The sequence below is a fragment of the Streptomyces sp. NPDC101165 genome (assembly GCF_044768135.1).
Taxonomy (GTDB): Bacteria; Actinomycetota; Actinomycetes; order Streptomycetales; family Streptomycetaceae; genus Streptomyces.
The window spans coordinates 456,426-570,426 of record NZ_JBIWPG010000002.1; the positions used below are offsets into that span (position 1 = coordinate 456,426).

Genomic DNA, 114,001 nt, shown 5'->3' on the forward strand with positions numbered 1-114,001 from the left:
CTGGAGGGAAGCCGCGTGACCCACCCGGCCGATCCGGCACGGGACCCGGGTCCCGTGCCGGATCGGCCGGGTGGGTCACGCGGCTTCCCTCCAGCTGATCGGATGGGTGTAGGCCGGGCGGCGCCAGGCCGCGAGCGGCGTGACCGGGGCGGGCATCGGCTCGGGGGAGTTCAGGGCGAGGAGGACGACGGCGAGGGCGGCGAGTTCGGACTCGTCGGCGGTGCCGCGGACCACGCGGAACAGCGGTTCGTCGGACGGGGAGGGTGACATACGGTCTCCTTCGCGAGGGGCTGCGGGGTGTGCCTCACTGGGGCTGGTTGCCGTGCTTGCGGGCGGGCAGGTCGGCGTGTTTGGTGCGGAGCATCGCCAGGGCGGAGGCGAGCACCGCACGGGTCTCGGCGGGGTCGATGACGTCGTCGACCAGACCGCGTTCGGCCGCGTAGTACGGGTGCATCAGCTCCGAGCGGTATTCCTTGATCTTCTGATCGCGGACCGCTTCCGGGGTGGCCGAGGCGGCGATGTCGCGGCGGAAGATGACGTTGGCCGCGCCCTCTGCGCCCATGACCGCGATCTCGTTCGTCGGCCACGCCAGCGTCAGGTCGGCGCCGATCGACTGGGAGTCCATGACGATGTAGGCACCGCCGTAGGCCTTGCGCAGGATCAGCGAGATGCGGGGCACGGTCGCGTTGCAGTAGGCGTAGAGGAGCTTGGCGCCGTGGCGGATGATGCCGCCGTGCTCCTGGTCGACGCCGGGGAGGAAGCCCGGGACGTCGACCAGCGTGATCAGCGGGATGTTGAAGGCGTCGCAGAACTGCACGAAGCGGGCCGCCTTCTCGCTCGCCCCGATGTCCAGCACTCCGGCGAGGGACTGGGGCTGGTTCGCGACCAGGCCGACGACATGGCCGTCGAGGCGGGCCAGTGCGCACAGCACGTTGGCCGACCACCGCTCGTGGATCTCCAGGTACTCGCCGTTGTCGACGATCTCCTCGATCACACGGCGCATGTCGTAGGGCCGGTTGCCGTCCGCCGGGACCAGGTCGAGCAGGGACTCGGTGCGCCGTTCGGCCGGGTCGCCGGTCGCGGCGACCGGAGGGGCCTCACGGTTGTTCTGGGGCAGCGTCGAGAGGAGGTAGCGGACTTCGGCGATGCAGGTCTCTTCGTCGTCGTAGGCGAAGTGGCAGACGCCGGAGGTCTCGGCGTGGACGTCGGCGCCGCCGAGGCCGTTCTGGGTGATCTCCTCGCCGGTGACGGCCTTGACGACGTCGGGGCCGGTGATGAACATCTGCGAGGTCTCGCGGACCATGAAGACGAAGTCGGTGAGGGCGGGGCTGTAGGCGGCGCCGCCCGCGCAGGGGCCGAGCATCACCGAGATCTGCGGGATGACCCCGGAGGCCCTGGTGTTGCGCTGGAAGATGCCGCCGTAGCCGGCGAGCGCCGAGACGCCCTCCTGGATGCGGGCGCCGGCGCCGTCGTTGAGGGAGACCAGCGGGGCCCCGGCCGCGATGGCCATGTCCATGATCTTGTGGATCTTGGTGGCGTGGGCCTCGCCCAGCGCGCCGCCGAAGATCCGGAAGTCGTGCGCGTACACGAAGACCGTTCGGCCCTCGACCGTGCCCCAGCCGGTGACGACACCGTCGGTGTACGGCTTCTTGGCCTCCAGACCGAAACCGGTCGCCCGGTGCCGGCGCAGCTGCTCGACCTCCTGGAAGGACCCCGGGTCCAGGAGCAGCTCGATCCGCTCCCGCGCCGTCAGCTTCCCCTTGGCGTGCTGCGCCTCGGTTGCCTTCTCGCCGGGGCCCGCCACAGCCTGCGCACGGATCCCGTGCAGCTCGGCCACCCTCGCGGCGGTGGTCACCGTCGTACTCATATCTCCTCCGTCCCTCCTGTGTCCGCCCCGGCCGGGGCGAAGGCCCGGGCCGGGGCCCGGGCCGAGGTCGCGAACCAGGTCATTGCCGTGCCGCCCGCGTCCGTACCGCGTCCAGGAGCGTGGCCTGCTCCAGGCACTCCGCCGCGGCGGCGTCGCCGACCCCGCCGGAGCGGGCGGCCTCGACGAACGCCCGCACGGCCGCGGCCACCTGGTCGTGCGGTGCGAGGGTCAGCTCGCGCGAGCCGGCCCCGTCCGTCACCCACACCGTCGGGCTGTGGCCGGCGGGCGGGGTGAACGCGCTCTCGACGCGGATCCGGCCTTCGCTGCCCCAGAGTTCGTACGCCGACCGGTACGCGTGTTCCATGCCGAAGGCGAGCTGTCCGAGCACGCCCTTCGGGGTCCGCACGAGGACCGCGCCGGACGTCTCCACCGCCGAGCCGGCCGAGTGCTCCAGAGCCGCACCGACCACGTCGAGGCCGGTGCCGAGGAAGTGCAGGGCGGCCCGGACCGGGTAGTAGCCGATGTCGAGCAGGGCCCCGCCGCCGAGTTCGGGCCGGTGGCGGATGTTGCCGGCCGGCAGCGGCGGAACAGCGAACTCCGCGCTGAACGCGCGGAGTTCACCGATCGTCCCGGCGGCGACGAGTTCGCGCACCACCGCGTGCTGCGGATGGTGGACGAACATGACGTTCTCCATCAGGGCCAGCCCCGATGCGCGGGCCAGCCCGAGGAGTTCGGCGGTGGTGTGCGCGTGCGCGGTGAGCGGCTTCTCCGCGAGGACGTGCTTGCCCGCGGCGAGCGCGCGGTGCGCCCACTCGGCGTGCAGGGAGACGGGCAGCGGGACGTAGACGGCGTCCACGTCGGGCCGGTCCAGGACCGCCTCGTACGACGTGACCGCCGCGCAGCCGTAGTGGCCCGCCACCTCCCGTGCCCGCTCGCCGCTCCGGCTCGCCACGGCGGTCAGCTCCACGTTCGGATCCGCCGAGAGGGCGGGCAGGACACGGCGGCGGGCGATGTCCGCGGTGCCGAGGACGGCGACGCGCAGCGGACGTTCAGCCATGTGATCGGGTTTCCAGGAAGTCGGGGCCGGCGGCGTCCGCGGTCGCGGACATCGCGTTCAGGCAGGCGAGCAGGGTCCTGGCCTGCACGTTGACGTAGTGGCCGTGCTTGACCAGTTCGGAGAGCTGGCCGACCGTCACCCACTGGTAGCCGGCGGGCGGCAGCATCGGCGCCTCGGACTCGTCCGCCTCGATGACCAGGTAGCGGTTCTCGGCGTAGAGGAAGCGGCCGCCCTCCTCGGAGTGGACGGCGTCGTAGCGGATGCGGTCCGGGGCGGCGGAGAGCACCAGGTCGAGGAAGGGCGGCCGGACCGGGATCCCCGCGAAGTTGTCCGGCGAGGCCTGCACGGTCGGCGCGAGCTCCACGGTGTCGAGGAAGCCGCCCTCGACCTTCGCGTTGGCCAGGACGTGCAGGACGCCGCCGAAGGAGCGGGTGAGGAAGGCGGCGATGCCCCGGCTGGACGGCTCGATCAGCGGCTGGGTCCAGCTGGTGACCTCGCGGTTGCCGGCCTGCACCTCGACGGCGACCACGTCGAACCAGCGGCCGTCGTCCTTGCCGATGCGGGCCTCGTCGCGGGTCCAGCCGGGCACCTCGGCGAGCGGAATGCGCTCGGCCCGGACGTCGTAGCGGGAACGCTCGGAGGTGAACCAGGACAGCAGGTCCACGTCGGTGAGCAGCGCGCCGGCCTCCGGGTCGCGGGAGCGGGCGAGGGCGTGCGTGAAGCCGTCTTCGGCGGGCAGCTCGGGACGGTACGCCGGCAGGCAGGCCAGCACCGTCCGCGAGTCCATGTTGACCAGGTTGTCGTGGTGCAGCAGCTCGTTGAGCTGCCCGAGGGTGAGCCAGCAGAAGTCCTCGTCGAGCGGGACGTCGCCGTCCACCTCGACGATCATGTTGCGGTTGCTCTTGTGGAAGAACCACGAGCCGTGCTCGGACTGCAGCACGTCGGCGAGGATCCGGCCGCGCTCGGGACCGGTGAAGTACTGGATGTACTTGACGTCCGTGCCCTTGTGGACCTTGGTGTAGTTGCTGCGGGTGGCCTGCACGGTGGGGGAGAGCTGGAGCAGGTTGCGGTTGCCCGGCTCCATCTTGGCCTGCATCAGGAAGTGCAGGACGCCGTCGAACTCCTTGACCAGGATGCCCAGGATGCCGACCTCGGGCTGCTTGATGATCGGCTGGTACCACTCCCGGTGCGGGCCGTCGTCGGCGGTGACGTGCAGGCCCTCGACGCTGAAGAAGCGGCCGCTCGCGTGCACCAGGTTGCCGGTGTCCGGCTCGAAGGACCAGCCGCGCAGCTTCGAGAAGGGGATGCGTTCGACGCTGAAGCGGCCCGCCTTCCCGCGGCCGGCGAACCAGTCGTGGAAGGCGCCGGTGGTCATGTGCCCCGCCGTGGCCGCCGCGGACGCCGCGATCCGGTCGGCCACCGAGGCCGGCTCGCGAGGCTGGACCACGGACGGCGGGCGCGTCAACTCCCTGAGTATCGACGACATGTACGGTCTCTCCTTGTCAAGGACGTGAAGGGCGGTGCAACGCGGAGGGTCGGCGGGTGCGGGAGCGGACGGCTCCGTGAGTCACCGGCCGGCGAGGAACTCACGGACGGACGCGACCATGTAGTCGGTCATCTCGTCGGTGAGTCCGGGATAGACGCCGATCCAGAAGGTCTGCTCGGTGATGATGTCCGAGTTGGTGAGGTCGCCGACCACCCGGTGCGGCACGTCCTGGTAGGCGGGCTGCCGGGTGAGGTTGCCCGCGAACAGGTTGCGGGTGCCGATCTTGCGGGACTCCAGGAAGTCCACCAGCTCCTTGCGGGTGAACGGCGCGTCGGGGGCGACCGTGATCACGAACCCGAACCAGCTGGGCTCGCTGTTCAGCGTGGCCTCCGGCAGGATCAGGTGCGGGGCGCCGTCCAGGCCCTCGCGCAGCCGGCTCCAGTTGTGACGGCGGGCGGCGGTGAACGCGTCGACCTTGGCCAGCTGGGTCAGCCCGAGTGCGGCCTGCAGGTCGGTGGCCTTCAGGTTGTAGCCCACGTGCGAGTAGATGTACTTGTGGTCGTACCCGGCCGGCAGGCTGCCCAGCTGGTACTCGAACCGCTTGAAGCAGCGGTTGTTCTCGCCGGGCTCGCACCAGCAGTCGCGGCCCCAGTCCCGCATCGACTCGACGATCCGGGCGAGCGCGAGGTTCGAGGTGAGCACACAGCCGCCCTCGCCCATGGTGAGGTGGTGCGCCGGGTAGAAGCTGACGGTCGTCAGGTCACCGAAGGTGCCGGTGAGCCGACCGTCGTGCAGGGAGCCGACGGCGTCGCAGTTGTCCTCGATGAGGAAGAGGTTGTTCTCCTCGGCGATGCGCGCGACGTCGGCGACCTCGAAGGGGTTGCCGAGCGCGTGCGCGATCATGATGGCGCGGGTCTTCGGACCGACCGCGGCCTTGATGCGCTCGGCCGTGGTGTTGTACGTCTTCAGCTCGACGTCGACGAAGACGGGCACGAGGCCGTTCTGGATGATCGGGTTGACGGTCGTGGGGAAGCCCGCGGCGACCGTGACGACCTCGTCGCCGGGCCGGAGCCGGCGGTCCTCCAGATGCGGCGAGGTGAGGGCCGACAGGGCGAGCAGGTTCGCCGACGAGCCGGAGTTCACCAGATGGGCCTTGCGATGCTTCATGTAGCGGGCGAAGCGCGACTCGAACCGGCGGGAGTGGGTGCCGGCCGCGATCTTCATGTCGAGGGCCGCCTCCACGAGGGCGACCCGGTCCTCGGGGCCGAGCACCGCGCCGGACGGCCAGATCTCGTCGACGCCGGGACGGAAGACCTGCGACGACTCCTTCTCCAGGTGGTAGTCGCGCACCTGACTCAGTATTCGTGCCTTCGTGTCACTCATCTTGGTCCTGCCTCCCTGGAGAGTCCGGCACGTGGCCGTCAGCGGTGGGCCGATGCGGACATCGTGGGCGCCGCTGCTTGAACGGCACTGGACAACAGGTCGTGCAGCGACTCGTCGAGGTCGGTGCGGGGCCGCCAGCCGAGCAGGGTGCGGGCGAGGGTGACGTCCATGCGCTGCCACTCGGCCTCCGGGGGCCGGCCGCCCGCGACGGGAGCCTCCACGATCCGGACGCCACGACCGTCCGCCGCGGCTATGCGGCCGACCAGGTCACGCACCGAAACCGCCTGTCCGCCACCGATGTTGACGACCCGTCCGGTCACCTCGGACGCCGCGGCGCGCACCACCGCGTCGGCGACGTCCCGCACGTCCACGAAGTCGCGGTGGGCGAGCAGCGGCGCGAGCCGCAGGGGCTCGGCGGACCTGGACGCCAGGTGCGCGGCGACCATCCCGAGCAGGCTGAGCGGGGAGGTGCCGGGGCCCGACACGTTCGACACGCGCAGTACGAGCCCGTCGGCGCCGGAGGCGAGCAGCGCCCGCGCCCCGGCCAGTTTCGACCGCCCGTACGGGGTGACGGGCGCCGTCGGGGTGGTCTCGGTGATCGCGGTGCGCGACACCGGACCGTACTCGTGCACCGAGCCCAGCTGGATCAGCCGGGGCGGCCCGGCCTCGACCAGGCGCCGCACCAGGTCCCGGTTGCCCAGGTCCATCTCGTCCTCGGTGACGCCCCAGACCGCGCCGGCCGCGTTCACCACCACGTCGGCGCGGTGGCGCCGGACCAGCTCCGCGATACGGGCGGGCTCGGCCCGCACCAGGTCGAGCTCGTGGATCTCGTACGGGGTGGCCGTGGACCGGGCCGTACGGGCCACCCCCGCCACCCGCCAGCCCGCCGCCGCGAAGGCGCGGCACACGTGCCCGCCCACGAACCCCGAGGCGCCCAGCACCAGTACCGCGCGCCCGTCCTGTGACCGTCGATCGATCGCCGACACCGTCCCCGCCTTCCCAGTCGTCAGTGGAGGGCGGCACTGTGGCGGGTCCCGCTAGGGCACGGCTGGACCCGTCGCCCCCGGCGCCACCGAGAATCGAGTAGGGACCCCTACCGTGCCGCGGCATGAGGATCGAAGAGACCGCTGTGCCGGACGCGTACCGCATCATGCCGAGGCTGCTGCCGGACCCGCGCGGCAGCTTCCACGAGTCCTACCGGTACGACCGGCTCGAAGCCGAGACCGGACACTCCTTCCTGCCCCGGCAGGTCAACTACTCCGCGTCCGCCCGCAACACGATCCGCGGGCTGCACGGCGTGGCCATCCCGCCGGGGCAGGCCAAGCTGGTCAGCTGTGTGCGCGGGGTGCTGCTCGACGTGGTGGTCGACGTGCGGGTGGGCTCGCCCACCTTCGGGAGGTACGACTGCACCGTGCTGGACGCCCGCAGCGGACGGGCGGTGTTCGTGGCGGAGGGCCTGGCGCACGGCTTCGTCGCGCTCACCGACGACACGTGCATCAGCTACCTCTGCTCCACGGAGTACGTGCCGGGCACGCAGCTCGACCTGCGGGCGCTCGACCCGGAGCTGGGCCTGCCGTGGGCCAAGTGGCTCACCGGGGAGCCGCTGCTCTCGGAGAAGGACGCGAACGCGGTGACCGTCGCCGAGGCCGCGGCGCTCGGCATGCTGCCGTCGTACAAGCAGTGCCTGGAGCTGTACGGGAAGCAGGGGCGGCAGGCCGCGTAGGGCGCCGTGCGCCCCGCGCGCTCCCGCACACACCACACAGGGCCGAGGCCCGCCCCGATGCGTCGGAGGCGGGCCTCGGCCCTGTGTGCGCCGGTCAGGCGGCCCGGGTGAACGTCTCCAGCCGGATGCCCAGCGACGCCAGGGCCGCCGACGGGGACTGCCCGGCGTTCCCGCGGGCGGCCACGTAGCCGTCGGGGCGGACCAGCAGCCAGTCGCCCGCGCGCAGACCGAGGTCGGCGGCGACCGACGGGTCGGACAGGCACAGGGCGCGCGGCTGCCCCTCCGTAGCGGAGCCGTGGGTGAGCAGCAGCCATTCCGGACGGCGCAGTTCGGCCAGCACCCGCTGCCACTCCGGCGAGCCGCCGGCGCGGGCCGCGTCGACCCGGGCGAGCCGGTCGCCGGGCCGGACCGGCCGGGCGGACGGGTCCCGGAGGGTGAGGGGACCGGCGCCGTAGCCGAGGCCGAGGGCCGACATACCACCCATGATCTTGCGCTGGATCCGGCCCTTGAGGGGCGGGATGTTGCGCAGCACGGTGAAGGCGGTGCGCAGGAACACCGCCGCCTTGCGGCTGCGCAGCTGGACCAGCAGGGTGGCGACCTTGGTGGTGCGCAGCAGCTCCGCCCCGACCGGCACCCGTTCGGCGCCGTAGGAGTCGAGGAGCGAGTCCTTCGCCTCGCCGCGCAGGACCGCCGCCAGCTTCCAGGAGAAGTTCACCGCGTCCTGGACCCCGGTGTTCATCCCCTGCCCGGAGGCGGGGCTGTGGACGTGCGCGGCGTCGCCCGCGAGCAGCACCCGGCCCACGCGCATCTGCGGGATCATGCGCTGCTGGATCGTGAAGACCGACACCCAGCCGGGCAGTTCGACCCGGGCGGGCTTCCCGGTGCCGGCGGCGATCTTCGCGGCGAAGCGGTCCGCGACCATCCGGTCGTCCCCGCCGTACGACGTCTCCGCGGTGTCGAGCAGGCGCCACTTGCCCTCGTCGGGGAACGGCACCATCATCACCGTGCCACGAGGGGTGCGCATCCAGTGGATGCTGTCCCTCGGCAGGTCGCAGTCGACGACCGCGTCCGCGATCAGCCAGGTCTCGCTCGACTCGCCCTCCAGCTTCAGGCCGAGCTGCTTGCGGATGGTGCTGTGGCCGCCGTCGGCGCCGACCAGCCAGCCGGCGGTGACGGTCTCGGCGCGGCCGTCGGGGCCGGTGAGGTGGGCGCGTACGCCGTCCTCCCCCAGATCCTCGAAGCGGTCGAGCCGCACCCCCCACTCGACGGTGACACCGTGCCGGGCCGCCGCGTCGCGCAGCACCTCCTCGGTGATCACCTGGTCGACCATCAGCGTGAACGGGAAGCGGGTCGGCAGTCGGCTGTAGTCCGTGTCGAAGCGGATCAGCCGGCGGCCGTTCTGGTGCAGCGTGAAGTGCTCGACGCGCTGGCCACGCGGCAGCAGGTCGTCCAGGACGCCCATCTGGTCGTACGTCTCCAGGGTGCGGGCGTGCGTGGCCAGCGCCCTGCTGGTGGTGGCCGGGCCGGGCGCCGCGTCCACCAGGCGGACCCGCACCCCCTGCCGGGCCAGCTCGTGGGCGGCGCTCAGCCCGACCGGGCCGGCACCGACCACGAGCACCTCGGGGGCGGTCCCCGTCATCGCCGGTCCTCCCCGGCGCCGTGCTTGACCGCCTTCCACCAGCCGGGGTTGTCCCGGTACCAGTCGACCGTGGCGGCGAGGCCCTCCTCGAAGGTGACGCGGGGCGCGTAGCCCAGCTCCTCGCGGATCTTGGACTCGTCGAGCGAGTAGCGCAGGTCGTGGCCCTTACGGTCGGCGACCCGCACCACCCGGGACCAGTCGTTGCCCGTCAGTTCGAGCAGCCGCTCGGTGATCTGCCGGTTCGTCTGCTCGTTGCCGCCGCCCACGTTGTAGATCTCGCCGGCCCGGCCCCGGGTCAGCACCAGCTGGATCGCCCGGCAGTGGTCGTCGACGTGCAGCCACTCGCGGATGTTGGCGCCCTCGCCGTACAGCGGGACCGTCTCGCCCTCCAGCAGGTTGGTGACGAAGCGCGGGATCAGCTTCTCCGGGTGCTGGTACGGCCCGTAGTTGTTGGAGCAGCGGGTGACCGAGACGTTCAGGCCGTGGGTGCGCCAGTAGGCGCGGGCGATCAGGTCGGAGCCGGCCTTGGACGCCGCGTAGGGGGAGTTGGGCAGCAGCGGCCACTCCTCCGTCCAGGAGCCCTCGTCGATGGTGCCGTACACCTCGTCGGTGGAGACGTGCACGACCCGCTCCACGCCCGTGCGCAGGGCCGCCTCCATGACGTTCTGCGTGCCGCCCACGTTGGTGGCGACGAACTCCGCGGCCGACTCCAGCGAGCGGTCCACGTGCGACTCGGCCGCGAAGTGCACCACCGCGTCGTGGCCCGCGAACAGGTCCAGCAACGCCGGCAGATCGCAGATGTCACCCTCGACGAACGTCAGCCGCGGGTGGGCGGCGGGCAGGTTGTCACGGTTGCCGGCGTAGGTCAGCTTGTCGAGGACGGTGACCTCGGCGTCCTCGTAGCCCTCGTAACCGCCGTCCAGAAGCGTGCGGACGTAGTGCGAACCGATGAAGCCCGCACCGCCAGTGACCAGGATCTTCTTGCTCATGCCGCGACCTCCACGCGGGTGTGGTCGCCGACCACCAGGCGGTGGTGGCGCTCTTCCAGTCGGGCGCCGGTGACGGCGGCGGACCGGCCCAGCAGCGAGCCGCGCAGCCCGCGCACGCCGGAGACCGAGGCGCCGTCCAGCGCGATGGAGTGGTCCAGATGGGCGTCGGTCAGGACGCAGTCCCGGCCGATCGAGGTGTACGGGCCGACGTGGCTGTCCTCCAGGAGGGTGCCCGCGCCGATCACCACCGGGCCTACCACGAACGAGCGGACGACCCGGGCCCCGGGCTCCAGGACGACGTTGCCGATCAGCACCGTGTCCTCGTCGGTCTCGCCCTCGACCCGGCGCGTCACACCGTCCAGGAGCATCCGGTTGCACTCCAGGACGTCCTCGACCCGGCCGGTGTCCTTCCAGTAGCCGGCGTACTCCTGGGCCCGCACGGTCCGGCCGTCGGTCACCAGCCACTGGATGGCGTCGGTGATCTCCAGCTCGCCCCGGGCGCTCGGCTCGATCGAGTCGACGGCCTCGTGCACGGCCGGGGTGAAGAAGTACACGCCGATCAGCGCCAGGTTGGAGCGCGGGACCGGGGGCTTCTCCACCAGCCGCTCCACCACGCCGTCCGCGTCGACCTCGGCGACCCCGAAGGCGCGCGGGTCCTCGACCTGCGCGACCAGGACCTGGGCGGCGGGGCGCAGGGCGCGGAACTCGGCGGCCGCCTCCTCGATGCCCTCGGGCAGCATGTTGTCGCCGAGGTACATCACGAAGTCGTCGTCGCCGAGGAACCCGCGGGCCAGCTGCACGGTCTGCGCGAGACCGGCCGGGCGGTCCTGCGGGATGTACGTGATGCGCACACCCAGGCGGGAGCCGTCGCCGAGCGCGTCCGCGATCTCGGTGGCGTGGTTGCCGACGATGATGCCGATCTCGGTGACGCCGATGTCGCGGATGTTGTCCAGGACGTGCTCCAGGACCGGCTTGTTGGCGATCGGGATGAGCTGTTTGGGCATGGAGTAGCTGAACGGGCGCAGCCGGGATCCCGTTCCGCCGGCCAGCACAAGAGCCTTCATGGGGGCCTCTTCCGTGGAGTTCGGTGTGACAGTCATGGGTCAGGCGGCCGCCGGCGCCAGACGGCGGGCGGGTCGGTGCAGGGCTTCCACGAGTTCCGCGAACCGGTCGGTGGCGGAGTCGAGCAGGTCGCCCATGGCCTCGGCCCGCTCGGCGTGCACGAAGAAGCTCTCGGCGACGGCGGCCGGCTTCATCGACATCAGGACGGGGCGCAGGCCGTAGTCGAGGGCGAGTACATGGGCGAGGGAGCCGCCGGTGGCCAGCGGCAGAACGACCTTGCCGTCCAGGGCGAACTGGGGCAGCAGGTCCAGGTAGGCCTTCAGCAGGCCGGAGTACCCGGCCTTGTACACGGGTGTCGCGAGGACCACCGCGTCGGCCTCGGCGAACCGCCGCGCGGCGGCGGCGACGCCCGGGTGAGAGGTGTCGGCGGCCAGGAGTTCGGCGGCCGGCAGGGTGCGTACGGCGAGCACGTCGACCAGGTGACCGCGTGCGCCGAGCCGTTCGGCGGCGCGGGTGAGCACCCGGTGGGTGAGCGAGACGGGCGACGGGCTGCCGGACACGGCGAGGATCGTCGGCACGGGGGGACCTCCTGAAGTCAGCGGGCCGCCACGAGCTCGGCGGCCCGCGCGGCGTCACGGCGTACGGCGTCGAGCAGCTCCAGCGAGCCGAGCACCTGCTCCGCGTCCGGCACGAAGTCCACCAGGCAGGCGATCTCGTCGACGCCGGCGGCGCGCACCCGGCGGGCCGTCTCGATGCACTCCTCGACCGAGCCGATCAGGGAGTTGCCGGACAGGTAGCGGTTGACGCCCAGCTCGGCCAGCTTCCGCTGGGCGCGGGCCGCGGACAGCACGTCCCGGCCCTCCTTGTCGCCGCTCATCCGGCCGCCCGCCTGGACGGCGCCGGCCTCCAGGTCGATGGCGGACAGCAGGTAGTCGCGCAGGGCCCCGCCGCCGATCTCGCGGGCCTGCCCGGACGTCTCGGCCACGTAGGTGTGCATCATCACGGTGACCGTGCCGGGGCCCGGGAGACCGGCCTCGGCGCGGGCCGCGCGGTACAGGGCGACCTTGTCGGCCAGCGACTCGACGTTCTGGTTCTCCAGGTGGGTGAGGATGTTGCAGCCGAGCCGGCCCGCCTGGACGAAGGTGCCCTCGCTGCGGGACGCGGTGATCCACACCGGCAGTTCCCGCTGCACCGGGCGCGGGTACAGCGGCAGCGAGGCCTCGTCGCCGAGCGGGGTGGTGCCGCTCCAGCGGCCGGTGCGCCAGGCCTCGCGGATGTCCGTCACGTCCTTGACCATCTGCTCGCGCCGCGTCTCGTACTTCCCGGGCGCGATGACGAAGTCGTTGACGTTCCAGCCGGACCCCACCGAGATCCCCACCCGGCCGCCGGAGATGCCGTCCACCACGGCGAAGTCCTCGACGATCCGCGACGCCGGGTGCAGCGGGGTGACCACGCTGCCCGCCCGGATGTGGATCCGCCGGGTCGTGGCGGCGATGGCGGCCGAGGTGACGGCCGGGTTCGGGAAGGCGCCGCCGAAGCGGTGGAAATGGCGCTCGGGCGTCGACACGAAGCCGAAGCCGAGCTCGTCGGCGCGGCGCGCCGCGTCCAGCATCAGCCGGTAGGTGTCCTCGGACCGGTCGCCGACCGCGGCGAAGAAGAAGACGCCGAGGTCCAGCGGGCGACCGCCGGGTGCTGCGCCGCCGGAGCCGCCGGACTGCCGGGATTCCGCGTTCATCCTGTGCTGCCTCCTTCCCCGTCGGACGTCGTCGCGGCGGGGTCGTCGTCTTCATGGGGCTTGCTGCCGCGGTCACCATCGGACCGGCTCCTCGCAGCGGACTTGAGCGCGGGCAGGCCGCCGCGGTGCGAGAGCGGCTCCACCGGAGGTCGAGCGGGGGCGGTGACGCTGGCCGGGACCGACTTCCGCTCCGACGGACCCGATCGCCCCAAGAGGTTGCCGAATGACGACTCAGACACTGGTGGCCGCCGACACCGTCGACGGCCTGCTCGCCGCGGCGGTCGCCGCCCGGCCCGACGCCCCCGCCGTGCGGGACGCCTCGGGGGCCTGGACCTACGCCGAACTCGACGCCTGGTCACGGGCGTACGCCGACTGGCTCACCGAGGACCGGGGCGTGCGCCGCGGTGACCGGGTGCTGGCCCGGGTCGGCAACGTCCGCGAGTTCACCGCCCTGCTCTTCGGCGCGCTGCGCCGCGGGATCGTCTTCGTCCCGGTCAACCCGGCGATGAAGCGCTTCCACCTGAACACCGTGGTGCCGGACTGCGACCCCGTCCTGCTGGTCGCGCAGGAGGGCGACGACGCCTCCGTCCTGCGGGAGCTGACGGACCGCCCGGTCGTGTCGCTCGCCGAGGCCCGGGCCGGCGCCGAGGAGCGACTGCGCGCCGTCGCCGCCGAGGACACCGCCCCCGTGCGCCCCGACGACCTCGGCCTGCTGATCTACACCTCCGGCTCCACCTCGGCCCCCAAGGCCGTGGCGAGCCCGCACGCCCCGATCGTCTTCGCGGCCCGTGCCATCCAGGCCCGGCTGGACTACCGGGAGGACGACGTCGTCCTCGCCGCCGTGCCGCTGTCGTTCGACTACGGGCTCTACCAGATCTTCCTCTCGGTGCTCGCGGGCGCCCAGCTGGTGCTGACCGAACCCGACCGCCACGTACGGCTGCTGGGCACCCTGCACGAGCACGGTGTGACTGTCGTACCGCTCGTGCCGTCGCTCGCCGAGATGCTGCTGACCCTCTCCCGCCGCGACCGCCGGGCGGCGCCCCCGGTGCGGCTGTTCACCAACACCGGCGCGGCCCTGACCGCGCCCGTCATCGCCCGGCTGCGCGCCGCCTTCCCGCACGCCCGGGTGTCGCCGATGTTCGGCACCACCGAGTGCAAGCGGATCACCGTCCTCGAACCGGACGGCGACCTGGCCAGGCCCGGCTCGGTCGGCCGCGCCCTGGACGGCACCGAGGTGCTGGTCGTCGACGACGACGGCACCCCGCTGCCGCCCGGCACCGTCGGCGAGATCGCCGTACGCGGCCCGCACATCATGGCCGGCTACTGGCGCGCTCCCGAGCAGACCGTGCTGCGCTTCCGCCCCGACCCGGTCACCGGCGAGATCACCCTGCACACCGGCGACTACGGCCACCTGGACGCGGACGGCCACCTCTACTTCGAGGGCCGCCGGGACGACCTGTTCAAGCGCAAGGGCGTCCGCATGGGCACCCTCGAGATCGAGACAGCCGCCCTGGACATCCCCGGCGTCACCGCCGCCGCGGCGCTCGCCCCGGCCGACGGCCACGACCTCACCCTGTACGCCGTCACGGAGCTGACCCCTGACGCCGTGCTCGCGCAGCTCGGCGAGCGGCTGGAGGCCGCCAAGGTCCCCGCCGCCTGCCACCCGGTCGACGAGCTGCCCCTCACCCCGAACGGCAAGACCGACAAGCAGCGGCTGCGCCGCGAGCAGAACGCCCACGCCCCCAAGGAGCAGACATCATGACGACGATCCCGGACCACGACTTCGAGCAGCTGCTGCGCTCCGTCCTGCCGCGGCTGGCCGGCCAGGACCCGATCGACCCGGCCCGCGACCTCAAGGAGGCCGGTCTCGACTCGATGGCGACCATCGAGCTCCTGGTCCGCCTGGAGGACACCTACGGCGTGGAGTTCCCGGAGGAGACCCTCACCGCCGCGACCTTCGCCACCCCGGCGGCCCTGTGGGGCGTGCTCTGCGCCCAGCGTGCCGCCGTCGCCCGCTGAACCGCCTGACCGCACGACGTCCCACCTCTCAACCTCCCGACCCCTCACATCCCAACACCTCACACAAGGAGAAACACCATGACGCACCTCTTCATCGGCCTCGGTGTCACCGTCGCGCTGATCCTCGCCGCCAAGTTCGTGAGTGACGCCCTGAAGAAGAACCGCGGCTGATCCCCGACCGAACCGAAAGGGCCCCGACCGGAAGATCCGGTCGGGGCCCTTCTCGTCGTGCCGGTCAGGCGCCGGCGGCCAGCCGCTCCAGGTCGGCCACGATCTCCGCCGGGCTCGGCATCGCGGCCATGTCGTCGCGCAGCTCCCGCGCGCTCTTCCGGTACCGGTCGTCGGTGAGGACGTCCGTGACGGCGGCCCGGACCAGCGCCGGGTCGTTCTGCGGCTCCGCCTCGCCGAGCACCCGGGCGGCGCCCGCCGCGGCGAGCAGCTCGGCCGACGCGAACTGGTCGACGAGCTGCGGCAGGACGACCTGCGGCAGTCCGAAGTGGCAACCGGTCATGGTGGTGTTGGCGCCGCCATGGTGGATCAGCGCGTCGCAGTCCCGCAGGAAGAGGTTGAGCGGCACCGGCTCGACCACCCGCACGTTGTCCGGGAGCCGGCCGAAGCCCTCGTGGTACTCGGGGGCGGCGGTGACGACCGCCTGCACGTCGGTGAGCCCCTCGAACGACTCGATGATCGTGCGGAACAACCCGCTGCCGTTGAGCACCAGCGTCTGGTTGCCCAGGCAGACCGCCACCCGGCGCACTCCCTCCGGCGCCGGGACGCGCAGCCACTCGGGCACGGTGCCCACGCCGTTGTAGGGGACGTGGCCGAGGGGGCTGCCCGGCGGGGCGGTCGGATGGTGCAGGGCCGGCGGGCACGGGTCGAGGAGCAGGTCGGGGTCGGGCAGACCGTCGAGGCCGAGCCGGACGCAGGAGCCGTGCAGGAAGTTGCGGGCGGAGGCGCGGGACGGGCCGCTGAGCGGGTCGACGCCCCAGCGCACCTGCACCGACGGCACCCCGAGCACCGCGGCGACGACCGGCCCCGCCAGCTCCAGCTGCTCGGAGACGACCAGGTCGGGACGCCAATCGCGGGCGAACTCCAGGTAGGAGCCCAGCAGATACCGGGCGTGGGTCTCCCACAGCTTGGTGGTGCCCGCCATCTTCTCCGGCGGGGTCGGCCCCATCAGCTCCAGCGGGCGCACCCCGGGCGGCAGATGGCGCTGGAGGACGTCCAGGCCGTGGAACCGGTCCCCGATGTCGACGGCCGTGATCCCCGCCGCACGGGCCGCGTCGGTAACGTCAGGCTGGGCGGCCACCGTCACCTCGTGGCCCGCCCCCTTCAGCGCCCAGGCCAGCGCGACCAGCGGGGTGAAGTGGGTCGGAAAGGGGGTGCTCAGCATCAGTACGCGCATCTTCTCGCGCCTCCTCGGCGGCTTCGTTGAGTTCGTCGACGTTGACCTCGCCCATCAGCAGTGCGGTGATCAGGGCGAGCAGCAGCAGTCCGGCGGCGGTCAGCAGGACCGTGCCGGTGGCGTGGGCGAAGGCGGCCCGCACCAGGTGCCGGACGGCGGGCGGGAGCCCGGCGAGGCGGGCCGCGGCGGCATCGGGGTCGGTGATCCCGGACGCCTTGGCGGACGAGGCGAACCGGGCGCTCAGGACCGCGCCGAGCACGCTGCCGCCGATCGTGGTCCCCAGCATGGTGGCGAACCGCGAGGTGGTGGTGACCACGCCGAGCTGCTCGGGGTCGGCCGCCGACTGGGTCATGAACAGGGCGATCTGGGTGACCCCGCCGAGGCCGGCGCCGAGCAGCACCAGCAGCACGTCCAGCTGCCACAGGGGAGCGTCGGCCACGGTCAGGGCGAGCCCGGCGGTCGCGGCGACCGCCGTCGCCGTGGTGCCGATCAGGACGGGCCGGCAGCGTCCGGTGCGGGCGATGACCCGGCCCCAGACGACGAAGACCAGGACCACGCCGACGGCGAGCGGGATCAGGTGCAGCCCGACGGCGTCGAGGTCCACCCCCCGTACGATGTTCAGGTAGTTGATGAGGAACACCGGCAGGGACAGCAGCGCGAACCCGCCCACGAACTGCAGGATCGCGGCGGGCCGGAAGACCCGGTCTCTGAACAGGGTCAGCGGCATCAGCGGGTCCGCCGCCTTCAGCTGGCGGACCGCGAAGAACACGAACATCATCAGGCCGCCGTAGAAGTACGGCACCACCGAGCCCGAGAACGAGTGCTGCTCGCCGTAGGTCTTGACGCCGAGCAGCAGCGCGCAGGTGGCGGAGGCGACCAGGACCGAACCGAAGAAGTCGACCGGCTGCCGGGTCCCCCGCACGTTCAGCCGCAGCGCCCAGGTGATGCCGGCGAGCGCGAGCCCGGCGAGCGGCACGTTGAGCAGGAAGATCCACCGCCAGGACAGCTCCTGGCTGAGCGGGCCGCCGATCGCGGGGCCCGCGACGATGCCCGCCGCGATCAGCGCGCCGCCCGTGTTCGAGCGCCCCGCGCGGGTCTTGGGCGGGTACAGCGTGGCGATCACGATCAGCGTCATGCTCATCAGGCCGCCGCCGCCGAGCCCCTGCACGGCACGGAAGAAGATCAGCTGGGTCAGCGACTGCGCGCTCGCGCACAGCGCGGAACCGGCCAGGAACGTGGCCAGCGCCGTGAGATAGATCCGGCGCGGCCCGTAGCTGTCGCTCAGCCTGCCGTACAGCGGCTGGGCGGCGGTCGCGGCGAGCAGATAGGACGTGATCAGCCAGGGGAAGCGGTCGATGCCGTGGGCCGGGTCGAGGTCGCGCACGATCGGCAGGACGGCGGAGGAGACGATGGAGCCGTCGAGCAGGGCCAGCGTCATGGTCGCCATCGCGCACACGATGAACACCAGCACCTGGACGTCGGTCATGCCGTGCGGGTTGGGCTTCTTCGCCGGCTTCTCCGCCCGCGCCACGGGCGCCTCCACGGTCATGCCGGCACCCCCTGCCGGGCCGCCAGCCGCTCCAGCCGTACGGCGACGTCGGCAGGTGCCGGCATGGCGTCGGTCTCGGCGCGCACGGCGGCCGCGTCCACGCGGTGGGCGGGCTCCTCGAGCAGCGCCCGTACGGCGTCGGCCAGCCGGGCCGGGTCGTTCTGGAGCGCCGCCGAGTCCAGCGTCAGACCGGCGCCCGCGCCCGCGATCCGGTCGCCGGCCACGAAGGCGTCGCCGAGCTGCGGCAGCACCAGCTGCGGAACACCGAGGGCGGCGGCGCCCAGCGTGGAGCCGGCGCCACCGTGGTGCACCACCAGGTCGGCCTCCGGGAACAGCGAGCCGGGCGCGGTGAGTTCGGTGTACGTCATCCCGTCCGGCAGGGCGCCGACCGCCTCGCGGTGCCGGGGCGCCGCGGACACCACCGCCTCGACGCCGTCCACCCGGCCCAGCACGTCCACCACCCGCCGCAGCAGGCTCGCGCCGCCGAGGTCCAGGGTGTGCCCGCCCAGCGCGACGGCCACCCGACGGCCCGGCGGGGTGCGGTACGTCCAGGGGCCGCCCGGCTCCGTGTGGGGGACGGGGCGGATCGGGTCGGCGGCCGGTGCCTCGCGGTCCGCGAGGGACGGCGGCGCCGGGTCGAGCAGCAGGTCGGGCACCGGTACGGAGTCCAGGCCGACCCGCGCGCAGACCGGTTCCTGGTAGAGGCGGACGAAGCCGAGCATGACCGGGGAGGTCGGGTTGACGCCCCAGCGGTGCTGCACGCTGGGGATGCCGAGGACCGCGCCGATGATCGACCCGGCGAACTCCATGTGCTCGGACAGCACCAGGTCGGCCCGCCACTCGCGGGCCACCTCCAGGTAGTCCGGCAGGAAGTACGGGACGTGGTTGCGCCACACCTGGGCGACCCCGCCGATCTGCTGCCGGTCCGGGCGCCCGGACACCTCGATGGGGCGCTTGCCGGCGGGCCGCCTGCCGCCGCGCAGGTCCTCGGAGTGGAAGGCCTCCCCGAAGGTGACCATGGCCAGCCCGGCCGCCTCGGCGGCGTCGGTGACGTCGGGCTGGCCGGTCACCAGGATCTCGTGCCCGGCGTCGGCGAGCGCCCGGATCAGGGGCAGCATCGGCAGGAAGTGGGTGTCGACGGGGGTGCTGATGACTAGGACGCGCATCGCAGGTTCTCCAGGTCGCGGACGACGGCGGCGGGGCTCGGCATGGCGGCGACGGAGCGCGCGAGTTCGGCGGCGCCCTTCGCGTGGCGCTCGGCGCCGAGGAGGTGGTCGAGGGCATCGGCGACGGTCGCCGGGTCGTTCTGCTCGTCGGCGGTGCCGAGCGAGATGGCGGCGTCGGTGGCGGCGAGCAGCTCGCCGCCGGCGAACTGGTCGGCGAGCTGCGGCAGCACCAGCTGCGGGCTGCCGGCCCCGGTGGCCGTCATCAGGGTGTTGGCGCCGCCGTGGTGCACGATCGCCGCGCAGCTGCCGAGGAACCCGCTCAGCGGCGCCGGTGAGATCAGCCGCACGTTGGCGGGAGCGGGGCCCAGCGCGTCCAGGTACTCGTCCTGGACGGTGAACACGCCCTCGAGGTGCGGGAGCCGGCCGAACGCCTCGATCACCGTGCGGAACAGCGGGATCCCGCCCAGCGCGATCGTCTGCCGGCCCATGGAGACGACGACCCGCGGCTTGTCGCCGGGCCGCCGCAGCCACGCGGGGACGGCCCCGGTGCCGTTGAACGGGACGTGACGGATCGGGGTCGCCGCCGGCGTGCCCGGGTAGAGCAGCTCCGGCGGTGCCGGGTCGAGGACGACGTCCGGCAGCGGAAGCCCGCCCTCGATGCCGTTGCGGTCGCAGGTGCCCTGCAGGAAGTCGACCGCGGTCTCCCGCATCAGCGGGCTCAGCGGGTCGACGCCCCAGCGGTGCGAGACGACCGGGATCCGCAGGACTCCGCCCACCAGCAGGGCCGCGTAGTCCATCTGCTCCGACACCACCAGGTCGGGCCGGAACTGCCGGGCCACCTCCAGGTAGCGCGGGAACAGGTAACGGGCGTGCAGCACCCACACCTTGGAGCCGATGGCGATCATCTTCGGCGTCGTCGGACCCGCCACCTCGATGGGGCGCCGGTCCGGCGGCAGCGGCGGGCTCAGCAGGTCCTTGGCGTGGAACGCGCGGCCGACGGTGACCGTGGACAGCCCGGCCGACCGGGCCGCCGGGACGATGTCCGGCTGGCCGGCGACCAGCACCTCGTGCCCGGCCCCGCGCAGCGCCCAGGCCAGCGGGACCATCGTCGTGAAGTGGGTGGATTCGGGGGTGCTCAGGATCAGTACGCGCATGAGGGGTCCTCGGGGTCGGCGGGCAGCTCGGTCGGTCCGCGCCGTACCGCCTCGGCGTAGGCGGTCACGACGGCGTCCGCGAGCTCCGCGGGCAGCCGGTCGGTGCGGACCGTGGCGGTCACGTCCGCGCCGCTGCCGCGCAGGCGCACGTCGAGCTCCAGCTCGGTGGACATGACGGGACTGTCGATGCGCAGCAACTCGGCTGTGCAGCCCGGGAGTTCGAGCGCCGGGGCCGGGTCGTCCTGCATCAGGAAGGTGGGTATGGAGGGCAGTGCCTCGCTGCCGCCGGACCACACCAGGATGTGGTCCAGGGCCGCTCCGCCGAGCTCCATGGCGGCCAGCGACGCGTCGGTGCTCGCCACGGCGCTCGCCAGGGCGTCCGTGTGCGCCGCCGTGTCCGCCGCGCCCGGCGGCCGAAAGCGCAGGTACACCAGGTCGACGCGGCAGGTCACCGCCGTCGCGAGCACACCGCTGCCGCGCCGGGCCACGGGGACCTTGACCATGATGTCGTGCTGCCCGCTCAGCTCGCGCAGCACGACACCGAACAGCGATGCGAGCAGGGCGAAACGGGTGGTGCCGAGGGCCCGGGCCCGGGCGTCCCAGCGGGCGAGCTCCTCGCCCCGCAGGTGCAGGGAGCGGCCGTGCTTGGGGCCCGCCGACCGGGTGCTCCCGGTCCGGCCGGGCAGCCGCAGCGGCTCCGGCTCGTCCAGCAGCTCCTCCCAGAAGGCGCGCTGCGCGGTCAGATCGGCACGGGACAGAGCGCGCCGGTGGTCGGCGGCCACCTGGGCCAGGCTCGCCGCGGGGGCCGGGAAGCGCGGCGCGCGGCCCTCGGCGCGCGCCGCGTAGGCGAATGCGAGGTCGGCGGCGAGGACCGTCTCGGACGCGCCGTCGAAGGCGACGTGGTGGGCGACCAGACCGAAGAGGGTGCGGCCGGTGTCCCGGCTGCGCAGTGCCGCGCACCGCCACACCCGGCCCTCGCCCACGGCCAGCGGGGTGAACACCGCGGCCAGCCACCGCTCGACCGCCGCCGTCTCGCAGTCGGCGTCCGGGAGGCGCAGGAACTCGGCCGGCGCGGGCCGCTCGGGCAGCACGGCCAGCGCCGTCTGCTCGCGCAGCACGTACCGGGCGTGCAGCGACTGGTGGCGCAGCTGCACGTCGCCGGCGGCCAGTTCCAGGGCGGCGAGGTCGACCGGGCCCGACAGCCACCAGGTCAGCCGGCACAGCCCGCCGATACCGGTGCTGTCGTGGGCGCCGGCCCACAGGAAGCCGGCCTGCTGCGGTGGCAGGACGACCTCGCCCGGAGTCGCCTCGGGGCCGGTGCCCGACGGCTCGCCCGCACGCGGGGCGGAGTCCAGCCAGTCCGCGAGGCCCCGCACCGTCGGCGTGCGGAAGAGCTGCGAGAGCTGCACGGCCGCGCCCAGCGTGTCGTCCAGGTGCTGGCACAGCCGGGCAGCGTCCAGCGAGCTGCCGCCGAGTTCGAAGAACGACGCGTGCTCCGGCACGGGACCGGTGCCCAGCACCGTCCGGAACGCCTCGGCGACCGTGCCCGCCGTACCGTCGAGCGCCGGCCCGCCGTAGCCCGGTCCGGCCGGCCGCTCCGTGCGGGCCCGCGCGGCGAGTTCGCGCCGGTCGAGCTTGCCGTTGGCGAGCAGCGGGAAGCGGTCCAGCAGGTGGACTTGGCGGGGGACCAGGTACTCCGGGAGCAGCGAGGCCAGCCGCTCGCGCAGCTCCTCGGGGCCGGTGCCGCGGTCGTCGGCGCGCGTGTAGAAGAGGGCGAGGCCGTGGTACGAGCCGTCCGGCTTCGGCAGTGGCACGACCGCCGCCCCGGTGACCGTGGGGACCCGCTCGACGGTCCGCTCGACCTCGGCGGGTTCGATCCGGTGCCCGCGAACCTTGATCTGCCGGTCGCCGCGCCCCGTGTAGTGCAGGACGCCCTCGGCGGTGCGGTGGCCCAGGTCGCCCGTGCGGTAGACGCGCCGGCCCCCGACGGTGGCGAAGACCGCCTCGGTCAGCTCCGGCCGGCCGAGGTAGCCGCGGGCCAGGCCGGGGCCGCCGAGGCACAGCTCGCCCGTCTCCCCGGAGGCGCAGACCCGGTCGCCGTCGAGCACCACGATGTCGGTGTGGGCGAGTTCGCGGCCCAGCGGGATCCCGGCGGGGTCGTCGCAGTCCTCGGGGCGGATGTCGTGCGCGGTGACGATCGCCCCGCACTCGACGGGACCGTACACGTTGAGCAGCCGGATGCCGGGGTGCTCGGCCAGGAAGCGGCGGATGCGGGTGGGGGCGGCCCGCTCGCCGCCGACGGCCAGCCACTTCATGCCCGCGAACGCGCCCACGTCGGTCGTGACCAGCATGTTGAACAGCTGGGTCGTCATGAACGCCGCGTTCACGCCGTCCTCGGCGATGAGCGCGCGCAGGGCGCGTGGCACCAGCACCGGCTCGTCGAGCAGCACCGTCGTACCGCCGGTGAGCAGCATGCTCCAGCAGTCCAGGGTGAAGCCGTCCCAGGTCGGCGGCGCGGTCTGCGGCATCACGGTGCCGGGGCCCAGCTCGGCGAAGGTGTGCTCGTCGAAGAGGCGCACCGCGTTCTCGTGGGTGGAGACCACGCCCTTGGGCGCGCCGCTCGTGCCCGAGGTGAAGAACACCGCGCACGGGTCGCCGCCGCTCACCGCCACCGGCGCCGGACGCAGCCCGCGCGCTGCGGTGACCGTCAGGTCCTCGGCGGGCGGCACCCACGCCGGCACCGGCCAGGCACCGGTCCCGGTCGTGACGAGCAGCGGCGCGTCGAGCTGGCCGATCTGCGTGCGCAGGCGCTCGGCCGGCCAGCGGAGGTCCAGGACGGAGTAGGCGGCCCCGCACTTGAACAGCGCGACCAGGACCGCGATCAGCCGGGTGCCGCGCTCCAGCAGCACCGGCACCAGGTCGCCGGGCCGCACCCCTTGTTCCTGCAGGAGCGCCGCCAGGGTGTCCGAGGCCGCGTCCAGTTCGCGGTACGACACCCGGGCCGGGCCGTGGACGAGCGCGGTCGCCTCCGGGAAGCGGCGGGCCGCGTCCTGGAACAGGGCGTGCATGGTCGCGCCCCGCGTGAACCGGGGCGCCTCGGCTTGCACGGCGGGCGCGAGGAGTTGCACGGTCATCGTCTTCCTGCCTCCGCGGGAGTGGGGACGTCGGTGTGACCGGCTCTCGCGCACTCCTCGAGGAAGCCCACGAGCCGGTCGGGGGTGGGCATCGCGTCGATCTCGGCCCGCAGCGCGTGGGCCCGCTGCCGGTAGGAGGGGCGGGCCAGCAGGCCCCGCAGGGCCGTGCCGACCGCGCCCTCGCCGGCGTCGGCGGGCAGCGCGGTGCCGGCGCCGGAGGCGCTGACGAGATGGGACCAGTGCTCCTGGAAGGCGTTCTGCGGGAGCAGCAGCTGCGGCAGGCCGTGCGTGACGGCGATCAGCCCGCTGCCGACACCACCGTGGTGCACCAGCGCGTCGCAGTGGGCGAGCAGCACGTCCAGCGGGAAGGACTCGACGGCCCGCACTCCGTCCGGGAGTTCGGGCAGGCTCTCCGCCTGGGCCGCGGTGAGGGCGAGGACCACGTCCGCGCCCAGCTCGCGCAGCCCGGCGACGACATGGTCGCGGACCTCGTCGAGAGCGGTGGTGGTGACCCCGCCGGTGACGCACACCAGCGGCCGGTCGGAGTCCCGCCCGGTGCGCAGCCACGGCGGGAGCGCGGCCGGCCCGGCGAACGGCACGTAGCGCATGTCGGCCCGGCGCACGGGGTGCGGCGGACGCAGACCCGGCGGGCACGGGTCGATCCAGACGGACGGGCCGACCACCGGGTCGACGCCGAACCGCTCGAAGAGCCGCGCGTACGAGGGCCGCAGGTCGGCGTCGTTCTCGCAGTGCACGCCGAGCGAGACGCCCCAGGTGTGGCCGACGGCCGGGACCTTGACGGCCGCGGCGGCCACCAGGCCCGCGGCGGCGGCGGTGTCGTGGACGACGATGTCGGGCTGCCAGAAGCGGGCGAAGGCGACCAGGTCGTCGGTGAGCGTGTCGGCGACCGCGATCATCTTCTCGACGAGGGTGTCGGCGACGTCGGCGTCCAGGGCGCCGGCCGTCCGGTCAGCCGGCCGCAGCCGGCCCGGGCCCAGGGGCAGCCGGCGCGCGGCCACGGCGCCGGCCGCGGCCTCGTCCCCGACGGGCACGGCGACCAGCCCGGCCCGGGTGACCGGTGCCACGCACTGCGGCCGCACCGCCACCCGTACGTCGTGCCCGGCGAGCCGGGAGGCCCAGGCGAGCGGGATGATCCAGGGGATGTGGGCCGGGCCGTGACCCACGAACAACACGCGCATCCAGTTGCCTCACTCCATCGCGTCCGGTCAGTGGCAGGGCAAGGGTGCGGCGGGTCACTCGAATGCGGCTCGCGCGCCGTAGGAACGCGAAAGCGCCCGCAAGGGGGTGTCCCCCCTTGCGGGCACTGCGGGTCGGGCACGCTCAGGCGCGGCGGCCGCCCCTGCGGTAGGCGAAGGCCGCGAAACCGGCCAGGAGAACCGTCCAGGCCGCGAGGACGCCCACTCCGGCGAGGGTGGGAGCCGCGCTGTCGGCGGCGTTCCAGGACAGCTGGGCGTACCGGAAGACCGGGGTGGCCCGGGACAACTGCTGCGCCCAGTGCGGGAAGTTGTCGATCGGGAGCAGCAGGCCGCCGAGCAGCGTCAGCGACAGGTAGGAGACGGTGCCGGCGATCTGCGCGAGCTGGGCCTTGAACAGGTAGCCGATGCCGATGCCGAGCATCGCGAGCGGGGCGATGCCGAACCACAGCAGGAAGAACACCGCGAGCCAGGTGCCGAAGCCGAGGTGGACGCCCCGGTAGAAGACGCCGATCAGCGAGATCACCGTGATCGGCAGGATGGCCAGGCAGGTCGCGACCGCGCCCCGCGCCACCACCACCTGCACCGGGGACAGCGGGGTCAGCCGCAGCTGGCGCAGCCAGCCCAGCGCCCGGTCCTCGGCGATCCCGGTGCCGTTGGTGATCACCACGCCGAGAGCGCCGAAGGCCGCCGCGCCGACCATGGCCTGAGCGAGGGACCGCTGGTCCGGGCCGCCGCCCGCGAAGGTCACGTACATGCCGACCGGCATGACGAGACTCATCATCAGGTAGCCGCCGTTGCGGACGAGACGCAGGATCTCGAGTCGGATGTAGCCGAGCATCAGAGGCTCCGTCCTTCCGGGGCGGTTTCGCGGTGGCGCGCGCGGTGGGTCAGTGCGATGAAGGCCTCCTCCAGGCCGACGCCCGATACCTCGAGGTCGGTGAAGGCGTCCGCCCGGGCCAGCGCGTGGACGGTCCGGTCGGAGTCGGTGGTGCGCAGGTGCACCCGGCCGCCGTGGAACTCCACCGCGGTGACGCCGGGCAGCAGGTCGTAGCCGTCGCTCGGGCCGCCGCGCGGCGCGAAGCTGACCGTGCGTCCCTCGACCATGCTCTTGATCTGGGAGGTCGTGCCGTCGGCGACTACCTGGCCGGCGGCGATCACGATCACCCGGTCGGCGCTGTCGTCGGCCTCCTCGAGGTAGTGCGTCGAGAACAGCACCGTGTTCCCGCGCCGGGCGTAGCGCTGCATCGCGGCCCACAGCTCGCGCCGCGACTCCACGTCGAGGGCGGCCGTCGGCTCGTCCAGGACCACCAGGTCGGGGTCGCCGGCCAGGGCGAGCGCGAAGCGGACCCGCTGGGCCTGGCCTCCGGAGAGCCGGTCCACCTTCCGGTCGGCGATCTTGGTGAGTTCGGCCAGTTCCAGGACCTCCTGGAGCGGCAGTGGGTCGCGGTACGTCCCGCGTACGAAGTCGACCAGCTCACGGACCGACACCCGGGGAATCATCTTCCCCTCCTGCAGCATCGCGCCCAGGTGGCCGGCGCGCATCGCGAGTTCGGGCTTCTTGCCGAACACCTCGACGGTTCCCTCGTCCGGCGGGAAGAGGCCGAGGAGCATGCCGATGGTGGTGGACTTGCCCGCGCCGTTCGGGCCGAGGAGGGCGACCGTCTCGCCGCGGTGGATCGTCAGGTCGATCCCGTCGACGGCGCGGACGTCGCCGTACGCCTTGACGACGCCCTCGAAGACGACCGCGGGCGGTCCGTGCTGTTCTGCCATGGGGGGTGGCACCTGTTCCCTTTCCTGTACGTGCTGTGTGAGCGGACGCATGTCAGATCAGCCCCTCCAGGGTGCGGACCAGTTCGGCGGGGTCGGGGAGGCCCGCGATCTCCTCGCCGACCACGCGTGCGGCCTTGCGGTAGTGCTCCTCGGTGAGCAGTCCGGCCACTGCGGCCCGGACCAGCCCGGCGTCCCGCTGCTCCTGCTCCCCGGCGAGGTTGCGCCCGGCGCCGGAGGCCTCCACGAGCCGTCCCGTGGTCTGCAGGAACGGCTTGCCGCCGGGCAGGACCAGCTGCGGCACACCGGAGGCGAAGGACGTCATGCTCGTGCCGCTGCCGCCGTGGTGCACGGTCAGCGCGGTGTGCCGCATCAGCGGGCCGATCGGGAACCGGTCCACCACCTGCACTGTGTCCGGCACGTCGCCGAGCAGGGGGTGGTACTGGGCGTCGATCGGGAACAGCACGTCCACGCCCAGTTCGGCGCAGGCGGACAACGCGTGCCGGAAGCCGGGCGGAAGCTCGCCGGTCTCGGCGAGCAGCCGGCCGTGCCACATGCCGAGGCACAGCAGGGCACGCGGCCGCTCGGGCCGCCGCACCGCCCAGTCGGGCAGTTCCGCGGTGCCGCAGTAGGGGACGTAGCGGGTCAGCAGCCCGGGGACGTTGTCACCGCCGGGCAGCAGCGAGGCCGGGCTCGGGTCGATGATCAGGGCCGGGTCCGGGAAGCCGTCGGCGCCGAACTCCCGGCTCATGCCGTCGAGCTGGACCTTGGCCTGGCGCAGCAGCGGGCTGGTGAAGTCGTCGGGACCCCAGCGGTGGACGACCCCGGGCACGCCGAGCGCGGCGGCGGTGATCAGCCCGCCGAACTCGACGGGGTCGGTCACCACCAGGTCCGCCACCCAGTCCCGGCCCAACCCGACGAGCTCGTCGATGTAGCCGCCCAGCCGGGTGCGCCAGCGATCGCCGGCCTCGTCCCACTCGGACGCCGCGCGGCGGTCCATCCCCGCCCGGTCGGGCATGCGGACCGCGCCGGGCCGGGTCAGCCGCTGGCGCAGTTCGCCGCCGCCGACCGGGCGGGTGTCGAGGCCCGCGGCGGCCGCGAACCGCACCAGCTCGGCGTCCCCGGTCACCAGCACCTCGTGCCCGGCGGCGCGCAGCGCCCAGGTCAGCGGCACCATCGGGACGAGATGGCTCGGGACGAGCGCGGTGATCAGGACACGCATGACGCCTCCTCGGCGGATGTACGGGTGGCCGCCACCAGATCCTCCAGGTCCGCCACCAGCCGCTCCACCGGCGGGCAGGCGAGGATCTCCCGCCGGACGGCGGCGGCACGGCGCCGGTAGGCCGGATCGGTGAGCAGGGCGGTGACGGCCGCGGTGACCGCCTCCGCATCCGCGAAGGGGGCGGGCAGGTCGATGGCGCAGCCGAGCGCGGCACAGCGCTCCGCCGAGTGCGGCTGGTCGTCGTACATGGGGGTGACGAGCATCGGTGTGCCCGAGCGCAGTCCCTCGCGGATGCCGCTGTGGCCGCCGTGGGTGATGAACACGTCGGCGGCCTCCAGCAGGACGTCCTGCGGCACCCACTCGGTGACCAGCCGGACGTGGTCGGGCACCGGCCCGAAGTCCTCGGGGTCGCGGCCGACGCCGATCGAGACGACGGCGGTGCAGTCGATGCCGGACAGGGCCTCGATCACCGCGCCCAGCACGGCGTCCGACTTCCCCGGAAGCGACGGCGCGATGGTGCCGATCGACGCGTAGACCACCGGCTTGTCGTCGGGCAGTCCGGCGAGCCAGGGCAGCACCGGGTCGTCACCGCGGAACGGGGTGGTCTGGCGGTAGTGGCGCAGGGTGCGGCCGTCGAGCCCGTCCCCGGTCCAGCTCGCCGGCAGCCAGCTCACCAGGAGGTGGCGGTAGGCGGTGTTGTCGTCCGGGTCGGCGGGCAGGCCGAGTCCGGCGCGCAGCGCGTTCAACCGGTCGTGGGTGACGGCGGGCGTCAGCAGGTGCGTGGAGCCGCCGGCCACCGCGACGTGCGGGATGCCCAGGGCCTCCGCGGCGAGGTAACCGCCCATCTCCTCGCCCTCGCGGACGATCAGGTCGGGCTTCCACTCCCGGGCGGCGGCGATGATGTCGCGGGCCGCGCGCAGGGCGGGCGCGCCCAGGATGCAGTCGACGAGGCCGTCCTCGTACGCCTCCTGGTCTCCCGACCACAGGCCGGGCGCGATCGCGGCGACGCAGTCCGGGTCGAGGGCCCAGTCGACGCCCGCCGGGAAGAAGGCGAGGCCGTAGCTCTCGCTCTCCCCCCGCATCGACTCGTCGTCGGCGACAGCCACGGTGTGCCCGGCCCGGACCGCCGCCTGGGCCAGGGGGATCAGCAGCCGCAGATGCGACTTGCCCGCATGGGCGGTGAAGAGGATGCGCACGGCGGATCTCCGAGGAGTCGGTGGGGGCGTGTCGGGGCGGTGGGCGTGGCGCGCCCACCCTCCGGTCATGCATCAGAGCGTGGCGGCAGCGGCTCGGCCGCCGCTCGGGTTTCGCTCGAGCGGCGCTGGAGTCCGCCGCCTACGTCCGTTCCCCTCCCGGACTCCAGCGCGGTTCGAGAGCGTGCGCGGACCTTGGGCGCATGCCGAAACGCCCGAGTTCCGAGCCGGAGGAGTAGCTGGATGCGCTGGAAAGATGTCTATGTCGCCGGACTCGGCAGCTGGCTGCCCGAACCGGTGCCGGTCGCGGAGTGCGTCGCGGCCGGGGAGTGCGGCCAGGAGTGGATCGACGACTTCGGGTACGAGTCCGTCCGGATCGCCCGCGAGGCGGCCGGCGAGGCCTGGACCGCCCCGCCGGACATGGCCGTCGCCGCGGGCCGTACCGCCCACGAGCGCTCCGGCCTGCCGAAGTCGGCGTACTCCCTGCTGCTGCACGGCAGCACCTGGTTCCAGGGGCTGGACATCTGGCCGGCCGCCTCCTACGTGGCCAAGCGCACCGTCGGCTCCACCGTGCCGGGCCTCGACGTGCAGCAGCGCTGCAACGTCGGCATCAGCGGCCTGGAGCTGGCCGCCGCCCATCTGACGGCCGGTTTCGGCAGCGCGGTCATGCTCACCACCGCCGACCGCTTCGGCGGCCCCGGCGCCGACCGCTGGCGCCTGAGGCACGGCAACGCCTACGCCGACGGCGCCACCGCCACCGTCCTGTCCACCGAGGGCGGCTTCGCCCGGCTGGTGGCGACCGCCACCGTCGCCGACAACACCCTCGAACCGATGGCCCGCGGCGACGAGGAGTTCGCCCCCGTCTCACGCGCCGCCGAACGGCAGATCGACCTCACCGCGCGGGGCGACGCCCACCGGGCCGTCAGCGACGAGACATTCACCAACATCCGCTTCGGCAAGGTCATGCAGGAGGCCAAGCAGGCCGTCCTGGACGACGCGGGCCTGGAGACCGCCGACCTCGCGTACGTCGTCATCCCGTCCACCGGGCGGATCCAGGGACCCTTCCAGATCCACCACCTGCTCGGGGTCGAGGAGGAGCGGACCACCTGGGAGTTCGCCCGTCGCAGCGGACACATCGGCGCCGGCGACTGGGCCGCGGGGCTCGAACACCTCCTGTGCACGGGGGCGTTGAGCCCGGGCGACCACGTGATGCTCTACGGCGGCGGCGCGGGATACACGATCACCACCGCCGTCCTGGAGATCACCGCCGTCCCCGACTGGGCCACTTCGCCCCGCCGGTGAACCACCTATCCATCACGAGGAGTTGGCACATCCCATGGAGATCGTCGGCAGGGGATTCCTGGCCGGGCATCTGGCGGGCATCAGCGACCACCACCCCGACGTGGTGGCGCTCGCCGCCGGGGTCTCGGCCGCCGGAGACATCCCGCCCGAGCAGTACACGAGGGAGTCGGCCCGGCTCTACGAGACGCTTCGGTACTGTGAGAAGCACGGCAAGCGGCTGGTGTTCTTCTCCACGGCGTCCGCCGGGATGTACTCGGTGCCCGACGCCTCGCCCGGCCGTGAGGACGGGCCGGTCTACCCGGCCACTCCGTACGGCCGCCACAAGCTCTCCCTCGAGGCCGTGGTCAGGTCCTCCGACGTCGAGTACCTGATCCTGCGCCTGTCCCACGTGGTGGGCTTCAACCAGCCCGCGCACCAGCTGCTGCCCGCCCTCGTGCGGCAGCTGTCGAGCGGCCGGATCCATGTGCACCGCGGCGCCCAGCGCGACCTGATCGACGTCGAGGACGTCGTCAAGATCGTGCACACGCTGCTGGTCGACGGCCGCACCCGCGACGTCGTCAACGTCGCCTCCGGGCAGGCCCCCCGCATCGAGGACGTCATCGCCCACATGGAGGGCCTGCTCGGCACCAGCGCCGAGAAGACCTATGTGGAGGCCTCCGGCGCCCAGCCCGTCTCCATCGACAAGCTCTGCCGGCTCGTGCCGACCGTGTACGGCCTCGGCTTCGGCCCCGACTACTACCGGTCCGTGCTCGACAAGTACGTCCACGCGTACGTGCCGCAGCCCGCCTGAACGACCGTCACCTCACCTCACCTCACCTCACCTCGCCCCACCCCACCTCGCCCCACTCATCCACCGAAAGGCACCGAGACATGACCGCCAACGCCCCTGTCGTCGCCGTCGCCCACTTCGTGCTCAAGGACAAGCACAAGCAGAAGGGCGCCGAGTTCGAGAAGGCGTACCAGACCTACAAGGAGGCCGTCTCGCAGCGTGACGGCCTGCTGCGCACCGCCCTGCTGCGGGGCATCTCCGCGCCCGACTCCTTCGTCATCCTCACCTGGTGGCGGGACGCGGAGGCGCACCGCACGGTCGTCGGCGACTGGCAGTTCTTCACCGCCGTCAGCAGCCGGTTCGTCTACCTGGCCTCGATCATCAGCGTGCACGGTCCCGTGCTGGCCGGCGAGAAGGCCGCGGACGGCGTGGGCGAGGCCGAGGCCCCGGCGGCCGACGCCGCCGTCGCGCTGACCACGTTCACCCTGCGCGAGGGCGCCGACCAGCAGGCCTTCGAGGAGGCCTTCCTCGGCCACGTCTCCTTCGTGAAGGCCAACGACGGCTTCCTCGCCCACCAGCTGGTCCGCTCCGACCGCGAGACCGGGTCCTACGTCAACATCGGCTGGTGGACCGGGCCGCAGGCCTACGCGCCGGTCCTGCGCAGCCCCGAGATGGCCGCCGACGCGCAGCGCATGGCCGCGCACGCGGAGGTGCAGGGCGGCCTCTACGCCGTCGCCGTGGACACGGCCCGGGAGCGGGTGCCGGCCGCGTAAGGCGCACGAAGAGGGGGCCGGGTCCATGGGACCCGGCCCCCTCTTCGTGTGTCCGGCTACAGCGCGAACAGCTCCTCCGCGACCCGGATGGACGGGTTGCCGTACGCGACGGTGCGCAGGATCTTCCGGTACAGCGGGGTGTGCCGGACCACCGCGGCCAGGCGGGGCCGCACCCGGGTGGCGAACGTGCCCGTCGACAGCATCGCCTTGCTCTGGACGCCCTGCAGCCGCATCGTGGCCGCGATGTCGGGGGCCCGCAGCCGCTCGAACCGGGACAGGGACTCCACACCGGTGTCCTCCCGGCGCACCGCCTCGACCAGCACCGGATGGAGCACCACGGCGTCCTGCACGGCCAGGTTGATGCCCTGCGCGCCGATCGGGCTGTGGGTGTGCGCGGCGTCGCCGATCAGCACCAGACCGTCCACGGCCCAGCGCTCGGCACGCCCGGAGAAGACGTCGAGCAGGCTCAGGTCGCGCAGCGAGGTGATCTGGTCGTCGATCAGCTCCGCGTACGCCGGCACCGCCCGCGCCAGCTGGTCCTTGATGTGCCCGAGCCCGGCCCGGGCGACCTCCTGGTACCCCTTGTGCGGCAGCGTCCAGCCGACCTGCACGTTGTCCGGCCACGACCCGTACACCAGAACCGGGCTGGTGCCCGCGCCGCGGAACACCCGCACGTCGTGCCCGGCCTCGCGCCGCGCGCCGCGCAGCTTGAACCAGAGCACGTCCTGGTCGAACGCCTCGGTCCGGCCCGCCTCGATCCCGGCGAGCCGCCGCACCTTGGAGAACCGGCCGTCGGCGCCGACCACCACCTTCGCGCGGAAGACGTGCCCGTCACCGGTCACCCCGGTCACCCGCCCCCCGTCGTCGCGCAGCAGCCCGCCGACCCGGCAGCCGTCGACATACCGGAAGCCGCTGAACCGGGCGCAGTGCAGCAGGAGTTCGGTCAGCAGATGGGACTGGGGGATGGACAGCAGATGGTCGTACGGGGCGGGCAGCGACCGGTAGTCGATGTCGAGCAGCACCCGGTCCTGCTCCAGGAGCCGGAACCGGGAGTGCTCGTGGCAGCCGCGCGCCCGCGCCTTCTCCAGCACGCCCAGCTGGTCCAGGATCCTCATCGCGCCGGGCTGCAGGATCTCCCCGCGGAACTCCCGCTGGTGCGACCGCGAACGCTCCACCACGCTGACCCGCAGCCCCGACCGGAGCAGCAGCAGCGCCAGGGTGAGCCCGGCCGGCCCGGCGCCGACGACGCAGACGTCCGACTCGATCTCCTCGACGTCCGCCGCCTCGCTCATCGGGCACCCGCGAGCGTGAGCGCGTCCCGCACCCCGGCCTCGGCGAGCCGGCGCACCCGCTCGTGCTCGCCCGTGGCGACGGCCAGCACATCCGCCGTCACCCGCACGCCGCCCGCCTCCTCGGCCAGCCGCCACCGCGTCCGGTACAGCCGCGCGGGCGCGGGCGGCGACAGAGGCTTCTGCACGAGGACGTCGTCGCCGTGCGCGATCTGTACCGCGGGGCCCGTCTCCACGTCCCCGAACCAGGCGTCGCCGTCCCCGGCGGGCAGCGCGGCCAGCAGCCGGCCGCGGACCTCGGCGAGGGAGCCGCCGGCGACCAGCGCCGCGGACTCGGCGCGGATCACGTCCGTGGTGAGCGCGGTGGCGCTCTCCGTCTGCGACTTCAGCGTCCGCATCTGCAGGGCTCCGTGCCGGTCCAGCTCCCCGGCGGTCTCGGCGGGGTCGGCGTCGGTGGTGAACCAGTGCCCGGACTCCACCCGGCAGCCCCCGTCGGGCCGGGACACGAAGTCCCAGGTGCCGCCCAGCTGCCGGATCGGGCCGACGGAGCCCCGCTGCTCGAACACCATGCGCAGCGCCCGCGGGTCCAGGGTGCGCTTCGACGTCCACACGCGCAGCCCGGTGCCGTCGGGCCGCACGGCCCAGAATTTCACCTCGTCGTCCGCGCCCTCGCGGCCGAGCACCTCGGTGTGCGCGATCCAGGGGTAGAGCACCGGCCAGTCGGCGACACCGGTCAGCGCCCGGTAGACGGAGTCGGCGGGGGCGTCGATGTCGACGGTGGCGCGGGTGTGGTGGACCTGCCGTTCGGTACCGGCGAATACGGTCATGAGGGGACCTTTCAACGGGCGGTCTGGGAAAGGGATGCGGCGCGCAGCATCCGGCTGAGGGTGAGCGCGGGATCGCGGACCACCACCGGGGCGAGGGCCGCGTCGATCCGGTGCAGCAGCTCCGGGTCCAGCGGGGTTCGCAGGGCCGCGAGGTTGCGGGTGATCTGCTCGGGCGCGGACGCGCCGATGACGGCGGTGGCGACCGCCTCGCTGCGCAGCGCCCAGGCGAGCGCGAGCCGGGGGAGCGTGAGACCGGCCTGGCCGGCCAGCTCCGCGGCCCGGGAGACGGCGGTCAGCACCGCGTCGTCCAGGAAGTCGAACCGGCGGATGGAGACCTCGCCGCCGCGCGCGGCCACGGCACGCGAACCGGCCGGAGGCGGCTGCCCGGGCCGGTACTTGCCGGTCAGCACGCCTCCGGCCAGCGGTGACCACACCATCTGCCCGATGCCGAGTGCGGTGCACGCGGGCATCACCTCGGGCTCGATCACCCGCCACAGCAGCGAGTACTGCGGCTGGTTGGCGACCAGCGGCACCCCGAGTTCGCGGGCGAGCACGGCCGCGCGCCCGATCTCGTCGGCGGCCCACTCGGACACGCCGACGCAGCGGACCTTCCCGGCGCGCACGGCGTCGGCGAAGGCCCCCATGGTCTCTTCCAGCGGGGTCGAGTCGTCGTACAGATGCGCCTGGTACAGGTCGACGTGCCCGGTGCCCAGCCGCCGCAGCGACGCGTCCAGGCTCGTGGCGATCCGCCCGGCGGAGAGCGCGCCGGGACCGGGCCCGCCGCCCCTGCCCACCTTGGTGCAGACGACGACGGAGTCCCGGTCCACGCCACGCAGTGCCCGGCCGAGCAGTTCCTCGGCCCGGCCGCCCGCGTAGGCGTCCGCGGTGTCGAAGGTCGTGATGCCTGCGTCCAGCGCGGCGCGTACGCACGCCAGGGCGTTCGCGTCGGCGAGCTGGTTGCCGGCGGTCAGCGAGTTCCCGAACGCGATCCGGCTGACCACCGGCCCGTCCGTGCCGAGTCGGCGGTACTCCATGGGGTCCTCCTGTTCAGACCGCGCCGGCGGCGAGGTCGGCGCGATTGCCCGCGATCGGCGAGGCGGGCAGCGCGCGCTCCACGAAGGGGGCACGGGCGGCGGCCGCCTGCTCGGCGGAGCGCCAGCGGGTCAGGGCGGTGAAGCCGCCGGGGCGGGCGAACAGCGACTTGGCGACGTCGGCGCCGACGAAGCCGTCGGCCTCCGCGTAGCCGCGGTACGCGCCCGGGTCCTCGTCGGTGAAGAACTCGACGACGAGGTGGTCGCCGTCGCCGGCGCTCGCGCCGTCCAGGCGCAGCACGCCCGCGGACGGGTCGGCGACCACGTCCACGATCCGGTGGAACTCCTCGGCGTGCGCCTTGAACGTGTCGCTCGCGAGCACCGCCTGGAAGTCCTCCGGCTTCTCCCACCAGCCGAAGTTGACGTACACCCCGGGCTGCTCGGTGGAGCGGACCGCCTGGTGGGCGACGAACCCGGGGCGGCCGCGCATCCACTCCACATGGCTGAGGAAACGCTCCTCGAACTCCTCGGCGCACGCCGGGTCCTTGAGCGTGAAGGTGTTGACGACGGTGAAGTTCATGGTCCCTCCGGGGGTCAGGCGGGCTGGTGGTTCCTCAGCTGCTCGGCCAGCAGCCGCCGCTGGATCTTTCCGTTGCCGGAGCGCGGGATGGCGTCGAGCGCCATCGCGTCCCGGATGTGCTGGTAGTACGGCAGTGCGTCGTTCACCTCGGCGACCACGTCCCCCAGCGCCGACGGCTCGCGCAGGACGACCAGCGCCCCGGCGACCGCCCCGTGCGCGGTGTCCGGCAGCTCGACCACGACGGCGTCCGCGACCCGCGGGTCGCGCAGCAGGACCCGCTCCACGTCGGACGGCGCGACCAGGAAGTTGTCGCACTTGAAGACGTCCTTGAGCCGGTCCACCAGGAACAGCCGGCCGTCCTCGTCGACGCGTCCCACGTCGCCGGTGCTCAGCCAGCCGTCCGGCTCCAGCCCCGTGCCGTCGGGGCCACCGAGGTAGCCCCGCATGACCTGGGGTCCGCGCAGCTGCACCTCGCCCGCTGAGCCGGCGGGAAGCACGGCCCGGGTGTCGATGTCCACGATCCGGCACTCGGTCCCGGCGACGGGCCGCCCGACCGAACCGTGCACCGGCCGGTCGGGGTCGTCGCTGTGCGTCAGCGGGGAGGTCTCGGCCAGCCCGTACCCCTGGAAGACGGGGACGGAGAACCGCTTCGAGAGCCTGCGGGCCGCGGCGACCGGCAGTCCCGACCCGCCGGACGCGATCCGCCGCAGGGAGCGCACCGACACGCTGTCAAGGTCGGGGTCGGCCGCGAGCCGGGCCAGCCGTACCGGCAGGCTGTAGAGGATCGTCGCACCGCACCGGTTGGCCGTCAGCAGCGCCGCGACCGGCTCCGGCGCAGAGCACAGCACCTGGGTGGCGCCCGCCGCGACCGCCGAGTTGAGGTGCATCGGGTGGTACGTCGGCAGGTGGTTGAGGGCGACCGTGGCGCCGTCGAGACGGTGGGCGTCGGCGATCTGGGCCGCGTTGACGACGACGTTGCGGTGGCTCAGCCGCACCGCCTTGGGGCGGCCGGTCGTCCCGCTGGTGAACTGCAGCACGGCGGTGTCGCCGGGCCCGGTGCCGGGGTCGGCGGGCGCGCCGGCGCCCGCGGGCAGCGCCCCGATGCGGAGCACCTCCCGCAGCGCGGGCAGTCGGTCGCGTACGGCGGCCAGCCGGGCCTCCAGCGCCGCGTCGACGACGGCGACCGCGGCGCCGCCGAGCGCCAGCACGTGCAGCAGGTCCTCCTCGCGCAGCAGGGGGTTGACCACTGCGACGGTCCGCCCCGCGCGGGCGGCGGCGTGGTAGGCCACCGCGAAGTCCGGGTGCAGGACGGACGCCACCGCCACCACCTCGCCCGCCGCCGTGAGGTCCTGCAGCGCGGCGGCGAAGGAGTCGACGCGCGCGTCGAGCGTCGCGTAGTCCAGCTCCGTGCCGTCGTCGACGATCGCCGGGTGCGCCGGGGTGGCGGCCGCGGCCCGCGCGAGCAACTGGTCGATCCGGTCGGGCAGTTCGTACCGCAGCTCAGCCACGGAGCGCCTCCGCGTGCGCCTTGGCCAGCTTCAGGGTGTTGGTGCTGTTGGTGCTGAGCGCCTTGTGGACGTACTCGCGGGCGTCGGCGACCGTCTTCCCGGCGCCGAGGATCTTCTCCACCGCGGACGGCTTCAGCGTGACCGTGTGCCGGGAGGTGACGCGGACGCCGTCCGTCCCGGGAACGATGGTCCAGCTGCCGGTGTGGGCGGTCATGAGGCCCGGCACGGTGGTCTGCTTGTAGACGATCCGGTCGGGTCCGAACACGACGCGCACCGACTCGGTGGTGTGGGTGGAGCCGTCCCGGGCGCTGGTGTCCATCGCCATGACCTGCACACCCGGCTCGTCCTCGGTCAGGTCCAGGCGGACCACGTGCGGCAGCCGCTCGGGCCACAGGTCGGCCCGGTCGAGGAAGTCGAACACGTCCTTGCCCTCGGCGGCCATCTCCACGGTGTCCTCGAAGGAGAAGACCAGCTCGTCCAGCTCGTGGTACCGCTCGGCGAGCTCCTTGATGTTGCCCAGCTCGGCCCCGCTGTTGCGGTCAACGGCCGCCGTGATCCACTCGACGCCGGCCGGGTCGTCGTCGACGGCGGCGAAGTCGTGGTGCAGCTCCAGCAGCGAGGAGCCGCCGTCGACGGGGGAGACCACCCAGGTGCCGCCCATCGCGGCCACCGGCGGGGCGGACACCTCCTGGCGGAACGTGACGGTCAGCGCGGCCGGGTCCAGGGTGCGGCGCGACACCCAGTTCTTGACCGTGCCGTTCGCGAGCGCCCAGATGTGGATGCGCTCGCTGCCCTCGTCCTTCTCCAGGTGCTCGACGTGCACGTTGGGGGCGAAGTACTGGGGCCACTTGGTGACGTCGGCGACGATCCCGTAGACGACCTCGGCGGGCGCGGCCACGGCGATGCTGTGCAGGGTGCGGTGCGGTGTGGTCACGGACACGGATGGACTTCCTTTGCTCGAAAGGGGGGCTCGAAGGGAGGAGGGGCGGGGCACGCGGCTCAGAAGTTGCCGAGGCCGCCGCAGACGTTGAGGGCCTGCGAGGTGATCGAGGCGGCGGTGTCGGAGGCCAGGTAGCCGACCAGGCCGGCCACCTCCTCGGGCGTGGAGTAGCGGCCGAGCGGGATCTTCGCCTGGAACTTGGCGAGGATCTGCTCCTCCGAGGTGTCGTAGGCCGCCGCGTATCCCTCGCGCACGCGCTGCGCCATGGGCGTCTCGACGTAGCCGGGGCAGACGGCGTTCACGGTGATGCCGGTGGGCGCCAGCTCGTTGCCGAGGGCCTTGGTAAAGCCGACCACGCCGTGCTTGGAGGCGGAGTAGGGGGCGCCGAGGACCACGCCCTGCTTGCCCGCCGTGGAGGCGATGTTGATGATCCGGCCCCAGCCGCGCTCCCGCATGCCGCCCTGGGTCAGGACTTCGCGGGTGGCCAAAAAGACGGAGTTGAGGTTGGTCGCGATGACGTCGTTCCACAGCTCGTCGGTGATGTCGGCGGTGACGCCGCCACCGCTGCGCCCGGCGTTGTTGACCAGCACGTCGATCCGGCCGAACGCGGCCACGGCGGCGCCCACCAGCGCCTTCACCGACTCCGGGTCGCGCACGTCGGCGACGGTCCCGTCGGCCTCGTACCCCTCCTCGCGCAGCTGCTTCACGGTCAGCCGCACCGATTCCTCGCCGCGGGCGCAGATGAAGACGGCGTACCCGGCCTCGGCCAGGGTGCGGGCGGCCGCCAGGCCGATGCCGCTGGTGGCGCCGGTGACGAGCGCGGCCTTGTGGTCCTTGAGCTGCTGAGCCATGGGGTCTCTCCTGGGCGTTCGGTGTCGGTGCGCCCCAAAGTGCCGAGCCCCGCTCGAACCGGTGTAGAGCACCGGTGGATGGCCGTCGCTCCAGAACTCCCCGACCGCCGTTCGAGCGGCGACGGCGAGCGTGAACGGCGCCGGGAGGCTCGCACCGGGACCACCGCAGAGCCACGGCACGACCACCGCAGGAGAGGACCCGTATGACCGTCACCGAGCTGCCGCAGTCCGCCACGGCCGGGCTGTACCAGGAGATCCAGCAGTTCTACGCCCAGCAGATGCACCTGCTCGACGACGGCCGGGTCGAGGAGTGGGCCCGGACCTTCACCGAGGACGGCGTCTTCGCGGCCAACGCCCAGCCCGTCCCGGCCGTCGGCCGCGCCGCGATCACCGAGGCCGCCGCCAAGGCCACCGAGGCGTACGCGGCCGCCGGCGTCCAGCGCCGGCACTGGCTCGGGATGGTCTCGGTCGAGTCCGCCACCGAGCAGACGGTCACCGCCCGCTGCTACGCCCTGGTCATCGAGACCCCGCGCGGCGGCCGTCCCGAGATCAAGGCCAGCACCCTGTGCGAGGACCGCATCGTCCGCGCCGACGGCGCCTGGCAGATCCAGGACCGTCAGATCACCCGCGACGACCTCCTCTGACCATCCCCCCCAGGGCCGGCCGACGCCGGCCCTTCCCCCGGCAGTGCCCGCACGCGACTCCCCCGGCGTGCGGGCACTGCTGTGTGCCGTGCGCTGTGCGCTCCGTGCCCTGTCGGGCTGTGCGTTCTGTGCCGTGTGCCGTGTGCCCGAGGGGCCGGGGGAGGGCCCGGGAACGCCGCAGGCCGCCGCACCCCGTACGGGATGGGCGGCCTGCGCGCGGGAACGGCTGCCGGCGGGGGCCTATGCGGCCCGGAGCGCCGATGCGGCCCCCAGCTGCTCGTTGATGAACTCCAGCAGCAGCCGCGGCGTGGTCGCCTCGGCCACCGTGTCGTCGGACAGCTGGATCCGGTAGTCGCGCTCGATGACACCGGTCACCTGGAGGACGGCCAGCGAGTCGTATCCCAGCTCGTCGAAGGGGGTGTCGAGGACGTCGCCGTCCAGGTCGACGCCCTCGTCGACGCCGGCGCACTCACGCAGCAGGTTGGTCAGTTCTTTCAGTTCCATGGAAGTCACCTGTCTGTTGTGGGTTTTCAGTCGTCGGCGGTCACGACGGCGGCGGCGTTGAAACCGCCCCTGCCGCGCGCCAGCACGAGCGCCGTGCGCACCGGGCCGCGGCGGACCGCGGTGACCAGGTCGAGGGCGCCGTCGGCCGGTGCCGTGACGTTCACGGTCGGCGGGATCACCGCGTCCCGCACGGACAGCAGCGCGGCGGCCAGGTCGAGCGAGGCGCCGCCCGCCAGCAGCCGGCCGGTCATGGTCTTGGGAGCGGTCACCGGCACCCCGCGCGCCCCGAACAGCGCGGTGAGGGCGTCGGTCTCCTGCCGGTCGAGCTCGGGCACGCCGGCCGCGTCGGCGAACACGACGTCCACGGCGGACGGCGCCAGCGACGCCTCCTCCAGGGCGAGTTCGGCGGCGCGCCGCAGCCCGGGCTCACCACCCCGGCCTGGCGCCGGGTCGAAGGTCGCCGCGTACCCGGCGAGCCGTCCGTACACCCGAGCCCCGCGGGCCCGGGCCGCCTGGGCGTCCTCCAGCACGAGGATCGCGCCGCCCTCGCCGACGACGTACCCGGACGCCTCCGCGTCGAAGGGCAGGTACGCCCGCCCGGGGTCCGCCACCATGCTCATCCGGCCGCCCGCGAGCTGGGCGGTCCAGCCCCAGGGGCAGATCGCGCCGTCCACGCCGCCGCTGACGATGAGCTTGCTGCCCTTGCGCAGCTGGCGCCGCGCCTGGGCGACGGCGTCGAGCCCGCCCGCCTGCTCGGTGACCAGCACACCGCTCGGCCCGCGCAGCCCGTGCCGGATGGAGATCTGGCCGGTGTTGACGGCGTAGAACCAGGCGTACGACTGGTAGGCGCTGACGTACTGGCCGCCCTTGCTCCACAGCGCCTGCAGCTCGCGCTGCCCGTACTCGAAGCCGCCCGCGGAGGCGGCAGTGACCACACCGGCGGAGTACGGCGGCAGTTCGTCGGGGGAGGCGCCGCTGTCCTCGACGGCCTCCTTGGCCGCGGTGAGGGCGAGGCGGGTCATGTGGTCGGTGGCCGGCAGGAGCCGGCTCGGGATGTGCTCGGCGGGGTCGAAGCCCGGCACCTCGCCCGCCAGCCGCGCCGGGTAGCCGGACGCGTCGAAGCGGGAGACCGGACGGATGCCGCTCTCGCCGGCCAGCGTCGCCCGCCACCACGCCTCGGTACCCAGGCCGTTGGGGGCGGTGACGCCGATGCCGGTGAAGACCGCGGTCGTCGGGGCGAGTGCGGTGGTCATGCGGCCCTACTCTCTGTCGTACGGTCCGGACGCCCGGGCCTGGTGAGCACGATGGCGCTCTGGAAGCCGCCGAACCCGCTGCCCACGCTGAGCACCGTGTCGATGGTCTTCTCGCGCGCCACGACCGGCGTGTAGTCGAGGTCGCACTTGGGGTCGGCCTCGTGCAGGTTGGCGGTGGGCGGCACCACGCCGTGCTCGATGGCGAGCGCGGACGCCGCGATCTCCAGGGACCCGATGGCGCCGAGCGAGTGCCCGATCATCGACTTGATCGACGACACGGGCGTGGCGTAGGCGTGCTCGCCCAGGCTGCGCTTGAACGCGGCGGTCTCGTGCCGGTCGTTCTGCAGCGTGCCCGAGCCGTGGGCGTTGATGTAGTCGACGGCGGTCCCGGGCAGGCCGGCCTCGTCGAGCGCGACCGTGATCGCCTCGGCCATCTCGGCGCCGTCCGGCCGCAGACCGGTCATGTGGTACGCGTTGGAGCGCGAGGCGAACCCCGCGATCTCGGCGTACATGTGCGCGCCGCGGGCGACGGCCCGCTCGTACTCCTCCAGGACGAAGACGGCGCTGCCCTCGCCCAGGACGAAGCCGTTGCGCGACTTGTCGAAGGGGCGGGAGGCGGTCTCCGCCTCGTCGTTGCGGTTGGAGGTCGCCTTGATGGCGTCGAAGCAGGCGACGGAGATCGGCGAGATCGGCGCCTCGGTGGCCCCGGCGATCATCACATCGGCACTGCCTTCGCGGATCAGCTCGACGGCGTGGCCGACCGAGTCGAGCCCGGAGGTGCAGCCGGTCGACACCACGGCCGTCGGCCCCTGCGCACCGAACTCCCAGGCCACCTCGGCGGCGAAGGAACTCGGCACGAAGCTGTCGTACAGGTGCGGGACGGCCCGCTCGTGGTCGACCAGCCAGGCTTCTCCGTCGTCGCTGACGGCCGCGTACTCGTAGTCGAGGCTGGTGGTGGCGCCGACCGCGCTGCCGATGGTGACACCGGTGCGGAACGGGTCGGTGTCCGCCGGGCCGAGGCCGCTGTCCGAGACCGCCTCGCGGGCGGCTGTCAGGGCGAACTGGGCGGCCCGGTCGAGCCGTTCGCCCTGCTCCTCGGTCAGCCCCTGGGCGACCGGGTCGAAGTCGACCTCGGCGGCGATGCGGGACCGGAAGGCCGAGGCGTCGAAGAGCGAGATCGCCCGGGTCGCGGTGCGGCCCTCGGTCAGCAGGGACCAGTACTCCTTGGTGCCGACGCCCCCGGGGGCTACCACACCGATTCCGGTAATGACGACGCGTCGGCTCATCGGGCCTCCTCGGTTCGCGGGTCGCGGGGGGTCGCCCCGGGAGAATGCAGCACGGCTGCGTCACCTCTCTGATCGGTCAGCTGTCGCCATGAGTCTCGACGCGGCGTCTTGATCCGCGCTCGACTCGTCTTGGAACGGCCCCCGCAACTCCTCGGCCACCTCGCGCAGCAGTCGCGGCACGGACCGCTCCCGTACGAAGAAGTGGCCGCCCGGCAGGGTCTGGAGCCGGAACCCGGCGTCCGTGTAGTCCGCCCACTCGGCCATGTCGGCCAGCGGCGAGATCGGGTCGTCCCGCCCCGCCAGCGCGGTCAGCGGGGTGCGCAGCCGCGTGCCCGCCCCCGCCCGGCACAGCGACTCGGCGAGCCGCAGGTCGTCCCGCAGGGCCGGCACCACCCGCCGTTGCCACAGCGCGACGTCACGGCCGGCGGCCTCCGCGGGTATCGCGTCCAGATCGACCAGCAGCTCCAGCAGCTGCCGGTCCGCCAGGTCGGCGCTGCGCACCAGGAGATTGCGCAGATGCGGCGGGGGCACGGCCCCGACCACGAGCCGCGCGGGCGGGTGCAGGCCGTCCTTCTCCAAGGCCAGCGTCAGCGCGTGGGCGACAAGACCGCCGAGGCTGTGCCCGTAGAGCAGATACGGCCGGTCCAGCAGCGGCAGGATCAACTCCTGCAGCTCGGTCATGAGTTCGGCGGCGTCCGTTATCCTCGGCTCTCTGGAGCGCGGCCCGCGTCCCGGCAGCAGTACCGGGACCACCTCGGCGGCGTCGCCGAGGTCCCGCTGCCAGCGGGCGAAGGACGAGACACCGGCGCCCGCGTGGTGGAAGCAGAACAGCCAGGGCGCCGCCATCTCCGAACTCGTCCGGAGCCTCATTCCCCGATCAGGGCCACGGCCCGGGTCCAGCCCGCTCCCGCACCGGCGATCTTCACGGGGAAGCAGGACACCCGGAAGCCGTGCGCGGGCAGGGTGTCGAGCTGGGCGAGCCGCTCCACCTGGCAGTACTCGCGCCGCCGCCCGGCGAAGTGGGCCGGCCACAGCACCGAGCGGTCGCCGGTCTCCTGGTAGGCGCGGATCATGTGGCCGAAGGGGGCGTCCAGGCTCCAGGCGTCGGTGCCGATGACGCGCACGCCGAGGTCCAGAAGGTGGTCGGTGGCCGGGCCGTCGAGCCCGGCGAACTCGGTGAAGTACCGCGAGGTACCGGCGTGCACGGAGGCGCCGGTGTGCAGCAGGACGATGTCCAGCGGGCGCGGCACGTACCCCGCATCGGCGATCGCCTTCTCGATCCGGTCGACGCCGATGACGCCGGTGCCGACGTCGCTGACGTCGAGGACCACGGCCGGGCGCAGGAACCAGTCGAGCGGCATCTCGTCGATGGTCCGCGGGCGTCCGTAGGAGCCGACCGAGCCGTAGTGCGAGGGCGCGTCCACATGGGTGCCGGTGTGGCTGGTCAGGGTGAGCGTGTCCAGCGAGAGCAGTTCACCGCCCGGCAGGTCGGCGGGGTCGAAGTCGAGACCGAAGTGCTCCTTCATCTCCGCCGCCATGTGCCGGGCCCCCTCGGCCGGCGTCATGATCTCGTGGACGATCGGGTCCGGCTCCCACCCCGACGCGTCCACGGCGGACGACAGGTCGATGACTCGCAAGGTGAACCCCCAGGTTCGGTAGGAGAGTTTCGGGGGCACCGTGCGGCCACACCCTGGAGGACCGGTCGAGTCGCGCACGCGCCGGGCCGCCCGCCCGCCGGGAAGGGGGCGGGGGGACCGACGGCGTCGCGGCGAGCGCCCCGGTCAGGCGGCGAACAGGTCCAGCGTGCGGCGCCCCGCGGAGGTCGCCGCGTCCAGGGAGGGGTCCCCGGCGAGCACCGCGTGGTGCAGCTGCCGCAGCCGCGTGGAAGGGTCCAGGCCCAGCTCGTCGGCGAGGCCGCGGCGCAGGTTCTGGTACACGTCCAGCGCCTGCCACTGCCGTCCCGACCGGTACAGCGCCACCATGCACTGCGCGTGCAGCCCCTCGTGCAGCGGGTGCCGAGCCGTCAGCGAGGTCAGCTCCGCCAGCAGCTGCATGTGGCGCCCGAGGCGCAGATCGCAGTCGATGCGCTGCTCCAGCACCTCCAGCCGGCTCTGCTCCAGCCGCACCAGCTCGATCTCCAGGAGCGGGCCGAGCCGTACGTCGACCAGGGCCGGCCCGCGCCACATGGCGAGCGCGTCCCGGTACAGGGCGGTGGCCGTGGTGTCGTCGCCCCGGTCGGCCTCGGACCGGGCGGTGGCCACCAGCCGGTCGTACTCGTGCACGTCGACCGCGCCGGGCTGCACCTCGAGCAGGTAGCCGCCGTGCCGGGTGGCCAGCACGTCCCGGGCGCCGTAGGGGCTGTCCGGGCCGAGCGCCTTACCGATCAGCCGGCGCAGCTGGAGGATGTAGGTCTGCAGCGTGGTCAGCGCGCTGCGGGGCATGTCGCCGCCCCAGATCTCCTCCATCAGCGTCGGCACGGGCACGACCTGGTTCGTGTACATGGACAGCAGGGCCAGGATCTGCCGGGGCTTGCCGGCGCTCGGGACGATCGATGTGCCACCTGTTTCGGCCATCAGCGGGCCGAGCACCTTGATCTCCATCGTGGATTCCTCCGGGGTTGGATCCGCCGGACCTCCCCGTCGTATCGGGTCCGGCTGCAACACCCTCCGAAGCTCTCATCGGGGTCCGTTCCCGGCCAGTGCGAGGCTCCTGAACCCGGCATGCGGCTCTCCCCGTGACAGGTGTGAAAGTTTCATGTGCATCGCGTGACCGTGGCACTGGGGAGTCACGGATTCCGGCGGCAGGGTTCTCGGTGTCGGCACGACCGGAAACCGAGTGCCTACGGGGGGTTCCCCCCAACGTCAGCTCACTGACCAAGGGATGGATGTCATGCAGGGGAACATGATTGTCACGGGTGCCGGCCAGGACGACCTCGTCATCGAGGAGTTCGGGCGGAACGCGATCGTCGGGCAGGCGCCGAAGCTGTGCCTCGGCTGCGGAGTGGCGCTGCCCGAGTCCGCCAAGTCCGCCCAGTACGCCGCCTGATGGGCGTCGGCCGGACCGCCGTCCCGCTGCTGGGGTTCAAGCCGCACCTGCGGGTCGAGCAGGTGCCCGGTGAAGCGGTCTACCTGATCTCCGACCAGCGGGTGACCGCCCTGCACGGCCAGCAGATCAGCCGGCTCGCGCCCCTTCTGGACGGCACCCGGCCGCTGGAGGGGATCGCCCGCGACACCGCGGACACCCTGCCCGCCGGACAGGCGGCCCGGCTGGTGTCCCGGCTGAGCGGCGCCGGACTCCTGTGCAACCGCGCCGAGCGCGTCGTGGAGCCGGAGCGGGCGGCCGAGGAGGCCTACTGGGAGGCGGGCGGCCTGGACGGCGACCGCGCTGCGGCCGCCCGCACGGACGGGACGGTCCAGGTGCTCGCGGTGGGGGGTGTGGACGCCGCCGAGCTGTCCGCCTGCCTCGAGGCCGTCGGCCTCACGACGGCCGAGCCCGGGCACGAGGCGGGCGCCGCCCTCGCGGTGGTCCTCTGCGACGACTACCTCGACCCGGCGCTCGCCGCCGTGGACGCCGAGTTCCGCGCGGCCGGCCGGCGCTGGCTGCCGGTGAAGACCGAGGGCGCCGAGCTGTGGCTGGGCCCGTTCCTCGGCGGCGGGGACGGCCCCTGCTGGTCCTGCCTGGCCGAACGCCTGTGGCGGTCCCGCCCCGTGGAGGCGCACATCCAGCGGATGCTGGGCCGGTCCGGCCCGGTGCCGCGCCCCTCCTGCTCGCTGCCCGCGTCCCGGCTGACGGCGCTGCACCTGGCCGCGCTGGAGGCCGCCAAGTGGCTGGCCGGATACCGGCACGCGAGCCAGCAGGCGCTGCGCACCCTCGACAGCCTGACGCTGGCCGGGGAGCAGCATCCGGTGAGCCTGCGCCCGCAGTGCGCGACGTGCGGCGAGCCGGGCATGGCCGCCGCCCAGGTGCAGACCCCCGTGGTGCTGCGCTCCCGGCTCAAGACGGACACCGGCGGCAACGGCCACCGCAGTCTCGGCCCGCGGCAGCTCCTGGACCGCTACGGGCACCTGGTGGACCCGATCACCGGGCTGGTCCGGGACATCACCCGCTATCCGTGCGGTCCGGAGTTTCTCAACTCCTACTGCGCCGGACTCAACCCGGCCGTCGCCGGCCAGGGGATCGGGGCGATCCGCGGCGGGCTGCGCGCCGCCGTGGGCGGCAAGGGGGCCACCGCGCTCCAGGCCCGGGTGAGCGCGCTGGCGGAGGCGCTGGAGCGGCACTCCGGGTACGCGGAGGGCGGCGAGGCGACGGTGCGCGGCAGCTACGGTGCGCTCCGGGACCGCGCCGTCCACCCCGACACCGTCCAGCTGTACGACCCGAGGCAGTACGCCGGACGCGCTGAGTGGAACGAGGCCCACGGCCCGTTCCAGTATGTGTGCGAGCCCTTCGACGACGACCGGGAGACGGACTGGACGCCCGTGTGGTCGCTGACCGAACGGCGCCAGAAACTGCTGCCGACGGCACTGCTCTACTACGGGGTGCCGCAGCCGCAGGGCGCCTTCACCTGCCTGGCCACCTCCAACGGCACGGCGGCGGGCGGCACCCTGGAGGACGCCGTGCTCCAGGGGTTCCTGGAACTCGTCGAACGCGACGCCCTCGCCCTGTGGTGGTACAACCGCACCCGACACCCCGCGGTGGACCTGGACGCCTTCGACGACCCCTGGATCACCGAACTCCGCCGCGTGCACGCCTCGCTGGGCCGTGAGGTCTGGGTGCTCGACATCACGGCCGACCTCGGCATCCCGGTGCTGGCCGCGGTCTCCCGGCGCACCGACGGCGGACCGGAGCACATCATGTTCGGCTTCGGCGCCCACCTCGATCCGCGCGTCGCCCTGCGCCGCGCCCTGACCGAGCTGAACCAGATGATGCCGCACGTCCTCGAGGACACCCCCGAGGGCATGACCGTCACCCGGGACGCCGAGGTCGCCCACTGGCTGCGGACCGCCACCACGGCCGCCCACTCGTACCTGCTGCCTGACGGCTCGTCCCCCACCGGGCCCGGCACGCACGCGTACACCCCCCGCGACGATCTGCGAGAGGACATCGAGGCCGCCGTGGCCCTCCTGCGGGAGCACGGGATGGAGCTGCTCGTGCTGGACCAGACACGTCCCGACGTGGGCCTTCCCGTGGTCCGGGTCGTCGTACCCGGTCTGCGCCCGCACTGGGCCCGGTTCGCCCCGGGCCGTCTCTTCGACGTGCCGGTGGCACTCGGCAGACGCGCCGAACCCACCCGGTACGAGGACCTCAACCCCGTACCGCTGTTCCTGTAGCCCCGCCGTCCGACCTCACACCCCGTACACACGGAAGGACCCCCATGCGCATCGACCGGCTCGCGGCCCCCGAACTCTCGGAGCTGTGGTCGCTGCGCGAGGACGTCACGGTCGGGTTCGACGGCGAAGACGTGCTGCTGCGCACGCCGTGGGGCCGGCGTACCGTGCCGCGGCCCGCGCGCTCCGTCCGCGAGGCGCTGCGTCGGATGCTGCTCGGTCCGGTCTCCCTCGCCAACGTGGTCCCCGGATTCCCCGGCTACGACGTCCCCGAGGAGCACTGGGACGACGCGTCCCGGGAACTGCTCACCGTCCTCGACGCGCACCAGGACGTGGTGGTCCGGCACCTGGCGGTCGGTGCCACCCTGTGCCTGAGCGTGCTGCCCGTCGCGCCCGGCGCCGGCTTCCGCCCGGCGTCCGCGGAGCCGGGCGGCCGGGCGCGGCTGCGGGACGACGTCCGGGTCCGGCGCGAGGGACGCACCACGGTCCTGAACTCCCCGCGCCTGCACCACCGCCTCGAACTGCACGGTCCCGAGGCCGACCGCCTCCTCGACTGGCTGAGCGGCCGTCGCGACGGCACCCCGGCACATCCCCCGCCGGCCGTCGCCCGCGCCGCACGCTGTTACGCGGCCGCCGCCGGACTGCTCGCCGAACGCGTCGCACCCGGCTGCGGACTGCCCTGGTTCGGCCGGGGGCTACTGAACGGTAAAGAAGATTCTTTATGATTCCGAACCGGGACTGTGCTGTGACCAAGCACTGTGGACCATGGGGGAATTTTGGGAATATTCGAAGACGGCCGCGCGGACGGGCAACCCGCGCCGGCCGGCAGTCAGGAACTACCACCGCGTAAGGCGATAGCCATCACCGCGGTGGTTCTCGTCGGATTCTTCGTCATCGACGGCTCGTACGTCTGGGCCGAACACCCGCCCGCCTGGGAGCTCGGCGCCGCCCTGTTCGGGTTCGCGGCCATCCTCCTGCTGCAACTGGGCCACTCCTTCCCCAGGTTGTTCCCCGTCGCGCCCCGCTACCGGGCCGTGACCTGGGTGCTGCAGGGCCTGCTCGCCTATCTGCCGATCACCCGGTTCGGCGTGGCGTGGGGCGGTATGACGGAGTTCCTGACGGCCTCGGCGGTGCTGGTGTTCCCAGCCGCGATCGGCTGGCCTCTGTTCTGCCTCTGCGTCGTCGGGGACAGCGCGGTCTTCTTCCACTTCGCCGACGGCTGGGCCACGATCGCGTACAACACGACGGAGGCCGTGCTGATCCCGCTGATCGTGATCGGCCTGTCGCGGATGTCGGGCATGATCGCCCACCTGCACCGCTCCCGCGCCGAACTCGCCCGTCTGGCCGTCGACGGCGAACGGCTGCGCTTCGCACGGGACCTGCACGACGTGCTCGGCTACAGCCTTTCGGCGGTCTCCCTCAAGTGCGAACTGGCCTACCGTCTGCTGGCGGACGCCCCGGCGATGGCGCGGGACGAACTGACCGGGGTGCTCCGCACCTCCCGCAAGGCGCTGGCCGACGTGCGGTCGGTGAGCAGGGGGTACCGGGAGATGTCGCTCTCCGGTGAGGCGGACGCGGCCGTGTCGATGCTGGCCGCGGCCGGGATCAGGGCCGACGTGGGCTACGACTGCGGGCAGTTGCCGGGTGCGGTGGACACCGCGCTCGCGGCGGTGCTGCGCGAGGGCCTGACGAACATGCTGCGGCACAGCAAGGCCGAGCACTGTGTGATCAGGGCCGAGGCCCATGACGCCACCGCGCGCCTGAGTGTCGTCAACGACGGCGTCGGACGCGCGTCCCGGGTCGTGCACTCGGTCGCCGACGGGGGGCTCGCCGTCCTGGAACGGCGGATCCGCGCGCTCGGCGGTTCGCTCCGTCACGCACCGGACGCCGACGGCTGGTTCCGCATCGAGGCCGCGGTGCCGCTGAGCGAGCCGGCCCTGCCCGAGCCCGCCTCCTCCCGCCCCGCCCCGCCCGGCGCGCCGCGTCCGGCGACGACGACGAGGCGCAGGCGTACGAGTGCGTGTACCCGGACATGGTGCCGACGGCGGCCACGGCGATCACCTCCGCCGTCCTCCTCGGCTACTTCGTGGCCTCGGCGGTCCTCGCCCTCTCCTTCGAGCCGGGCCCCGGACGGACGGCCGCGAGCGCGGCCTGGCTCGTGGGCGCCTGCGCCCTCCAGGTCGCCCAGTCGTTCCACTGGCGCCTGCCGTGGTCGGCGTGGTGGGCCGGATGGCCGCGGTACGCGGCGCTCGCACTGCAGGCGGCGTTCCAGGTCGTCCCGTCCCTGCTGTTCGGGATCGAGTGGCTGGGGCTGCCCGGCTTCGTCGCGGGCTCCGCCCTCCTCGTGCTGCCCGCTGCCGCCGCCTGGCCGGTGGCCGCCGGCGTCGTCGCGAGCAGCACGCTCACGCTCTACCTCGTCGGCAACGCCACCCAGGACATCATCTACCTGTCCGCCTACGACGTGATCTGCGCACTGGTCGTCTTCGGCCTGTCCCGCATGGCCCAGCTCGCCTTCGAACTGCACTGGTCGCGCGCCGAGATCGCCCGGCTCGCCGTGATCACCGAACGCCTCCGCTTCGCCCGTGACCTGCACGACCTGCTCGGGTTCAGCCTCTCCGCGATCACCCTCAAGTGCGAACTGGTCCGCAGGCTGGCCGAGGACAAGCCGGTGCAGGCCCAGCGGGAACTCACCGAGGTGCTCCAGATCGTCCGGCAGGCGCTGGCCGATGTACGGACCGTGGCGGGCGGCACCCACCGGATGAGCCTGAGCGCGGAGGCCGAGAGCGCGGTGACCATGCTGGCCGGCGTGGGCATCCAGGCACAGGTTCGGCTCGACTGCGGTGAGCTGCCCGGCGACGTCGACACCGTCCTCGCGACCCTGCTGCGGGAGGGGATGACCAACGTCCTGCGGCACAGCCAGGCCAAGCGGTGCCTGATCACCGCCGAACGCGTGGCGGGGGCGGTACGGCTCTCGCTGGTCAACGACGGGGTGCACGGCTCCGGAGAGCCCGCGCTCGACTCCCGTGGCGGCGGGAGCGGCATCGGGAACCTGTCGACGCGCGTGACGGCGGTCGGCGGCTCCCTCTCGGCGGGACCGCGTACGGACGGCTGGTTCGAACTGGCGGCAGAGGTGGAGCTCGCGCCGGCGGGTTAGCGGCGCACCGGGGCGCCGGCCCGGCCCGGCGCCCCTACAGGGCTCGCAGCCAGCCCGCCTCGCGGGCGATGCGGATCGCGTCCACCCGGTTGCGGGCGTTGAGCTTGCTGACGGCCGAGGTCAGGTAGTTGCGCACGGTCCCGGAGGACAGGTGGAGCCGCGAGGCGATGTGGGACGGCTCATGACCTTCCGCCGCGAGTTGCAGGACCTCCTGCTCCCGCCCGGTGAGCGGGGACGGCCCGGAGTCCAGCGTGGCGAGGGCCAGTTGGGGGTCGATGACCCGCTCGCCCGCGGCGACCTTGCGGATCGCGTCGCACAGCGCGTCGGGGTCGGAGTCCTTCGGCAGGAAGCCGGAGACGTGGGCCGCCAGGGCCCGCCGCAGGTTCCCGGGTCTGCCCAGGCTGGTGAGGATCAGGGTGCGGCACTCCGGCACGGATTCGTGCAGCGAGGCCGCGGCGGTGATGCCGTCGGTGCCGGGGAGGTCGATGTCGAGAACGGCGACGTCCGGTCGCAGCGCGAGGGCGGTCGGCACGATGTCGGAGCCGGACGACAGCTCCGCCACGATCTCCAGTCCCGCTTCCAGCTGGATCAGCGAGACCAGCGCCTTGCGCAGCATGTGCATGTCCTCGGCTATGAGAACTCGTACCACTCATGCCCCCCGTGTCTCAGTTGAATCAGACTCGGCCAAGTATGCCGCACACACTGATCGATACGGATGGCCGGAATCGGTTGTGCTGCGACACGCCCTTTCACGACCTCTCCACCGAAGCTCCAGTGGTTCTCCGGCACTTCTCCGGCCTGCCCTTTCATCCTCCCTGCCACCCCGGCCGCCGACCGGCCGGAGTGAAGGGAGAGGCGACCGAGATGAACGGATACCGCGGCTTGAAAGGTGTGCTCTGACATGGCTCGATGGAAGCGTCCCGGCCACTGGCGCCGCCGGCTCGGCCGCTGGCTGCGACCGGTGGGACACGCCCTCATGGTCCACGGCGGCGTCGATCTGTACCTCGCGGCGGCGGACAGCACCAGGGCCCGGCTCCACGGCCTCGACGACGGCTTCCGGCTCACGGTCGCCGTCGACGCCGACGGCCCGCCGCCCGGCCACCCGGAACGACTGCGCCCCGACCTCCCGCTCAGCTCGCAGGAGATGAACCTCCTGCACGATCTGCTCGACGGGGCGCAGCGGTTCCGCCGATGACCGGACCAGGGCCGACCAGCACGATCGATCGTCAAGTGTTCGTCAAGGACCGGCGCGCAGAGTAGGAGTGGACAGGCATTCGCACCGGCGCAGGGGGAGCAGGGTATGACAGCGGCGACGAGCTTCACACGCGCACTGGCAGAGCGGTTCTCCGCGAGTGCCGGGGACACCGCTCTGCTCTGCCTGGACGAAACCGGCCGGGCCACCGCCCACGACTACCGCGAACTGGACGCCCGGGCCCGCACCGTGGCCGCCGCGCTGCGCGGGCGCCGGGCCGCGGGCGTCCCGGTCCTGGTCGCCACCGGCAGCGGCCCGGACACGGTGGCGGCCCTGCTCGGCTGCCTGTACGCGGGGGCCGTCGCGGTCCCCGTACCCCCACCGGACGCCTCGCGGGCCGCCGCCGAACGCACCGCCGCCATCGCCGCGGAGACCGACGCGCCCCTGCTGCTCACCCACTCCGCGCACGCCCCGGAGTTCTCCCGCCGGCTCGCCGACGCCGGACGCTCCGCGGTCGTGTGCCTCGCGGTCGACCACCTGCCGGCCGCCGTCGCCGACGGGGAGCCACCCGCGCCCGGCCCCGGGGACACCGCCCTCATCCAGTACACCTCCGGCAGCACGGCCGCTCCGCGCGGCGTCCGCGTCACGCACGCCAACCTGCTCGCCGTCATGCGGGCGCTCCAGGACGCCCTGCGCACGGACCGGACCGCCCGCATCGGCGGCTGGCTGCCGCTCCACCACGACCTGGGCCTCATCGGCCAGCTCCTGCACCCCCTCTGGCTCGGCGCCACCGCGGTCCTCATGCCCCAGAGCCTGTTCGCCGCCGACCCGCTGCGCTGGCTGCGCGAGGTCGCCCGGCACGGCGTCACCGTCACCGCCGCCCCCGACTCGGCGTACGCCCGCTGCCTGGCCGCCGTCACCGACGCCGACCTCGCGGAGCTCGACCTCGGCCGGCTGACCGTCGCCGTCAACGCGTCCGAGCCCGTCTCGGCCGTCACCCAGGACGCCTTCGCACGCCGCTTCGCCGCCGCGGGCCTGCGCACCGGCGCACTGGTCGCGGGCTACGGCCTCGCCGAGGCGACCCTGCTGGTCAGCGTCGGCGGCCCGGGCCCGGCGCGGACCACCACCGTCGGCGCCGCCGCACTGGACCACGGCAAGCTCACCCCTCCCGTCCCGGGCCGTCCGGTGCGCACGGTCGTCGGCTGCGGCCGCCCGGCCCCGGACACCGTGCGCATCGTCGATCCGGACACCTCCGCGGTCCTCACGGACGGAACGGTCGGGGAGATCTGGGTCCGCGGCGCGGCGGTCACGGCCGGATACTGGCGCCGCCCCACGGAGACCGCCGCCGCCTTCGACGCGGTCACCGCCCGCGGCGAACACGGCTTCCTGCGCACCGGCGACCTCGGTGCCCTGTCCGACGGCGAGCTGTACGTCACCGGCCGCATCAAGGACGCCCTCCTGATCGACGGCCGGACCCTGCACCCCCAGGAGGCCGAACGTCAACTGGCGCGCACCGGCGCCCCGTTCGGCTCGGCCGTCGTGCTCGCCGCTCCTGCCGAACGGGAGGAGATCGTGGCCATCCAGGAGGTCCACGGCACCGGCTGGAGCACCCGTCAGCTGGCCGACCTGGCCGACCGGGTGCGGGGCAGGCTGCACGGCGAGTTCGGCGCCGACCCCGGCCGGGTGGTCCTGGTCCGCCCCGGCACCGTCCGCCGCACGACCAGCGGCAAGGTCCGCCGCTCCCTGATGCGCGACCTGTACCTGCGCGGCGAGTTGAGGCCGCTGTACGCCCGCGCGGCGGAGGGAGGGCTCAGCCCGTGACCGTGGAACTCCGTGAGCGGGACGACGTCCGCCACCGGGCCGCCCGCCTCGAACGCCGGCTCGGAGACCCCGGCGACCCCGCCAACCCCCTCGGCTTCCGGGCCCTCCTCACCGCCGACGACGCCTGCGAACTCCTCCCGGGCGCGGAGGCGTTGCTCGACGACGAGGGGTTCGGCGCGGAGCTGGTCCCGGTCGCGCTCGGCGGCCGGCTGCACGACGCCGAGAGCCTCGTCCACGTGCTGCGCCCCGTCTTCCGCCGCGACGTGGCCCTCGGCTTCGGGTACGGCATCACCTCGCTGTTCGCGGCGGCCCCGGTCTTCGCCGCCGGATCGCCGGCCCAACGCGCCCACGTGGCACGGCTGCTGGCGTCCGGCGGCCGGGCCACGATCGTGCACCGCTCCCTCGCGCACGGCACCGCGATGCTCCGCGGCGAGGTCGACGCGCTGCCCGACGGCGACGGCTACCTGCTGCGCGGCCGCAAGGACGTCGTCGTCAACGCAGACCGCGCGGGCGCGGTCGTCGCCTACGTCCGGACCGATCCCGCGCCCGGCCCGGCCGCCCACTCGGTGCTGCTGCTCGACCCCGACGCCCTGCGCGGCGACGGGCTCAGACTGCTCGGCCGCCGCCCCACCACCGGCATGCGCGGCTGCCGCTTCGCCGGATACGAGTTCGAGGACTGCCGGGTCTCCGGCGCCGCCCTGGTCGGCGCGGAGGGCGCCGGCGTACGCCTCGCCCTGCGTACCTTCCAGCTCAACCGCACCCTCATCACCGGCGCGGTGATCGCCTCCGTGGACACCGTGCTGCGCTCGGCGCTGCGCACCGCCCTCGCCGACGGCGCCCTCGGCCGACGGCAGCGCGGCGTCCTTGCGGGCGTGTTCGCGGACCTCCTGGCGAGCGACAGCTGCGCCACCGCCGTACTCCGCGCCCTGTCCCTGCTCCCGGACAGCGCCCATCTGGCCGCAGCCGGACTCAAGTACCTCGTGCCCGACCTGCTCCGCGACGATCTCGAGGAGCTGGCCACCGTGCTCGGCGCCGGCGGCTACAGCCGTGACACCGACCAGGGCATGCTCTCCAAACTGCTGCGCGACCTGCCCGCCGCCGGTCTCGGCCACGCCGGCACCGCCTCCTGCCAGGCCGTCGTCATCCCCCAGCTGCCCCTGCTCGCCCGCACCTCCTGGGGCGTCGAACCCGAGCCCACCGACGCCCTCTTCGCCCCCGGCGCCCGGGTCCCCGCCCTCGACCTCACCGCCCTCCAGGTGGCCGGCGGCGGCGACTTCCTGGCCGCAGCGCTCGGCGCCGGCGCCGACCGCCTCGCCGGGGACACCGCCCCGGGCCCGTACGGCACGGTCCTGCGCACCATGGCCACCGCCTTCCGGGACGCCTTGCGGGAGCTGCGGGACGACTGCCGCGCCGTGGAGCCGGGCGACCGGGCGGCCCTCACCGGCCCCGCCATGGCCGCACGCGCCGACCGCCACGCGGTGCTCTGCGTGGTCGGAGCCGCCCTCGCCACCTGGGAACGGCACACCGAGGGCTTCCTCGCCGACCCGGCCTGGCTCGTCCTGGCGCTGCACCGGCTGGGCCGCCGGCTCGGCCTCACCCTGCCATCCCTCCCCGCGGACTGCGTCGACCGCGTGATGGAGGAACTGCTGGCGCGCTTCGCCGCCGGCCGCGGTCTCGACCTCCACGACGCGCCCCTGGTGGAAGCAGGTACCCCGTGAACAGTCCCGCCGTCGCGGCGCCCCTCCACATGCCCGGGCCGGACAGCCCGTGGAGCCGGGTCAGGCAGTCCATGGCCTGGCACGGCCACGTCGTCGTCCACGCGTCGTGGCGCGGCTGGCTGCCCGCCACCCTGGCCGACCCCCGGCTGCGCCCGGTGCTCGGCGCCCGCGACTGGCAGCGGCTGCACGCCCTGACCGACCCGCAGGCCCGCGACCGCTTCGCGGCCTCCCGGCTGCTGCTGAAGCACACGGCCGGAGCCGTCCTGCAGACCCCGCCGGACGCGGTGGAACTCGCGTCCAAGGCGGGCGGACGTCCGTATCTGCGGGGCTGCGACCAGATCGAGGTGAGCCTCAGCCACACCGGCGACCTGCTGGTGGTGGGCCTGAACCGGCGCGGCCGGATCGGCGTCGACACCGAGCGGGGCGACCGCCGCATCCAGTACTCGGCGGTCGAGCGCCATGTGTGCACCCCGGCCGAGCGCCGCCGCCTGGCCGCCCTCCCCGAGGAGGAGCAGCAGCGCGACCTCCTGCGCACCTGGGTCTTGAAGGAGGCCTACACCAAGGCACTCGGGCAGGGCATGCGGATGGGTTTCACCCAGTTCGGCTTCGACCCGGACCACCGCGCGCTGCTCACCCCGACGGGCACCCCGGCCTCGCACGGCGAGTGGTCCTTCGGCACCTTCGCGCTGGACGGCGGCCATCTGATCGGCGTGGCCTGCCACGACGCGGGCTACGGCGACGAGGGCGACACGGCGGTCTCCACCATGCTCGACGAGGGATTCCTCGGCGAGGTCGTCGACCTGGTCGGCCGGACCTCCCGCTGAGCACGGGCGCGCGGGCCCACCGGGGCCGTGCCGCGCGTGCCGGACAATGAATCCCGTGAGCGATGTGAGACATGTGCTGGTCCTGCCCGACCGCGAGGCCGCGGACGAGGCGGCGGAGGCACTGGGGGCGCGGTTCGGCCTCGACGAGGAACCGCGGATCGTGCGGGACGCGCTGGCGGGGGAGGACGACGCCGAGGACGCCCAGTGGTTGGTGGTGCTGACGGACGAGGAGGAGCGCCTCGACGCGGCGGAGCTGGACTCCTTCGCGGGGGAGTGGGACGGCTGGCGGGAGGAGCCGTGATCCGGCGGCGCGGACGCGTTGTCGGTGCCGCGTGGGATGCTGTCGGTGATGGCCAAGAAGACCGCTGACGACGACCTCCTCGCCCCCGTCACCCTGGCGGTGGGCCAGGAGGAGCTGCTGCTCGACCGTGCCGTGCGGGAGGTGGTGGCCGCCGCGCGGGCCGCGGACGCCGACACCGATGTGCGGGACCTGACGTCGGACCAGTTGCAGCCCGGCACGCTCGCCGAGCTGACCAGTCCCTCGCTCTTCGCCGAGCGCAAGGTCGTGGTCGTACGCAACGCCCAGGACCTCTCGGCCGACACGGTCAAGGACGTGAAGGCGTACCTGGGAGCGCCCGCGGAGGAGATCACCCTCGTGCTGCTGCATGCGGGCGGCGCGAAGGGCAAGGGGCTGCTGGACGCCGCGCGCAAGGTCGGGGCGCGGGAGGTGGCCTGCCCGAAGATGACCAAGCCGGCGGACCGGCTGGCGTTCGTGCGGGGCGAGTTCCGGGGGTTCGGGCGGTCGGCCACGCCCGAGGCATGCCAGGCGCTGGTCGACGCGATCGGCAGCGACCTGCGCGAGCTGGCCTCGGCGGTGGCGCAGCTCGTCGCCGACGTCGAGGGGACGATCGACGAGGCCGTCGTCGGGCGGTACTACAAGGGGCGGGCCGAGGCGTCCAGCTTCACGGTCGCCGACCGGGCGGTGGAGGGGCGTACGGCGGAGGCACTGGAGGCGCTGCGGTGGTCGCTGGCCACCGGGGTGGCCCCGGTGATGATCACCAGCGCGCTGGCCCAGGGGGTGCGGGCGATCGGGAAGCTGTCGTCGGCGCGCGGCGGCCGGCCCGCCGACCTCGCCCGTGAGCTGGGCATGCCGCCGTGGAAGATCGACCGCGTGCGCCAGCAGATGCGGGGCTGGACGCCGGACGGGGTGGCCGTGGCGCTGCAGGCGGTCGCCGAGGCCGACGCGGGCGTGAAGGGCGGCGGTGACGACCCCGAGTACGCGCTGGAGAAGGCGGTCGTGACGATCGCCCGGGCCGCGCGGTCCAGAGGACGGAGCTGAGCCTTAGGGCCTGAGCCTTAGGGCGTGAGCGGTGATCCAGTCGCCCGGTGGTCGTCGGCGAGGAGAATCGGAGCTGTCAGCCGTACATCGCCGAAGCACTGGAAGGTGGCGATCGCCATGGCTGAACATCCGCACGCAGCCCTGGTCCGTAAGGGGTACGACGCCTTCTTCCGAGTCGACATGAACGCCCTGCGGGAGCTGATGACGGCGGACGTGACCTATCACGCGCCCGGCAGTCATCCGCTCTCCGGCGACTTCAAGGGCCGGGACGCCGTGATCAAGATGTACGGCAAGCTCTTCCAGGACAGTGGCGGCAGTCTGCGTGTCCAGCTGCGCGACGTGTTCGTCGACGGGCGGGGGCATGTCGTGGCCCTGCACCACGTCACCGCGGAGCGCGGGGACAGGCGCTACGGGGAGGACGGATGCCTCGTCTTCAGGATCGTCGGGGACAAGATCACCGACATCGACGAGTGCGTACCGGACCTCGACAAGGACAACGCCTTCTGGTCGTGACGCGAAGGCCCGGGGCGGCCATGCCGAAGGCCCCGCCGCCCACCCTGGGGAAGGGAGGGCACCGGGGCCTCGGACCAAGCTGGCGAGCCCGTTCCCGCGTGGCGAACGCAGGCCGCGAACAGGCTCTGGGGTGCCGGACGGGAGCGGATGAGAGAGGGCCCGCTCTGGGTCCTTCCGGCGGTCAGATCAGAAGGGAGTCTCAGCCCTTGAGGGACGTGACCTTGGAAGCAAGCGCCGACTTCTTGTTGGCGGCCTGGTTCTTGTGGATGACGCCCTTCGAGACGGCCTTGTCGAGCGCACGCGCGGCAGCGCGCTGCAGCTCGGTGGCCTTCTCGACGTCACCCGCGGCAGCGGCCTCACGGGCCTTGCGGATCGCGGTCTTCAGGGAGGACTTGACGGCCTTGTTGCGCAGCCGAGCCTTCTCGTTGGTCTTGATCCGCTTGATCTGGGACTTGATGTTCGCCACGAAGGAGCCTTTTCAGGTTCTGGTGCGGGGCCGCTCGGGCCCGCACCGGTGATCCAAAAATTTTCTGTTCGTGCCTCGCGCTGAGAGGGCATGAGGCACAGCCATCTACAGTACCAGTGGCCCTCCGGGCGGCCCAAAACGGTCCCCGGTCCCTTCGCGTGGGACCATGGAGACTACGTATCGATCCGACCCGAGGCATAAGGCGCCTCAAGAGACAGGACCCTGCGTGCCCGCGACCCCTAACCATGTGCCCGAGCCGAGCCGTACCGCCCCGGCTCTGATCCGCAATTTCTGCATCATCGCGCACATCGACCACGGCAAGTCCACACTCGCCGACCGGATGCTCCAGCTGACCGGTGTGGTCGAGCAGCGGCAGATGCGTGCTCAGTACCTCGACCGGATGGACATCGAGCGCGAGCGCGGCATCACGATCAAGTCCCAGGCGGTGCGTCTGCCCTGGGCCCCGACCGAGGGCCCCGACCAGGGCACGACGCACATCCTCAACATGATCGACACCCCGGGGCACGTCGACTTCACCTATGAGGTCTCGCGGTCGCTGGCCGCCTGCGAGGGGACCATCCTCCTCGTCGACGCCGCCCAGGGCATCGAGGCGCAGACCCTCGCCAACCTCTACCTGGCGATGGAGAACGACCTCACGATCATCCCCGTGCTGAACAAGATCGACCTGCCGGCCGCGCAGCCGGAGAAGTTCGCCGAGGAGCTGGCGAACCTGGTCGGCTGCGACCCGTCGGACGTGCTGAAGGTCTCCGCCAAGACCGGCCTCGGCGTCGACGCGCTGCTGAACAAGGTCGTCAAGGAGATCCCGGCGCCGGTCGGGGTCGCCGACGCGCCGGCCCGCGCGATGATCTTCGACTCGGTCTACGACTCCTACCGCGGTGTCGTGACCTACGTCCGTGTCATCGACGGCCAGCTCAACAAGCGCGAGCGCATCAGGATGATGTCGACCGGCGCCACCCACGAGCTGCTGGAGATCGGCGTCAGCTCGCCCGAGATGCTGCCGGCGGACGGTCTGGGCGTCGGTGAGGTGGGCTACCTCATCACCGGTGTGAAGGACGTGCGCCAGTCCAAGGTCGGTGACACCGTCACCAGCCAGGCCAAGGGCGCCACCGAGGCGCTCGGCGGCTACAAGGACCCGAAGCCGATGGTCTTCTCGGGTCTGTATCCGCTCGACGGCTCCGACTACCCGGAGCTGCGCGAGGCCCTCGACAAGCTGCAGCTCAACGACGCCGCGCTGGTCTACGAGCCGGAGACCTCCGCGGCCCTCGGCTTCGGCTTCCGCGTCGGCTTCCTCGGCCTGCTGCACCTGGACGTGATCCGGGAGCGGCTGGAGCGCGAGTTCGGTCTCGACCTGATCGCCACCGCGCCCAACGTGGTCTACCGCGTGGTGATGGAGGACGACAGCGAGCACATCGTCACCAACCCGAGCGAGTTCCCCGAGGGGAAGATCGGCGAGGTGTACGAACCGGTCGTGCGCGCCACCATCCTGTCGCCCACCGAGTTCATCGGCTCGATCATGGAGCTGTGCCAGACCCGGCGCGGCACCCTGCTCGGCATGGACTACCTCTCCGAGGACCGGGTCGAGATCCGCTACACCCTCCCGCTCGCGGAGATCGTCTTCGACTTCTTCGACCAGCTGAAGTCCAAGACCCGCGGCTACGCGTCCCTCGACTACGAGCCCACCGGCGAGCAGACCTCCAGCCTGGTCAAGGTCGACATCCTGCTGCACGGCGACAAGGTGGACGCCTTCTCGGCGATCACCCACAAGGACGCCGCGTACGCGTACGGGGTGCGGCTCGTCGCCAAGCTGCGCGAGCTCATCCCGCGGCAGGCCTTCGAGGTGCCGATCCAGGCCGCCATCGGCTCCCGGGTCATCGCCCGCGAGACCATCCGCGCCATCCGCAAGGACGTCCTCGCCAAGTGCTACGGCGGTGACATCTCCCGTAAGCGGAAGCTGCTGGAGAAGCAGAAGGAAGGCAAGAAGCGGATGAAGATGGTGGGTTCCGTGGAGGTTCCGCAGGAGGCCTTCATCGCGGTCCTGTCCAGCGATGACAGCGCGGGGTCGGGCAAGGGCAAGAAGTAACCAACGGTAACAGCGGACTGTGTCCGCAAACCGGGCACAACAGGGGCTCGTCGTGCGAAAGCACGGCGGGCCCCTACGCGTGCGTAGCGTCGCTCTGCGTGGAAAGTGACAGGCCGATGCCCCTTACGCAGCGGCCGGTCGCCCCTTACGCTGATCCCTGCTCGATAGTTACTCGCGAGTTAAACAACAAGCCCGAACCCCACCGTGAGTTAACCCAGCCGCACCTGAGCCAGCCGCACTGTCGCGGGCCCCGGAGGATGTCGTGACCGACACACAGACCCTGATCGAGAACCGTCCGCCGTCCGTCGCGGCCCTCTTCCTGGAGCGCGTGGCGGCCACACCGGACGCCGAGGCCTACCGCTACCCGGTCGTGCCCGCCTCCGGTCAGGGCCCCGACGACTGGAAGTCGCTGAGCTGGGCCGAGGCGGCACAGCGGGTGTATGCGATCGCGGCCGGGCTCATCGAACTGGGTCTGCAGCCCGAGCAGCGGGTGGCGCTCGCCTCCTCGACCCGTGTCGAGTGGATCCTCGCCGACCTCGGCATCATGTGCGCGGGCGGCGCCACCACGACCGTCTACCCGCAGACCAACGCCGACGAGTCCGCGTTCATCCTCTCCGACTCCGAGAGCCGGGTGCTGATCGCCGAGGACGCGGCGCAGGTCGCCAAGGCGGTGGAGAAGCGGGCCGAGCTGCCCGCGCTGACCAAGGTCGTCGTCATCGACCCGGCCGGCGTCGAGACCGATGAGTGGGTCATCACCCTCACCGATCTTGAGCAGCGCGGTGCCGCCTATCTGGAGAAGCACCCCGAGCTGATCAAGGAGCGGGTCGGCGCGATCACCAAGGACCAGCTCGCCACCCTCATCTACACCTCCGGCACCACCGGCCGCCCCAAGGGCGTGCGCCTGCCGCACGACAACTGGGCGTACATGGCGAAGGCCATCGCCGCGACCGGCCTGATCAGCGGCGAGGACGTGCAGTACCTGTGGCTGCCGCTCGCCCACGTCTTCGGCAAGGTCCTCACCTCCGGCCAGATCGAGGTCGGCCACGTCACCGCCGTCGACGGCCGTGTCGACAAGATCATCGAGAACCTTCCGGTGGTGCAGCCGACCTACATGGCGGCCGTGCCGCGCATCTTCGAGAAGGTCTACAACGGCGTCGCCGCCAAGGCCCGCGCGGGCGGCGGGGCCAAGTACAAGATCTTCCAGTGGGCCGCCGAGGTCGCCCGCGAGTACGCCAAGGTCTCGCAGGACAACTTCCGCCGCACCGGCAGTCACGCCGTGCCGTTCGGGCTCGGCGCCAAGCACAAGGCCGCCGACGCCCTCGTCTACTCCAAGCTGCGGGAGGCCTTCGGCGGCCGGCTGCGCGCCTGTGTCTCGGGCGCCTCCGCACTTTCCCCGGAGATCGGCTACTTCTTCGCCGGCGCCGGCATCCACATCCTGGAGGGCTACGGCCTCACCGAGACCTCCGCGGCCTCCTTCGTCAACCCGGGTGAGGCCTACCGCACCGGCACCGTCGGCAAGCCGGTGCCCGGCTGCGAGGTGCGCATCGCGGACGACGGCGAGATCCTGCTGCGCGGCCCCGGCATCATGGACGGCTACCACCAGCAGCCCGAGAAGACCGCCGAGGTGCTGGAGAGCGACGGCTGGTTCCACACCGGCGACATCGGCGAACTGTCGCCCGACGGCTACCTGCGCATCACCGACCGCAAGAAGGACCTCATCAAGACCTCCGGCGGCAAGTACGTCGCCCCGGCCGAGGTCGAGGGCCAGTTCAAGGCGGTGTGCCCGTACGTCTCCAACATCCTGGTGCACGGCGCCGACCGGAACTACTGCACCGCCCTCATCGCCCTCGACGAGATCGCCGTCCTGCAGTGGGCCAAGGAGAACGGTCTGGAGGGCAAGTCGTACGCCGAGATCGTCGCGGCCCCGCAGACGGTCGAGATGGTCGACGGCTACGTCAAGCAGCTCAACGAGGGCCTGCAGCGCTGGCAGACCATCAAGAAGTTCCGGCTGCTGCCGCGCGACCTGGACGTCGAGCACGGCGAGATCACCCCGAGCCTGAAGCTGAAGCGGCCGGTGGTCGAGCGGACGTACAAGGCCCTGATCGACGAGATGTACTCGGGCACCCGCGAGGCGTGAGACAACCGTCCGGCCCCGGAAGGCACTTCGCCTTCCGGGGCCGACGTGTGCCCGGAACAGGCGGAAAGGGCGCGAGTGTCAGACTCGCCCCCTAGGATGCACACAATCCCTCCATATGTGGGTTCCGCCAGTTCAGCGAGGTGAGCGTGCCCGTGTCCGCCGCGACGCCCGACGACGTGGTCCGTCACGTCTTCCGCTACCTCGCGGAGGTCGGCGAAAGCCGCACCAGGCCGGTACGCACCCACGACGACGCCCGGCACCAGATGTGGTTCGCCGATCTGCCCGAGCAGTTCGCCTGCTTCCTCACCGAAGCCGTCCCCGGCGACACCCCGTTGTGGCTGCGGGCCGACCGGCCCGTACGGCACGACCTGCCCGCCCCGCCCCTGCCCCTCGCCCACTGGCTGGACGGACGGGAGATCCGCGACTCCGAGCGGGAGGAGCCGCCCGCACCCCGGACCGAGGCGGACATCCCGGCCGACGAGGTGTCGGCGGGCGGCAGTTCACGCACCGGGCACCGCACGGTCGCCCTCGCCGACCACCCCCACCGCGACGTCGTGCACGAGCAGTACGCCACCTGGTCGCGCCAGTGGGAGAAGTGGGCGGCCCGCGACCGCGCCACGAAACCGGTCGTCCGCGCCTACGACCGCCTCTACCGCCTGTGCGTGGACGCCTCCGAACTCGGCGAGAGCTTCGAACTCGTCGTCGGCTTCGGTCATCTGACCTGGTGCGCCCAGAGCGAGCCGATCCGCCGGCACCTCGTCACCTGCCGGGCCGTCATCGCCATCGACCCCGACACCGGGGCCATCACCGTCGGACCCGACCCCGAGCACGGCAGCCCGGTCCTCGAGGAGTCCATGCTCGACGCCGGACAGAAGGCGCGCGCCGAGATCCGCACCCGGGTCCGGCAGGAGCTGGAAGCCGCCGGCGACACCACCGACGCGATGCTCGCCGACCAGCTGCACCGCGCGCTCAGGACCTGGACCATCGCCGCCCACGAAGCGGGCCGCTACGACCCCTCACCCGTCCGGCACCGCGCGACGGGAGACCCCGCCGTACCGGTCGTCGGCTTCGCGCCCGTGCTGCTGCTCAGGGAGCGCACCCGGCGCAGCATGCTCGAAGCGCTGCGCGGTGTCGCCCTGCACATCGAGCAGGGCGCCGAACCCACCGCGCTGCTCCGCGCCGTCGCCGGAGCCGGCGGCGACCGCCCGCTGGGCGACCCCGAGCCCGGCTCTCCGGAGGCCCGCGGCGCCCGGTCCGAGCTGTACTTCGCCCTGCCCTCCAACGACGAGCAGCGCACCATCGCCGAGCGGCTGCGCGACCGCGACCTGGTCGTGGTGCAGGGGCCTCCCGGCACCGGCAAGACCCACACCATCGCCAACCTGGTCACCGACCTGCTCGCCCACGGCAACCGCGTCCTGATCACCAGCCACACGGCCCGCGCCCTGAAGGTCCTGCGGGACAAACTCCCCGCCGGCATCCGCGAACTGTGCGTCAGCCGCACCGACGACGGAGCCGGGCAGCAGGAACTGGAACAGTCGGTCAAGGCCATCCTCGACCGGCAGGGTGACTTCTCCGCGCGTGCCTACCGCCGCCGCATCCAGGAGCACGAGGAGCGCCTCAGGTCCGCGCGCTCCGCACAGGCGCTCGCCCTCAAGTCCCTGCGGGCCCTGAGGGAGCAGGAGACCTACCGTCACCCGGCCGAGATCGGCGACTACGAGGGCACCCTGACCCGCATCGCCGAACGCCTCGCCGCCGAGCGCCTGCGGTACGAGTGGCTCGGCGCCGTCCCCGCCGAGGCGCCCACGCTCGCCCCCGAGGCTCTGACGGACCTGCGTCGCACGGCCCTCGCCTTCACCGACCGGCACCGCGCCCTCGCGGCCACGGTCACCGCCGCGCTGCCCGATCCGGGACGCCTGCCCACCGGACCCGCGTTCGCCGAGGCGGTCGAGACCGTCCGCGAGGCGGAGGCCGACCTCGCCGCGCTCCGCCAGGACGGCTCCGCCTCGCGCCTGGACGACGCGGTGTCCACCCTGACCGTCGAGCAGCAGGACCAGCTGGCAGCGGCCCTGGACCGGTTCACGGCGGCCGCCGCCGCGGCGGCCACCCTGCCCGCCGACTGGGCCGCAGCACTGCGCCGCGAGGTCATGGCCGGGCAGGACCTCGGAACCCGCGACCGGCACACACGTACCGCGGCGGCCCTGACCGCGGCCGAGGAGGCGGCAGCGGCCCTCGGCTTCACCCTGGTCAGCGGCCTGGAGTCGTACGACGTGCCGACGGCGCTGGGGCTGGCCACCTCCCTGCGCGACGCTCTCGCCGCCGGCGAGAAGCTGCGCGGCCCGCTCGGCCTGAAGACCCGGCTGCGCAAGGCGGTCGGCGACTTCCCCGAGACGGCGCGGGTCGACGGCCGCACCTCCGAGACGGAGGCCGCCGCCTGGGCCGTGGTGCACCGCATCACCCTGGAACGGCACCTGCAGGACATCGAGCAGGAGTGGGGCGAGGGCGCCAAGGCCTGGCAGAGCGTCAACCGGCGCATGACCCGGCTGCGCCAGGACATCCACACCCTCTCCGCACTCACGGTTCTCGCCGACCTGCGCCAGGACGTGACGCGCGGGGCGGCGCCCGCACCGGGGCTCGCGGGAGTCGACTGGGGGAACGAGGAGCGGGTGCACACCGTCCGCGCCGTACTCCGCGCCCGCGCCGCCCGCCACGCCGCCGACCCCGCCCGCGCGCTGCTCGCCGACGCGCTCGACGTGCTCCGGGCCGCCGCCCACCAGCGGGGTGCGACGGCGTCCGTGGAGCGGGCGCGCGCGGCGGCCGAGGCCCGTGACGCCGCCGCCTACGGCGCCGCGGTCGGCGAGCTGGACGACCTGCGCGCGGCACTGGACCGCAAGCAGGCCTGCGACGACGCCTACCGGGTGGTCGAGGCCGAACTCCCCGACATCGCGGATGCGTTGGAGTCGGCGCCGGACGATCCCGCCTGGGACACGCGCCTGCCGGAGTTGGCGGCCGCCTGGGCCTGGTCGGCCTGGCACGCCCGGATGACGGACCTCACGGACCCCGAGGCCGAGGCACGGCAACTGCGCCTGCTCGCCGAGGCGGACGCCGACATCCGTATCGGCCTGGAGCGGCTGGCGGCCGACAAGGCCTGGTTCAACTGTCTGTCCAGGCTCACCGACGACCAGGCCGTGGCCCTCACCTCGTACCAGCAGAACGTCCGCAGGCTCGGCAAGGGCACCGGCAAGTACGCGGCCACCTACCGCAGGCAGGCGCGGGAGAGCCTCCGGGCCAGCCAGGAGGCCGTACCCGCCTGGATCATGCCGCTCCACCAGGTGACCGAGACCGTCCCCATGGACCGGGCCGGCCGCTTCGACGTGGTGATCATCGACGAGGCGAGCCAGTCCGGGCCCGAGGCGCTGCTGCTCGCCTGGCTCGGCGCGAAGGTCGTGGTCGTCGGTGACGACCAGCAGGTCAGCCCGGCCCAGGTCGGCGTCGACCACGACGAGCAGTTCGCCCTCCAGCGACGGCTGCTCGGCGAGCTGCCCCCCGCCCGCCGCAACCTGTTCACGCCGACCGCCAGCCTCTTCGACATCGCCTCGGGGCTCGCCGGCGGCCGCGGCCGGCTGATGCTCCAGGAGCACTTCCGCTGCATGCCGGAGATCATCGGCTTCTCCAACGAGCTCTGCTACGGCGGCCGGCTGCAGCCCCTGCGGCAGTACGGCGCCGACCGGCTGCCGCCACTGCGCGCGGTCCACGTGGCCGACGGCTGGGTGGAGGGCAGCGGGCAGAAGCAGGTCAACCGGCCCGAGGCCGAGCGGCTGGTGGACGCCGTCGCCCGGTGTGTCGCGGACCCCGCCTACGCCGGACGCAGCATGGGCGTGATCACTCTGCTCGGTGCCGGGCAGAAGTTCCTCATCGAGGATCTGCTGGCCGACCGGATCCCGCTCGACGAGCGGCAGCGGCGGCGGCTGCGCGTGGGCAACGCCGAGGAGTTCCAGGGGGACGAGCGCGACGTCGTCTTCATCGGCACGGTCGCCTCGCTCGCCGGTCCCGACGGGCCGCGCCGCATCGGCCCCTACAGCAGCGCCCTGAACCGGCAGCACCTCAACGTGGCCGCCTCCCGGGCCCGCGACCAGGTGTGGCTCTTCCACAGTGTGACGCTCACGGAGTGGGGCGAGACCGACCTGCGGCGCGCCTACCTGGACTGGTTCTCCCGGCCGGCCGAGGAGCAGGACGGCGCGGGGCTCGGCGAGGTCCGCCCGGACGTGCCGCACGAGGCGTTCGACAGCCTCTTCGAGCAGCGGGTGTACCTGGCTCTGCGGGCCCGGGGCTACCGGGTGCGGCCCCAGTACCCGGCCGGCCGCTACCGCATCGACCTCGTCGTCGAGGGCGGAACCCGGCGCCTGGCCGTGGAGTGCGACGGCGACGCCTTCCACAACGAGGAGAACGCGGACGCGGACGCGGCACGCCAGCGTGAACTGGAGCGGGTCGGCTGGACGTTCGTCCGCATCCGCGGCAGCCGCTTCTTCCTCGACCCGGAGAAGGCCCTCGAGCCCCTCTGGGCGGAGCTGGACCGGCTGGGCATCGAACGGGCGACGGCCGACGCCGGGAGGAAGCATCGACCGTCCGCCCCGGCTGCGGCTGCGGCTGCGGCTCAGGCCACTCCTCCGGCCGCGGCCAAGGCCGAACCCCGGCCCCGGGCTGCCGAACCCCGGCCCCGCACTGCCGTACGTCAGCCCCGCGCATCCGTACCGCAGCCCCGCCCGGCGGAACCGCCGACCACCCCGGCCGTACCGCGCATCACTCCGCCCGCACCGCGCATCACGCCACCCACACCGCAAGCCGGGCCTGCCGCACCACAAGCCACGCCCGCCGAACCCGAGTTGGTCTCCGTGGCCCGTCTCGACCGCGACGAAGTCAACTCGGCCCAGCACGCGTTCAGTCTGCGTTCGACCGTTGCCGGTTCCGCTCGCTTCGTCAGCGATGCCGGGGTCCCGGGCTTTCCGGGCGCAGATGCCGTGGAAGTCCTGCGCGGTGGGCGGCCCGTCGCACGGGTGGCCCATGTCGAGGTGCAGGCGATGATCCGGGCCGCGATCGCCCGCGTCGACGTACCCGTCCTCGGGGACGACGGCCAGGTCGGCGTGGCCCGCTACCACGCGCCCGGCAGCCCCGAGGCCGCCCACGGTCGGACGACGGAGCTGCTCCGCGTGGACCGACGGCCGACCGGAACCGGAGCGGCGGACCGGCGGCCCGTGGCCCGGAACGCGCCCGGCCGGACGGCGGCCGAGCACACGCTGCCCGCCCTGCCGCGGCAGCCCGTGCGGACCACCGAGACGGCCGCCGTCACCCAGACCACTCCCCCTTATGAGCGAACGTTGCCGCGCCTTCGGGTCGACCGGATCAGTCTCGGCGCCCACCGGCGCGTGCAGCGGGAACTCGAGCGGGTGCAGGACGTGCTCGACCTGCCGTTGCCCGAGGTGGTGGCCGTCGACTCCTCCTCCCGCAAGGCCCAGCTGGCCGACCACGAGAAGCGGCGCGAGGCGCTGAAGGAACGGCGGAGCTTCCTGCGGGCCCTGCTCGACCAGGTCGTCCCCGACCCGTCCTGCACGGGCGGTGCCGTCGTCGTGCCGGGATGCCTCGTCGGCGTGGAGGACCTGGACGAACCGGGGATCACGACGTACGAAATAGCGTTGATCGCCGGCGACGAGGCGGAGCGGCTCAGCCCCGACTCGGCCCTGGGCAAGGCACTGCTGTGGCGCGAGGTGGGGGACGAGGTGACCTGGCGGACCGAACGCGGCACGACGCTGTGCGTGCACATCCGGTACATCGAGGACTGAGCCGAAGCCACGGCAGGAACGAACCGAGGTCACGGCAGGACCGGGCCGAGGATGCGCGGATGCTCGAATTCCGCACATTTTCCGACCGTGTTCGAGCACACCCGTAGCACAGTTCTCACGGGTGCCTGTCCACTTCGGTAACTCAGCGCATAGGCGTGGGGCCCCTCTGTCACCCTGGCCGCATGGACATGGCGGCCATACCGACGCAGCGGGAGAGCGAGAGTGACGACTGTGGGGCACAGGGACTCGCCCACCTGCCCGGCAGTCCCCTCGCGCCCGGCTCCGCCCGTGCCCTGGTGCGGGCCGCCTTCGCCGACTGGTCCGACCGTGGGCTCGTCGACCCGGAGAGATCCGCACGGCTGGCCGACGACGCCATGGCCGTCGTCAGCGAACTCGTCACCAACGCCGTCGTCCACGCGGGCACGGAGGTGGAGGTCGACTGGCGCCTGGAGGAGTCCGGCGCGTTCGTGGTGGAAGTGCGCGACCACCACCCGGCGCGCGCGCCGCGCGACCCAGCGCGCGGCGAGGCGCCGTACGACACCCCCGAGCACGGGCGCGGCCTGCGCCTGGTCGCCACCCTCGCCGAGTCCTGGGGCGTCACCTACCGCACCGGCACCAAGACGGTGTGGGCGCGGCTGTCCGCCGACGGCAGGGAGGACCCGGACGGGCCCGCCCCGGCCCACACCCTGGCGGCCGCCGAGGCCCTCGCCCCGCAGCCGCAGCGCCCCGGAGCCGACCGGGACTGGCTCGGCCGGGGCGCGCTGTCCTTCCTCGCCGAGGCCTCCGACCTGCTCGCCGGGCAGCTGGACGAGAACCTGGTCACGGCCCTCACCGGGCAGCTGATCGTGCCCCGGCTCGCCGACTGGTGCGCCGTGTGGCTGGAGGACGAGGCGACCGTGCGTGGCGGCGACGGCGGCGCGCCCACGCGTGTCTGGCACGCCAGCGAGAACCGCATCGAGGAGCTGTCCCGTGCCCTGGAGAAGGATCCGCCCTGCCCGCGGGACGGGACGGGGATCCCCTCGCTGGAGCAGAGCCGGGAGTGGGGGAGGTCCGGCCCGGAGCCGTATCCCTGGCCCGGCGACGCGCTCGGCCCGCAGGACGCCCACGGCGCGGCGCTGGCGTACCGGCTGATCGCGGGCGGCCGCCCGCTGGGCACCCTGGTGATCGGGCGGTGCGGGCTGCTGTGCTTCCCCGACGAGGTCACCGGGCTCGTCGAGGATCTCGCCCGCCGGGTCGCCCTGGCCATCGGCGCCGCCCGCCAGTACGCCCGGCAGGCCACCATCAGCGCCGTCCTGCAGCGCGGCCTGCTGCCCGGCGCGGTCGCCGAGATCCCCGGAGTGAGCAGCGCGCTCGTCTACGAGCCCTGCGACAAGGGCGGCCCCAGCGGCGACTTCTACGACCTGTTCCCGGCGGGCGACGGCCGCTGGTGCTTCGCCGTCGGCGACGTACAGGGCAAGGGCCCCGAGGCGGCCGTCGTGATCGGACTCGCCCGCCCCTGGCTGCGGCTGCTCGCCCGCGAGGGCTACCGGGTCGCCGACGTCCTCGACCGCCTCAACCAGCTCCTCCTGGACGACGCCACCGAGGCCGCCGACGCGGCAGCCCGCGCGCTGGTCGCCGGCGGAGCCCGGCCCGTGGCCCCCGGGGACGGCCCGCAGACCCGTTTCCTGTCCCTTCTGTACGGCGAGCTGACCCCGCACGACGGCGGCGTCCGCTGCACCCTGGCCTCCGCCGGACACCCCCTGCCGCTGCTGCTGCGCCCCGACGGCGACGTGCGCACCGCCGCCCGCCCGCAGACCCTGCTGGGCGTCGTGGAGGACGAGACCTACACCAGCGAGACCATCGAGCTGGGCCCCGGCGACAGCCTGCTGTGCGTGACCGACGGGGTGACCGAGCGCCGTTCCGGCTCCCGACAGTTCGACGACGGCGACGGGCTCGCCCGGGCCCTGTCCGGCTGTGCGGGCCTGAGCGCCGACCTGATCGCGGACAGGATCCGTCGTCTGGTGCACGACTTCGGCGGCGGTCTGCCGGAGGACGACCTGGCCCTGCTGGTCCTCCAGGCGGAGTAACCGGCGCCGTACGGGACAATGGAGGACATGCCTTCCGCACTCCCCGACGGCGAGCCGGTCCCCGACGACGGCGCGCTGCCCGCCGCCGCGCTCACCGGCGCCGCCGACCGACCCCTCGGGTTCTATCTGCACGTCCCGTACTGCGCGACCCGCTGCGGCTACTGCGACTTCAACACGTACACCGCGACCGAGCTGCGCGGCACCGGCGGAGTGCTCGCCTCCCGGGACAACTACGCGGACACCCTGACCGACGAGATCCGCCTGGCCCGCAAGGTGCTCGGCGACGACCCGCGCGAGGTCCGTACGGTCTTCGTCGGCGGCGGCACGCCGACCCTGCTGGCCGCCGACGACCTGGTACGGATGCTGGGCGCGATCCGCGACGAGTTCGGTCTCGCGCCGGACGCGGAGATCACGACGGAGGCGAACCCGGAATCGGTCGACCCGGCCTACCTCGCCACCCTGCGCGAGGGGGGCTTCAACCGGATCTCCTTCGGCATGCAGAGCGCGAAGCAGCACGTGCTGCGCGTGCTCGACCGTACGCACACCCCGGGCCGTCCCGAGGCATGCGTGGCGGAGGCGCGGGCGGCGGGCTTCGAGCACGTCAACCTGGACCTGATCTACGGCACGCCGGGGGAGTCGGACGACGACTGGCGGGCCTCGCTGGAAGCGGCGCTGGGGGCGGGGCCCGACCACATCAGCGCGTACGCGCTGATCGTCGAGGAGGGCACCCAGCTGGCGCGAAGGATCCGCCGGGGCGAGGTCCCCATGACGGACGACGACGTCCACGCCGATCGCTATCTGATCGCCGAGGAGATGCTGTCCGCGGCCGGCTTCGACTGGTACGAGGTCTCCAACTGGGCCACCTCGGAGGCGGCCCGCTGCCTGCACAACGAGCTGTACTGGCGGGGTGCGGACTGGTGGGGCGCCGGGCCGGGGGCGCACTCGCACGTGGGCGGGGTGCGCTGGTGGAACGTCAAGCACCCGGGCGCGTACGCGGCGGCGCTGGCATCGGGCCGCTCACCGGGCGCGGGCCGGGAACTGCTGTCCGACGAGGACCGCCGGGTGGAGCGCGTCCTGCTGGAGCTGCGGCTGCGGGAGGGGGCGCCGCTGTCGCTGCTGAAGCCGGAGGGGCTCGCGGCTGCCCGACGTGCCCTGGCGGACGACCTGCTGCAGTCCGGCCCGTACGAGGAGGGGCGAGCGGTGCTGACGCTGCGCGGGCGACTGCTGGCGGACGCGGTGGTGCGGGATCTGGTCGACTGATCGTCGGGCTGGGTACAGTTCCCGGCCATGATCTCTGACAGACGGCCGGATCCGGACGCCACCGTGGTGCGGTACGGGTTGCGGTGGCTGCTGTGGACGCTGCCGCTGGTGGTGCTGCTCGGCGGGGTGGGCGTGCTCGGCCTGCTGGTCCTGATCGACCAGGGATTCCACGTCGTCGCCCTGGTCTGCCTGCTCGGCCTGGTCTGGTCCGGGTTCGCGCTGCGCACGGTGCTGCGGTGGCGCGGACTGGTCACGGCCCTCGACGCGAACGGGTTCTGGGTCCTGCGGCACGGGAAGGCCGTGCTGATCCCCTGGGACTCGCTGGCCGGGGTCGGCCTCCACTGGACGCGCGTCGGCCGGAGGCTGGTCCACACGGTGGAGCTGTGCCCCCGCGGTGACATCGACCGTGACGACCCGTTGCTCCGCGAGTTCGTCCGCGACACGGCGCCGCTGCGCGAGGGGCTGCCCCGGCTGCGCTACCGCTTGGACGTACGGCACTTCTTCAGCGTGTACGACCGCGCGCTCCGCCGCTGGGCTCCGCCCGAGCTGTGGTTCGGGCGCGTCGAACAGCCCGGCTCCTACCTCAGGCAGCCGGCCGCCGCCGGGCTCACCCGGCAGGAGCCGTGACGAAGTCGATCAGCTCCTCCACCCGCCCCAACAGCTCCGGCTCCAGATCCTTGTAAGAGCCCACCCGCGCCAGAATCGCCTGCCACACCGCCCCCGTGTTGTCCGACGGCCAGCCCAGCGCCCGGCACACGCCCGTCTTCCAGTCCTCCCCGCGCGGCACCCGGGGCCAGCCGCGAATCCCCAGGGACGACGGCTTCACGGCCTCCCAGATGTCGATGTACGGGTGCCCGACGACCAGCGCGTGCTCGCTCGTCACCGACTCGGCGATGCGCCACTCCTTCGTGCCCGGGACGAGGTGGTCCACGAGCACGCCCAGCCGCGCGTCCGGCCCCGGCCCGAACTCCGCCACGATCGCCGGCAGGTCGTCCACGCCTTCCAGGTACTCCACGACCACTCCCTCGATGCGCAGGTCGTCGCCCCACACCCTCTCGACCAGTTCGGCGTCGTGCCGGCCCTCGACGTAGATGCGGCCGGCCCGGGCCACACGCGCGCGTGCGCCGGGGACGGCCACCGAACCGGACGCCGTACGGGTGGGCCGTACCGGACCCGAGGCGGGCCGCACCAGGGTGACCACCCTGCCCTCCAGCAGGAAGCCGCGCGGCTCCAGCGGGAACACCCGGTGCTTGCCGAAGCGGTCCTCCAGCGTCACCGTGCCCGCCTCGCAGCGGATCACCGCGCCGCAGAAACCGGTGCCGGGCTCCTCGACCACCAGGCCGGGCTCCGCCGGGACCTCCGGCACCGGCTTGGGCTTCTTCCAGGGCGGGGTCAGGTCCGGGGAGTACATACGAGGGCGCGGGCCCGAAGGGCCCTCGTTGGAAGGGCGATGGCGGGAGACGGGTGGGCGCATTCGGATGACGATAGGAGAAGCCGCCGACCTGCACTCACGACACGCCGAATCGCGCTGCCAGCTCGTCGCGTTGCCGTCGTACGAACGCCGCGTCGACCACCGCACCGTGACCGGGGACGTACAGCGCGTCCTCGCCGCCGAGGGTGAGCAGCCGGTCCAGGGCGTCGGGCCAGCGGGACGGTACGGCGTCCGGGCCCGCCTGGGGCTCACCGGACTCCTCCACCAGATCGCCGCAGAAGACGATCTCGGTGGCGCCGGAGACCGAGCCGGGGACGAGGACCGCGAGATCGTGGGCCGTGTGGCCGGGGCCCACGTTGGCCAGCAGCACCTGCCGGCCGTCGCCGAGGTCCAGCGTCCACTCGCCCGAGACCAGGTGGCGGGGAGACGTCAGGGCGGCGACGGACGCGTCCGCGTCCGCGGCCGGCAGTCCGTGCCGGACCGCGTCCCGGCGCAGCTCCTCGCGTTCGTACGCGAACACCGCGTCGACGCCCACCGCCGCATACGTCTGCGCCCCGGTGAAGGCGGCCGTGCCGAAGACGTGGTCGAAGTGGGGATGGGTGAGCGCGAGATGGGTCACACCGTGCCCCGCCAGCTGTTCCGCCCAGGCCCGCAGCCGCTCGCCCTCGGCCGGGCTCGACCCGGCGTCCACGACCAACGCAGTACCCGCCCCGAGAACCAGGCCCACGGTGCAGTCCCAGCCGGGCAGCCGGCACCGCCCCACCCCGGGCGCCAGCCGCTCCCACCCCAGCTCTTCCCAAGTCACCGTCATACCGCGACGCTAGCGGTACAAGCTGGTACGGCAGGACCGACCTTGCCCAGTGAGTACCCCACGCCCGTACACTGGGCTGGGGAAGGCTGGCACTCGGACACGCAGAGTGCCAGGCGGGCGACCGGAAGAGCCGACGGGACGACATGCTGGAGGTGCGCGCGAATGCTGAGTGAACGCAGGCTTCAGGTGCTGCGCGCCATCGTCCAGGACTACGTGGGCACCGAGGAGCCGGTGGGCTCGAAAGCGCTCACCGAGCGGCACAACCTCGGCGTCTCCCCGGCGACCGTGCGCAACGACATGGCGGCCCTGGAGGACGAGGGGTACATCGCCCAGCCGCACACCAGTGCCGGGCGCATCCCCACCGACAAGGGCTACCGGCTGTTCGTGGACAAGCTCGCGGGCGTCAAACCGATGACCGCGCCCGAGCGCCGCGCGATCCAGAACTTCCTGGAGGGCGCCGTCGACCTCGACGACGTCGTGGCGCGCACGGTACGGCTGCTCGCGCAGCTGACCCGGCAGGTCGCCGTCGTGCAGTACCCGTCCCTGACCCGGTCCACCGTGCGGCACGTGGAGCTGCTCTCACTCGCCCCCGCGCGCGTGATGCTCGTGCTGATCACGGACACCGGCCGGGTCGAGCAGCGGATGGTCGACTGTCCGGCACCCTTCGGTGAGGCGTCCCTGGCGGACCTCAGGGCCCGGCTGAACAGCCGGGTCGCGGGCCGCAGGTTCACCGACGTGCCGCGCCTGGTCGAGGACCTGCCCGAGGCCTTCGACGTCGAGGATCGCGGTACGGTCTCCGCAGTGCTCTCCACTCTGCTGGAGACACTGGTCGAGGAGAACGAGGAGCGGCTGATGATCGGCGGCACCGCCAATCTCACCCGCTTCGGGCATGACTTCCCCCTCGTGATCCGGCCCGTCCTGGAGGCCCTTGAGGAGCAGGTCGTGCTCCTCAAGCTCCTCGGCGAGGCGAAGGATCCGGGCATGACCGTGCGCATCGGGCACGAGAACGCCCACGAGGGACTCAACTCCACCTCCGTCGTGTCGGTCGGCTACGGTTCGGGCGGCGAGGCGGTTGCCAAGCTCGGCGTGGTCGGACCGACCCGCATGGACTACCCGGGAACGATGGGAGCGGTACGCGCAGTGGCACGGTACGTCGGACAGATCCTGGCGGAGTCGTAAGTGGCCACGGACTACTACGCCGTTCTCGGCGTGCGCCGCGACGCGTCGCAGGATGAGATCAAGAAGGCGTTCCGTCGGCTCGCACGCGAGCTGCACCCGGACGTCAATCCGGATCCGAAGACCCAGGAGCGGTTCAAGGAGATCAACGCCGCTTACGAGGTGCTGTCGGACCCGCAGAAGAAGCAGGTCTACGACCTCGGCGGCGACCCGCTCTCCCAGGCGGGCGGCGCCGGAGCGGGCGGCTTCGGGGCCGGTGGCTTCGGCAACTTCTCCGACATCATGGACGCGTTCTTCGGTACGGCGTCTCAGCGCGGCCCGCGCTCGCGCACCCGGCGCGGCCAGGACGCGATGATCCGCATCGAGGTCGAGCTGGACGAGGCGGCCTTCGGGACGACCAAGGACATCCAGGTCGACACCGCGATCGTCTGCAACACCTGTAACGGTGAAGGTGCCGCTCCCGGCACCTCCGCCCAGACCTGTGACATGTGCCGCGGCCGCGGTGAGGTCTCCCAGGTGACCCGGTCCTTCCTGGGCCAGGTCATGACCTCCCGCCCCTGCCCCCAGTGCCAGGGCTTCGGCACGGTCGTGCCGACCCCGTGCCCGGAGTGCGCGGGCGACGGCCGGGTCCGCTCCCGGCGCACGCTCACGGTGAAGATCCCGGCCGGTGTCGACAACGGCACCCGCATCCAGCTGGCCGGCGAGGGCGAGGTCGGCCCCGGTGGCGGTCCGGCCGGTGACCTCTACGTCGAGATCCACGAGCTGCCGCACCAGACCTTCCAGCGGCGCGGCGACGACCTGCACTGCACGGTCACGATCCCGATGACGGCGGCGGCCCTCGGCACCAAGGTGCCGCTGGAGACCCTGGACGGCATGGAAGACGTCGACATCCGGCCCGGCACCCAGTCCGGCCAGTCGATCCCGCTGCACGGCCGGGGCGTCACGCACCTGCGCGGCGGCGGCCGGGGTGACCTGATCGTCCACGTCGAGGTCACGACCCCGACCAAGCTCGACCCCGAGCAGGAACGATTGCTGCGCGAGCTGGCGAAGCTGCGCGGCGAGGAGCGTCCGCAGGGACAGTTCCAGCCGGGTCAGCAGGGGCTGTTCTCGCGGTTGAAGGACGCTTTCAACGGGCGCTGAACCATCGGCTGCGGGGTGCTTCGGCACCCCGCATGCCGGTGGCCTATGCCGTGGGAAGCCCGGATTCGGACTTGTTCAAAGGACGTGACAACATGCCGTCATGTCCTCCGCACTGACCGATCTCTTCCCCCACCCGATCGTGCAGGCCCCCATGGCGGGCGGTGTCTCCCTCCCGCAGCTCGCCGCCGCCGTGTCCGAGGCGGGCGGCCTCGGATTCCTCGCCGCCGGATACAAGACCGCCGACGGCATGTACCAGGAGATCAAGCAGCTGCGGGGGCTCACGAGCCGGCCCTTCGGCGTGAACCTCTTCATGCCCCAGTCCGAGTACGCAGAGTCGGGCGCCGTCGAGGTCTACGCGCACCAGCTGGCCGGTGAGGCCGCCTGGTACGAGACCGAGCTGGGCGACCCCGACAGCGGCCGGGACGACGGCTACGACGCCAAGCTCGCGGTCCTCCTCGACAACCCGGTGCCGGTGGTCTCCTTCCACTTCGGCGTACCGGGCCGGGACGTCCTCGACTCCCTGCGCCGTGCCGGCACCCTCACCCTGGTCACCGCCACCAGCGCCGAGGAGGCCCTCGCGGTCGAGCGGGCCGGCGCGGACGCGGTGATCGCACAGGGCCTGGAGGCCGGCGGCCACCAGGGCACCCACCGGGACATCCCCGAGAACGACGGCTCCGGCATAGGTCTGCTCTCGCTGATCGCCCAGATCCGGGAGGCCGTCGGCATCCCGGTCGTCGCCGCCGGCGGCCTCATGCGCGGCAGCCAGATCGCCGCCGTCCTCGCGGCCGGCGCGAGCGCGGCCCAGCTGGGCACGGCGTTCCTCGCCACCCCGGAGTCCGGCGCCAACGCGCTGCACAAGCAGGCTCTGACCAACCCCCTGTTCGCCCGCACCGAGTTGACCCGCGCCTTCTCCGGCCGCCCGGCGCGGGGCCTGGTCAACCGCTTCCTGCGCGAGCACGGCCCGTACGCCCCCGCCGCCTACCCCGAGATCCACCACCTGACCTCTCCGCTGCGCAAGGCCGCAGCCAAGGCCGGGGACGCCCAGGGCATGGCGCTGTGGGCGGGCCAGGGCCACCGGATGGCCCGCGAGCTGCCGGCCGGGGAGCTGGTGAAGGTCCTCGTCGGCGAGATCGATGCGGCGGGGACAGCGTTGTCGGACGGAGGTGACGGGCGATGACGGCTCCGGTCTTCGTCGTCGAGCACTTCCGCTCGGACGGCTACCGGTACGTCCTGGACGGGCCCGAGGGGCGGCACGCCGTCTCCGTGAAGCGGCTGCAGCCCGGTGAGGAGGTCGTCCTCACCGACGGCGCCGGGCGCTACGCGGTGTGCGAGGTGATCGGCGTCGAGGGCAAGGACCGGCTGATCGTCCACATGACCTCGGTCTCCGAGGAGCCGGAGCCCGCCCCGCGCATCACCGTGGTCCAGGCCCTGCCCAAGGGCGACCGGGGCGAGGTCGCCGTCGAGACCATGACCGAGGTCGGCGTCGACGCCATCGTGCCCTGGCAGGCGGCCCGCTGCATCACCCAGTGGAAGGGCGAGCGCGGGCTGAAGGCCCTCGGCAAGTGGCGGGCCACCGCCCGCGAGGCCGGCAAGCAGTCCCGCCGGGTCCGCTTCCCCGAGGTCGCGGACGCGGCGACGACCAAACAGGTTGCCGCACTTCTCGCCAAAGCCGACTTCGCCGCCGTCCTCCACTCCGACTTCGAGCACGGCAGCGCTCCCCTCGCCACCGCCGAACTCCCCACCGAGGGCGAGATCGTGCTGGTCGTGGGGCCCGAAGGCGGCGTCTCCCGCGACGAGCTGGCACTCTTCGAGGAGGCGGGCGCACGGGCCCACGTGCTCGGCCCCACCGTGCTGCGCACCTCCACCGCCGGCACCGCCGCCACAGCCCTGCTCCTGGGCCGCACCGGCCGCTGGTCCTGAGAATCCGGGGGAACACGATGGAACTCGCACAGGTACGGCTCCTCGTCACCGACTTCGCCGCCTGCTACCACTTCTACGCCGAAGTCCTCGGCCTCAAGCCGCAGTCCGGCGCCACCGAGGGCCCGTACGAGAAGTTCAGCCCGCACGCCGGCTCCGCCGGGATCGCCCTGCAGGACCGCGCCATGATGGCCGAGATCCTGAACGAACTGGGCGAGCCGACCAACGGCCACCGCTCCCTGGTCGTCCTGCGCGTCGACGACCTCGACGCCTACTGCGAGCAGATCACCTCCCGCGGCGCCACCCTGCTCCACGGCCCGGCCCCCATGACCGACCGCATGCGGGTGGCCCACCTCAAGGACCCCGAGGGCAACCTGGTGGAGCTGCAGGAGTGGCTGCTGCTGGGAGGCTGACGTCAGCCGATGGTGACCGCTCCGAACTGACGAGTGACCGTATGCGGCCTTCCCCCGTGCGCGGGCCGGTGGCACGCTGCCCTGCATGGGGGTGTTGAGGCGGATTCGACGTCGGGCGCGGCCCGTGCGTGTGCTGAGTGCGACCGGGCTGGCCGTGGTGGCCGTGGGGGCGGTCGTGGGGTGCCAGCCGGGGGATCTCGGTTCGGCCGCGGTGGCGTACACCACCGACACGACCGCCACCGCCGAGCTGAAACGGCAGCATGTGAACGTGAGTTGGCTTACCTGCACCGGTAACTACGGCAGCTCGGGCAGCCGCACGCCCGGGAGGGCGCCCTCGCCGACGGAGACCGCCGTCGTCTCCGTCGACTGTCAGGGGCAGACCGACGACTTGCGGAAGATCACCGTCGTCGGGGTGGTGACCAAGGCCGTCGACGGCGCCTGTGTGCGCGGGGATCTGACGGCCCGGGTCGAGGGCAAGCAGGTGTTCCACGTCGGCGGGCTGGGCAACTGCAACGCCAAGCCGGGGCCGACGTACGCCCCGCCCGTCACCCACCGGCCCTCCGGCGGGCAGCCGACCGTCACCGTGACCGTGACCCGGACGATCTGGTGCAAGGGCGACCCGACCTGCTGGCCCGCGCAGGGCAAGTGATCGAAACCGGGGGCGCGGGCGGCGGCCGCTGCGTAAAGTGACGGGGTGACTAAGGGCGCTTCGACGGGAACCTCCGGCTACCTCCGATTCCCCCACCTCCACGGCGACTTGGTGACCTTCACCGCCGAGGACGACGTGTGGCTCGCACCCCTGGACGGCGGGCGGGCCTGGCGGGTGAGCGCCGACAACGTGCCGGTGACCCACCCCCGCATCTCGCCCGACGGTACGACCGTCGCCTGGACCTCCACCCGCAACGGCGCCCCCGAGGTGCACATCGCCCCGGTCGCCGGCGGCTCCGCCGAGCGGCTGACGTACTGGGGGAGTTCGAAGACCCAGGTGCGCGGCTGGACCCCGGACGGCGCGGTCCTCGCGATCAGCACCCAGGGCCAGGCGAGCCTGCGCCGCAGCTGGGCGCGGGCGATCCCGCTGGACGGCGGCCCTGCCACCACCCTGCCGTACGGGCCGGTCGGTGACGTCGCGTACGGTCCGCACACCGTGCTGCTGTCCGCCCCGATGGGCCGCGAGGCCGCCTGGTGGAAGCGCTACCGGGGTGGCACGGCGGGCAAGTTGTGGATCGACCGTGCCGCCGAGGGTGAAGCAGGCGTCGGCGAGTTCGTGCGGCTGCACGAGGAGCTGGACGGGAACATCGAGTACCCGCTGTGGGCCGGGGACCGGGTCGCGTTCCTGTCCGACCACGAGGGCACCGGAGCCCTCTACTCCTCCCTCGCCGACGGGTCCGACCTGCGGCGTCACACCCCCCTCGACGGCTTCTACGCCCGGCACGCCGCCTCGGACGGCCGCCGGGTCGTCTACTGCAGCGCCGGTGAACTCTGGCTGCTCGACGACCTCGACGACGCAGAACCGCGCCGCCTGGACATCCGGCTCGGCGGCGCGCGCGTCGACCTGCAGCCCCACCCGGTGAACGCCTCCCGCTGGTTCGACCACGCCACCCCCGACCACACGGCGCGCGGCAGCGCGGTCGCCGTGCGCGGCGCCGTCCACTGGGTCACCCACCGCTCCGGCCCGGCCCGCGCGCTGGCCGCACAGCCCGGCGTACGGGCCCGGCTGCCGCACGCCTTCCGCACGGACGGCGAGGAATGGGTGGTGTGGGTGACGGACGCCGAGGGCGAGGACGCGCTGGAGTTCGCGCCCGCCACCGGCGTCGCGCCCGGCGCGGTCCCGCGCCGGATCGCCGCCGGACAGCTCGGCCGCGTCCTGGAACTGGCCATGGCACCCGACGGCAGCCGGGCCGCCGTCGCCTCGCACGACGGACGGCTGCTGCTGGTCGAGCGCGACACCGGCGAGGTCCGCGAGGTGGACCGCAGCGAGGACGGGGACGTCAGCGGCCTCGCCTTCTCGCCCGACTCCGGCTGGCTCGCCTGGTCCCACCCCGGCCCGCATCCGCTCTGCCAGCTCCGCCTCGCCAACACCACCGACCTGTCGGTCACCGCGGCGACCCCGCTGCGCTTCCAGGACTACGCCCCGGCCTTCACCCTGGACGGCAAGCACCTCGCCTTCCTCTCCAGCCGCTCCTTCGACCCGGTCTACGACGAGCACGTCTTCGACCTGGCCTTCGTCGAGGGCGTCCGCCCGTACCTGATCACCCTCGCCGCGACCACGCCGTCCCCGTTCGGGCCGCAGCGGCACGGCCGGCCCTTCGGGACCCCCGACAAGGAGGAGACCCCCGACGCCGAGGGCACCCCGGCGACCCGCATCGACCTCGACGGCCTCGCCGACCGCATCGTGCCCTTCCCGGTCGAGGCCGGCCGCTACGCCAACCTGCGGGCCGCCAAGGACGGCGTGCTGTGGCTGCGCTACCCGGTGCGCGGCGTCCTCGGCGCCTCCCGGGCCACTCCCGACGACCCGGACCCGAAGACCGAGCTGGAGCGCTACGACCTCGCCCAGCAGCGCCTGGAGCACCTCGCCGCCGACGCCGACTACTTCGAGGTCAGCGGCGACGGCAAGCGGGTGCTGCTGTGGACCGACAGCCGCCTCAAGGTCGTACCCGCCGACCGGCGCGCCTCCGACGACGAGGACAGCGACTCGAACATCACCGTCGACCTGAGCCGGATCCGGCAGACCGTCGACCCGGCCGCCGAATGGCGGCAGATGTACGACGAGACCGGCCGCATCATGCGGGACAACTTCTGGCGGCCGGACATGAGCGGCGTCGACTGGGACGGCGTCCTCGACCGCTACCGCCCCCTCCTCGGCCGCCTCGCCACCCACGACGACCTGGTGGACCTCCTGTGGGAGGTGCAGGGCGAACTCGGCACCTCGCATGCCTACGTCACCCCGCGCGGCGGTTTCGGCAACGGCGCCCGGCAGGGCCTGCTCGGCGCCGACATCTCCCGCCACGCGGACGGCGGTTGGCGCATCGACCGCATCCTGCCCGCGGAGACGTCCGACCCGCAGGCCCGCTCCCCGCTCGCCGCGCCCGGTGTCGCCGTGCGCCCCGGGGACGCGATCGTCGCGGTCGCCGGACAGCCGGTCGACCCGGTCACCGGTCCCGGCCCGCTGCTGATCGGTACGGCCGGAAAGCCGGTCGAGCTGACCATCTCGCCCGTCGGCGGGGGCGACCCCCGGCACGCGGTCGTGGTCCCCCTCGCCGACGAGGAGCCCCTGCGGTACCACGCCTGGGTCGCCGACCGCCGCGCCTACGTCCACGAGACGTCCGGCGGCCGCCTCGGCTACCTCCACGTGCCCGACATGCAGGCCCCCGGCTGGGCCCAGATCCACCGCGACCTGCGCGTCGAGGTGGCCCGCGAGGGCCTGGTCGTCGACGTCCGTGAAAACCGCGGCGGCCACACCTCCCAGCTCGTCGTGGAGAAGCTGGCCCGGCGCATCGTCGGCTGGGCGCTGCCGCGCGGCATGCGGGCGTACAGCTACCCGCACGACGCGCCGCGCGGCCCCGTCGTCGCCGTCGCCAACGAGTTCTCCGGCTCCGACGGCGACATCGTCAACGCCGCGATCAAGGCCCTCGGCATCGGCCCGGTCGTCGGCACCCGCACCTGGGGCGGCGTCATCGGCATCGACAGCCGCTACCACCTCGTCGACGACACCCTGATCACCCAGCCGAAGTACGCGTTCTGGCTGGAGGGATACGAGTGGGGCGTCGAGAACCACGGGGTGGACCCCGACGTGGAGGTCGTCCAGCGCCCACAGGACTACGCGGCGGGCAGGGACACCCAGCTGGACAAGGCGATCAGCCTGGCACTGGAGGCACTGGCGGAGCAGCCCGCAAAAACTCCGCCAGGTCTGCCCACCTAAAGGGGCGCGGGGCTGTGTCGATATGCGGCTCCGCCGCGGGGCGCAACCAGCCCCCACCGACCCCCACCCAACCGACTACCATGCCCCCCGTACTGATCACCGGCGAAAGCGAGCGCAGCGCAATGGCGGGAGAACCGCAGGACGACTGCCTGTTCTGCAAGATCGTCGAGGGGCACATCCCGGCGACGATCGTGCGGGAGACGGAGACGACCGTCGCCTTCCGGGACATAAACCCCCAGGCGCCCACGCACGTCCTGGTGATCCCCAGGGTGCACTACAAGAACGCGGCCGAACTCGCCGCCGCGGAACCGGCCGTCGCCGCCGACATGCTGCGCGAGGCCCAGGCCGTCGCCGACGAGGACGAGTTGGAGAGCTACCGCATCGTCTTCAACACCGGCAGCGGCGCCGGCCAGACCGTCTGGCACACCCACGCGCACATCCTCGGTGGCCGTGGCATGGAATGGCCCCCCGGGTAAGTCGTCATGTCCGTACGTGAATTGGTGGTCCTCGGCACCGCCAGCCAGGTCCCGACCCGGCACCGCAACCACAACGGCTACCTGCTGCGCTGGGACGGCGAGGGCATCCTGTTCGACCCCGGCGAGGGCACACAGCGGCAGATGCTGCGCGCCGGGGTCGCCGCCCACGACCTGAACCGGATCTGCGTCACGCACTTCCACGGCGACCACTCCCTCGGCCTCGCCGGGGTGATCCAGCGGATCAACCTCGACCAGGTGCCGCACGAGGTCACCGCGCACTACCCGCGCTCCGGGCAGCGCTTCTTCGACCGGCTCCGGTACGCGACCGCCTACCGGGAGACCGTCCGCCTCACCGAGGCACCGGTCGACGCCGACGGCACCCTCGCGCGGACCGGGTCGTACACGCTCGAGGCCCGCAAGCTGTCCCACCCCGTCGAGTCCTACGGCTACCGGCTGATCGAAGCCGACGGCCGCCGCATGCTGCCCGACCGGCTCGCCGCGCACGGGATCAAGGGGCCGGACGTCGGCCGGATCCAGCGCGAGGGCCGGCTCGGGGACGTGACCCTGGACGAGGTCAGCGAGGTACGGCGCGGGCAGCGGTTCGCGTTCGTGATGGACACCCGGCTGTGCGACGGGGTGCACGCGCTCGCCGCGGGCTGCGACCTGCTGGTCATCGAGTCCACGTTCCTCGACGAGGACCTCGGACTCGCCGAGGACCACGGCCATCTCACGGCCGGTCAGGCGGCGGCCGTGGCACGGGACGCGGGGGTACGGCACCTCGTCCTCACCCACTTCAGCCAGCGCTACTCGGACCCCGACGAGTTCGAGCGGCAGGCGCGTTCCGCCGGGTTCGAGGGAGAGCTGACCGTGGCGCACGACCTCCTGCGAGTGCCGGTTCCGAAACGCGGATAAAACACGCTTACGATGCTTTGATGCCCCTCCCCAAAGCAGAACTGCACCTCCACATCGAAGGCACCCTGGAGCCCGAGCTGGCGTTCGGGCTGGCCGCCCGCAACGGCGTCGAGCTGCCCTACGCCGACACCGACGAGCTGCGCAAGGCGTACCAGTTCGAGGACCTCCAGTCCTTCCTGAACCTGTACTACGAGCTGATGGCCGTCCTGCGCACCGAGCAGGACTTCGCGGACCTGGCCGACGCCTACCTCGCCCGGGCCGCCGCGCAGGGCGTGCGGCACGCGGAGATCTTCTTCGACCCGCAGGCCCACATCGCGCGGGGCGTGGCCATGGGCACGGTCATGGAGGGGCTGTGGCGGGCGCTCGGCCGCAGCGAGGAGAACCACGGCGTCTCCACGAAGCTCATCATGTGCTTCCTGCGGGACGAGTCCGCCGACTCGGCGCTCGAGACCCTGGAGGCGGCCAGGCCCTACCTGGACCGGATCACCGGTGTCGGTCTCGACTCGGCCGAGGTCGGGCACCCGCCGGTGAAGTTCCGGGAGGTGTACGAGGCCGCCGCCGCGCTCGGGCTGCGCCGGGTGGCGCACGCCGGTGAGGAGGGTCCGCCCGCGTACATCACCGAGGCGCTGGACGTCCTCGGCGTCGAGCGGATCGACCACGGCCTGCGCTGCCTGGAGGACCCGGAGCTGGTCGAGCGGCTGGTCCGGGAGCGCATCCCGCTGACCCTGTGCCCGCTGTCCAACGTCCGGCTGCGGGCGGTGGACGTCCTCGCGGACCATCCCCTCCCGGCCATGCTCGACGCGGGACTGCTGTGCACGGTCAACTCCGACGACCCGGCCTACTTCGGCGGGTACGTCGCCGACAACTACCACGCGGTGCGCGACGCCCTCGGGCTGCCCAAGGAGCAGATGCGCGCGCTGGCCCGCAACTCCTTCCTCGCGTCCTTCCTGGAGGACGACGAGGAGCGGCGCGCCCGTTATCTCGCCGAGGTCGAGGCGTACGAGTTCGGGTAGGCGGTGTCGTACGCGGTCCGGGCAGGCACGGCCGGGGTGTCCATCTGGATCTCCACCACGGAGACCGTCTGCCTGCCCGCCCGCAGCGCCACCACCGTCATCGGCACCGCCACCGCCAGCAGGCCCACGGCCAGCACCTCGCCCATGACCGGGAAGCCCGCCCACGCCGCCAGCATGCTCCCGGCCAGCGGGCCCGCCGCCGTGCCCAGGGACGCCGCCGAGCCGACGAACACCGCCCAGCGACCGCGCGGGTCGAGGGAGGCGGCGAGGCCGATGACGTACGACAGCACGACCGGGTAGATCACGTTCCAGGCGATCTCGCCACCGGCGAAGGACGTCAGGTCGGTCGCCGAGGCGCTGAGCGCGATGCAGCCCGCGATGAGTGCCGTACCCACGCCGATCGGCACCGCCCGGCCCAGCCGCGGCCCGAGCGCCCCCGCGGCCACGACCCCGATCAGGCCGGCGCCGAGCGCGACCGCGAACACCGCGCCCACGCTGACCTCGGTGAGGTGTGCCTGGTCGCGACCGATGCGGCCGCTGACGCCCCACAGGGAGTTCTGTGCCAGGGACCAGCAGGGCATGGCGGCGGCCAGCAGCAGGCCGGCGCGCAGGTGGGGGAGCCGGCCGCGCTCGATGGGGGTCCCCCCGCGCGAGCCTGTTCGAGCGCGGGGGAGGGTGCGGGCCGGGGCCGTACGGCCGGACAGGCGGCCGGTGAGCGGCCAGACCGCGAGGGCGGTCAGCGCGATCGCGGCGAGGGGCTGCCCGTGGCCGGGGCCGAGGTGCGGGATCGTCAGGTAGAGGGCGCCGGCGAGGGCGGAGACACCGAGCAGACCGAACGTGGTGACCCGGTGCGGATCCTGCTGTCCGGCGATGCCGCCGGCGGCGACCGCCGTGACCGTGCCGGACCCGAACCCGCCGATCAGCGCGCCGACGACGACGGCCGGTACGAGGCCGGTGAGCGCGGCCCCGCCGTAGCCGAGGAAGGCGAGGGTGAGCCCGAGCCGGGCGAGGGTGCGGGCGCCGATCCGCTCGACCCGGGAGGCCAGCAGAAAGCCCGCCGCGGCCGAACTCAGCAGCAGCGCACTGCCGATGGCACCGGCCTGGGTGACGGAGAGCGGAAGTCCGGTGTCGAGCCGGCCGACGGTGGTCGGCAGCAGGTACGGGGCGAGATACCCGGCCGTGAAAAGGGCGACGAGGGGCCAGGGCAGGGAGCGGGGGGCGGACACGGGCGTTCCAGGGCAGACGAGAGCGGCGGCTCAGAAAAGAGGGGGATGAGCGACGACCGTCGACGGACAGGAACGCGCGAGCAAGTTGTATCAATTACGCGGTTCGGGAAGAAGGTCGGCCGGCGTGATCCGGGTCACTTCGGAGTTTGTGATCAGCGGGCCGGGGTAGGAGGTCGCATCCTGTCGGCGAGTTGGCTCGCGCCCCGCCGGATGCGCTATGGTTGATCACGTCGCGGTCGCCGGAACTCCCGGTGTCGGACAGTGCGTTGGTGGTCCAAGGAAAGACGCCCCGCTTCCTGCGGGGAAATGCAGGTGCAAGGCCTGCCCGGCGCTCCATGTAGAGCCCCATCCCGTTGTGTACGGGATGGGGCTCTTTTGCTGTTCCCTCTGCCCCCTCATTGACTCTCGCGTGTCCGTGTATCTAGCCTCTGTTCTCATACATAGACAACATTCATAAGGGGAGATGGTCAGGTGGGCGGCGACCCGACTCCGCAGGACGTGACGCGACGGCTGCGGGAGGGCATGGCGCACGGCGTGCTGTCCTTCCCGCTCACCGCCTTCCACGACGACGGCTCCCTGGACCCGGACGGGCTGCGTGCGCATGTCGCCGCGCGGCTCGCCACCGGGCCCGGGGCCCTCTTCCCGGCCTGCGGAACCGGCGAGTTCTTCTCGCTGGACGAGGAGGAGTACCGGCAGGTCGTCACCATCGCCGTCGAGGAGGCGGCCGGGCAGGTGGCCGTGGTCGCCGGCACGGGATACGGCTGGGCGCAGGCCGCCCGGTTCGCGCGGATCGCCGAGGAGGCCGGCGCCGACGCCCTGCTCGTGCTGCCGCACTACCTGGTCGCCGCCCCGCAGGAGGGCCTGGCCGCCCAGCTGGAGCAGCTCGCCGCCCGTACCCGGCTGCCGATCGTCGCCTACCAGCGCGGCCAGGTCGCCTATGGTGTGGCCGCGTTGCGGCGCATCGCGCGCATCCCGAACGTCATCGGCCTCAAGGACGGCCACAGTGACCTCGACCGCCTCCAGCGCCTCACCCTCGCCGCGCCCGAGGACTTCCTGTTCTTCAACGGCGCCGCCACCGCCGAGATCCAGGCTCGCGCCTACGCCACCGTCGGCGTCCCCGCCTACTCCTCCGCCGTGCACGCCTTCGCGCCCGAGATCGCCGGCGCCTTCTTCGGCGCGCTGCACAGCGGCGACCACGGCACGACCGAGAAGCTGCTGCGCGAGTTCTACGTCCCCTTCGTCGAACTCCGTGACCGCGCACCCGGATACGCGGTGTCCCTGGTGAAGGCGGCGGCCCGGCTGCGCGGAGAGCGCGTCGGCCCCGTCCGCGCCCCGCTCACCGACCCCGCGCCCGCCGACCTCGCCGACCTGAAGGCCCTCCTCACCGCCGGACTCGACCTCGTAGGAGCCTCCCTGTGACCCGTGACCTGACCATCACCGAGGTACGCCTGACGCCGATCCTGGTCGCCGACGCGCCGCTGCTCAACACCCAGGGCGTGCACCAGCCATACACCCCCCGGCTGATCGTGGAGGTCGTCACGGCCGACGGGACCACCGGGCTCGGGGAGACCTACGGCGACACCAAGTACCTGGAGCCGGCCCGCTCCCTCGCCGAGCGCCTCCCCGGACGATCGGTCATGGATGTGAACGGACTGTTCGCACTGGACCTCGCCGTGGACGAGGACCGGATCAGGGGCGCCGTGGACGCCGGCGGTCTGCGGGGCGTGCAGAGCGCCGACAAGCTGCGGCTGTCCGTGCTCTCCGCCTTCGAGGTGGCCTGCCTGGACGCCCAGGGCCGGGCGCTCGGACTGCCCGTGCACGCACTGCTCGGCGGCAGGGTGCGGGACGCGGTCGAGTACAGCGCCTATCTCTTCTACAGGTGGGCCGGCCACCCGGAGGGCGTCACGGCCGAGCCGGACGACTGGGGTGCCGCCCTGGACCCCGCCGGAGTCGTCGCCCAGGCGCGGACGTTCAAGGAGCGGTACGGATTCACCTCCTTCAAGCTCAAGGGCGGTGTCTTCCCGCCCGAGCAGGAGATCGCGGCCGTACGCGCCCTCGCCGAGGCCTTCCCCGGGCATCCGCTGCGGCTCGACCCCAACGGCGCCTGGTCCGTCGAGACCTCGCTGAAGGTCGCCAAGGAACTCGGGGACGTCCTGGAGTACCTGGAGGACCCGGCCCTGGGCACTCCCGCGATGGCCGAGGTGTCCGCAGGATTGAGAGGGGCGGCGCGAAGCGCCTCGGACAAGGGTGGTGGTGGGCGACGGGCGGGCGTCCCGCTCGCCACCAACATGTGCGTGACCACCTTCGGCGAGATCGAGGAGGCGTTCACCGCGGACGCCGTCCAGGTGGTGCTCTCCGACCACCACTACTGGGGCGGACTGCGCAACACCCAGCACCTCGCCGCGATCTGCGACGCCTTCGGCGTCGGGGTGTCCATGCACTCCAACACCCACCTCGGCATCAGCCTCGCCGCCATGACCCAGGTGGCGTCCACCGTGCCGGGCCTCCACCACGCCTGCGACTCCCACTACCCCTGGCAGTCCGAGGACGTCCTCACCGAGCGGATCGCGTTCACCGACGGCAGGGTCGCGGTGTCCGACGCACCCGGCCTCGGCGTCGAACTGGACCGGGACGAGCTGGCCCGGCTGCACCGGCGGTGGACCGAGGACGACGGCTCGATGCGCGAGCGGGACGACGCGGCGGCGATGCGGGTGGCCGAGCCGCACTGGCGGACGCCGGTGATGCCTCGCTGGTAGCCGCGCCCCGGGTGGGATCTGGTGCACACTGACCAGATCCGCATCACGTCAGGGAGCGCACCGTGACCCCGTCCCACATGATCGCCGGAGAGGAACCGGAGCACCTCACCCGTGCAGCGCCCTGCCGGGCCCAGGTCGACCCGCTGGTCGCCCTGCGTGCACCGGACGATCCGCCCTGGGACGTCTACCTCACGGGCACCGTCTTCCTCGACATCATCTTCACCGGCCTGGACTCGGCGCCCGTGCGCGGCACCGAGTCCTGGGCCCGCGGGATGGGCTCCAGCCCGGGCGGGGTCGCCAACATGGCCGCCGCGCTCGCCCGCCTCGGTCTGCGGACGTCCCTCGCGGCGGCCTTCGGGGACGACCATTACGGCGAGTACTGCTGGGACGCGCTGGAACAGGGCGAGGGCATCGACCTCACCCTGTCGCGGACCGTGCCCGGCTGGCACTCGCCGGTGACCGTCTCCATGGCCTACGAGGGCGAGCGGACCATGGTGTCCCACGGCCACGAGCCGCCGCCGGACGAGCCGGCGCCGGACGTCCCGCCCCGCGCGCGTGCGGCCGTCGCCTCCCTCGTCCCCGGCACCCGCGCCCCCTGGATCGCCCAGGCCGCCCGTGCGGGCACCCGGGTCTTCGCGGACGTCGGCTGGGACGACACCGGGGCCTGGGACCTGGGGAGCCTCGCCGACCTCCACCACTGCGAGGCGTTCCTGCCCAACGCGCAGGAGGCGATGCGGTACACCGGCGTGGACTGCCCGCGGGCGGCGGCGCGGGCGCTGACCGAGTACGTGCCGCTGGCGGTGGTGACGCTGGGGGCGGAGGGGGCGTACGCGGTGGACCGGCGTACGGGGGAGACGGCCGAGGTGCCCGCGATCGCGGTCGAGGCACTGGATCCGACCGGGGCGGGGGACGTGTTCGTGGCCGGGTTCGTGACCGGCACGCTGGCGGGGTGGCCGCTCGCCGACCGTCTTGCCTTTGCCGGGCTCACGGCAGCTCTGTCCGTGCAGGAGTTCGGGGGCTCGCTGTCGGCGCCGGGGTGGTCGGAGATCGGGGCGTGGTGGCGCAAGGTGCAGTCCCTTCCGGGGCAGGACCGGGTGGCGTTGCAGAGGTTCGCGTTCCTCGACGGGCTGGTGCCGGAGGAACTGGACCGGGTGTGGCCGTTGCGCCGGGCCGTGCCGACCATCGGCTTCCGTCGGTCCAGCTGACGTACCGGCTCTCGCCCTCTGAAAAGCCCTACAGCCTTGTCAGTCCACCGTCGTACCCTGGAATCGCGAGGCCGCCCTCAGCTATGCGGCCGTGACGAGGAGGAACCGCAGGCCTACAGCGCCGGCCCATGACTCAGACACCCACAGCTCACACCCCCGCGCAGGAGCAGGCGAGAGCACACCTCACCGTCCCCGCCCAGCACCCCATGGTGACCGTGCTGGGTTCCGGCGACTCCCTTCTGCGCGTGATCGAGAAGGCCTTCCCGGCAGCCGACATCCATGTCCGGGGCAATGAGATCAGCGCGGTCGGCGACCCTGCGGACGTCGCTCTCATTTCGCGCGTGTTCGACGAGATGATGCTGGTGCTCCGCACCGGACAGCCGATGACGGAGGACGCAGTGGAACGCTCGATCGCCATGCTCAAGGCGAGCGAGGACGGGACGAGCGACGGACCTGAGACCCCGGCCCAGGTACTGACGCAGAACATCCTGTCCTCCCGCGGCCGCACCATCCGCCCCAAGACGCTCAACCAGAAGCGGTACGTCGACGCGATCGACAAGCACACGATCGTCTTCGGCATCGGCCCCGCCGGTACCGGCAAGACCTACCTGGCCATGGCCAAGGCCGTGCAGGCCCTGCAGGCCAAGCAGGTCAACCGGATCATCCTGACCCGTCCCGCGGTCGAGGCCGGCGAGCGCCTCGGCTTCCTGCCGGGCACGCTCTACGAGAAGATCGACCCCTACCTGCGCCCGCTGTACGACGCGCTGCACGACATGCTCGACCCGGACTCGATCCCGCGCCTGATGGCCGCGGGCACGATCGAGGTCGCGCCGCTCGCGTACATGCGTGGCCGTACGCTCAACGACGCCTTCATCATTCTCGACGAGGCCCAGAACACGAGCCCCGAACAGATGAAGATGTTCCTCACCCGCCTCGGCTTCGACTCGAAGATCGTGATCACCGGTGACGTGACGCAGGTCGACCTGCCGAACGGCACGAAGAGCGGTCTGCGGCAGGTGCAGGAGATCCTGGAGGGCGTCGAGGACGTCCACTTCTCCCGGTTGTCGTCCCACGATGTCGTACGGCACAAGCTGGTGGGCCGTATCGTCGACGCGTACGAGTTGTACGACAGCAAGCACGGCACCGAGAACGGCGCCCACAAGGGCGGCCATGGCAGGCCCGGTGCCAAGGGCTCCAAGGGGAAGTAGACCAGCACGACCATGTCGATCGACGTCAACAACGAGTCCGGCACCGAGGTAGACGAGCAGGCGATCCTCGACATCGCCCGCTACGCGCTCGCGCGGATGCGCATCCACCCGCTCTCCGAGCTCTCGGTGATCGTCGTGGACGCCGACGCCATGGAGCAGTTGCACATCCAGTGGATGGATCTGCCGGGTCCCACCGATGTCATGTCGTTCCCGATGGACGAGCTGCGGCCGCCCACGAAGGACGACGACGAGCCGCCGCAGGGGCTGCTCGGCGACATCGTGCTGTGCCCGGAGGTCGCCACCAAGCAGGGCGCGGAAGCGCCGACGCAGCACTCCATGGACGAGGAGCTCCAGTTGCTCACCGTCCACGGGGTGCTGCACCTGCTCGGGTACGACCACGAGGAGCCCGACGAGAAGGCCGAGATGTTCGGGCTCCAGGCCGCCATCGTGGACGGGTGGCGGGCCGAGCGGGGGCTGACCGGCCCGTCGCCGGCGCCGACCGTCTCGTAGTCCGAGGGCCGGTCTTCGCATGAGTCCGCAGATCGTGATCGGCGCGATCGCCCTGGTCGTCGTCGCCTGGCTGGCCGCGTGCGCGGAGGCGGGCATCGCGCGCGTCTCCAGCTTCCGCGCCGAGGAGGCCGTGCGCAACGGCCGGCGCGGCAGCGCCAAGCTGGCCCAGGTCGCCGCCGACCCCACCCGCTATCTGAACGTGGCCCTGCTGGTCCGCGTCGCCTGCGAGATGGCGGCCGCGGCCCTGGTGACGTACGCCTGCCTGCAGGAGTTCGCGGCCACCTGGCAGGCGCTGCTGGTCGCCATCGGCGTGATGGTCCTGGTGTCGTACGTCGCCGTCGGCGTCTCCCCGCGCACCATCGGCCGCCAGCACCCGATGAACACGGCGACGGCGGCGGCGTACGTGCTGCTGCCCCTCGCCCGGATCATGGGCCCGATCCCGTCGCTCCTCATCCTCATCGGCAACGCGCTCACCCCCGGCAAGGGCTTCCGCCGCGGCCCGTTCGCCTCCGAGGCGGAGCTGCGGGCGCTGGTCGACCTCGCCGAGAAGGAGTCGCTGATCGAGGACGAGGAGCGCCGCATGGTGCACTCGGTCTTCGAGCTGGGCGACACCCTCGTACGGGAGGTCATGGTCCCGCGCACCGACCTGGTCGTGATCGAGCGCTACAAGACCATCCGCCAGGCCCTCACCCTCGCCCTGCGCTCCGGCTTCTCGCGGATCCCGGTCACCGGTGAGAGCGAGGACGACGTCGTCGGGATCGTGTACCTGAAGGACCTGGTCCGCAAGACGCACATCAGCCGCGACGCCGAGAACGACCTGGTGTCCACGGCCATGCGCCCGGCGGTCTTCGTCCCCGACACCAAGAACGCCGGCGACCTGCTGCGCGAGATGCAGAAGGACCGCAACCACGTCGCCGTCGTCATCGACGAGTACGGCGGCACCGCCGGCATCGTCACCATCGAGGACATCCTCGAGGAGATCGTCGGCGAGATCACCGACGAGTACGACCGTGAACTCCCGCCCGTGGAGAACCTCGGCGACGACCGCTACCGGGTCACCGCGCGCCTCGACATCACCGACCTCGGCGAGCTGTACGGCCTGGAGGAGTACGACGACGAGGACGTGGAGACCGTCGGCGGCCTGCTCGCCAAGGCGCTCGGCCGCGTGCCCATCGCCGGTGCGTCCTCGGTCGTGGAACTGCCCGACGGCCGCGAGCTGCGCCTGACCGCGGAGGCCGCGGCCGGCCGCCGGAACAAGATCGTGACCGTACTGGTGGAGCCGCTGGGCCCGGCGGACCCGCCCGAGGAGGAGAACGCGGAGTGACCCCCAAGGAACTGCGCACCTTCTGTCTGTCGTTCAACGCGGCGGTCGAGGACTTCCCGTTCAGCCCGGACGTCTCGGTCTTCAAGGTCCTGGGCAAGATGTTCGCGCTGAGCTGGCTGGACGCGCGGCCCCTGACGGTCAACCTCAAGTGCGACCCGGAGGACGCGGTCCGGCTGCGGAGCGAGCACGAGGGACTGATCATCCCCGGCTACCACATGAACAAGCGGCACTGGAACACCGTCACCGTCGACGGCGAACTCCCGGACCGCCTGGTCCGCGAACTGATCGAGGACTCGTACGACCTCGTCGTCGCGGGCCTGCCGAGGGCGGAGCGGCTGCGGCTGGACCGGCCGTAAATGCGTTTGCCGGGGCCCTCTGACCGCGTGTCAGAATCCGGCGCATGTCTTCTGTGCGATATCCGCGCCCGCTGCGCCCTGGTGACCGTGTCGGTGTGACCTCCCCCTCCAGCGGGGTGCCCGAGACGATGCGCGGGCGCCTCGACGTGGCGATACGCGACCTGAAGGCGCGGGGGTACGAGGTGGTCGTCGGCCGGTGCATGGACGGCTCGACGCACATCAGCGCCCCGGCCGCCGAGCGCGCCGCCGAACTGACCGAGATGCTGACCGACCCGACGATCCGGGCGGTGGTACCGCCGTGGGGCGGGGAGACCGCGATCGACCTGCTGTCGCTGCTCGACTTCGAGAAGATCGGGCGGGCCGAGCCGACGTGGGTGGTCGGCTGGTCCGACATGTCGACCCTGATCACGCCCCTGACCCTGCTCACCGGGGTCGCGACCGTGCACGGCAACAACCTCATGGACACGCCGTACCGGACGCCCGAGGGCCTGCTGTCCTGGCTCGACATCGTGGCGGCGCCGCAGGGCGAGCCGCTCTCCCAGACCCCGCCGGGCCGCCACCGGTCGGGCGGTTTCGACGACTACCGGTCCCACGCGGACGTACGGGACCTCACCCTGGACGCCGAGGGCGCCTGGACCCGGCTCGACGGCGCCGGTGACGTGGACGTCGAGGGCCGGCTGATCGGCGGCTGCATCGAGACCCTCACCAACCTCGCCGGCACGCCGTACCTGAACACCTCGTCCTTCGCCGGCGACGAGGGGCTGCTGGTCTACGTCGAGGCCTGCGAGGACAACGCGTTCACCATCTGCCGCAACCTGCACGGCATGCGCCTCGCCGGCTTCTTCGACCGCGCGGCCGCCGTCCTCGTGGGCCGTACCCACGCCCCCGACGGCGGCACCCTCACCCAGTACGAGGCCGTCCTCGACGCCCTCGGCTCCCTGGGCGTACCGATCGTCGCGGACGTCGAGTGCGGCCACGTGGCGCCCTACCTCCCGCTGGTGAACGGCGCCCGTGCCCGCGTGGTGCACACGGCCGCCCGGAGCGAGATCGTTCAGACCCTGGACTGACCTCGGTGCAGGTCCGGGCCGGTCCGTATGCTCGGGGCATGACCGACAGCAACGCGCTCGACCCCGAGGACCGCAAGATCGTCACCCTGGCCCGTTCCGCCCGGGCCCGCAACGGTGTGCCCGAGGGGGCGGCCGTACGGGACGAGACCGGGCGCACGTATGTCGCCGGGTCGGTGCAGCTCGCCTCGCTGAAGCTGAGCGCCCTGCAGACCGCCGTCGCCATGGCCGTGGCCTCCGGGGCGAAGTCGCTGGAGGCGGCGGCCGTGGTGAGCGAGGCGGAGTCCGTCCCGGCGGAGGACCGGGCCGCTGTGGCCGACCTCGGGGGGCCTGAGACGCCGGTGTTGCTCGCCGGGCCTGACGGGGCCGTGAAGCTGACGGTTCCGGCGGGCGCTGCGGAGTAGTCCGGATTTCATCCTTGCCGTCGCCTGCCTCTCGCGCATCAATGGAGCCGTAAGTTCCGACGATCCGTCAGATCCGCACCGCCGCCGCAGCGTGCCCGCACCCACCTGCTCTGGCCTGCTCGTTCGTCGGCGCACCTTCCGACCATCCCCACATGGCATCCCCACAGGGAAGGGAAGCGGATCCCCATGAGAGGCAAGCACACGGCAACAGGTGCGGCGCTGGTCGCCGGGGCCCTCGCGGTCACCGGACTCGCCTTCGCGCCCACCGCGGCCGCCGTCACTCCTCAGACGGCAACCATCAACGCGAGCTGCGGCATCTTCGGCGGTGGCGCGGCCACGCTCATCGCCACCCAGAGCGGCACCACGGCCACCATCACCCTCACCTCCACCGCGGTCAAGGCGCCGGTCGCGGTGGCGCAGGACTCCATCACCTCCAAGCTCACCCTGGTCAGGGCGAGCGGCGGCACCACCGTCTTCACCGGGACGAAGAACCCGGCCATGGCCGCCGGCGACCCGGTCACCGCCGGCCCGCTCACCGGCACCGTGGCCTCCGGTGACAGCCTGGAGGCGTACGGCGGCTCGCTGCAGATGACGATCTTCGGGATCAACGTCACCTGTAAGGCCACCGGCAAGCAGTCGCCCGGCCCGTTCGTCTTCGACTGAGCGAGCCGAGCGACCCGAGTGGCCTGAGTGATCTGTTCCGGATAGTTCCGGATCTCCCGGGGATGCCGCAGAAACTGATGATCCGTCAGTTTTCTGCGGCATCTCCATTGACTTCTCACGCAGGCTCCACATCAATGCCCCCTGTCGGCGCAGATGAGCCGCTGCGCCCGCAACCCTCAGGAGGGGCCCCCATGGGTTCGACACCCCGAAGATCCCGACGATGGCGCTGGGCGTCACTGTTCGGGGCGACCGTCCTCGCGGTCACCGCGGGCGGCGCACTGGCCAGTCCGGCCAGTGCCGCCGGCACGAACGTGGACTTCGCCACGCACTGCATCCCGCCCGCCGTCTCAGGCCTGCCGCCGATCGACGGCACCACCACCGCGAGCGTGTCGGTGGACAACGCCAGCCCGAAGGTCGGCGACACCGTCACCGTGACCTACACGGTGGTCACGCCCGCCGCCGGCAACCCCACCGACCTGGCCCTGCCGGCCGACATCATGACCCCGACCGGCAAGGTCACGCTCGGTGGTGCCCAGACCGGTTCCGTCACGGTTGCCGGGCCCAAGAAGAACGCCCCGGTCCCGGGGAAGGCCCCCTTCCCGTCCTTCTCCATGACCGGAACGTTCACCGTCACCAAGGCCGGCCAGATCACCCTCTCGCCCGGCGACTACAACATCCACACCAGCTACATCCTGGAGCTGGACACCCCCTGCACGGTCACCAACCCGCCCGCCCCGACGTCGCAGACCGTCACGGCGACCGACGGCACCCCGGCCAACACCCGTGCCATCGCGCTGGGTTCGGCCTCGGGTGACCCGGGTGCCAGTGTCACGGTCAACGGCAGCAACTTCACGCCGGGCGCCACCGTCACCCTGGCCGGGCGGTCCGGGGGCACCCAGACCGCGGACACCGCCACCGTGACCGCGGGCGCCTCGGGCTCCTTCAGCGGTTCGCTGGTCGTCAACGACAAGACGACGACCGGGATCGTGGCCTACGAAGGCGGCTCCTGGAGCGCGGACAAGGGCGCGGGCCCCGCGGTCTACGTCGTCAACGACAACACGCCCGTCCCGGCCGGCAGTCAGAAGCTGACCACCACCGTCAAGGCGGGCACCCTGTCCATGTCCCAGGCCGGGGACGCCGTCGCGCTGTCGTCGGTCGACTTCGGCAAGGGCGGGGCCTCCAGCGGAGCCCTGCAGACGGTGACGGTCAAGGACTTCCGCGGCGGGCCCGCGGGCTGGTCCCTGACCGGCAAGGTCACCGACTTCACCGGCCCCGGCGCCAAGATCGACGCGAGCAGACTGAGCTGGACCCCTGCCTGCGTCACCAAGGCGGGCAGCCCCAGCACCTGCAAGGCCGGTTCGACCGGCGCGGTGGGCACCTCGGGAGCGACCCTCGCGTCGACCCCGGACGCCACGCTCACCGGCGGCGAGTTCACCGTCGACGCCGGACTCTCCCTGGACGTACCGGCGTTCACGCCCCCGGGCTCGTACTCCGGCGTCCTGACCCTCACCCTCACCTGACCGAACTCCGACCACGGTGGCCGGGCGCCCGCCGCACCACGGGGCCGCACCCGCCCGACCGCCACGACCCGAGCCCATGGGGGGTCCGCACCCATGCGCAAGCCGTACGTCCTCCTCCTGAGCATCGTCAGCACCCTCTGCCTCGCCCTGGGGATGTCGACAGCACCGGCCCACGCCGCCGACAACGGCAGCTGGTCCGTCTACCCGGTCGCCTCCAAGGTCGCCGCGCGCCCCTACTTCTACCTCTCGGCCGACCCCGGGCAGACCCTCACCGACAAGGTCGCCGTCGCCAACAAGACCGGCAGGCCGCTCACGTTCCGGCTCTACGCGGCCGACGCCTACAACACCGCCCGCGACGGCGGGTTCGCCGTACGGACCCTGAAGGAGCGGATGCACGGGGTGGGTGCCTGGGCGCGGCCCGCCATGTCACGCGTCACCGTTCCCGGCCACAAGACCGTCACCGTGCCGTTCACCCTGCACGTGCCCCGCGGCGCCGAACCGGGCGACCACCCGGGCGCGATCGTCGCGCTCGACGAGCGGGTCGACCCCGGCAGCGGCAAGCTGGCGCTCGGCGTGCAGCGGGCCGTCGGGGCCCGGGTCTATCTCCGGGTCAGCGGGCCCACGCTGCCCGCGATCTCCGTCGGGCAGATGCACATCAGCCATCACCAGCCACTCGTCCCCGGCTTCGGCGACAGCACGGCCACCATCGGCTACACCCTGCGCAACACCGGGAACGTCACCCTCGACCCCAAGGTGGAGCTGAAGGCGCGCGGACTGTTCGGCCGTACGCTGCTCGACCGCGACCTGACCGGGGTGCCGTCCGAGCTGCTGCCGGGGCAGCGGGTGCGGCTCACCGAGACCTGGCACGGGGCGCCCCAGCTCGACTGGGGCGACATCACCCTGACCGCGACAGCGCCGGACACCCGTCAGTCGGCGAGCGCCTCCTTCTTCGCGCTGCCGTGGCTGCTCGCCGGGCTCGTCTTCGTGGGCGGAGTGGTGACCGGAGTGCTGCTGGTCAGAGCGCGTCGGGGCCGCGCTCGCCGGTCCGCACCCGTACGACGGTCTCCACGGGCACTGCCCACACCTTCCCGTCCCCGATCTTCCCCGTCTGCGCGGCGCTGACGATCGCGTCGATCACGTCGTCGGCGACCGCGTCCTCGACCACGACCTCGATCCGGGCCTTCGGCACCAGGTCGACGCGGTACTCGGCCCCCCGGTACACCTCGGTGTGGCCGCGCTGACGGCCGTAGCCGCTCGCCTCGGTCACGGTCAGACCGTGCACACCCAGCTCCTGCAGGGCGGTCTTGACCGCGTCCAGGCGGTACGGCTTGACGATCGCAGTGATGAGCTTCATGCCTGGCTCTTGACCTTCTGGGCGGTGGGGACGACGGAGGAGGAGACCGGGGCGCCATGCCCCAGGACCCCGTGATCGTAAGCCGTCTCGGCGTGCACCGTAAGGTCCAAACCGGTGTGCTCCTGCTCCTCGCTCGCCCGGAAGCCCAGCGCCCGGTCGATCAGCCTGCCGAGGCCGTACGACACCGCGAAGGCGTACCCCGCGACGACCACGACGGCCAGCAGCTGCTTGCCGAGCGGGGCGAGCCCGCCGCCGTAGAACAGGCCCTCGACACCGCCGGTCATCGCCTTCTCGGCGAACAGGCCGATGAGGAGGGTGCCGATGACGCCGCCGACCAGGTGGACGCCGACGACGTCCAGCGAGTCGTCGTAGTTCAACTTGAACTTCCAGCTCACCGCGTAGGAGCAGACGACACCGGCGGCCAGGCCCACGACCAGCGCGCCGAGCAGGGAGACCGTGCCGCAGGAGGGCGTGATCGCGACCAGGCCGGCCACCGCGCCGGAGGCGGCGCCCAGGGTGGTCGGGTGGCCGTCGCGCCGCTGCTCGACGAAGAGCCAGCCGAGCAGGCCGGTGCAGCCGGCGGCCAGGGTGTTGAGGAAGGCGGCCGCGGCCAGGCCGTTCGCACCGAGCGCGGAGCCCGCGTTGAAGCCGAACCAGCCGAACCAGAGCAGACCGGCGCCTAGGATCACCATGGGCAGGTTGTGCGGACGCATCGCGTCCTTCTTGAAGCCCAGGCGGGGGCCGAGGACCAGGCACAGGGCGAGACCGGAGGCGCCGGAGGTGATCTCGACGGGCAGACCGCCCGCGAAGTCGAGCGCGCCGAGCTTGTCGTGGATCCAGCCACCCGGGCCCCACACCCAGTGGGTGACCGGAACGTATACGAGGAGCGTCCACACCGGGACGAAGACCAGCCAGGCCGAGAACTTCGTACGGTCCGCGACCGCGCCGCTGACCAGCGCCGCCGTGATGACGGCGAAGGTGAGCTGGAAGGTGGCGAAGAGAAGCGTGGGCACGGAGCCGTGCACGCTGGCCGGGCCGAGGCCGCTCATGCCGGCGTGCTCCAGCCCGCCGATCAGCCCGCCGCCGATGTCGTCGCCGAAGGCCAGCGAGTAGCCGGCCGCCAGCCACACCACCGTCACCAGAGCGATCGACACGAAGCTCATCATCAGCATGTTGAGGACGCTCTTCGTGCGGACCATACCGCCGTAGAACAGGGCCAGTCCCGGAGTCATCAGCAGGACGAGGGCGGTGGCTGCGAGCAGCCACGCGGTGTCGCCGGTGTTCACATGCGCGGCGGCGAGGGTCACGGGCGTCTCCAACGGTGTGGGGGCTCGTCAGAGGGTCACCGGTATCCGTTTCCGGTTGCGTACGGGTGTGTTTCCGTGACGTTTCGTTGCGGAGGGGTTTCCGAAAGCTCACGTGGGAACGGGGTACTCCCCACTGGTACGGCGCGGCTTCGTGGATCAGGGAGAATGGTCGCCATGAGCGTTCGTACCCAGTCATCCGAGCAGCCGGCCGAGACCGCCCACCGCGCCGGCTTCGCCTGCTTCGTGGGCCGCCCCAACGCGGGCAAGTCCACCCTCACGAACGCTTTGGTCGGGCAGAAGGTGGCGATCACCGCGAACCAGCCGCAGACCACGCGGCACACGGTGCGCGGCATCGTGCACCGGCCCGACGCCCAGCTCATCCTGGTGGACACCCCGGGCCTCCACAAGCCGCGCACGCTGCTCGGCGAGCGGCTCAACGACGTCGTACGGACGACGTGGGCGGAGGTCGACGTGATCGGCTTCTGCCTTCCCGCGAACGAGAAGATCGGCCCCGGCGACCGCTTCATCGCGAAGGAACTCGCCGGCATCAAGAAGACCCCGAAGGTCGCCATCGTCACCAAGACCGATCTGGTCGACTCCAAGACCCTCGCCGAGCAGCTGATCGCCATCGACCAGATGGGCAAGGATCTGGGCTTCGAGTGGGCGGAGATTGTGCCGGTGTCGGCGGTCGGCGACCAGCAGGTGGGCCTGCTGGCCGACCTGATCGTCCCGCTGCTGCCGGAGGGCCCGGCGCTCTACCCGGAGGGTGACCTCACGGACGAGCCCGAGCAGGTCATGATCGCGGAACTGATCCGCGAGGCGGCCCTGGAGGGCGTCCGCGACGAACTCCCGCACTCCATCGCCGTCGTCGTGGAGGAGATGCTCCCGCGCGAGGACCGCCCCGCCGACCGTCCCCTCCTCGACATCCACGCCAACGTCTACATCGAGCGCCCCAGCCAGAAGGGCATCATCATCGGCCCCAAGGGCAAGCGCCTGAAGGAGGTCGGCATCAAGTCCCGCAAGCACATCGAGGCGCTGCTGGGGACCCCGGTCTTCCTGGACCTGCATGTGAAGGTCGCGAAGGACTGGCAGCGGGACCCGAAGCAGCTGCGCCGGCTGGGGTTCTGAGGCCCTGGGGCTCTGCCCCGGCCCCCGGCATGGGGTCCGCCCTGGACCCCGTTTTCCGCCGGCCACCGGTCGTGGCGGGATGAAGGGCGTCGGTGTCGGGTGCGGGGGCAGGTCGAGGTGCTGCTCGGGGCGCCGGCCGCGCGGCGGTAGCCGCATGTTGATGCAGCCTGGACCTGCATGTGAAGGTCGCCAAGGACTGGCAGCGGGACCCGAAGCAGCTGCGCCGGCTGGGGTTCTGAGGCTGGGGGGCTCTGCCCCGGCCCCCGTCATCGGAGTCGCCCGGGAAGTCCGGCGGCCCCGGAGGGGACGGGGAGGACGGCAGCTCACGCCACCCCCCGTATCCGCCCCACCAGCACCGCCCCCGCCAACCCGATCACCGCCGCCACCAGGTACAGCACGCGGTAGCCGCCGAGGTACGTAACTATCGGTGCCGCCAGGACCGGGGCCGCCACCTGGGGGAGGGCGTTGGCCACGTTGATGACGCCGAGGTCCTTGCCGCGGTCCAGGGCCTTCGGCAGGACGTCGGTCATCAGGGCGAAGTCGACCGAGGTGAAGACGCCGAAGCCGATCCCCAGGACCGCCGACGCGACGACGGCCCCCGGCCAGGTCTGCCAGCCGGACAGGGCCGCCGTGGCCACCGCCATCAGCACGCCCGACCAGACGACGAACGGTTTGCGCCGGCCGACCCGGTCCGACCAGATGCCGCCCGCCACGACCGTCGCCACCAGCGTCAGGCTGTTGACCGCCGTGAGGACGAGGACACCCCGGTCGGGGTCGAAGTAGTGCAGGCGGTCGCGCAGGTAGTAGAGGAGATACAGCAGCACCAGCGAGTTGCTGAGGTTGATCAGGAAGCGGGTCAGCCAGGCCCAGGCCAGGTCGGGGTGGCGGCGTGGGCTCAGCCAGAACGAGGCCAGGAAGGCGCGCCAGGACCAGGGGGACCGGTCCTCCGGTGCCAGGCGCAGGTCCTCGTAGCGCAGTATGTAGGGCAGGACGCCCACCACCGTGAACACCGCGCAGGCCGTGTATCCGGCGCCGACCCCGCCCGCCGCCGTCGCCAGACCCGTCCCGCCGACCACGCCCAGGATCTGCGCCGCCCCCAGCCAGCCGCCCACCGAGCCCCGTTGGAGCCGCGGCACCCGGTCCGGCACGGCCGCGGTCACCGCCGCGAAGGCCGCGTTCAGCGTGAGCTGCACCAGGCACCAGCCCAGCGTCATCGTCCACAGCCCGCCCGCGCCCGCGAGCAGCAGCAGGGAGAGCGCACCGCCCGCCGCGCCCGCCACGATCCACGGGGTACGGCGGCCCCGGCGGGCGGTGGTCCGGTCCGACAGCGCTCCGAAGAACGGGTTCGCGAGCAGCGAGACCACCGCGCCCGCCCCCGTCACCCAGGCCAGCATCGTCTCCTTGGACATCCCGGAGCCGGGCGCGAAGTCCCCCGCCTGGGAGGCGAGCAGGATCTGCAGCGGGCCGAACCAGCCCACCCAGATCGCCCCGTTGGCCAGCGAGAGCGCCGCCGTCCAGCCGCGGCCGACCCGTTCCACGGGCTCGGCGAGGGCGGCCGAGGCGCGGGCAGTGGTCATCTCTGCGCCCGCAGCACGTCCCGGAACCATTGGTAGGAGGCCTTCGGGGTGCGCCGCTGGGTCTCGTAGTCCACGTGGACCAGGCCGAAGCGGCGCGCGTAGCCCTCCGCCCACTCGAAGTTGTCCATCAGGGACCAGACGAAGTAGCCGCGCACGTCCACCCCCGACTCCAGCGCCGCGTGCAGGGCGCGGACATGGCCGTCCAGGTAGGCGATGCGGTCCTGGTCGTCGACGCCCTCGTAGGAGCAGCCGTTCTCGGTGATGACGATCGGCGGGAGGCGGTCGCCGTAGCGGTTGCGGAAGGTCGTGAGCAGCTCCGTGAGCCCCTCGGGGACGACGGGCCAGCCGAAGTCCGTCACCGGGCGGTCCTCGATCTCCCGGACGGAGAAGGGGAGTTCGGCCGGCATGGTCAGGCCGCCGAACTCGATCTCGGTGCCCTGCGGGGCGCCCACCCGGGTCGGCGCGTAGTAGTTGATGCCGTACCAGTCGATCGGCTCGGAGATGACCTTCAGGTCGGCGGACACGTCGCCCGGCATCAGGTCGCCGATGCCCTCCGGGTAGGCGCCCAGCACGATCGGCTCGGCGAACATCCGGTTGAGGAGGAGGTCGTAGAAGCCCGCCGCCTCCAGATCGGCGGGCTCCGCGGACGCCGGCCAGGTCGGGCCGTGGGAGTTGGCGATGCCGATGTCCGTCGCGCCGGCCGCGCGCAGGGCCTGCACCGCGAGACCGTGGGCGAGGAGCTGGTGGTGGGCGACCGGGAGCGCGTCGAAGAACAGCTGCTTGCCGGGGGCGTGGGCGCCCAGCGCATGACCCAGCAGGGTGTGCTCGGCGGGCTCGTTGAGGGTGATCCACTTGGTGACGCGGTCGCCGAGGCGTTCCGCCACCACGGACACGTGGTCGGCGAACCGGGCCGCCGTGTCCCGCTCCAGCCAGTCCAGCGAGGCGGGCAGGTCCCAGTGGAAGAGGGTGGGCACGGGCCGTACGCCGGCCGTGCACAGCTCGTCGACCAGGCGGTCGTAGAAGTCCAGGCCGCCCGGGGAGTTCACGCGGGGCCAGGAGACGGAGAAGCGGTACGCGTCCACGCCGAGGCCGGCGAGGAGGGCCACGTCCTCCCGGTAGCGGTGGTAGTGGTCGCAGGCCACTGCCGCCGTCGTGCCGTCCTTCACCCGCCCCGGCTCGGCCGTGAACACGTCCCACACGGACGCCTCGCGCTCGTCGGCCGCGCCCTCGATCTGGTGGGCGGAGGTCGACACACCCCACAGGAAGCCGGCCGGGAAGCGGGGGATCGGATTGACTGCATCGGTCGCCATGGCCGGGATCATCCTTACCCCCGGTAACGGAAGTCAACGCCCCGGCGTGAAACCGCGGTTACGCACCCTCCTTCAGCACCCGGGAGATCAACTCCCGCTCTGCCTCGGACAGTCGGGGGTCGGCCGCGTACACCGTCCGGCCGTCCACGGTGATCTCGTAGCTGAAGCCGTCCGGAACCCCGGCCGGGCGCGTGCCCCGGCCGGACGCGAGGGCGCGTTCGGCCAGGGTGTGCCACTCATGGGCGTCGGGCCGGCCCGAGGTGTCCACCTCGGCCCGGCGCTCGATGCCCGCGAAGCCGCCCGTGCGCCGTACTTGGATACGCATGGGTCACTTCTAACACTTGATCCGCAGTTCCCGAAGGGGGTACGGACTGCATCCGGTTCGGCTGGTCCGGGCGCTCCGGCGTGGTCACCCTGCGGTGTCTCATCCGGGGTTGCTCTGGGCCGTTCCGGAGTTCGGTGAGCAGAGGCCCGCAGGTCAGCGGGCTGCCGCAGGTGTTGTGCCGGAGATCCGGCGGTCAGCACCTCACGCGGTTGACTCACGCAGGCCGTCTTCTCGGCCGCCGCTGATCATGGCGGACGGAAAGCACTTTTAGTACGGAACTACAGCGTCCGCACCCCCACCTGCTCCCACGCCTTCTGTACGGCCTGGAGTTCGTCGCCGGCGCCGTAGCGCTCGCGGGCCGCTCGGACGGTCAGCGTGGCGAAGTCGGCGAAGGCGGCGTCCTGCTTCAGCTCGCCGCCGGTCAGGACGTCGTACCAGATCTGGCCGGCCCGCTCCCAGGCGTTGCCGCCGATGGCCGTGGCGACCAGGTAGAAGGCGTGGTTCGGGATGCCCGAGTTGATGTGCACGCCGCCGTTGTCGCGGCCGGTGCGGACGTAGTCCTCCATGGTCGCGGGCTGCGGGTCCTTGCCGAGGACGTCGTCGTCGTACGCCGTGCCCGGAGCCTTCATGGAGCGCAGGGCGGTGCCGGTGACGCGCGGGGCGAGCAGGCCCGCGCCGATCAGCCAGTCGGCCTCGGCCGCGGACTGGCCGAGCGCGTACTGCTTGATCAGCGAGCCGAAGACGTCGGAGATCGACTCGTTGAGCGCGCCCGGCTGGCCGAAGTAGGTCAGGTTGGCGGTGTGCTGGGTGACGCCGTGGGTCAGCTCGTGGCCGATGACGTCCACCGGGATGGTGAAGTCCAGGAAGATCTCGTTGTCGCCGTCGCCGAACACCATCTGCTCGCCGTTCCAGAAGGCGTTGTCGTAGTCCGTGCCGAAGTGCACGCTCGCGTCCAGCGGCAGCCCCTCGCCGTCGATGGAGTTGCGGCCGTACGCCTTCAGGTACAGGTCGAAGGTGGCGCCCAGGCCCGTGTAGGCGCGATTGACCGTGGCGTCCGCACCGGGTTCGGTGCCCTCCTCGCGGACCTTCGTGCCGGGCAGGTCCTGCTGGTGGCCGGCGTCGTAGATGGTGCGGTGCGGCTGGTCGGCCACGGCTCCGGCGGGCGCGGCGACGGCGGGCGCGCCGATCACCGTGGTCAGGCGGCGGTGGGTGCGCTGGTAGGCGTCGTGCTCCAGGGACCGGCGGGCGGGGCCGGAGAGCGTGGGGTCCTCGTTCCGGGCGAGCCTGTCGAGGACGTGCGGCGGCACGATCGTGCAGAAGACGGGCTGGAAGCCCCCGTTGGTCGTCATGCCCGGCACCCTTGCACTGTGTGATCCGGCTGTCACTACTAGCAACCATGATTGGTGAAATACGGTGACATCGTGCTCACTCCACGTAGTCAAAGTGGTATGGCGCACTTTTTGTCCGTTTTGACCCCACGGTCCCGCATACTGATACGAACCCTCGTGGTGAGGCGCCGCTCGGCTAGCATGCGGAGCATCATGCGTTTCGGGCTGCTCCTTCTTAGCTGCCGCGGCGAGGGCCTGTAGTCGAGGCCGACTCCCTCCCCGCGGAGCTTGGCGTTGCGTCGTCGGCCGTCCTTTCGGACACCTCCCAAGGAGCCCCCGCATCATGGCCAACCGCCAGCAGCCCAGTTCCATGCCGATCCACAAGTACGGCCGCTACGAGCAGGTCGACATCCAGGACCGCACCTGGCCGGAGCAGCGCATCACCGTCGCACCCCGCTGGCTCTCCACCGACCTGCGGGACGGCAACCAGGCCCTGATCGACCCGATGTCGCCCGAGCGCAAGCGCCGGATGTTCGACCAGCTGGTCAAGATGGGCTACAAAGAGATCGAGGTCGGCTTCCCGGCCTCCGGTCAGACCGACTTCGACTTCGTGCGCTCGATCATCGAGGAAGAGGGCGCGATCCCCGAGGACGTCACCGTCTCCGTACTGACCCAGGCCCGCGAGGACCTGATCGAGCGGACCGTGGAGTCCCTGAAGGGCGCCCGCCGGGCCACCGTCCACCTGTACAACGCCACCGCGCCGGTCTTCCGCCGGGTCGTCTTCCGCGGCTCCAAGGACGAGATCAAGCAGATCGCCGTCGACGGCACCCGCCTGGTGATGGAGTACGCCGAGAAGCTGCTGGGCCCGGAGACCGAGTTCGGCTACCAGTACTCGCCGGAGATCTTCACCGACACCGAGCTGGACTTCGCGCTGGAGGTCTGTGAGGCGGTCATGGACGTCTACCAGCCGGGCCCGGGCCGCGAGATCATCCTCAACCTGCCCGCCACTGTGGAGCGTTCGACGCCCTCCACGCACGCGGACCGCTTCGAGTGGATGCACCGCAACCTGTCGCGTCGCGAGCACGTCGTCCTGTCGATCCACCCGCACAACGACCGCGGTACGGCCGTCGCCGCCGCCGAGCTGGCCCTGATGGCCGGCGCCGACCGTGTCGAGGGCTGCCTGTTCGGGCAGGGCGAGCGCACCGGCAACGTCGACCTGGTCACCCTGGGCATGAACCTGTTCTCGCAGGGCGTCGACCCGCAGATCGACTTCTCCGACATCGACGAGATCCGTCGTACGTGGGAGTACTGCAACCAGATGGAGGTCCACCCGCGCCACCCGTACGTGGGCGACCTGGTCTACACGTCCTTCTCCGGCTCCCACCAGGACGCCATCAAGAAGGGCTTCGACGCCATGGAGGCCGACGCCAGGGCCAAGGGCGTCACCGTGGACGACATCGAGTGGGCGGTCCCGTACCTGCCGATCGACCCGAAGGACGTGGGCCGCTCCTACGAGGCCGTCATCCGCGTCAACTCGCAGTCCGGCAAGGGCGGTATCGCGTACGTCCTGAAGAACGACCACAAGCTGGACCTGCCGCGCCGGATGCAGATCGAGTTCTCGAAGCTCATCCAGGCCAAGACGGACGCCGAGGGCGGCGAGGTCACCGGCGGCGACATCTGGTCGGTCTTCCAGGACGAGTACCTGCCGAACCCGGACAACCCGTGGGGCCGCATCCAGGTCCGCACCGGCCAGTCGACCACCGACACCGACGGCGTGGACACCCTCACCGTCGAGGCCACCGTCGACGGCGAGGACACGGTGCTGACCGGCACCGGCAACGGTCCGATCTCGGCGTTCTTCGACGCCCTGCAGTCCATCGGCATCGACGTACGCCTGCTGGACTACCAGGAGCACACGATGAGCGAGGGTGCCTCCGCGCAGGCCGCCTCCTACATCGAATGCGCGATCGACGACAAGGTTCTGTGGGGCATCGGCATCGACGCGAACACGACGCGTGCCTCACTGAAGGCTGTCGTCTCCGCGGTGAACCGCGCCGCCCGCTGACCCTCGCCGACCAGCACTTTCGGGGCCCTGACCGCTGCATACGGCGGTCAGGGCCCCGTCACTTATCGGCCATCGCACCCCTCAGGTCACGGACAGGTCTCGCACGAGGTGCTGACTCAGCTCCGCGATGTGGCTAACATCACGCCAGCGCGGCGATGTTGCCGCGTCGTTACGGAGGTGCGACGTGCTGCCAGTACGGGGACGAGACGACCGTGCTGCCCGGGCTGTGCGCCTCCTGGGCACCCGCACCGCATGGACACCCGTGGGCGACGGCGAGTTCTACTGCCCCGGCTGCGGAGGCGACCGCAACTACCAGCGGCTCACCGGCCGCCGCCGCTTCACCTTCCTCGGGGTGCCCGTGCTGCCGCGCGGGGCGACCGGACCGGTCGTGGAGTGCGCCTCCTGTCGCCGCCACTTCGGCACCGACGTCCTCGACCACCCCACCACCCGCCGCTTCTCCGCGATGCTCCGCGACGCCGTGCACACCGTCGCCCTCGCCGTCCTGGCCGCCGGTGGCGCCTCCTCCCGTACGGCTCTGGAGACGGCCGCCACCGCGGTGCGCGCCGCCGGCTTCGAGGACTGCACCGAGGACCAGCTGGCCGCCCTGGTCGAGGCCCTCGCCGCCGACACCGGCCGGGTCCTCGGCGGGCCGTGCGGCGCGAGCCTCGCGATAGAGCTGCACGAGGCCCTCGACCCGCTCGCCCCGCACCTCGCCCCGGTGGGCCGCGAGTCCCTGCTCCTGCAGGCCGCGCGCATCGCCCTGGCCGACGGCCCCTACACACCCGCGGAACGGGACGCACTGGCCACGATCGGCGCCGCGCTCACCATCTGCACCGACGACGTGAACCGGCTGCTGGCCGCCGCACGGACTCCGTCCTGACCGACCCATACCCGTGACGTGCGACTGATCCGTCAGCGCCTGATCAGGCCCAGGTCGGTGGCGGTGGCGACGGCGGCGGTGCGGGAGTCGACGCCGAGCTTGGCGTAGACGCGGGCCAGGTGCGACTTGACCGTGCCCTCGGTGAGGTGGAGCCGCCGGCCGACGGCCTGGTTGGACAGGCCCGCCGCGACCAGCGCGAGGACTTCCGTCTCCCGCCGGGTCAGGGCGGCGCCGGGGTCGCGCAGCCGGTTCATGAGCCGGTCGGCGACCGTGGGAGCCAGGGTGGTGCGTCCCGCGGCGGCGGTGCGCACGGCGGCCGCGAGATCCTCGGGAGGGGCGTCCTTGAGGAGATAGCCGGTGGCGCCGGCCTCGATCGCCGGGAGGGTGTCGGCGTCCGAGTCGTAGGTGGTGACGATCAGCACCCGGGGAGCGCCCGGCCGGGCGGTGATCGCGGCGGTGGCCTCGGCACCGCCCATTCCCTTGCCGAACTGCAGATCCATCAGCACGACGTCGATGTCACCCGCGGCGGCGCGGACGACAGCGTCCTCGGCGGTGGCGGCCTCGGCCACCACGACGAGGCCGGGTTCGGTCTCCAGGACGGCGCGCAGCCCGGCCCGCACCACGGGATGGTCGTCGGCGACGAGGAGACGGATGGCGGAGTCGGTCACGGGCGGGCCTCGGTCTCGGCGGGTGGGGCGAGGGGGAGCCGGGCGGCCAGTGCGGTGCCGTGGCCGGGGGCCGACTCGATGGTCAGGGTGCCGCCGAGCGCGCCGAGCCGGGCGCGCATGGAGGCCATACCGAAGCCGCCCCTCTCCGGGTCGGGCGCGGGCAGCTCCGCGGGGTCGAAACCGATGCCGTCGTCGACGACGTCGAGGGCGACATCGTCGCCGCAGCGGCCGAGGGTGACCTCGACGGTGGTGGCCCGCGCGTGCCGGACGGTGTTGGCGACGGCGGACTGGGCGATGCGCAGCAGGACGACCTCGTACGGCGTCGGCAGCGGTGCCGGATCACCGCTGAGGCGGAAGCGGGCGGTGAGCCGGTGCCGGGCACCGGTGGTGGCGCACAGCCGTTCCAGAGCGCCGGCCAGGGTGGTGCCCTCCAGGGCGGGCGGGGCGAGGGCGGCGACGAAGCGGCGGGCCTCGGCGAGATTGTCGACCGCGGCCTGGCGGGCCTGACCGACGTAGCGGGCACTGTTCTCCGGAGCGTCGGGCAGGGCCCGTTCGGCGGCGCGCAGCAGCAACTGGATGCTGGACAGGCCCTGGGCGAGGGTGTCGTGGATCTCCCGGGCCAGGCGTTCGCGTTCGGCCAGCACACCGGCGGTGTGCTGGGCCTCGGCCAGGTCCGCGCGGGTGGCGGTGAGTTCCTCGATCAGACGCCTGCGCTGTTCGCTCTCCCGGTACAGGGCCTGGTATCCCCACACCACGGCGACCGCCACGGCGGCGCCGAGCGCCGGGCCGATCGCCATGGCCGCGCTGAAGGAGCCCTGGTGGCCGGCGAACGCGACGATCGCCGCGAGCGCGGTCGCGGCCACGGCGGCCAGGCCGGCCCGACGCGACAGCAGGTGGAGCTGGAGGAAGTACAGCGGGAAGGCGACCCACACCCCGTCGGCGGTCAGGCCCAGCAGCACCAGCCACACCGCGCCGACGGAGGCCAGCCACCAGACGGCGGCCCGCCGGTCGCCGCGGACGCGGGGCACGAGGGGGCCGGCCGCGTACACCAGCCCGCACGCCACGGCCACGGCGACCGTAGCCCCGGCGTGCGGCCGGCCTTCGGCCACGGCGCGGCCGGCGGCCAGGACGAGCAGGGCGACGATCAGCAGGTGCAGGCACCAGGACAGGGTCCGGGTGGTCGGGGTCAGGGCGGGAGCGGCGGTGTTCACAGTCCCTCCAGCCTAAGGAACCGGTCCGGGCCGGGCCTCCGCCGAAAGTTACAACCCGCGCGCCGCCTTTCGGTCCGCGAAGTGCCGTCCGTCGCCGGATGCCCGGCCGGGGCACCGGAGGCGAGGCTGGGGCCCTATCGCTTCCACCGCAGGAAAGGGCAGGCCAAGGTGTTCGTCGCCTGGAGAGATCTGAAGTTCGCCAAGGGGCGGTTCGCCCTCATGGGAACCGTCATCGTGCTCATCACCCTGCTGGTCGGGCTGCTCTCCGGACTGACCGCGGGCCTGGGCCGGCAGAACATCTCCGCCGTCACCGGCCTGCCGGCCGACAGGATCGCCTTCCACGTGCCCGGCGGGGCCCAGGAGCTGTCGTACGCCAACTCGTCCGTCACCGCCGAGCAGTGGCGGCGGTGGGCCGAGGTCCCCGGAGTCACCGGCGCCGAACCGTTGGGCATCAGCACCACCAGGGCCACCGCGGGCGACCGGAGCACCGGGGTCTCCGTGTTCGGCGTCCGGCCCGGCTCCCGGCTGGCCCCCGACGGCAGCAGGATCACGGGGCACGCGACGGTGCTGTCCGGCACGGCAGCCGACGACCTGGGCCTGGGGCCCGGGGACGACTTCACCCTGGCCGGACAGAAGCTGACCGTGGCCGCCGTACGGGGCGACGCCTCCTTCAGCCACACCCCCGTGATCTGGACCAGCCTCGACGCCTGGGCGAAGACGGCGCCTCCGGCCGGCACCGGCGCCGGCCCGACCGCGACCGTGATCGCTCTGAACACCGGCTCCGGCGCCGACATCACCGCCGCCGACCGGGCCATCGGCACCAGAACGGTCTCGAAGGACGACTCGCTGTCCGCGATCGGCTCGTACGCCTCCGAGAACGGCTCCCTGCAGCTGATGCGCGGCTTTCTCTTCGCCATCTCCGCCCTGGTCGTCGGTGCCTTCTTCACCGTCTGGACCATCCAGCGCAGCGGCGACATCGCCGTCCTCAAGGCACTCGGCGCCTCCACCGCCCAGTTGCTCGGGGACGCCCTCGGCCAGGCCGCGGTCCTCCTGACCGGCGGCACCCTCCTCGGTACCGGCATCGCCGCCGGTCTCGGCGCCCTCGTCACGGGAAGCGCGGTGCCGTTCCTCCTCACTCCCGCCACGGTCCTCGTCCCCGCCGCCGTGATGATCCTGCTCGGCGCGCTCGGGGCCGCCCTGTCCGTCCGCCGCATCACCTCCGTCGACCCGCTGACCGCCCTGGGGAGCGCCCGATGAGCCTGAACCTGACCGGCATCACCCTCACCTACCCCGACGGCGAGTCCCGTCTGACCGCCCTCGACCACGTCACGCTGGACGTGCCCAAGGGCAGTCTGACCGCCGTGGTCGGCCCCTCCGGATCCGGCAAGTCCAGCCTCCTCGCCGTGGCCGCCACCCTCATCACCCCCGACGCCGGCACGGTCACCATCGACTCCACCGCCACGACCGGCATGACCCGCGACGAACTGACCCGGCTGCGCCGCGACAAGATCGGCATCGTCTTCCAGCAACCCAACCTGCTGCCCTCCCTCACCGCGGCCGAGCAGCTCCAGGTCATGGCCCGGATCGACGGCCGCTCACCGGCCAGGGCCCACGGCCGGGCCATGGAACTGCTCGACGCGGTGGGTGTCGCGGCCCAGGCCGGACGCCGGCCCCACCAGCTCTCCGGTGGTCAGCGTCAGCGCGTCAACATCGCCCGCGCCCTGATGAACAGCCCCGCCGTCCTTCTGGTCGACGAACCCACCAGCGCCCTGGACCACGAACGCGGCGCCGCCGTCGTCGACCTGATCACCCGCCTCACCCGTCAGCAGGCCATCGCCACCGTCCTGGTCACGCACGACCGCACCCACCTCACCGCGGTCGACCGGATCGCCGAGGTCCACGACGGACGCCTCCGTCCCGCGACGGCACCCTGCTGACCGAAGACCCGGGAAGGGGCTTCGGCCACGAGCCGGGGCGGGTGATTCCCGGGACCATGGGGACGTCCCCCGGGTGGATCCGGGCGGGCCCTGGGTGGATCCGGGCGGGCCCCCGGGTGGATCCGCGCCCGGCCGGACCGCGCCCTCCTGATACTCCCCAGGGAGTAGTCCGCCCGCCCGGCCGCCCTGCGCAGTACCGCCGAACTCGGTCCCGCGCCCGACGAACGCGCCCCTTTCCGGCGGAAGTCTGGAAGCCGTATCCAGACATCCGCTCCGGAGGGAGGGCCCGTTTCCATGGGGGCCGCGACAACACGTGTGAGAGGCGGGCGACGAGGCCTGCCCTGGCTGGTGCTGGGCCTGTGGGTGGTCCTGCTGGCCGTGGCCGGGCCGTTCGCCGCCAAGCTGGCCGACGTCCAGCACAACCGGGCGACCGACTACCTGCCCGCCTCCGCCGACTCCACCCAGGTGGCCCGGCTCCAGGACCGCCTCCCGGGCGGCCAGACCACCGAACTGGTGCTCGTCTACCACCGCGCGAGCGGCCTGACCGCCGCTGACCGGGCCACCGCCGGCGAGCAGGTCGACGCCCTCGCCCACCGGCACGCCCTCACCGGCCGCACTCCGCAGGGCATCCCGTCCGCCGACGGCACCACCCTCATGTACCCGGTCACCAGCAACGAGCCCGGCACCGACGAGAAGAAGCGCGACGCCTTCGTCGACGACGTCCGCAGCATCGTCCACGACACCGGCGGACTCTCGGTCGACGTCGGCGGTCCGGCCGCCCTCGCCACCGACGCCTCGGGCGTCTACAAGTCCCTCGGCGGCCCGCTGCTCTACACCACCGTCGCCGTCGTCGCGATCCTGCTGATCCTCATCTACCGCAGCCCGCTGCTGTGGCTGGTCCCGCTCGTCGTCGCCGGTGTCGCCGACTTCCTCGCCCAGGCCGCCGCCTACACCCTCAACCAGGCCTTCGGCACCGCTGTCACCGGCGCGAGCACCGGCATGATGACGATCCTCGTCTTCGGCGCCGGCACCGACTACGCCCTGCTCCTCGTCTCCCGCTACCGCGAGGAACTACGACGCCACGAGCGGCCGTACGACGCCATGCGGGCGGCGCTGCGCGGCTGCGGGATCGCCGTCCTCGCCTCCTCCGGCACGGTGGCCGCCGGACTGCTGTGCCTGCTCGCCGCCGACCTCAACTCCAGCCGGGGCATGGGCCCGCTCGGCACGGTCGGCGTGCTGTGCGCGCTGGTCGCGATGCTGACCCTGCTGCCCGCCATTCTGGTCCTGCTGGGCCGCCGCCTGTTCTGGCCGCTCATCCCCGCCTACGGCTCCACGCCCAAGGTCCGCCGGTCGCTGTTCGCCGCGATGGGCTCCTCGGCCGGGCGCCGCCCGC

At 72.7% G+C, this 114,001-nt stretch carries 100 protein-coding genes and 1 pseudogene (1 of these 101 running past the window's edge); 53 read left to right on the forward strand and 48 right to left on the reverse strand.

Translation table 11 applies throughout. The features are described 5' to 3' along the window. Positions 1 to 75 precede the first annotated feature (75 nt). The 6 genes from ACIRVH_RS05550 to ACIRVH_RS05575 form a co-directional block, all read right to left on the reverse strand. A complete protein-coding gene (locus ACIRVH_RS05550) occupies positions 76 to 270 on the reverse strand; it encodes an acyl-CoA carboxylase epsilon subunit (protein ID WP_403948422.1) in 195 nt (64 codons plus the stop codon). A gap of 34 nt (positions 271 to 304) precedes the next feature. Beyond that, positions 305 to 1,867 carry an acyl-CoA carboxylase subunit beta gene (locus tag ACIRVH_RS05555; protein WP_403948424.1) on the reverse strand — a complete coding sequence of 521 codons (1,563 nt, stop codon included), beginning with the start codon at positions 1,865 to 1,867 and terminating at the stop codon, positions 305 to 307. A gap of 79 nt (positions 1,868 to 1,946) precedes the next feature. Beyond that, positions 1,947 to 2,924, reverse strand: a complete 978-nt coding sequence (locus ACIRVH_RS05560) for a Gfo/Idh/MocA family protein (RefSeq protein WP_403948426.1) — start codon at positions 2,922 to 2,924, stop codon at positions 1,947 to 1,949. After that, complete coding sequence (locus ACIRVH_RS05565; protein WP_403948427.1) at positions 2,917 to 4,410, reverse strand: NDP-hexose 2,3-dehydratase family protein; 1,494 nt, start codon at positions 4,408 to 4,410, stop codon at positions 2,917 to 2,919. The genes ACIRVH_RS05560 and ACIRVH_RS05565 overlap by 8 nt, the downstream gene beginning before the upstream one ends. Positions 4,411 to 4,491: 81 nt before the next feature. Then, complete coding sequence (gene rfbH / locus ACIRVH_RS05570; RefSeq protein WP_403948429.1) at positions 4,492 to 5,793, reverse strand: lipopolysaccharide biosynthesis protein RfbH; 1,302 nt, start codon at positions 5,791 to 5,793, stop codon at positions 4,492 to 4,494. 38 nt (positions 5,794 to 5,831) lie between these two features. Then, a complete protein-coding gene (locus ACIRVH_RS05575) occupies positions 5,832 to 6,779 on the reverse strand; it encodes an NAD-dependent epimerase/dehydratase family protein (protein ID WP_403948431.1) in 948 nt (315 codons plus the stop codon). 122 nt (positions 6,780 to 6,901) lie between these two features. Here ACIRVH_RS05575 and ACIRVH_RS05580 point away from each other — a divergent pair, with 122 nt between their 5' ends. After that, positions 6,902 to 7,516: a dTDP-4-dehydrorhamnose 3,5-epimerase family protein gene (locus tag ACIRVH_RS05580; protein WP_319149794.1), complete on the forward strand. Its 615-nt coding sequence runs from the start codon at positions 6,902 to 6,904 to the stop codon at positions 7,514 to 7,516. A 94-nt stretch (positions 7,517 to 7,610) separates the two neighbouring features. On the opposite strand, the gene ACIRVH_RS05585 is transcribed toward ACIRVH_RS05580, so the two are convergent. The 5 genes from ACIRVH_RS05585 to ACIRVH_RS05605 are packed head-to-tail and all read right to left on the reverse strand — an operon-like array spanning position 7,611 to position 12,941. Continuing rightward, positions 7,611 to 9,155, reverse strand: a complete 1,545-nt coding sequence (locus ACIRVH_RS05585) for an FAD-dependent oxidoreductase (RefSeq protein ID WP_403948433.1) — start codon at positions 9,153 to 9,155, stop codon at positions 7,611 to 7,613. Continuing rightward, a complete protein-coding gene (gene rfbB / locus ACIRVH_RS05590) occupies positions 9,152 to 10,144 on the reverse strand; it encodes a dTDP-glucose 4,6-dehydratase (protein ID WP_403948434.1) in 993 nt (330 codons plus the stop codon). Before rfbB ends, ACIRVH_RS05585 begins: the two co-directional genes overlap by 4 nt. After that, entirely contained in the window at positions 10,141 to 11,208 is a 1,068-nt protein-coding gene (locus ACIRVH_RS05595; RefSeq protein WP_403948436.1) for a glucose-1-phosphate thymidylyltransferase, read from the reverse strand. Before ACIRVH_RS05595 ends, rfbB begins: the two co-directional genes overlap by 4 nt. A 39-nt stretch (positions 11,209 to 11,247) precedes the next feature. Continuing rightward, complete coding sequence (gene ssuE / locus ACIRVH_RS05600; protein WP_020939983.1) at positions 11,248 to 11,784, reverse strand: NADPH-dependent FMN reductase; 537 nt, start codon at positions 11,782 to 11,784, stop codon at positions 11,248 to 11,250. Between the two features lie 17 nt (positions 11,785 to 11,801). Then, positions 11,802 to 12,941 carry a MupA/Atu3671 family FMN-dependent luciferase-like monooxygenase gene (locus ACIRVH_RS05605; RefSeq protein WP_403948438.1) on the reverse strand — a complete coding sequence of 380 codons (1,140 nt, stop codon included), beginning with the start codon at positions 12,939 to 12,941 and terminating at the stop codon, positions 11,802 to 11,804. 223 nt (positions 12,942 to 13,164) lie between these two features. On the opposite strand from ACIRVH_RS05605, the gene ACIRVH_RS05610 reads away from it, so the two are divergent. Both ACIRVH_RS05610 and ACIRVH_RS05615 read left to right on the forward strand, forming a co-directional pair. Beyond that, positions 13,165 to 14,703, forward strand: a complete 1,539-nt coding sequence (locus ACIRVH_RS05610) for an AMP-binding protein (protein WP_403948440.1) — start codon at positions 13,165 to 13,167, stop codon at positions 14,701 to 14,703. Then, positions 14,700 to 14,960 carry an acyl carrier protein gene (locus ACIRVH_RS05615; protein WP_403948442.1) on the forward strand — a complete coding sequence of 87 codons (261 nt, stop codon included), beginning with the start codon at positions 14,700 to 14,702 and terminating at the stop codon, positions 14,958 to 14,960. The genes ACIRVH_RS05610 and ACIRVH_RS05615 overlap by 4 nt, the downstream gene beginning before the upstream one ends. A gap of 235 nt (positions 14,961 to 15,195) precedes the next feature. On the opposite strand, the gene ACIRVH_RS05620 is transcribed toward ACIRVH_RS05615, so the two are convergent. The 10 genes from ACIRVH_RS05620 to ACIRVH_RS05665 all read right to left on the reverse strand — a co-directional run bounded on the left by ACIRVH_RS05620 (position 15,196) and on the right by ACIRVH_RS05665 (position 28,839). Next, positions 15,196 to 16,365 (reverse strand): nucleotide disphospho-sugar-binding domain-containing protein, encoded by a 1,170-nt coding sequence (locus ACIRVH_RS05620; protein WP_403948444.1) that lies wholly within the window; start codon positions 16,363 to 16,365, stop codon positions 15,196 to 15,198. Continuing rightward, entirely contained in the window at positions 16,253 to 17,914 is a 1,662-nt protein-coding gene (locus tag ACIRVH_RS05625; RefSeq protein ID WP_403948445.1) for an MFS transporter, read from the reverse strand. Before ACIRVH_RS05625 ends, ACIRVH_RS05620 begins: the two co-directional genes overlap by 113 nt. Beyond that, a complete protein-coding gene (locus tag ACIRVH_RS05630) occupies positions 17,911 to 19,080 on the reverse strand; it encodes a nucleotide disphospho-sugar-binding domain-containing protein (protein ID WP_403948447.1) in 1,170 nt (389 codons plus the stop codon). The genes ACIRVH_RS05625 and ACIRVH_RS05630 overlap by 4 nt, the downstream gene beginning before the upstream one ends. Next, positions 19,068 to 20,234, reverse strand: coding sequence for a nucleotide disphospho-sugar-binding domain-containing protein (locus ACIRVH_RS05635; RefSeq protein WP_403948449.1), 1,167 nt, complete (start codon positions 20,232 to 20,234; stop codon positions 19,068 to 19,070). Before ACIRVH_RS05635 ends, ACIRVH_RS05630 begins: the two co-directional genes overlap by 13 nt. Beyond that, positions 20,222 to 23,368, reverse strand: coding sequence for an amino acid adenylation domain-containing protein (locus tag ACIRVH_RS05640; protein ID WP_403948453.1), 3,147 nt, complete (start codon positions 23,366 to 23,368; stop codon positions 20,222 to 20,224). Before ACIRVH_RS05640 ends, ACIRVH_RS05635 begins: the two co-directional genes overlap by 13 nt. Next, positions 23,365 to 24,567, reverse strand: coding sequence for a nucleotide disphospho-sugar-binding domain-containing protein (locus ACIRVH_RS05645; RefSeq protein ID WP_403948454.1), 1,203 nt, complete (start codon positions 24,565 to 24,567; stop codon positions 23,365 to 23,367). Before ACIRVH_RS05645 ends, ACIRVH_RS05640 begins: the two co-directional genes overlap by 4 nt. A gap of 142 nt (positions 24,568 to 24,709) precedes the next feature. After that, complete coding sequence (locus tag ACIRVH_RS05650) at positions 24,710 to 25,423, reverse strand: ABC transporter permease (protein WP_020939973.1); 714 nt, start codon at positions 25,421 to 25,423, stop codon at positions 24,710 to 24,712. Continuing rightward, positions 25,423 to 26,355, reverse strand: a complete 933-nt coding sequence (locus ACIRVH_RS05655; RefSeq protein ID WP_403948457.1) for an ABC transporter ATP-binding protein — start codon at positions 26,353 to 26,355, stop codon at positions 25,423 to 25,425. The genes ACIRVH_RS05650 and ACIRVH_RS05655 overlap by 1 nt, the downstream gene beginning before the upstream one ends. Positions 26,356 to 26,407: 52 nt before the next feature. Continuing rightward, positions 26,408 to 27,574 (reverse strand): nucleotide disphospho-sugar-binding domain-containing protein, encoded by a 1,167-nt coding sequence (locus ACIRVH_RS05660; RefSeq protein ID WP_403948459.1) that lies wholly within the window; start codon positions 27,572 to 27,574, stop codon positions 26,408 to 26,410. Continuing rightward, positions 27,562 to 28,839 (reverse strand): glycosyltransferase, encoded by a 1,278-nt coding sequence (locus ACIRVH_RS05665; protein ID WP_403948460.1) that lies wholly within the window; start codon positions 28,837 to 28,839, stop codon positions 27,562 to 27,564. Before ACIRVH_RS05665 ends, ACIRVH_RS05660 begins: the two co-directional genes overlap by 13 nt. 171 nt (positions 28,840 to 29,010) lie before the next feature. Here ACIRVH_RS05665 and ACIRVH_RS05670 point away from each other — a divergent pair, with 171 nt between their 5' ends. From ACIRVH_RS05670 to ACIRVH_RS05680, 3 genes are all read left to right on the forward strand, one after another. After that, positions 29,011 to 30,069, forward strand: a complete 1,059-nt coding sequence (locus tag ACIRVH_RS05670; RefSeq protein ID WP_403948462.1) for a ketoacyl-ACP synthase III family protein — start codon at positions 29,011 to 29,013, stop codon at positions 30,067 to 30,069. Positions 30,070 to 30,103: 34 nt separating this feature from the next. Then, positions 30,104 to 30,859 (forward strand): NAD-dependent epimerase/dehydratase family protein, encoded by a 756-nt coding sequence (locus ACIRVH_RS05675; protein WP_403948464.1) that lies wholly within the window; start codon positions 30,104 to 30,106, stop codon positions 30,857 to 30,859. Positions 30,860 to 30,939: 80 nt separating this feature from the next. Next, positions 30,940 to 31,611 carry an antibiotic biosynthesis monooxygenase gene (locus ACIRVH_RS05680; RefSeq protein WP_403948466.1) on the forward strand — a complete coding sequence of 224 codons (672 nt, stop codon included), beginning with the start codon at positions 30,940 to 30,942 and terminating at the stop codon, positions 31,609 to 31,611. Positions 31,612 to 31,667: 56 nt separating this feature from the next. On the opposite strand, the gene ACIRVH_RS05685 is transcribed toward ACIRVH_RS05680, so the two are convergent. Genes ACIRVH_RS05685 through fabG form a run of 7 tightly spaced genes read right to left on the reverse strand, consistent with a single transcriptional unit; the run spans position 31,668 to position 38,637 of the window. Next, positions 31,668 to 32,903, reverse strand: a complete 1,236-nt coding sequence (locus ACIRVH_RS05685) for an FAD-dependent monooxygenase (protein WP_403948467.1) — start codon at positions 32,901 to 32,903, stop codon at positions 31,668 to 31,670. Next, a complete protein-coding gene (locus ACIRVH_RS05690; RefSeq protein WP_403948469.1) occupies positions 32,900 to 33,727 on the reverse strand; it encodes an SRPBCC family protein in 828 nt (275 codons plus the stop codon). The genes ACIRVH_RS05685 and ACIRVH_RS05690 overlap by 4 nt, the downstream gene beginning before the upstream one ends. Before the next feature lie 11 nt (positions 33,728 to 33,738). Then, positions 33,739 to 34,761: an aldo/keto reductase gene (locus ACIRVH_RS05695; protein WP_403948470.1), complete on the reverse strand. Its 1,023-nt coding sequence runs from the start codon at positions 34,759 to 34,761 to the stop codon at positions 33,739 to 33,741. Positions 34,762 to 34,774: 13 nt separating this feature from the next. Next, on the reverse strand, positions 34,775 to 35,338 hold the full coding sequence (locus ACIRVH_RS05700; RefSeq protein ID WP_403948471.1) for an antibiotic biosynthesis monooxygenase family protein: 564 nt from the start codon (positions 35,336 to 35,338) through the stop codon (positions 34,775 to 34,777). A 14-nt stretch (positions 35,339 to 35,352) separates the two neighbouring features. Continuing rightward, on the reverse strand, positions 35,353 to 36,846 hold the full coding sequence (locus ACIRVH_RS05705; protein ID WP_403948473.1) for a class I adenylate-forming enzyme family protein: 1,494 nt from the start codon (positions 36,844 to 36,846) through the stop codon (positions 35,353 to 35,355). After that, positions 36,839 to 37,786: an aromatase/cyclase gene (locus ACIRVH_RS05710; RefSeq protein ID WP_403948475.1), complete on the reverse strand. Its 948-nt coding sequence runs from the start codon at positions 37,784 to 37,786 to the stop codon at positions 36,839 to 36,841. Before ACIRVH_RS05710 ends, ACIRVH_RS05705 begins: the two co-directional genes overlap by 8 nt. 59 nt (positions 37,787 to 37,845) lie before the next feature. Further along, positions 37,846 to 38,637 carry a 3-oxoacyl-ACP reductase FabG gene (fabG, locus tag ACIRVH_RS05715; RefSeq protein ID WP_403948476.1) on the reverse strand — a complete coding sequence of 264 codons (792 nt, stop codon included), beginning with the start codon at positions 38,635 to 38,637 and terminating at the stop codon, positions 37,846 to 37,848. Between the two features lie 203 nt (positions 38,638 to 38,840). On the opposite strand from fabG, the gene ACIRVH_RS05720 reads away from it, so the two are divergent. Further along, positions 38,841 to 39,281: a nuclear transport factor 2 family protein gene (locus ACIRVH_RS05720; protein ID WP_403948477.1), complete on the forward strand. Its 441-nt coding sequence runs from the start codon at positions 38,841 to 38,843 to the stop codon at positions 39,279 to 39,281. A 240-nt stretch (positions 39,282 to 39,521) separates the two neighbouring features. Here ACIRVH_RS05720 and ACIRVH_RS05725 read toward each other — a convergent pair whose 3' ends face one another. The 6 genes from ACIRVH_RS05725 to ACIRVH_RS05750 all read right to left on the reverse strand — a co-directional run bounded on the left by ACIRVH_RS05725 (position 39,522) and on the right by ACIRVH_RS05750 (position 44,924). Beyond that, on the reverse strand, positions 39,522 to 39,785 hold the full coding sequence (locus ACIRVH_RS05725; RefSeq protein ID WP_403948479.1) for an acyl carrier protein: 264 nt from the start codon (positions 39,783 to 39,785) through the stop codon (positions 39,522 to 39,524). A 26-nt stretch (positions 39,786 to 39,811) separates the two neighbouring features. Continuing rightward, complete coding sequence (locus ACIRVH_RS05730; RefSeq protein ID WP_403948480.1) at positions 39,812 to 41,038, reverse strand: ketosynthase chain-length factor; 1,227 nt, start codon at positions 41,036 to 41,038, stop codon at positions 39,812 to 39,814. Next, positions 41,035 to 42,324 carry a beta-ketoacyl-[acyl-carrier-protein] synthase family protein gene (locus tag ACIRVH_RS05735; protein WP_403948482.1) on the reverse strand — a complete coding sequence of 430 codons (1,290 nt, stop codon included), beginning with the start codon at positions 42,322 to 42,324 and terminating at the stop codon, positions 41,035 to 41,037. Before ACIRVH_RS05735 ends, ACIRVH_RS05730 begins: the two co-directional genes overlap by 4 nt. A gap of 60 nt (positions 42,325 to 42,384) precedes the next feature. Beyond that, positions 42,385 to 43,194 carry a thioesterase II family protein gene (locus ACIRVH_RS05740; RefSeq protein WP_403948483.1) on the reverse strand — a complete coding sequence of 270 codons (810 nt, stop codon included), beginning with the start codon at positions 43,192 to 43,194 and terminating at the stop codon, positions 42,385 to 42,387. After that, positions 43,191 to 43,961: a cyclase family protein gene (locus ACIRVH_RS05745; RefSeq protein WP_403948485.1), complete on the reverse strand. Its 771-nt coding sequence runs from the start codon at positions 43,959 to 43,961 to the stop codon at positions 43,191 to 43,193. The genes ACIRVH_RS05740 and ACIRVH_RS05745 overlap by 4 nt, the downstream gene beginning before the upstream one ends. Before the next feature lie 144 nt (positions 43,962 to 44,105). Then, positions 44,106 to 44,924: a BTAD domain-containing putative transcriptional regulator gene (locus tag ACIRVH_RS05750; protein ID WP_403948486.1), complete on the reverse strand. Its 819-nt coding sequence runs from the start codon at positions 44,922 to 44,924 to the stop codon at positions 44,106 to 44,108. 301 nt (positions 44,925 to 45,225) lie between these two features. Between ACIRVH_RS05750 and ACIRVH_RS05755 the strand changes: the two genes are divergently transcribed. The 3 genes from ACIRVH_RS05755 to ACIRVH_RS05765 are packed head-to-tail and all read left to right on the forward strand — an operon-like array spanning position 45,226 to position 48,373. Beyond that, on the forward strand, positions 45,226 to 45,369 hold the full coding sequence (locus tag ACIRVH_RS05755) for a hypothetical protein (protein WP_403948488.1): 144 nt from the start codon (positions 45,226 to 45,228) through the stop codon (positions 45,367 to 45,369). Continuing rightward, positions 45,369 to 47,651: a TOMM precursor leader peptide-binding protein gene (locus tag ACIRVH_RS05760; protein ID WP_403948490.1), complete on the forward strand. Its 2,283-nt coding sequence runs from the start codon at positions 45,369 to 45,371 to the stop codon at positions 47,649 to 47,651. The genes ACIRVH_RS05755 and ACIRVH_RS05760 overlap by 1 nt, the downstream gene beginning before the upstream one ends. A 44-nt stretch (positions 47,652 to 47,695) precedes the next feature. Beyond that, positions 47,696 to 48,373, forward strand: coding sequence for a hypothetical protein (locus ACIRVH_RS05765; RefSeq protein WP_403948491.1), 678 nt, complete (start codon positions 47,696 to 47,698; stop codon positions 48,371 to 48,373). Positions 48,374 to 48,711: 338 nt separating this feature from the next. On the opposite strand, the gene ACIRVH_RS05770 is transcribed toward ACIRVH_RS05765, so the two are convergent. Further along, a complete protein-coding gene (locus ACIRVH_RS05770) occupies positions 48,712 to 48,948 on the reverse strand; it encodes a hypothetical protein (protein WP_403948778.1) in 237 nt (78 codons plus the stop codon). Between ACIRVH_RS05770 and ACIRVH_RS05775 the strand changes: the two are divergent. Beyond that, positions 48,947 to 49,192: pseudogene (locus ACIRVH_RS05775) on the forward strand (histidine kinase); the annotation flags it as partial. The gene ACIRVH_RS05770 and the pseudogene ACIRVH_RS05775 sit on opposite strands and share 2 nt — an antisense overlap. Before the next feature lie 476 nt (positions 49,193 to 49,668). Then, on the forward strand, positions 49,669 to 50,802 hold the full coding sequence (locus tag ACIRVH_RS05780) for a sensor histidine kinase (RefSeq protein ID WP_403948493.1): 1,134 nt from the start codon (positions 49,669 to 49,671) through the stop codon (positions 50,800 to 50,802). A 34-nt stretch (positions 50,803 to 50,836) separates the two neighbouring features. Here the strand turns inward: ACIRVH_RS05780 and ACIRVH_RS05785 are convergent, their stop codons facing one another. Next, positions 50,837 to 51,451 (reverse strand): DNA-binding response regulator, encoded by a 615-nt coding sequence (locus ACIRVH_RS05785; protein WP_403948495.1) that lies wholly within the window; start codon positions 51,449 to 51,451, stop codon positions 50,837 to 50,839. Between the two features lie 252 nt (positions 51,452 to 51,703). On the opposite strand from ACIRVH_RS05785, the gene ACIRVH_RS05790 reads away from it, so the two are divergent. The 7 genes from ACIRVH_RS05790 (at position 51,704) to ACIRVH_RS05820 (ending at position 58,209) form a co-directional block, all read left to right on the forward strand. Next, positions 51,704 to 51,997: a DUF6059 family protein gene (locus ACIRVH_RS05790; RefSeq protein ID WP_403948496.1), complete on the forward strand. Its 294-nt coding sequence runs from the start codon at positions 51,704 to 51,706 to the stop codon at positions 51,995 to 51,997. A gap of 105 nt (positions 51,998 to 52,102) precedes the next feature. Further along, positions 52,103 to 53,815, forward strand: coding sequence for an AMP-binding protein (locus ACIRVH_RS05795; protein WP_403948498.1), 1,713 nt, complete (start codon positions 52,103 to 52,105; stop codon positions 53,813 to 53,815). Then, complete coding sequence (locus tag ACIRVH_RS05800; RefSeq protein WP_403948499.1) at positions 53,812 to 55,533, forward strand: acyl-CoA dehydrogenase; 1,722 nt, start codon at positions 53,812 to 53,814, stop codon at positions 55,531 to 55,533. Before ACIRVH_RS05795 ends, ACIRVH_RS05800 begins: the two co-directional genes overlap by 4 nt. Further along, positions 55,530 to 56,357: a 4'-phosphopantetheinyl transferase superfamily protein gene (locus ACIRVH_RS05805; protein WP_133921246.1), complete on the forward strand. Its 828-nt coding sequence runs from the start codon at positions 55,530 to 55,532 to the stop codon at positions 56,355 to 56,357. Before ACIRVH_RS05800 ends, ACIRVH_RS05805 begins: the two co-directional genes overlap by 4 nt. A gap of 55 nt (positions 56,358 to 56,412) precedes the next feature. After that, positions 56,413 to 56,658, forward strand: coding sequence for a hypothetical protein (locus ACIRVH_RS05810; RefSeq protein WP_403948500.1), 246 nt, complete (start codon positions 56,413 to 56,415; stop codon positions 56,656 to 56,658). 48 nt (positions 56,659 to 56,706) lie between these two features. Then, complete coding sequence (holA, locus tag ACIRVH_RS05815) at positions 56,707 to 57,696, forward strand: DNA polymerase III subunit delta (RefSeq protein ID WP_403948502.1); 990 nt, start codon at positions 56,707 to 56,709, stop codon at positions 57,694 to 57,696. A 117-nt stretch (positions 57,697 to 57,813) separates the two neighbouring features. Beyond that, positions 57,814 to 58,209 (forward strand): nuclear transport factor 2 family protein, encoded by a 396-nt coding sequence (locus ACIRVH_RS05820; RefSeq protein WP_403948504.1) that lies wholly within the window; start codon positions 57,814 to 57,816, stop codon positions 58,207 to 58,209. Positions 58,210 to 58,408: 199 nt separating this feature from the next. On the opposite strand, the gene rpsT is transcribed toward ACIRVH_RS05820, so the two are convergent. Next, positions 58,409 to 58,675 carry a 30S ribosomal protein S20 gene (gene rpsT, locus ACIRVH_RS05825; RefSeq protein ID WP_067006864.1) on the reverse strand — a complete coding sequence of 89 codons (267 nt, stop codon included), beginning with the start codon at positions 58,673 to 58,675 and terminating at the stop codon, positions 58,409 to 58,411. 226 nt (positions 58,676 to 58,901) lie between these two features. Here rpsT and lepA point away from each other — a divergent pair, with 226 nt between their 5' ends. The 6 genes from lepA (at position 58,902) to ACIRVH_RS05855 (ending at position 72,700) form a co-directional block, all read left to right on the forward strand. Continuing rightward, entirely contained in the window at positions 58,902 to 60,776 is a 1,875-nt protein-coding gene (lepA, locus tag ACIRVH_RS05830) for a translation elongation factor 4 (protein WP_403948506.1), read from the forward strand. Positions 60,777 to 61,038: 262 nt separating this feature from the next. Then, positions 61,039 to 62,913, forward strand: coding sequence for an AMP-dependent synthetase/ligase (locus ACIRVH_RS05835; protein WP_403948507.1), 1,875 nt, complete (start codon positions 61,039 to 61,041; stop codon positions 62,911 to 62,913). A gap of 146 nt (positions 62,914 to 63,059) precedes the next feature. Continuing rightward, positions 63,060 to 68,747, forward strand: coding sequence for an AAA domain-containing protein (locus ACIRVH_RS05840; RefSeq protein WP_403948508.1), 5,688 nt, complete (start codon positions 63,060 to 63,062; stop codon positions 68,745 to 68,747). Between the two features lie 188 nt (positions 68,748 to 68,935). Next, a complete protein-coding gene (locus ACIRVH_RS05845; protein ID WP_403948752.1) occupies positions 68,936 to 70,813 on the forward strand; it encodes a SpoIIE family protein phosphatase in 1,878 nt (625 codons plus the stop codon). 27 nt (positions 70,814 to 70,840) lie between these two features. Next, on the forward strand, positions 70,841 to 72,073 hold the full coding sequence (hemW, locus tag ACIRVH_RS05850; protein ID WP_403948510.1) for a radical SAM family heme chaperone HemW: 1,233 nt from the start codon (positions 70,841 to 70,843) through the stop codon (positions 72,071 to 72,073). Between the two features lie 27 nt (positions 72,074 to 72,100). Further along, complete coding sequence (locus ACIRVH_RS05855; RefSeq protein WP_403948512.1) at positions 72,101 to 72,700, forward strand: hypothetical protein; 600 nt, start codon at positions 72,101 to 72,103, stop codon at positions 72,698 to 72,700. On the opposite strand, the gene ACIRVH_RS05860 is transcribed toward ACIRVH_RS05855, so the two are convergent. Both ACIRVH_RS05860 and ACIRVH_RS05865 read right to left on the reverse strand, forming a co-directional pair. Further along, entirely contained in the window at positions 72,681 to 73,547 is an 867-nt protein-coding gene (locus ACIRVH_RS05860; protein WP_403948513.1) for a DUF3097 domain-containing protein, read from the reverse strand. The genes ACIRVH_RS05855 and ACIRVH_RS05860 overlap by 20 nt on opposite strands. A gap of 34 nt (positions 73,548 to 73,581) precedes the next feature. Continuing rightward, the gene (locus ACIRVH_RS05865) at positions 73,582 to 74,316 is read right to left on the reverse strand and encodes an MBL fold metallo-hydrolase (protein WP_403948515.1); all 735 of its coding nucleotides are present in this window, start codon (positions 74,314 to 74,316) and stop codon (positions 73,582 to 73,584) included. Positions 74,317 to 74,478: 162 nt separating this feature from the next. Here ACIRVH_RS05865 and hrcA point away from each other — a divergent pair, with 162 nt between their 5' ends. From hrcA to ACIRVH_RS05915, 10 genes are all read left to right on the forward strand, one after another. Next, positions 74,479 to 75,495, forward strand: a complete 1,017-nt coding sequence (gene hrcA, locus ACIRVH_RS05870) for a heat-inducible transcriptional repressor HrcA (RefSeq protein WP_403948516.1) — start codon at positions 74,479 to 74,481, stop codon at positions 75,493 to 75,495. After that, positions 75,496 to 76,632 carry a molecular chaperone DnaJ gene (dnaJ, locus tag ACIRVH_RS05875; RefSeq protein ID WP_403948517.1) on the forward strand — a complete coding sequence of 379 codons (1,137 nt, stop codon included), beginning with the start codon at positions 75,496 to 75,498 and terminating at the stop codon, positions 76,630 to 76,632. Between the two features lie 100 nt (positions 76,633 to 76,732). After that, on the forward strand, positions 76,733 to 77,809 hold the full coding sequence (locus tag ACIRVH_RS05880) for a nitronate monooxygenase (protein ID WP_403948519.1): 1,077 nt from the start codon (positions 76,733 to 76,735) through the stop codon (positions 77,807 to 77,809). Continuing rightward, positions 77,806 to 78,552: a 16S rRNA (uracil(1498)-N(3))-methyltransferase gene (locus ACIRVH_RS05885; RefSeq protein WP_403948520.1), complete on the forward strand. Its 747-nt coding sequence runs from the start codon at positions 77,806 to 77,808 to the stop codon at positions 78,550 to 78,552. Before ACIRVH_RS05880 ends, ACIRVH_RS05885 begins: the two co-directional genes overlap by 4 nt. 17 nt (positions 78,553 to 78,569) lie before the next feature. Continuing rightward, positions 78,570 to 78,962: a VOC family protein gene (locus ACIRVH_RS05890; protein ID WP_403948522.1), complete on the forward strand. Its 393-nt coding sequence runs from the start codon at positions 78,570 to 78,572 to the stop codon at positions 78,960 to 78,962. 85 nt (positions 78,963 to 79,047) lie between these two features. Continuing rightward, positions 79,048 to 79,611 carry a hypothetical protein gene (locus ACIRVH_RS05895; protein ID WP_403948524.1) on the forward strand — a complete coding sequence of 188 codons (564 nt, stop codon included), beginning with the start codon at positions 79,048 to 79,050 and terminating at the stop codon, positions 79,609 to 79,611. 108 nt (positions 79,612 to 79,719) lie between these two features. After that, on the forward strand, positions 79,720 to 82,881 hold the full coding sequence (locus ACIRVH_RS05900) for a S41 family peptidase (protein WP_403948754.1): 3,162 nt from the start codon (positions 79,720 to 79,722) through the stop codon (positions 82,879 to 82,881). A gap of 122 nt (positions 82,882 to 83,003) precedes the next feature. After that, a complete protein-coding gene (locus ACIRVH_RS05905; RefSeq protein ID WP_403948756.1) occupies positions 83,004 to 83,357 on the forward strand; it encodes a histidine triad nucleotide-binding protein in 354 nt (117 codons plus the stop codon). 6 nt (positions 83,358 to 83,363) lie between these two features. Then, complete coding sequence (locus ACIRVH_RS05910; RefSeq protein ID WP_403948526.1) at positions 83,364 to 84,269, forward strand: ribonuclease Z; 906 nt, start codon at positions 83,364 to 83,366, stop codon at positions 84,267 to 84,269. 20 nt (positions 84,270 to 84,289) lie between these two features. Then, entirely contained in the window at positions 84,290 to 85,282 is a 993-nt protein-coding gene (locus tag ACIRVH_RS05915; RefSeq protein WP_403948528.1) for an adenosine deaminase, read from the forward strand. On the opposite strand, the gene ACIRVH_RS05920 is transcribed toward ACIRVH_RS05915, so the two are convergent. Then, complete coding sequence (locus ACIRVH_RS05920) at positions 85,246 to 86,508, reverse strand: MFS transporter (RefSeq protein WP_403948530.1); 1,263 nt, start codon at positions 86,506 to 86,508, stop codon at positions 85,246 to 85,248. The genes ACIRVH_RS05915 and ACIRVH_RS05920 overlap by 37 nt on opposite strands. Positions 86,509 to 87,030: 522 nt before the next feature. On the opposite strand from ACIRVH_RS05920, the gene ACIRVH_RS05925 reads away from it, so the two are divergent. From ACIRVH_RS05925 to ACIRVH_RS05980, 12 genes are all read left to right on the forward strand, one after another. Further along, entirely contained in the window at positions 87,031 to 87,927 is an 897-nt protein-coding gene (locus ACIRVH_RS05925; protein WP_403948759.1) for a 5-dehydro-4-deoxyglucarate dehydratase, read from the forward strand. Beyond that, complete coding sequence (locus ACIRVH_RS05930) at positions 87,924 to 89,264, forward strand: glucarate dehydratase family protein (RefSeq protein ID WP_403948531.1); 1,341 nt, start codon at positions 87,924 to 87,926, stop codon at positions 89,262 to 89,264. Before ACIRVH_RS05925 ends, ACIRVH_RS05930 begins: the two co-directional genes overlap by 4 nt. A 77-nt stretch (positions 89,265 to 89,341) precedes the next feature. Then, entirely contained in the window at positions 89,342 to 90,469 is a 1,128-nt protein-coding gene (locus tag ACIRVH_RS05935) for a carbohydrate kinase family protein (RefSeq protein ID WP_403948762.1), read from the forward strand. A gap of 128 nt (positions 90,470 to 90,597) precedes the next feature. Continuing rightward, on the forward strand, positions 90,598 to 91,677 hold the full coding sequence (locus ACIRVH_RS05940) for a PhoH family protein (RefSeq protein ID WP_403948532.1): 1,080 nt from the start codon (positions 90,598 to 90,600) through the stop codon (positions 91,675 to 91,677). Positions 91,678 to 91,689: 12 nt separating this feature from the next. Further along, positions 91,690 to 92,187: an rRNA maturation RNase YbeY gene (gene ybeY, locus ACIRVH_RS05945; protein ID WP_403948533.1), complete on the forward strand. Its 498-nt coding sequence runs from the start codon at positions 91,690 to 91,692 to the stop codon at positions 92,185 to 92,187. A 19-nt stretch (positions 92,188 to 92,206) separates the two neighbouring features. Next, a complete protein-coding gene (locus tag ACIRVH_RS05950) occupies positions 92,207 to 93,511 on the forward strand; it encodes a hemolysin family protein (RefSeq protein WP_403948534.1) in 1,305 nt (434 codons plus the stop codon). After that, the gene (locus ACIRVH_RS05955; RefSeq protein ID WP_403948535.1) at positions 93,508 to 93,867 is read left to right on the forward strand and encodes an MmcQ/YjbR family DNA-binding protein; all 360 of its coding nucleotides are present in this window, start codon (positions 93,508 to 93,510) and stop codon (positions 93,865 to 93,867) included. The genes ACIRVH_RS05950 and ACIRVH_RS05955 overlap by 4 nt, the downstream gene beginning before the upstream one ends. Positions 93,868 to 93,995: 128 nt before the next feature. After that, entirely contained in the window at positions 93,996 to 94,934 is a 939-nt protein-coding gene (locus ACIRVH_RS05960) for a S66 peptidase family protein (protein WP_403948765.1), read from the forward strand. 38 nt (positions 94,935 to 94,972) lie between these two features. Next, the gene (locus ACIRVH_RS05965; RefSeq protein ID WP_403948536.1) at positions 94,973 to 95,335 is read left to right on the forward strand and encodes a cytidine deaminase; all 363 of its coding nucleotides are present in this window, start codon (positions 94,973 to 94,975) and stop codon (positions 95,333 to 95,335) included. A gap of 186 nt (positions 95,336 to 95,521) precedes the next feature. Next, a complete protein-coding gene (locus ACIRVH_RS05970) occupies positions 95,522 to 95,998 on the forward strand; it encodes a hypothetical protein (protein WP_403948537.1) in 477 nt (158 codons plus the stop codon). 191 nt (positions 95,999 to 96,189) lie between these two features. Next, entirely contained in the window at positions 96,190 to 97,518 is a 1,329-nt protein-coding gene (locus ACIRVH_RS05975; protein WP_403948539.1) for a beta-xylosidase, read from the forward strand. Between the two features lie 93 nt (positions 97,519 to 97,611). Further along, positions 97,612 to 98,640 carry a WxL protein peptidoglycan domain-containing protein gene (locus ACIRVH_RS05980; RefSeq protein WP_403948541.1) on the forward strand — a complete coding sequence of 343 codons (1,029 nt, stop codon included), beginning with the start codon at positions 97,612 to 97,614 and terminating at the stop codon, positions 98,638 to 98,640. Here ACIRVH_RS05980 and ACIRVH_RS05985 read toward each other — a convergent pair. Then, complete coding sequence (locus ACIRVH_RS05985) at positions 98,534 to 98,872, reverse strand: P-II family nitrogen regulator (RefSeq protein WP_403948542.1); 339 nt, start codon at positions 98,870 to 98,872, stop codon at positions 98,534 to 98,536. The genes ACIRVH_RS05980 and ACIRVH_RS05985 overlap by 107 nt on opposite strands. After that, positions 98,869 to 100,179, reverse strand: coding sequence for an ammonium transporter (locus ACIRVH_RS05990; protein ID WP_403948544.1), 1,311 nt, complete (start codon positions 100,177 to 100,179; stop codon positions 98,869 to 98,871). Before ACIRVH_RS05990 ends, ACIRVH_RS05985 begins: the two co-directional genes overlap by 4 nt. 174 nt (positions 100,180 to 100,353) lie before the next feature. Here ACIRVH_RS05990 and era point away from each other — a divergent pair, with 174 nt between their 5' ends. After that, entirely contained in the window at positions 100,354 to 101,307 is a 954-nt protein-coding gene (gene era / locus ACIRVH_RS05995; RefSeq protein ID WP_403948546.1) for a GTPase Era, read from the forward strand. 323 nt (positions 101,308 to 101,630) lie between these two features. Here the strand turns inward: era and ACIRVH_RS06000 are convergent, their stop codons facing one another. From ACIRVH_RS06000 to ACIRVH_RS06015, 4 genes are all read right to left on the reverse strand, one after another. Further along, positions 101,631 to 102,884 carry an MFS transporter gene (locus ACIRVH_RS06000; protein ID WP_403948548.1) on the reverse strand — a complete coding sequence of 418 codons (1,254 nt, stop codon included), beginning with the start codon at positions 102,882 to 102,884 and terminating at the stop codon, positions 101,631 to 101,633. Then, positions 102,881 to 104,194, reverse strand: a complete 1,314-nt coding sequence (locus tag ACIRVH_RS06005) for a GH1 family beta-glucosidase (protein ID WP_403948549.1) — start codon at positions 104,192 to 104,194, stop codon at positions 102,881 to 102,883. The genes ACIRVH_RS06000 and ACIRVH_RS06005 overlap by 4 nt, the downstream gene beginning before the upstream one ends. Before the next feature lie 58 nt (positions 104,195 to 104,252). After that, positions 104,253 to 104,519, reverse strand: coding sequence for a protealysin inhibitor emfourin (locus tag ACIRVH_RS06010; RefSeq protein WP_403948551.1), 267 nt, complete (start codon positions 104,517 to 104,519; stop codon positions 104,253 to 104,255). 278 nt (positions 104,520 to 104,797) lie between these two features. Next, positions 104,798 to 105,868 carry a M4 family metallopeptidase gene (locus ACIRVH_RS06015; RefSeq protein WP_403948552.1) on the reverse strand — a complete coding sequence of 357 codons (1,071 nt, stop codon included), beginning with the start codon at positions 105,866 to 105,868 and terminating at the stop codon, positions 104,798 to 104,800. Positions 105,869 to 106,190: 322 nt separating this feature from the next. On the opposite strand from ACIRVH_RS06015, the gene leuA reads away from it, so the two are divergent. Beyond that, entirely contained in the window at positions 106,191 to 107,912 is a 1,722-nt protein-coding gene (leuA, locus tag ACIRVH_RS06020; protein WP_403948554.1) for a 2-isopropylmalate synthase, read from the forward strand. Positions 107,913 to 108,096: 184 nt separating this feature from the next. Then, positions 108,097 to 108,792, forward strand: coding sequence for a TerB family tellurite resistance protein (locus ACIRVH_RS06025; RefSeq protein ID WP_403948556.1), 696 nt, complete (start codon positions 108,097 to 108,099; stop codon positions 108,790 to 108,792). Between the two features lie 32 nt (positions 108,793 to 108,824). On the opposite strand, the gene ACIRVH_RS06030 is transcribed toward ACIRVH_RS06025, so the two are convergent. Then, a complete protein-coding gene (locus ACIRVH_RS06030) occupies positions 108,825 to 109,460 on the reverse strand; it encodes a response regulator (protein WP_403948558.1) in 636 nt (211 codons plus the stop codon). Next, positions 109,457 to 110,671 (reverse strand): sensor histidine kinase, encoded by a 1,215-nt coding sequence (locus ACIRVH_RS06035; protein ID WP_403948560.1) that lies wholly within the window; start codon positions 110,669 to 110,671, stop codon positions 109,457 to 109,459. Before ACIRVH_RS06035 ends, ACIRVH_RS06030 begins: the two co-directional genes overlap by 4 nt. A 168-nt stretch (positions 110,672 to 110,839) precedes the next feature. On the opposite strand from ACIRVH_RS06035, the gene ACIRVH_RS06040 reads away from it, so the two are divergent. From ACIRVH_RS06040 to ACIRVH_RS06050, 3 genes are all read left to right on the forward strand, one after another. Further along, positions 110,840 to 111,928: an ABC transporter permease gene (locus ACIRVH_RS06040; protein WP_403948768.1), complete on the forward strand. Its 1,089-nt coding sequence runs from the start codon at positions 110,840 to 110,842 to the stop codon at positions 111,926 to 111,928. Then, positions 111,925 to 112,608 (forward strand): ABC transporter ATP-binding protein, encoded by a 684-nt coding sequence (locus tag ACIRVH_RS06045; RefSeq protein WP_403948562.1) that lies wholly within the window; start codon positions 111,925 to 111,927, stop codon positions 112,606 to 112,608. Before ACIRVH_RS06040 ends, ACIRVH_RS06045 begins: the two co-directional genes overlap by 4 nt. Before the next feature lie 294 nt (positions 112,609 to 112,902). Further along, positions 112,903 to 114,001, forward strand: partial view of an MMPL family transporter gene (locus ACIRVH_RS06050; protein ID WP_403948564.1) — the 5' portion only. It continues 983 nt past the right edge of the window; the window shows 1,099 of its 2,082 coding nt (coding positions 1-1,099); the start codon lies at positions 112,903 to 112,905; its stop codon lies off the right edge, out of view.

Coding starts and splice junctions, on each gene's coding strand:
- ACIRVH_RS05635 (WP_403948449.1), bottom strand. CDS start 20,234: ATGCGCGTACTGATCCTGAGCACCCCCGAATCCACCCACTTCACGACG.
- ACIRVH_RS05690 (WP_403948469.1), bottom strand. CDS start 33,727: ATGACCGTATTCGCCGGTACCGAACGGCAGGTCCACCACACCCGCGCC.
- ACIRVH_RS05620 (WP_403948444.1), bottom strand. CDS start 16,365: ATGCGCGTACTGATGCTGAGCACCCCCTTTCCGACCCACTTCACCCCG.
- ACIRVH_RS05585 (WP_403948433.1), bottom strand. CDS start 9,155: ATGACGGGGACCGCCCCCGAGGTGCTCGTGGTCGGTGCCGGCCCGGTC.
- ACIRVH_RS05645 (WP_403948454.1), bottom strand. CDS start 24,567: ATGCGCGTGTTGTTCGTGGGTCACGGCCCGGCCCACATCCCCTGGATC.
- ACIRVH_RS05680 (WP_403948466.1), top strand. CDS start 30,940: ATGACCGCCAACGCCCCTGTCGTCGCCGTCGCCCACTTCGTGCTCAAG.
- ACIRVH_RS05565 (WP_403948427.1), bottom strand. CDS start 4,410: ATGTCGTCGATACTCAGGGAGTTGACGCGCCCGCCGTCCGTGGTCCAG.
- ACIRVH_RS05865 (WP_403948515.1), bottom strand. CDS start 74,316: ATGACGGTGACTTGGGAAGAGCTGGGGTGGGAGCGGCTGGCGCCCGGG.
- ACIRVH_RS05615 (WP_403948442.1), top strand. CDS start 14,700: ATGACGACGATCCCGGACCACGACTTCGAGCAGCTGCTGCGCTCCGTC.
- ACIRVH_RS06010 (WP_403948551.1), bottom strand. CDS start 104,519: ATGCGTATCCAAGTACGGCGCACGGGCGGCTTCGCGGGCATCGAGCGC.
- ACIRVH_RS05665 (WP_403948460.1), bottom strand. CDS start 28,839: ATGACCGGAGGGTGGGCGCGCCACGCCCACCGCCCCGACACGCCCCCA.
- ACIRVH_RS05725 (WP_403948479.1), bottom strand. CDS start 39,785: ATGGAACTGAAAGAACTGACCAACCTGCTGCGTGAGTGCGCCGGCGTC.
- ACIRVH_RS05855 (WP_403948512.1), top strand. CDS start 72,101: ATGATCTCTGACAGACGGCCGGATCCGGACGCCACCGTGGTGCGGTAC.
- rfbH (WP_403948429.1), bottom strand. CDS start 5,793: ATGAGTGACACGAAGGCACGAATACTGAGTCAGGTGCGCGACTACCAC.
- era (WP_403948546.1), top strand. CDS start 100,354: ATGAGCGTTCGTACCCAGTCATCCGAGCAGCCGGCCGAGACCGCCCAC.
- ACIRVH_RS06045 (WP_403948562.1), top strand. CDS start 111,925: ATGAGCCTGAACCTGACCGGCATCACCCTCACCTACCCCGACGGCGAG.
- ACIRVH_RS05960 (WP_403948765.1), top strand. CDS start 93,996: ATGCGCGGGCGCCTCGACGTGGCGATACGCGACCTGAAGGCGCGGGGG.
- ACIRVH_RS05985 (WP_403948542.1), bottom strand. CDS start 98,872: ATGAAGCTCATCACTGCGATCGTCAAGCCGTACCGCCTGGACGCGGTC.
- ACIRVH_RS06015 (WP_403948552.1), bottom strand. CDS start 105,868: ATGACGACCAACGGGGGCTTCCAGCCCGTCTTCTGCACGATCGTGCCG.
- hemW (WP_403948510.1), top strand. CDS start 70,841: ATGCCTTCCGCACTCCCCGACGGCGAGCCGGTCCCCGACGACGGCGCG.
- ACIRVH_RS05700 (WP_403948471.1), bottom strand. CDS start 35,338: ATGAACTTCACCGTCGTCAACACCTTCACGCTCAAGGACCCGGCGTGC.
- ACIRVH_RS05610 (WP_403948440.1), top strand. CDS start 13,165: ATGACGACTCAGACACTGGTGGCCGCCGACACCGTCGACGGCCTGCTC.
- fabG (WP_403948476.1), bottom strand. CDS start 38,637: ATGGCTCAGCAGCTCAAGGACCACAAGGCCGCGCTCGTCACCGGCGCC.
- ACIRVH_RS05925 (WP_403948759.1), top strand. CDS start 87,031: ATGGCGCACGGCGTGCTGTCCTTCCCGCTCACCGCCTTCCACGACGAC.
- ACIRVH_RS06000 (WP_403948548.1), bottom strand. CDS start 102,884: ATGACCACTGCCCGCGCCTCGGCCGCCCTCGCCGAGCCCGTGGAACGG.
- ybeY (WP_403948533.1), top strand. CDS start 91,690: ATGTCGATCGACGTCAACAACGAGTCCGGCACCGAGGTAGACGAGCAG.
- ACIRVH_RS05940 (WP_403948532.1), top strand. CDS start 90,598: ATGACTCAGACACCCACAGCTCACACCCCCGCGCAGGAGCAGGCGAGA.
- ACIRVH_RS05740 (WP_403948483.1), bottom strand. CDS start 43,194: ATGAGGCTCCGGACGAGTTCGGAGATGGCGGCGCCCTGGCTGTTCTGC.
- ACIRVH_RS05860 (WP_403948513.1), bottom strand. CDS start 73,547: ATGCGCCCACCCGTCTCCCGCCATCGCCCTTCCAACGAGGGCCCTTCG.
- ACIRVH_RS05770 (WP_403948778.1), bottom strand. CDS start 48,948: ATGCCCGACATCCGCGACAGGCCGATCACGATCAGCGGGATCAGCACG.
- rfbB (WP_403948434.1), bottom strand. CDS start 10,144: ATGAGCAAGAAGATCCTGGTCACTGGCGGTGCGGGCTTCATCGGTTCG.
- ACIRVH_RS05980 (WP_403948541.1), top strand. CDS start 97,612: ATGCGCAAGCCGTACGTCCTCCTCCTGAGCATCGTCAGCACCCTCTGC.
- ACIRVH_RS05555 (WP_403948424.1), bottom strand. CDS start 1,867: ATGAGTACGACGGTGACCACCGCCGCGAGGGTGGCCGAGCTGCACGGG.
- ACIRVH_RS05845 (WP_403948752.1), top strand. CDS start 68,936: ATGGCGGCCATACCGACGCAGCGGGAGAGCGAGAGTGACGACTGTGGG.
- ACIRVH_RS05695 (WP_403948470.1), bottom strand. CDS start 34,761: ATGGAGTACCGCCGACTCGGCACGGACGGGCCGGTGGTCAGCCGGATC.
- ACIRVH_RS05580 (WP_319149794.1), top strand. CDS start 6,902: ATGAGGATCGAAGAGACCGCTGTGCCGGACGCGTACCGCATCATGCCG.
- ACIRVH_RS05675 (WP_403948464.1), top strand. CDS start 30,104: ATGGAGATCGTCGGCAGGGGATTCCTGGCCGGGCATCTGGCGGGCATC.
- ACIRVH_RS05685 (WP_403948467.1), bottom strand. CDS start 32,903: ATGAGCGAGGCGGCGGACGTCGAGGAGATCGAGTCGGACGTCTGCGTC.
- holA (WP_403948502.1), top strand. CDS start 56,707: ATGGCCAAGAAGACCGCTGACGACGACCTCCTCGCCCCCGTCACCCTG.
- ACIRVH_RS05905 (WP_403948756.1), top strand. CDS start 83,004: ATGGCGGGAGAACCGCAGGACGACTGCCTGTTCTGCAAGATCGTCGAG.
- ACIRVH_RS05670 (WP_403948462.1), top strand. CDS start 29,011: ATGCGCTGGAAAGATGTCTATGTCGCCGGACTCGGCAGCTGGCTGCCC.
- ACIRVH_RS05950 (WP_403948534.1), top strand. CDS start 92,207: ATGAGTCCGCAGATCGTGATCGGCGCGATCGCCCTGGTCGTCGTCGCC.
- ACIRVH_RS05735 (WP_403948482.1), bottom strand. CDS start 42,324: ATGAGCCGACGCGTCGTCATTACCGGAATCGGTGTGGTAGCCCCCGGG.
- ACIRVH_RS05750 (WP_403948486.1), bottom strand. CDS start 44,924: ATGGAGATCAAGGTGCTCGGCCCGCTGATGGCCGAAACAGGTGGCACA.
- ACIRVH_RS05760 (WP_403948490.1), top strand. CDS start 45,369: ATGGGCGTCGGCCGGACCGCCGTCCCGCTGCTGGGGTTCAAGCCGCAC.
- hrcA (WP_403948516.1), top strand. CDS start 74,479: ATGCTGAGTGAACGCAGGCTTCAGGTGCTGCGCGCCATCGTCCAGGAC.
- ACIRVH_RS05755 (WP_403948488.1), top strand. CDS start 45,226: ATGATTGTCACGGGTGCCGGCCAGGACGACCTCGTCATCGAGGAGTTC.
- leuA (WP_403948554.1), top strand. CDS start 106,191: ATGGCCAACCGCCAGCAGCCCAGTTCCATGCCGATCCACAAGTACGGC.
- ACIRVH_RS05975 (WP_403948539.1), top strand. CDS start 96,190: ATGGGTTCGACACCCCGAAGATCCCGACGATGGCGCTGGGCGTCACTG.
- ACIRVH_RS05820 (WP_403948504.1), top strand. CDS start 57,814: ATGGCTGAACATCCGCACGCAGCCCTGGTCCGTAAGGGGTACGACGCC.
- ACIRVH_RS06005 (WP_403948549.1), bottom strand. CDS start 104,194: ATGGCGACCGATGCAGTCAATCCGATCCCCCGCTTCCCGGCCGGCTTC.
- ACIRVH_RS05550 (WP_403948422.1), bottom strand. CDS start 270: ATGTCACCCTCCCCGTCCGACGAACCGCTGTTCCGCGTGGTCCGCGGC.
- ACIRVH_RS05890 (WP_403948522.1), top strand. CDS start 78,570: ATGGAACTCGCACAGGTACGGCTCCTCGTCACCGACTTCGCCGCCTGC.
- ACIRVH_RS05935 (WP_403948762.1), top strand. CDS start 89,342: ATGATCGCCGGAGAGGAACCGGAGCACCTCACCCGTGCAGCGCCCTGC.
- ACIRVH_RS05650 (WP_020939973.1), bottom strand. CDS start 25,423: ATGCTCGGCTACATCCGACTCGAGATCCTGCGTCTCGTCCGCAACGGC.
- ACIRVH_RS05605 (WP_403948438.1), bottom strand. CDS start 12,941: ATGAACGCGGAATCCCGGCAGTCCGGCGGCTCCGGCGGCGCAGCACCC.
- ACIRVH_RS05560 (WP_403948426.1), bottom strand. CDS start 2,924: ATGGCTGAACGTCCGCTGCGCGTCGCCGTCCTCGGCACCGCGGACATC.
- ACIRVH_RS05595 (WP_403948436.1), bottom strand. CDS start 11,208: ATGAAGGCTCTTGTGCTGGCCGGCGGAACGGGATCCCGGCTGCGCCCG.
- ACIRVH_RS05965 (WP_403948536.1), top strand. CDS start 94,973: ATGACCGACAGCAACGCGCTCGACCCCGAGGACCGCAAGATCGTCACC.
- ACIRVH_RS05625 (WP_403948445.1), bottom strand. CDS start 17,914: ATGACCGTGGAGGCGCCCGTGGCGCGGGCGGAGAAGCCGGCGAAGAAG.
- ACIRVH_RS05885 (WP_403948520.1), top strand. CDS start 77,806: ATGACGGCTCCGGTCTTCGTCGTCGAGCACTTCCGCTCGGACGGCTAC.
- ACIRVH_RS05895 (WP_403948524.1), top strand. CDS start 79,048: ATGGGGGTGTTGAGGCGGATTCGACGTCGGGCGCGGCCCGTGCGTGTG.
- ACIRVH_RS05880 (WP_403948519.1), top strand. CDS start 76,733: ATGTCCTCCGCACTGACCGATCTCTTCCCCCACCCGATCGTGCAGGCC.
- ACIRVH_RS05730 (WP_403948480.1), bottom strand. CDS start 41,038: ATGACCACCGCACTCGCCCCGACGACCGCGGTCTTCACCGGCATCGGC.
- ACIRVH_RS05630 (WP_403948447.1), bottom strand. CDS start 19,080: ATGCGCGTCCTAGTCATCAGCACCCCCGTCGACACCCACTTCCTGCCG.
- ACIRVH_RS05795 (WP_403948498.1), top strand. CDS start 52,103: ATGACAGCGGCGACGAGCTTCACACGCGCACTGGCAGAGCGGTTCTCC.
- ACIRVH_RS05765 (WP_403948491.1), top strand. CDS start 47,696: ATGCGCATCGACCGGCTCGCGGCCCCCGAACTCTCGGAGCTGTGGTCG.
- ACIRVH_RS05660 (WP_403948459.1), bottom strand. CDS start 27,574: ATGCGTGTCCTGATCACCGCGCTCGTCCCGAGCCATCTCGTCCCGATG.
- ACIRVH_RS05640 (WP_403948453.1), bottom strand. CDS start 23,368: ATGACCGTGCAACTCCTCGCGCCCGCCGTGCAAGCCGAGGCGCCCCGG.
- ACIRVH_RS05790 (WP_403948496.1), top strand. CDS start 51,704: ATGGCTCGATGGAAGCGTCCCGGCCACTGGCGCCGCCGGCTCGGCCGC.
- ACIRVH_RS05720 (WP_403948477.1), top strand. CDS start 38,841: ATGACCGTCACCGAGCTGCCGCAGTCCGCCACGGCCGGGCTGTACCAG.
- ACIRVH_RS05915 (WP_403948528.1), top strand. CDS start 84,290: ATGCCCCTCCCCAAAGCAGAACTGCACCTCCACATCGAAGGCACCCTG.
- ACIRVH_RS05910 (WP_403948526.1), top strand. CDS start 83,364: ATGTCCGTACGTGAATTGGTGGTCCTCGGCACCGCCAGCCAGGTCCCG.
- ACIRVH_RS05655 (WP_403948457.1), bottom strand. CDS start 26,355: ATGGCAGAACAGCACGGACCGCCCGCGGTCGTCTTCGAGGGCGTCGTC.
- ACIRVH_RS05970 (WP_403948537.1), top strand. CDS start 95,522: ATGAGAGGCAAGCACACGGCAACAGGTGCGGCGCTGGTCGCCGGGGCC.